The organism is Pseudomonas oryzihabitans (assembly GCF_014522265.1).
GTDB classification, from domain to species: Bacteria; Pseudomonadota; Gammaproteobacteria; order Pseudomonadales; family Pseudomonadaceae; genus Chryseomonas; species Chryseomonas aestiva.
On the sequence record NZ_CP017024.1, the window covers coordinates 2,038,342 to 2,149,150 of the forward strand.

116 protein-coding genes, 4 tRNA genes, 4 pseudogenes and 1 riboswitch (2 of these 125 running past the window's edge) are annotated in these 110,809 nt (G+C 64.9%); of the genes and pseudogenes, 90 read left to right on the plus strand and 34 right to left on the minus strand.

Features of this window, described 5'->3' with window-relative positions; translation table 11 throughout:
* From hslO to BGI51_RS09570, 51 genes and pseudogenes are all read left to right on the plus strand, one after another.
* Positions 1-63 carry the final stretch of an Hsp33 family molecular chaperone HslO gene (hslO, locus tag BGI51_RS09320; RefSeq protein WP_187980950.1) on the plus strand. Its footprint begins 831 nt before the window's first position, so the window shows 63 of its 894 coding nt (coding positions 832-894); its start codon lies beyond the left edge, outside the window; the stop codon is at positions 61-63.
* Positions 64-167: 104 nt separating this feature from the next.
* A complete protein-coding gene (locus BGI51_RS09325; protein WP_187980951.1) occupies positions 168-1,709 on the plus strand; it encodes a phosphoenolpyruvate carboxykinase in 1,542 nt (513 codons plus the stop codon).
* 220 nt (positions 1,710-1,929) lie between these two features.
* Positions 1,930-2,014, plus strand: a tRNA-Tyr gene (locus BGI51_RS09330).
* Between the two features lie 23 nt (positions 2,015-2,037).
* Positions 2,038-2,111, plus strand: a tRNA-Gly gene (locus tag BGI51_RS09335).
* A 20-nt stretch (positions 2,112-2,131) separates the two neighbouring features.
* Positions 2,132-2,207: transfer RNA gene (locus BGI51_RS09340), tRNA-Thr, on the plus strand.
* A gap of 84 nt (positions 2,208-2,291) precedes the next feature.
* On the plus strand, positions 2,292-3,485 hold the full coding sequence (tuf, locus tag BGI51_RS09345; RefSeq protein WP_133860552.1) for an elongation factor Tu: 1,194 nt from the start codon (positions 2,292-2,294) through the stop codon (positions 3,483-3,485).
* A 54-nt stretch (positions 3,486-3,539) separates the two neighbouring features.
* Positions 3,540-3,615 (plus strand) — tRNA-Trp (locus BGI51_RS09350).
* Between the two features lie 35 nt (positions 3,616-3,650).
* Positions 3,651-4,019, plus strand: coding sequence for a preprotein translocase subunit SecE (secE, locus tag BGI51_RS09355; protein ID WP_133860553.1), 369 nt, complete (start codon positions 3,651-3,653; stop codon positions 4,017-4,019).
* An 11-nt stretch (positions 4,020-4,030) separates the two neighbouring features.
* The gene (gene nusG, locus BGI51_RS09360; RefSeq protein WP_026083932.1) at positions 4,031-4,564 is read left to right on the plus strand and encodes a transcription termination/antitermination protein NusG; all 534 of its coding nucleotides are present in this window, start codon (positions 4,031-4,033) and stop codon (positions 4,562-4,564) included.
* 112 nt (positions 4,565-4,676) lie between these two features.
* Positions 4,677-5,108, plus strand: coding sequence for a 50S ribosomal protein L11 (rplK, locus tag BGI51_RS09365; RefSeq protein WP_133860554.1), 432 nt, complete (start codon positions 4,677-4,679; stop codon positions 5,106-5,108).
* Positions 5,108-5,803, plus strand: coding sequence for a 50S ribosomal protein L1 (gene rplA / locus BGI51_RS09370; protein WP_133860555.1), 696 nt, complete (start codon positions 5,108-5,110; stop codon positions 5,801-5,803). The genes rplK and rplA overlap by 1 nt, the downstream gene beginning before the upstream one ends.
* Positions 5,804-6,011: 208 nt before the next feature.
* Positions 6,012-6,512 (plus strand): 50S ribosomal protein L10, encoded by a 501-nt coding sequence (gene rplJ, locus BGI51_RS09375; RefSeq protein ID WP_017641868.1) that lies wholly within the window; start codon positions 6,012-6,014, stop codon positions 6,510-6,512.
* A 79-nt stretch (positions 6,513-6,591) separates the two neighbouring features.
* Entirely contained in the window at positions 6,592-6,960 is a 369-nt protein-coding gene (gene rplL, locus BGI51_RS09380; protein ID WP_059316466.1) for a 50S ribosomal protein L7/L12, read from the plus strand.
* A gap of 224 nt (positions 6,961-7,184) precedes the next feature.
* Complete coding sequence (gene rpoB, locus BGI51_RS09385; RefSeq protein ID WP_158893046.1) at positions 7,185-11,258, plus strand: DNA-directed RNA polymerase subunit beta; 4,074 nt, start codon at positions 7,185-7,187, stop codon at positions 11,256-11,258.
* A gap of 62 nt (positions 11,259-11,320) precedes the next feature.
* The gene (rpoC, locus tag BGI51_RS09390) at positions 11,321-15,520 is read left to right on the plus strand and encodes a DNA-directed RNA polymerase subunit beta' (RefSeq protein ID WP_187980952.1); all 4,200 of its coding nucleotides are present in this window, start codon (positions 11,321-11,323) and stop codon (positions 15,518-15,520) included.
* Between the two features lie 165 nt (positions 15,521-15,685).
* The gene (rpsL, locus tag BGI51_RS09395) at positions 15,686-16,057 is read left to right on the plus strand and encodes a 30S ribosomal protein S12 (protein WP_007163089.1); all 372 of its coding nucleotides are present in this window, start codon (positions 15,686-15,688) and stop codon (positions 16,055-16,057) included.
* A gap of 86 nt (positions 16,058-16,143) precedes the next feature.
* Positions 16,144-16,617, plus strand: a complete 474-nt coding sequence (gene rpsG / locus BGI51_RS09400) for a 30S ribosomal protein S7 (protein WP_007163088.1) — start codon at positions 16,144-16,146, stop codon at positions 16,615-16,617.
* 30 nt (positions 16,618-16,647) lie between these two features.
* On the plus strand, positions 16,648-18,750 hold the full coding sequence (fusA, locus tag BGI51_RS09405; protein WP_133860558.1) for an elongation factor G: 2,103 nt from the start codon (positions 16,648-16,650) through the stop codon (positions 18,748-18,750).
* A 28-nt stretch (positions 18,751-18,778) separates the two neighbouring features.
* Positions 18,779-19,972 carry an elongation factor Tu gene (gene tuf, locus BGI51_RS09410; RefSeq protein ID WP_133860552.1) on the plus strand — a complete coding sequence of 398 codons (1,194 nt, stop codon included), beginning with the start codon at positions 18,779-18,781 and terminating at the stop codon, positions 19,970-19,972.
* A gap of 171 nt (positions 19,973-20,143) precedes the next feature.
* Entirely contained in the window at positions 20,144-20,455 is a 312-nt protein-coding gene (rpsJ, locus tag BGI51_RS09415; RefSeq protein WP_003243886.1) for a 30S ribosomal protein S10, read from the plus strand.
* 84 nt (positions 20,456-20,539) lie between these two features.
* Complete coding sequence (rplC, locus tag BGI51_RS09420; protein WP_007161251.1) at positions 20,540-21,175, plus strand: 50S ribosomal protein L3; 636 nt, start codon at positions 20,540-20,542, stop codon at positions 21,173-21,175.
* Between the two features lie 13 nt (positions 21,176-21,188).
* Positions 21,189-21,791, plus strand: a complete 603-nt coding sequence (rplD, locus tag BGI51_RS09425; protein ID WP_017640279.1) for a 50S ribosomal protein L4 — start codon at positions 21,189-21,191, stop codon at positions 21,789-21,791.
* Positions 21,788-22,087, plus strand: a complete 300-nt coding sequence (rplW, locus tag BGI51_RS09430; protein ID WP_007161249.1) for a 50S ribosomal protein L23 — start codon at positions 21,788-21,790, stop codon at positions 22,085-22,087. The genes rplD and rplW overlap by 4 nt, the downstream gene beginning before the upstream one ends.
* Before the next feature lie 12 nt (positions 22,088-22,099).
* Entirely contained in the window at positions 22,100-22,921 is an 822-nt protein-coding gene (gene rplB, locus BGI51_RS09435; protein WP_007161248.1) for a 50S ribosomal protein L2, read from the plus strand.
* 18 nt (positions 22,922-22,939) lie between these two features.
* Positions 22,940-23,215 (plus strand): 30S ribosomal protein S19, encoded by a 276-nt coding sequence (gene rpsS, locus BGI51_RS09440; protein ID WP_007161247.1) that lies wholly within the window; start codon positions 22,940-22,942, stop codon positions 23,213-23,215.
* A gap of 12 nt (positions 23,216-23,227) precedes the next feature.
* Positions 23,228-23,560, plus strand: a complete 333-nt coding sequence (gene rplV, locus BGI51_RS09445) for a 50S ribosomal protein L22 (RefSeq protein WP_007161246.1) — start codon at positions 23,228-23,230, stop codon at positions 23,558-23,560.
* 13 nt (positions 23,561-23,573) lie between these two features.
* Positions 23,574-24,263, plus strand: a complete 690-nt coding sequence (rpsC, locus tag BGI51_RS09450; RefSeq protein WP_007161245.1) for a 30S ribosomal protein S3 — start codon at positions 23,574-23,576, stop codon at positions 24,261-24,263.
* A gap of 12 nt (positions 24,264-24,275) precedes the next feature.
* On the plus strand, positions 24,276-24,689 hold the full coding sequence (rplP, locus tag BGI51_RS09455) for a 50S ribosomal protein L16 (protein ID WP_017640282.1): 414 nt from the start codon (positions 24,276-24,278) through the stop codon (positions 24,687-24,689).
* On the plus strand, positions 24,689-24,880 hold the full coding sequence (gene rpmC, locus BGI51_RS09460) for a 50S ribosomal protein L29 (protein ID WP_007161243.1): 192 nt from the start codon (positions 24,689-24,691) through the stop codon (positions 24,878-24,880). The genes rplP and rpmC overlap by 1 nt, the downstream gene beginning before the upstream one ends.
* A gap of 2 nt (positions 24,881-24,882) precedes the next feature.
* Positions 24,883-25,149, plus strand: a complete 267-nt coding sequence (rpsQ, locus tag BGI51_RS09465; protein ID WP_007161242.1) for a 30S ribosomal protein S17 — start codon at positions 24,883-24,885, stop codon at positions 25,147-25,149.
* A 12-nt stretch (positions 25,150-25,161) separates the two neighbouring features.
* Positions 25,162-25,530 (plus strand): 50S ribosomal protein L14, encoded by a 369-nt coding sequence (gene rplN, locus BGI51_RS09470; RefSeq protein ID WP_007161241.1) that lies wholly within the window; start codon positions 25,162-25,164, stop codon positions 25,528-25,530.
* A gap of 12 nt (positions 25,531-25,542) precedes the next feature.
* Positions 25,543-25,857, plus strand: coding sequence for a 50S ribosomal protein L24 (gene rplX / locus BGI51_RS09475; RefSeq protein ID WP_017640283.1), 315 nt, complete (start codon positions 25,543-25,545; stop codon positions 25,855-25,857).
* 19 nt (positions 25,858-25,876) lie between these two features.
* A complete protein-coding gene (rplE, locus tag BGI51_RS09480) occupies positions 25,877-26,416 on the plus strand; it encodes a 50S ribosomal protein L5 (protein ID WP_007161239.1) in 540 nt (179 codons plus the stop codon).
* Positions 26,417-26,429: 13 nt separating this feature from the next.
* Positions 26,430-26,735, plus strand: coding sequence for a 30S ribosomal protein S14 (gene rpsN / locus BGI51_RS09485; RefSeq protein WP_017640284.1), 306 nt, complete (start codon positions 26,430-26,432; stop codon positions 26,733-26,735).
* A gap of 162 nt (positions 26,736-26,897) precedes the next feature.
* Entirely contained in the window at positions 26,898-27,290 is a 393-nt protein-coding gene (rpsH, locus tag BGI51_RS09490) for a 30S ribosomal protein S8 (protein WP_017640285.1), read from the plus strand.
* Between the two features lie 11 nt (positions 27,291-27,301).
* Positions 27,302-27,835 (plus strand): 50S ribosomal protein L6, encoded by a 534-nt coding sequence (gene rplF, locus BGI51_RS09495; RefSeq protein WP_017640286.1) that lies wholly within the window; start codon positions 27,302-27,304, stop codon positions 27,833-27,835.
* Between the two features lie 10 nt (positions 27,836-27,845).
* Positions 27,846-28,196: a 50S ribosomal protein L18 gene (gene rplR, locus BGI51_RS09500; RefSeq protein ID WP_007161235.1), complete on the plus strand. Its 351-nt coding sequence runs from the start codon at positions 27,846-27,848 to the stop codon at positions 28,194-28,196.
* A 3-nt stretch (positions 28,197-28,199) separates the two neighbouring features.
* Positions 28,200-28,700, plus strand: a complete 501-nt coding sequence (gene rpsE, locus BGI51_RS09505; RefSeq protein WP_007161234.1) for a 30S ribosomal protein S5 — start codon at positions 28,200-28,202, stop codon at positions 28,698-28,700.
* 2 nt (positions 28,701-28,702) lie between these two features.
* Positions 28,703-28,885 carry a 50S ribosomal protein L30 gene (gene rpmD, locus BGI51_RS09510; protein WP_007161233.1) on the plus strand — a complete coding sequence of 61 codons (183 nt, stop codon included), beginning with the start codon at positions 28,703-28,705 and terminating at the stop codon, positions 28,883-28,885.
* Positions 28,886-28,888: 3 nt separating this feature from the next.
* Positions 28,889-29,323 (plus strand): 50S ribosomal protein L15, encoded by a 435-nt coding sequence (gene rplO, locus BGI51_RS09515; RefSeq protein WP_133860559.1) that lies wholly within the window; start codon positions 28,889-28,891, stop codon positions 29,321-29,323.
* Complete coding sequence (gene secY, locus BGI51_RS09520) at positions 29,324-30,655, plus strand: preprotein translocase subunit SecY (protein ID WP_133860560.1); 1,332 nt, start codon at positions 29,324-29,326, stop codon at positions 30,653-30,655.
* Positions 30,656-30,685: 30 nt separating this feature from the next.
* Positions 30,686-30,802: a 50S ribosomal protein L36 gene (gene rpmJ / locus BGI51_RS09525; RefSeq protein WP_002555468.1), complete on the plus strand. Its 117-nt coding sequence runs from the start codon at positions 30,686-30,688 to the stop codon at positions 30,800-30,802.
* A 130-nt stretch (positions 30,803-30,932) separates the two neighbouring features.
* The gene (gene rpsM, locus BGI51_RS09530) at positions 30,933-31,289 is read left to right on the plus strand and encodes a 30S ribosomal protein S13 (protein WP_017640288.1); all 357 of its coding nucleotides are present in this window, start codon (positions 30,933-30,935) and stop codon (positions 31,287-31,289) included.
* Between the two features lie 30 nt (positions 31,290-31,319).
* Positions 31,320-31,709, plus strand: coding sequence for a 30S ribosomal protein S11 (gene rpsK / locus BGI51_RS09535; protein WP_003281811.1), 390 nt, complete (start codon positions 31,320-31,322; stop codon positions 31,707-31,709).
* Positions 31,710-31,725: 16 nt separating this feature from the next.
* Complete coding sequence (gene rpsD, locus BGI51_RS09540; RefSeq protein WP_017640289.1) at positions 31,726-32,346, plus strand: 30S ribosomal protein S4; 621 nt, start codon at positions 31,726-31,728, stop codon at positions 32,344-32,346.
* Positions 32,347-32,368: 22 nt separating this feature from the next.
* Positions 32,369-33,369: pseudogene (locus BGI51_RS09545) on the plus strand (DNA-directed RNA polymerase subunit alpha).
* 44 nt (positions 33,370-33,413) lie between these two features.
* A complete protein-coding gene (gene rplQ / locus BGI51_RS09550; RefSeq protein ID WP_007161227.1) occupies positions 33,414-33,803 on the plus strand; it encodes a 50S ribosomal protein L17 in 390 nt (129 codons plus the stop codon).
* Between the two features lie 191 nt (positions 33,804-33,994).
* Entirely contained in the window at positions 33,995-35,452 is a 1,458-nt protein-coding gene (locus BGI51_RS09555; RefSeq protein WP_187980953.1) for a catalase, read from the plus strand.
* A gap of 145 nt (positions 35,453-35,597) precedes the next feature.
* Positions 35,598-37,801, plus strand: a pseudogene (gene yccS, locus BGI51_RS09560) (YccS family putative transporter).
* A gap of 87 nt (positions 37,802-37,888) precedes the next feature.
* A complete protein-coding gene (locus BGI51_RS09565; RefSeq protein ID WP_437179441.1) occupies positions 37,889-38,788 on the plus strand; it encodes a sugar nucleotide-binding protein in 900 nt (299 codons plus the stop codon).
* Complete coding sequence (locus tag BGI51_RS09570) at positions 38,781-39,710, plus strand: NAD-dependent epimerase/dehydratase family protein (protein WP_187980954.1); 930 nt, start codon at positions 38,781-38,783, stop codon at positions 39,708-39,710. The genes BGI51_RS09565 and BGI51_RS09570 overlap by 8 nt, the downstream gene beginning before the upstream one ends.
* 91 nt (positions 39,711-39,801) lie before the next feature.
* Here the strand turns inward: BGI51_RS09570 and BGI51_RS09575 are convergent, their stop codons facing one another.
* The 5 genes from BGI51_RS09575 to BGI51_RS09595 all read right to left on the minus strand — a co-directional run bounded on the left by BGI51_RS09575 (position 39,802) and on the right by BGI51_RS09595 (position 43,617).
* A complete protein-coding gene (locus BGI51_RS09575; protein ID WP_027601114.1) occupies positions 39,802-40,491 on the minus strand; it encodes an OmpW/AlkL family protein in 690 nt (229 codons plus the stop codon).
* A 96-nt stretch (positions 40,492-40,587) separates the two neighbouring features.
* A complete protein-coding gene (locus BGI51_RS09580) occupies positions 40,588-41,082 on the minus strand; it encodes a DUF3299 domain-containing protein (protein ID WP_187980955.1) in 495 nt (164 codons plus the stop codon).
* A 13-nt stretch (positions 41,083-41,095) separates the two neighbouring features.
* Positions 41,096-42,349 (minus strand): ABC transporter permease, encoded by a 1,254-nt coding sequence (locus tag BGI51_RS09585; protein WP_187980956.1) that lies wholly within the window; start codon positions 42,347-42,349, stop codon positions 41,096-41,098.
* Position 42,350: 1 nt separating this feature from the next.
* Positions 42,351-43,043, minus strand: coding sequence for an ABC transporter ATP-binding protein (locus BGI51_RS09590; protein WP_423815045.1), 693 nt, complete (start codon positions 43,041-43,043; stop codon positions 42,351-42,353).
* A 22-nt stretch (positions 43,044-43,065) separates the two neighbouring features.
* Entirely contained in the window at positions 43,066-43,617 is a 552-nt protein-coding gene (locus BGI51_RS09595; protein WP_187980957.1) for a ZrgA family zinc uptake protein, read from the minus strand.
* 122 nt (positions 43,618-43,739) lie between these two features.
* Here BGI51_RS09595 and BGI51_RS09600 point away from each other — a divergent pair, with 122 nt between their 5' ends.
* Positions 43,740-44,096, plus strand: a complete 357-nt coding sequence (locus tag BGI51_RS09600; protein WP_187980958.1) for a hypothetical protein — start codon at positions 43,740-43,742, stop codon at positions 44,094-44,096.
* 126 nt (positions 44,097-44,222) lie between these two features.
* On the opposite strand, the gene trxA is transcribed toward BGI51_RS09600, so the two are convergent.
* The 3 genes from trxA to BGI51_RS09615 form a co-directional block, all read right to left on the minus strand.
* Entirely contained in the window at positions 44,223-45,092 is an 870-nt protein-coding gene (gene trxA, locus BGI51_RS09605; RefSeq protein ID WP_187980959.1) for a thioredoxin, read from the minus strand.
* 68 nt (positions 45,093-45,160) lie between these two features.
* Entirely contained in the window at positions 45,161-45,808 is a 648-nt protein-coding gene (locus BGI51_RS09610) for a class I SAM-dependent methyltransferase (RefSeq protein ID WP_187980960.1), read from the minus strand.
* Complete coding sequence (locus tag BGI51_RS09615) at positions 45,805-46,269, minus strand: YbaY family lipoprotein (protein ID WP_133860572.1); 465 nt, start codon at positions 46,267-46,269, stop codon at positions 45,805-45,807. The genes BGI51_RS09610 and BGI51_RS09615 overlap by 4 nt, the downstream gene beginning before the upstream one ends.
* Before the next feature lie 179 nt (positions 46,270-46,448).
* On the opposite strand from BGI51_RS09615, the gene nrdR reads away from it, so the two are divergent.
* The 10 genes and pseudogenes from nrdR to ribA all read left to right on the plus strand — a co-directional run bounded on the left by nrdR (position 46,449) and on the right by ribA (position 54,108).
* The gene (nrdR, locus tag BGI51_RS09620) at positions 46,449-46,919 is read left to right on the plus strand and encodes a transcriptional regulator NrdR (protein ID WP_187980961.1); all 471 of its coding nucleotides are present in this window, start codon (positions 46,449-46,451) and stop codon (positions 46,917-46,919) included.
* Positions 46,916-48,034 (plus strand): bifunctional diaminohydroxyphosphoribosylaminopyrimidine deaminase/5-amino-6-(5-phosphoribosylamino)uracil reductase RibD, encoded by a 1,119-nt coding sequence (gene ribD, locus BGI51_RS09625; protein ID WP_187980962.1) that lies wholly within the window; start codon positions 46,916-46,918, stop codon positions 48,032-48,034. The genes nrdR and ribD overlap by 4 nt, the downstream gene beginning before the upstream one ends.
* A gap of 56 nt (positions 48,035-48,090) precedes the next feature.
* Positions 48,091-48,249: riboswitch (FMN riboswitch) on the plus strand.
* A gap of 142 nt (positions 48,250-48,391) precedes the next feature.
* Complete coding sequence (locus tag BGI51_RS09630; RefSeq protein ID WP_187980963.1) at positions 48,392-49,054, plus strand: riboflavin synthase; 663 nt, start codon at positions 48,392-48,394, stop codon at positions 49,052-49,054.
* Positions 49,055-49,064: 10 nt separating this feature from the next.
* Positions 49,065-50,153, plus strand: coding sequence for a bifunctional 3,4-dihydroxy-2-butanone-4-phosphate synthase/GTP cyclohydrolase II (gene ribBA, locus BGI51_RS09635; RefSeq protein WP_133860575.1), 1,089 nt, complete (start codon positions 49,065-49,067; stop codon positions 50,151-50,153).
* A 109-nt stretch (positions 50,154-50,262) separates the two neighbouring features.
* Entirely contained in the window at positions 50,263-50,739 is a 477-nt protein-coding gene (gene ribH, locus BGI51_RS09640) for a 6,7-dimethyl-8-ribityllumazine synthase (protein ID WP_007161209.1), read from the plus strand.
* The gene (gene nusB / locus BGI51_RS09645) at positions 50,736-51,227 is read left to right on the plus strand and encodes a transcription antitermination factor NusB (RefSeq protein WP_133860576.1); all 492 of its coding nucleotides are present in this window, start codon (positions 50,736-50,738) and stop codon (positions 51,225-51,227) included. The genes ribH and nusB overlap by 4 nt, the downstream gene beginning before the upstream one ends.
* Positions 51,228-51,241: 14 nt before the next feature.
* Entirely contained in the window at positions 51,242-52,198 is a 957-nt protein-coding gene (gene thiL, locus BGI51_RS09650; protein WP_187980964.1) for a thiamine-phosphate kinase, read from the plus strand.
* 22 nt (positions 52,199-52,220) lie between these two features.
* Positions 52,221-52,729 (plus strand): annotated as a pseudogene (locus BGI51_RS09655) (phosphatidylglycerophosphatase A family protein).
* A 27-nt stretch (positions 52,730-52,756) separates the two neighbouring features.
* On the plus strand, positions 52,757-53,389 hold the full coding sequence (locus BGI51_RS09660) for a retropepsin-like aspartic protease family protein (protein WP_187980965.1): 633 nt from the start codon (positions 52,757-52,759) through the stop codon (positions 53,387-53,389).
* A 95-nt stretch (positions 53,390-53,484) separates the two neighbouring features.
* Positions 53,485-54,108, plus strand: a complete 624-nt coding sequence (ribA, locus tag BGI51_RS09665) for a GTP cyclohydrolase II (protein WP_187980966.1) — start codon at positions 53,485-53,487, stop codon at positions 54,106-54,108.
* 32 nt (positions 54,109-54,140) lie between these two features.
* Here ribA and dxs read toward each other — a convergent pair whose 3' ends face one another.
* From dxs to BGI51_RS09680, 3 genes are all read right to left on the minus strand, one after another.
* Positions 54,141-56,078 carry a 1-deoxy-D-xylulose-5-phosphate synthase gene (dxs, locus tag BGI51_RS09670; protein ID WP_187980967.1) on the minus strand — a complete coding sequence of 646 codons (1,938 nt, stop codon included), beginning with the start codon at positions 56,076-56,078 and terminating at the stop codon, positions 54,141-54,143.
* Between the two features lie 151 nt (positions 56,079-56,229).
* Complete coding sequence (locus tag BGI51_RS09675; protein WP_187980968.1) at positions 56,230-57,108, minus strand: polyprenyl synthetase family protein; 879 nt, start codon at positions 57,106-57,108, stop codon at positions 56,230-56,232.
* Positions 57,105-57,347: an exodeoxyribonuclease VII small subunit gene (locus BGI51_RS09680; RefSeq protein ID WP_187980969.1), complete on the minus strand. Its 243-nt coding sequence runs from the start codon at positions 57,345-57,347 to the stop codon at positions 57,105-57,107. Before BGI51_RS09680 ends, BGI51_RS09675 begins: the two co-directional genes overlap by 4 nt.
* Before the next feature lie 263 nt (positions 57,348-57,610).
* Between BGI51_RS09680 and ilvA the strand changes: the two genes are divergently transcribed.
* The gene (gene ilvA, locus BGI51_RS09685; RefSeq protein ID WP_187980970.1) at positions 57,611-59,152 is read left to right on the plus strand and encodes a threonine ammonia-lyase, biosynthetic; all 1,542 of its coding nucleotides are present in this window, start codon (positions 57,611-57,613) and stop codon (positions 59,150-59,152) included.
* A gap of 634 nt (positions 59,153-59,786) precedes the next feature.
* Here the strand turns inward: ilvA and BGI51_RS09690 are convergent.
* The 6 genes from BGI51_RS09690 to exaC all read right to left on the minus strand — a co-directional run bounded on the left by BGI51_RS09690 (position 59,787) and on the right by exaC (position 66,350).
* Positions 59,787-60,848, minus strand: a complete 1,062-nt coding sequence (locus BGI51_RS09690) for a DUF748 domain-containing protein (protein ID WP_187980971.1) — start codon at positions 60,846-60,848, stop codon at positions 59,787-59,789.
* A gap of 453 nt (positions 60,849-61,301) precedes the next feature.
* Positions 61,302-61,829 carry an inorganic diphosphatase gene (gene ppa, locus BGI51_RS09695; RefSeq protein ID WP_007161198.1) on the minus strand — a complete coding sequence of 176 codons (528 nt, stop codon included), beginning with the start codon at positions 61,827-61,829 and terminating at the stop codon, positions 61,302-61,304.
* Between the two features lie 51 nt (positions 61,830-61,880).
* Complete coding sequence (locus BGI51_RS09700; RefSeq protein ID WP_187980972.1) at positions 61,881-62,717, minus strand: zinc-dependent peptidase; 837 nt, start codon at positions 62,715-62,717, stop codon at positions 61,881-61,883.
* 4 nt (positions 62,718-62,721) lie between these two features.
* Positions 62,722-63,369: a DedA family protein gene (locus tag BGI51_RS09705; RefSeq protein ID WP_133862356.1), complete on the minus strand. Its 648-nt coding sequence runs from the start codon at positions 63,367-63,369 to the stop codon at positions 62,722-62,724.
* Positions 63,370-63,544: 175 nt separating this feature from the next.
* Positions 63,545-64,576, minus strand: a complete 1,032-nt coding sequence (adhP, locus tag BGI51_RS09710; RefSeq protein WP_187980973.1) for an alcohol dehydrogenase AdhP — start codon at positions 64,574-64,576, stop codon at positions 63,545-63,547.
* 253 nt (positions 64,577-64,829) lie between these two features.
* Complete coding sequence (gene exaC / locus BGI51_RS09715; protein WP_187980974.1) at positions 64,830-66,350, minus strand: acetaldehyde dehydrogenase ExaC; 1,521 nt, start codon at positions 66,348-66,350, stop codon at positions 64,830-64,832.
* A 248-nt stretch (positions 66,351-66,598) separates the two neighbouring features.
* On the opposite strand from exaC, the gene BGI51_RS09720 reads away from it, so the two are divergent.
* Complete coding sequence (locus BGI51_RS09720; RefSeq protein ID WP_187980975.1) at positions 66,599-68,491, plus strand: sigma-54-dependent Fis family transcriptional regulator; 1,893 nt, start codon at positions 66,599-66,601, stop codon at positions 68,489-68,491.
* Between the two features lie 185 nt (positions 68,492-68,676).
* On the opposite strand, the gene BGI51_RS09725 is transcribed toward BGI51_RS09720, so the two are convergent.
* Positions 68,677-69,837: a C4-dicarboxylate ABC transporter gene (locus BGI51_RS09725; RefSeq protein WP_187980976.1), complete on the minus strand. Its 1,161-nt coding sequence runs from the start codon at positions 69,835-69,837 to the stop codon at positions 68,677-68,679.
* Positions 69,838-69,967: 130 nt separating this feature from the next.
* Positions 69,968-70,342 (minus strand): COG4315 family predicted lipoprotein, encoded by a 375-nt coding sequence (locus BGI51_RS09730; protein ID WP_187980977.1) that lies wholly within the window; start codon positions 70,340-70,342, stop codon positions 69,968-69,970.
* Positions 70,343-70,550: 208 nt separating this feature from the next.
* On the opposite strand from BGI51_RS09730, the gene mpl reads away from it, so the two are divergent.
* Genes mpl through BGI51_RS09745 form a run of 3 tightly spaced genes read left to right on the plus strand, consistent with a single transcriptional unit; the run spans position 70,551 to position 72,827 of the window.
* Entirely contained in the window at positions 70,551-71,906 is a 1,356-nt protein-coding gene (mpl, locus tag BGI51_RS09735) for a UDP-N-acetylmuramate:L-alanyl-gamma-D-glutamyl-meso-diaminopimelate ligase (RefSeq protein ID WP_187980978.1), read from the plus strand.
* The gene (gene ubiX, locus BGI51_RS09740) at positions 71,906-72,538 is read left to right on the plus strand and encodes a flavin prenyltransferase UbiX (protein ID WP_007161189.1); all 633 of its coding nucleotides are present in this window, start codon (positions 71,906-71,908) and stop codon (positions 72,536-72,538) included. The genes mpl and ubiX overlap by 1 nt, the downstream gene beginning before the upstream one ends.
* Positions 72,531-72,827: a YceK/YidQ family lipoprotein gene (locus BGI51_RS09745; protein ID WP_187980979.1), complete on the plus strand. Its 297-nt coding sequence runs from the start codon at positions 72,531-72,533 to the stop codon at positions 72,825-72,827. The genes ubiX and BGI51_RS09745 overlap by 8 nt, the downstream gene beginning before the upstream one ends.
* Here the strand turns inward: BGI51_RS09745 and BGI51_RS09750 are convergent.
* On the minus strand, positions 72,824-74,227 hold the full coding sequence (locus tag BGI51_RS09750; RefSeq protein ID WP_187980980.1) for a PLP-dependent aminotransferase family protein: 1,404 nt from the start codon (positions 74,225-74,227) through the stop codon (positions 72,824-72,826). The genes BGI51_RS09745 and BGI51_RS09750 overlap by 4 nt on opposite strands.
* Before the next feature lie 145 nt (positions 74,228-74,372).
* Here BGI51_RS09750 and BGI51_RS23775 point away from each other — a divergent pair, with 145 nt between their 5' ends.
* Positions 74,373-74,501: a hypothetical protein gene (locus tag BGI51_RS23775; RefSeq protein ID WP_007161186.1), complete on the plus strand. Its 129-nt coding sequence runs from the start codon at positions 74,373-74,375 to the stop codon at positions 74,499-74,501.
* Here the strand turns inward: BGI51_RS23775 and BGI51_RS09755 are convergent.
* From BGI51_RS09755 to BGI51_RS09770, 4 genes are all read right to left on the minus strand, one after another.
* The gene (locus BGI51_RS09755) at positions 74,489-74,965 is read right to left on the minus strand and encodes a YbaK/EbsC family protein (protein WP_133862347.1); all 477 of its coding nucleotides are present in this window, start codon (positions 74,963-74,965) and stop codon (positions 74,489-74,491) included. The two genes, BGI51_RS23775 and BGI51_RS09755, sit on opposite strands and share 13 nt — an antisense overlap.
* Positions 74,966-75,005: 40 nt before the next feature.
* Positions 75,006-75,419, minus strand: a complete 414-nt coding sequence (gene vapC / locus BGI51_RS09760; protein ID WP_133862346.1) for a type II toxin-antitoxin system tRNA(fMet)-specific endonuclease VapC — start codon at positions 75,417-75,419, stop codon at positions 75,006-75,008.
* Positions 75,419-75,643, minus strand: coding sequence for an antitoxin (locus BGI51_RS09765; protein WP_133862345.1), 225 nt, complete (start codon positions 75,641-75,643; stop codon positions 75,419-75,421). The genes vapC and BGI51_RS09765 overlap by 1 nt, the downstream gene beginning before the upstream one ends.
* Positions 75,644-75,708: 65 nt before the next feature.
* Positions 75,709-77,085, minus strand: a complete 1,377-nt coding sequence (locus tag BGI51_RS09770; RefSeq protein WP_187980981.1) for an L-serine ammonia-lyase — start codon at positions 77,083-77,085, stop codon at positions 75,709-75,711.
* A 126-nt stretch (positions 77,086-77,211) separates the two neighbouring features.
* On the opposite strand from BGI51_RS09770, the gene BGI51_RS09775 reads away from it, so the two are divergent.
* Complete coding sequence (locus BGI51_RS09775; RefSeq protein ID WP_187980982.1) at positions 77,212-78,147, plus strand: LysR substrate-binding domain-containing protein; 936 nt, start codon at positions 77,212-77,214, stop codon at positions 78,145-78,147.
* Positions 78,148-78,632: 485 nt separating this feature from the next.
* On the opposite strand, the gene BGI51_RS09780 is transcribed toward BGI51_RS09775, so the two are convergent.
* The 3 genes from BGI51_RS09780 to BGI51_RS09790 all read right to left on the minus strand — a co-directional run bounded on the left by BGI51_RS09780 (position 78,633) and on the right by BGI51_RS09790 (position 82,430).
* Complete coding sequence (locus BGI51_RS09780; protein ID WP_007161182.1) at positions 78,633-79,274, minus strand: oxidoreductase; 642 nt, start codon at positions 79,272-79,274, stop codon at positions 78,633-78,635.
* 88 nt (positions 79,275-79,362) lie between these two features.
* Entirely contained in the window at positions 79,363-80,901 is a 1,539-nt protein-coding gene (locus tag BGI51_RS09785) for a C13 family peptidase (protein ID WP_187980983.1), read from the minus strand.
* Positions 80,902-80,921: 20 nt separating this feature from the next.
* A complete protein-coding gene (locus tag BGI51_RS09790) occupies positions 80,922-82,430 on the minus strand; it encodes an AhpA/YtjB family protein (RefSeq protein WP_187980984.1) in 1,509 nt (502 codons plus the stop codon).
* 189 nt (positions 82,431-82,619) lie between these two features.
* Here BGI51_RS09790 and serB point away from each other — a divergent pair, with 189 nt between their 5' ends.
* Entirely contained in the window at positions 82,620-83,774 is a 1,155-nt protein-coding gene (serB, locus tag BGI51_RS09795) for a phosphoserine phosphatase SerB (RefSeq protein ID WP_187980985.1), read from the plus strand.
* A gap of 30 nt (positions 83,775-83,804) precedes the next feature.
* Here serB and BGI51_RS09800 read toward each other — a convergent pair whose 3' ends face one another.
* The 5 genes from BGI51_RS09800 to BGI51_RS09820 all read right to left on the minus strand — a co-directional run bounded on the left by BGI51_RS09800 (position 83,805) and on the right by BGI51_RS09820 (position 91,062).
* Complete coding sequence (locus BGI51_RS09800) at positions 83,805-85,664, minus strand: EAL domain-containing protein (RefSeq protein WP_252977257.1); 1,860 nt, start codon at positions 85,662-85,664, stop codon at positions 83,805-83,807.
* Positions 85,665-85,922: 258 nt separating this feature from the next.
* Positions 85,923-87,707: a molecular chaperone gene (locus tag BGI51_RS09805; protein ID WP_252977258.1), complete on the minus strand. Its 1,785-nt coding sequence runs from the start codon at positions 87,705-87,707 to the stop codon at positions 85,923-85,925.
* 43 nt (positions 87,708-87,750) lie between these two features.
* Positions 87,751-88,659 (minus strand): archaetidylserine decarboxylase, encoded by a 909-nt coding sequence (asd, locus tag BGI51_RS09810; RefSeq protein ID WP_187980986.1) that lies wholly within the window; start codon positions 88,657-88,659, stop codon positions 87,751-87,753.
* A 16-nt stretch (positions 88,660-88,675) separates the two neighbouring features.
* Positions 88,676-89,485, minus strand: coding sequence for a rhodanese-like domain-containing protein (locus BGI51_RS09815; RefSeq protein WP_187980987.1), 810 nt, complete (start codon positions 89,483-89,485; stop codon positions 88,676-88,678).
* A 59-nt stretch (positions 89,486-89,544) separates the two neighbouring features.
* The gene (locus BGI51_RS09820) at positions 89,545-91,062 is read right to left on the minus strand and encodes an HDOD domain-containing protein (protein ID WP_187980988.1); all 1,518 of its coding nucleotides are present in this window, start codon (positions 91,060-91,062) and stop codon (positions 89,545-89,547) included.
* Positions 91,063-91,179: 117 nt separating this feature from the next.
* On the opposite strand from BGI51_RS09820, the pseudogene motA reads away from it, so the two are divergent.
* From motA to BGI51_RS09835, 3 genes and pseudogenes are all read left to right on the plus strand, one after another.
* Positions 91,180-92,030 (plus strand): annotated as a pseudogene (gene motA / locus BGI51_RS09825) (flagellar motor stator protein MotA).
* Complete coding sequence (locus BGI51_RS09830) at positions 92,030-93,190, plus strand: flagellar motor protein MotB (RefSeq protein ID WP_187980989.1); 1,161 nt, start codon at positions 92,030-92,032, stop codon at positions 93,188-93,190. The pseudogene motA and the gene BGI51_RS09830 overlap by 1 nt, the downstream one beginning before the upstream one ends.
* A 164-nt stretch (positions 93,191-93,354) precedes the next feature.
* Positions 93,355-93,954 carry a nitroreductase family protein gene (locus BGI51_RS09835; protein WP_007161171.1) on the plus strand — a complete coding sequence of 200 codons (600 nt, stop codon included), beginning with the start codon at positions 93,355-93,357 and terminating at the stop codon, positions 93,952-93,954.
* Positions 93,955-94,002: 48 nt separating this feature from the next.
* On the opposite strand, the gene rsgA is transcribed toward BGI51_RS09835, so the two are convergent.
* Positions 94,003-95,025, minus strand: coding sequence for a small ribosomal subunit biogenesis GTPase RsgA (rsgA, locus tag BGI51_RS09840; RefSeq protein ID WP_158896607.1), 1,023 nt, complete (start codon positions 95,023-95,025; stop codon positions 94,003-94,005).
* A gap of 94 nt (positions 95,026-95,119) precedes the next feature.
* Between rsgA and BGI51_RS09845 the strand changes: the two genes are divergently transcribed.
* The 10 genes from BGI51_RS09845 (at position 95,120) to BGI51_RS09885 (ending at position 102,538) form a co-directional block, all read left to right on the plus strand.
* A complete protein-coding gene (locus BGI51_RS09845; protein ID WP_187980990.1) occupies positions 95,120-95,890 on the plus strand; it encodes a class I SAM-dependent methyltransferase in 771 nt (256 codons plus the stop codon).
* 50 nt (positions 95,891-95,940) lie between these two features.
* On the plus strand, positions 95,941-96,489 hold the full coding sequence (gene orn, locus BGI51_RS09850) for an oligoribonuclease (protein WP_187980991.1): 549 nt from the start codon (positions 95,941-95,943) through the stop codon (positions 96,487-96,489).
* Between the two features lie 16 nt (positions 96,490-96,505).
* Positions 96,506-97,120, plus strand: coding sequence for a trimeric intracellular cation channel family protein (locus BGI51_RS09855; protein WP_042137396.1), 615 nt, complete (start codon positions 96,506-96,508; stop codon positions 97,118-97,120).
* A 97-nt stretch (positions 97,121-97,217) separates the two neighbouring features.
* Positions 97,218-99,086 (plus strand): PAAR domain-containing protein, encoded by a 1,869-nt coding sequence (locus BGI51_RS09860; RefSeq protein WP_187980992.1) that lies wholly within the window; start codon positions 97,218-97,220, stop codon positions 99,084-99,086.
* A complete protein-coding gene (locus BGI51_RS09865; RefSeq protein WP_187980993.1) occupies positions 99,083-99,772 on the plus strand; it encodes a DUF2931 family protein in 690 nt (229 codons plus the stop codon). The genes BGI51_RS09860 and BGI51_RS09865 overlap by 4 nt, the downstream gene beginning before the upstream one ends.
* On the plus strand, positions 99,769-99,996 hold the full coding sequence (locus BGI51_RS23460) for a hypothetical protein (protein ID WP_252977329.1): 228 nt from the start codon (positions 99,769-99,771) through the stop codon (positions 99,994-99,996). The genes BGI51_RS09865 and BGI51_RS23460 overlap by 4 nt, the downstream gene beginning before the upstream one ends.
* Positions 99,959-100,465: a DUF2931 family protein gene (locus BGI51_RS09870; RefSeq protein WP_252977289.1), complete on the plus strand. Its 507-nt coding sequence runs from the start codon at positions 99,959-99,961 to the stop codon at positions 100,463-100,465. The genes BGI51_RS23460 and BGI51_RS09870 overlap by 38 nt, the downstream gene beginning before the upstream one ends.
* Positions 100,462-101,157: a DUF2931 family protein gene (locus tag BGI51_RS09875; RefSeq protein WP_252977259.1), complete on the plus strand. Its 696-nt coding sequence runs from the start codon at positions 100,462-100,464 to the stop codon at positions 101,155-101,157. The genes BGI51_RS09870 and BGI51_RS09875 overlap by 4 nt, the downstream gene beginning before the upstream one ends.
* A complete protein-coding gene (locus BGI51_RS09880; protein ID WP_356595174.1) occupies positions 101,154-101,849 on the plus strand; it encodes a DUF2931 family protein in 696 nt (231 codons plus the stop codon). The genes BGI51_RS09875 and BGI51_RS09880 overlap by 4 nt, the downstream gene beginning before the upstream one ends.
* A gap of 11 nt (positions 101,850-101,860) precedes the next feature.
* Positions 101,861-102,538: a DUF2931 family protein gene (locus BGI51_RS09885; protein ID WP_187981301.1), complete on the plus strand. Its 678-nt coding sequence runs from the start codon at positions 101,861-101,863 to the stop codon at positions 102,536-102,538.
* A gap of 16 nt (positions 102,539-102,554) precedes the next feature.
* On the opposite strand, the gene queG is transcribed toward BGI51_RS09885, so the two are convergent.
* A complete protein-coding gene (gene queG, locus BGI51_RS09890; protein ID WP_187980994.1) occupies positions 102,555-103,619 on the minus strand; it encodes a tRNA epoxyqueuosine(34) reductase QueG in 1,065 nt (354 codons plus the stop codon).
* 61 nt (positions 103,620-103,680) lie between these two features.
* On the opposite strand from queG, the gene BGI51_RS09895 reads away from it, so the two are divergent.
* The 7 genes from BGI51_RS09895 to hflX all read left to right on the plus strand — a co-directional run.
* On the plus strand, positions 103,681-105,168 hold the full coding sequence (locus BGI51_RS09895; protein ID WP_187980995.1) for an NAD(P)H-hydrate dehydratase: 1,488 nt from the start codon (positions 103,681-103,683) through the stop codon (positions 105,166-105,168).
* Positions 105,156-105,617 (plus strand): tRNA (adenosine(37)-N6)-threonylcarbamoyltransferase complex ATPase subunit type 1 TsaE, encoded by a 462-nt coding sequence (tsaE, locus tag BGI51_RS09900; RefSeq protein ID WP_187980996.1) that lies wholly within the window; start codon positions 105,156-105,158, stop codon positions 105,615-105,617. The genes BGI51_RS09895 and tsaE overlap by 13 nt, the downstream gene beginning before the upstream one ends.
* Before the next feature lie 38 nt (positions 105,618-105,655).
* The gene (locus BGI51_RS09905; protein ID WP_187980997.1) at positions 105,656-107,086 is read left to right on the plus strand and encodes an N-acetylmuramoyl-L-alanine amidase; all 1,431 of its coding nucleotides are present in this window, start codon (positions 105,656-105,658) and stop codon (positions 107,084-107,086) included.
* Positions 107,079-108,977, plus strand: coding sequence for a DNA mismatch repair endonuclease MutL (gene mutL, locus BGI51_RS09910; protein WP_187980998.1), 1,899 nt, complete (start codon positions 107,079-107,081; stop codon positions 108,975-108,977). Before BGI51_RS09905 ends, mutL begins: the two co-directional genes overlap by 8 nt.
* 42 nt (positions 108,978-109,019) lie before the next feature.
* Positions 109,020-110,000, plus strand: coding sequence for a tRNA (adenosine(37)-N6)-dimethylallyltransferase MiaA (gene miaA, locus BGI51_RS09915; RefSeq protein ID WP_187980999.1), 981 nt, complete (start codon positions 109,020-109,022; stop codon positions 109,998-110,000).
* A gap of 87 nt (positions 110,001-110,087) precedes the next feature.
* Positions 110,088-110,333 (plus strand): RNA chaperone Hfq, encoded by a 246-nt coding sequence (gene hfq / locus BGI51_RS09920; protein ID WP_007161156.1) that lies wholly within the window; start codon positions 110,088-110,090, stop codon positions 110,331-110,333.
* A gap of 20 nt (positions 110,334-110,353) precedes the next feature.
* Positions 110,354-110,809, plus strand: the beginning of a protein-coding gene (gene hflX, locus BGI51_RS09925) for a ribosome rescue GTPase HflX (protein ID WP_158891393.1). It continues 849 nt past the right edge of the window; only the first 456 of its 1,305 coding nucleotides appear in the window; its start codon is at positions 110,354-110,356; the stop codon falls past the right edge of the window.

Sequence of the window (110,809 nt, forward strand, 5' to 3'; positions counted from 1 at the left end):
GCCGATATCGCGCAGATTTTTGCGGGCGGCGGCACGCAAACCCCGGGAAATACCCGGCACTAGCCGTTGCAAAAGCCCGAAGGCTTTCTGGCATAATCCCGCAACGTGTAGTTCTGCCGTGTAAGAGCTACAAGCATGAGGAACGGCCCAGGGCCATGGGGAACGAAATGACGAAAGCCAACGTGTATACCGATATCAGCGTCGCGCAGTTAGTGGAAGAGTCCCTGCGACGTGGCGAAGGAGAGCTGGCCGCCAATGGCTCGCTGGTCGTCAAGACGGGGCATCGCACGGGGCGTTCGCCGGTAGATCGCTTTATCGTCGAGGAAGCCTCCACGCGCGATGCCATCCACTGGGGGCCGATCAACCGTGCCTTCCCGGAGGAGAAGTTCGCACCGCTGTGGGAGCGCGTGAGCGCCTACCTGGACGAGCGTGATCAATTCGTCTCCCATGTTCATGTAGGCGCCGATGTAGAGCACTACCTGCCCGTCGTCATGCGTACCGAGACCGCCTGGCACAACCTGTTCGGCCGCTGCCTGTTCATCAATCCGGCCGAATACAATCCCCAGTCCAAGCCGGCCTGGGAGATCATCAACGCGCCCGGGTTCGTCTGTGAGCCCGCGCGTGACGGCACCAATTCCGACGGTACCGTCATCATCAACTTCGCGGCGCGCAAGGTGCTGATCGCCGGTATGCGCTACGCCGGCGAGATGAAGAAGGCCATGTTCTCGGTGCAGAACTTCCTGCTGCCGGAAAAGGACGTGCTGCCGATGCACTGCGCGGCCAACGTAGGCGAGGAGGGTGATGTCACCCTGTTCTTCGGTCTGTCCGGTACCGGCAAGACCACCCTGTCCGCCGACCAGAGCCGCTACCTTATCGGTGACGACGAGCACGGCTGGGGTGTGGGCACCGTCTTCAACATGGAAGGTGGTTGCTACGCCAAGTGCATCGACCTGTCCGAGAAGAACGAGCCGGTCATCTGGAAGGCCATCCAGTTCGGCGCCGTTCTGGAAAACGTGGTTCTGGATCCCCAGACCCGTCACCCTGACTATGCCAACGACAGCCTGACCCAGAACAGCCGGGCGGCCTATCCGCGCGAACTGATCGACAAGCGCGCCGAGCACAACCTGGGTGGCGAGCCCAACGCGGTCATCTTCCTGACCTGCGACCTCACCGGTGTCCTGCCCCCGGTATCCATCCTTAATAATGAGCAGGCGGCCTACCACTTCCTGTCCGGCTACACCGCCCTGGTCGGCTCGACCGAGATGGGTTCCGGTCCTGGCATCAAGTCGACCTTCTCCACCTGCTTCGGCGCACCCTTCTTCCCGCGTCCGGCGGCTGAATACGCCGATCTGCTGATCAAGCGCATCCAGGGCTTTGGCTCCAAGGTGTACCTGGTCAACACCGGTTGGACCGGTGGCGGTTACGGCGTCGGCAAGCGCTTCAACATCCCGACTACCCGTGCGGTCATCGCAGCTATTCAGAGCGGTGCCCTCATCGGTACCGAGACGCGCCACGTCCCGGTCATCAATCTCGACGTCCCGGTTGCCGTTCCCGGCGTGGACAGCGTCCTGCTCAATCCTCGCGACACCTGGCAGGATGGTGCCGCCTATGACGCGGCGGCGCGCGAGCTGGCTGGCAAGTTCGTCGAGAACTTCAAGAAGTTCTCCGGCGTATCCGAAGGCATCCTGGCCGCCGGTCCCCAGCTGTAAGCAGGGCTGGTTGTCTGCAAACAAAGGCCGCCGCTAGGGCGGCCTTTGTTTTTTAAGCTTTTTTTACGTCTTGGGGTTGCATGGTCCGCTGCGATTGCATAAACTGCGCCCGCTTTCGCTGATAACGCTAGCGAGCGATGCGAAAGCATTGATTGTTAAGGAGATTTTAAAAAGATCCTTGACAAGAGGAGGGCAGATGAAGAAAATGCCGCCTCACTTTGGAGGGGTTCCCGAGTGGCCAAAGGGATCAGACTGTAAATCTGACGTCGCAGACTTCGAAGGTTCGAATCCTTCCCCCTCCACCAGATTGTTAGAGCGCTTAGGCTCTGCGGGTATAGTTCAGTGGTAGAACCTCAGCCTTCCAAGCTGATGATGCGGGTTCGATTCCCGCTACCCGCTCCAGTTTGACTGGCAAATGTTTCGCTCATGTAGCTCAGTTGGTAGAGCACACCCTTGGTAAGGGTGAGGTCAGCGGTTCAAATCCGCTCATGAGCTCCATCTTAAAAAGGCAGATATGCAAATATCTGCCTTTGTTTTAATGGCGGCATTGCTTTGCTCAATTCGTGAAGGGAGAGAGTGTCGATGGCTAAAGAAAAGTTTGAACGTAACAAGCCGCACCTGAACGTGGGCACCATCGGTCACGTCGACCATGGCAAGACCACTCTGACCGCTGCGCTGACCAAAGTCTGTGCCGACACCTGGGGCGGTTCCGCTCGTGGTTTCGACCAGATCGACAACGCGCCGGAAGAAAAGGCTCGTGGTATCACCATCAACACCTCCCACGTTGAGTACGACTCGGCGATCCGTCACTACGCGCACGTCGACTGCCCCGGCCACGCCGACTACGTGAAGAACATGATCACCGGTGCTGCCCAGATGGACGGCGCGATCCTGGTTTGCTCGGCTGCTGACGGCCCCATGCCGCAGACCCGCGAGCACATCCTGCTGTCCCGTCAGGTAGGCGTTCCCTACATCGTCGTGTTCCTGAACAAGGCCGACATGGTTGACGACGCCGAGCTGCTGGAACTGGTCGAGATGGAAGTTCGCGATCTGCTGAACACCTACGACTTCCCGGGCGACGACACCCCGATCGTGATCGGCTCCGCGCTGATGGCGCTGAACGGCAACGACGACAACGAAATGGGTACCTCTGCCGTGCGCAAGCTGGTCGAGACCCTGGACTCGTACATCCCCGAGCCCGAGCGTGCCATCGACAAGCCGTTCCTGATGCCGATCGAGGACGTGTTCTCGATCTCCGGTCGCGGCACCGTGGTCACCGGTCGTGTCGAGCGTGGCATCGTCCGCATCCAGGAAGAAGTCGAGATCGTGGGCATCAAGGCCACCGTCAAGACCACCTGCACCGGCGTTGAAATGTTCCGCAAGCTGCTGGACGAAGGCCGTGCTGGCGAGAACGTCGGCGTGCTGCTGCGTGGCACCAAGCGTGAAGACGTGGAGCGTGGCCAGGTTCTGGCCAAGCCGAACACCATCAAGCCGCACACCAAGTTCGAGTGCGAAGTGTACGTGCTGTCCAAGGAAGAAGGCGGTCGTCACACCCCGTTCTTCAAGGGCTACCGTCCGCAGTTCTACTTCCGCACCACCGACGTGACCGGTAACTGCGAGCTGCCGGAAGGCGTCGAGATGGTGATGCCGGGCGACAACATCAAGATGGTTGTCACCCTGATCGCTCCGATCGCGATGGAAGACGGTCTGCGTTTCGCCATCCGTGAAGGCGGTCGTACCGTCGGCGCCGGCGTGGTTGCCAAGATCATCGAGTAATCGATTGATCTTGGTCTGTCAGGTCGGCATAATGGTCGGCCTGATTCAAGTTACAGGCCAGTAGCTCAATTGGCAGAGCGGCGGTCTCCAAAACCGCAGGTTGGGGGTTCGATTCCCTCCTGGCCTGCCAGATTCCCATCTGGCACTCCTTACAGGATTCATGCAATGAGCATCAAGGCGGAAGCCAAAGAGTCGCGCTTCGATGCGCTCAAGTGGCTGGTGGTTGTCGTTCTGGTGGCGATTGGTGTTGTTGCCAATCACTACTTCGCTGCTCAGTCCATCCTGTATCGAGTGGTAGGTCTGTTGGTGCTGGCAGCTGTCGCTGCCTTTATTGCCCTGCAGACCGCCAAGGGGCAAGCCTTCTTTGGCTTGCTGAAAGACGCCCGTACCGAGATTCGCAAGGTTGTCTGGCCTACCCGGCAAGAGACCACTCAGACCACGCTGATCGTGGTTGCGGTGGTGCTCGTGATGGCTTTGTTGTTGTGGGGGCTCGACTCCCTGCTCGGTTGGCTGGTTTCCACGATTGTTGGTTGAAAGGGTTCGCCGTGGCTAAGCGTTGGTACGTCGTGCATGCCTACTCGGGTTACGAGAAGCATGTCATGCGTTCGTTGATCGAGCGCGTCAAGCTGCACGAAATGGAAGACGAGTTCGGCGACATTCTCGTGCCCACCGAAGAAGTGGTGGAAATGCGCAATGGCCAGAAGCGCAAGAGCGAGCGTAAGTTTTTCCCGGGATACGTCCTGGTGCAGATGGAGATGAACGAAGGGACCTGGCACCTGGTCAAGGACACTCCTCGCGTCATGGGCTTCATCGGTGGTACTGCCGACAAGCCGGCCCCCATCACTGATCGTGAAGCGGACGCGATTCTGCGTCGTGTCTCCGACAGCAGCGACAAGCCCAAGCCGAAGACCCTGTTTGAAGCAGGCGAGACGGTTCGGGTGGTGGACGGTCCGTTCGCCGACTTCAATGGCGTTGTCGAAGAAGTCAACTACGAAAAGAGCCGCATCCACGTGGCGGTACTGATCTTTGGTCGGTCGACCCCTGTGGAGCTCGAGTTCAGCCAGGTCGAAAAGGTCTAGGTTGTTCGCATCCCTCACCCCGTAGCCCAGGCTGCGGGGTTTTGTCGTCACTGGGATATAGCAAGTAATTGGGGAGCCCTGCGGGGCGTCGAACCCATCATTGGAGTAGCACATGGCTAAGAAAATTCAGGCTTACATCAAGCTGCAGGTTAAGGCCGCTCAAGCCAACCCGAGCCCGCCAGTCGGTCCGGCGCTGGGTCAGCACGGCGTCAACATCATGGAATTCTGCAAGGCGTTCAACGCCCGCACCCAGGGCATGGAGCCCGGTCTGCCCACCCCGGTGATCATCACCGTGTACAGCGACCGTAGCTTCACCTTCGAAATCAAGAGCACCCCGGCCTCCGTGCTGCTCAAGAAGGCTGCCGGCATCAAGAGCGGTTCCGCTCGTCCCAACAGCCAGAAGGTCGGTACCGTCACCCGCGCCCAGCTGGAAGAGATCGCCAAAGCCAAGAATGCCGATCTCACCGCCGCTGATATGGACGCCGCCGTGCGTACCATCGCCGGTTCCGCTCGTAGCATGGGTCTGAATGTGGAGGGCGTATAATGGCCAAGCTCACTAAGCGTCAAAAGGCTTTCGCCGAAAAAATCCAGGCTGGCAAGCAGTACGGCTTCGAAGAAGCTGCAGCCCTGCTGGCCGAGCTGTCCACCATCAAGTTCAAGGAGTCCATCGACGTCTCCGTGAACCTGGGTGTGGATCCGCGTAAATCCGACCAGGTCGTTCGTGGCGCCACCGTGCTGCCCAATGGCACTGGCAAGTCGGTTCGCGTTGCCGTGTTCACCCAGGGTGCCAACGCCGAAGCTGCGCTGGCTGCCGGTGCCGAACGAGTCGGCATGGACGACCTGGCTGCCGAGATGAAGGGCGGCGACCTGAACTATGACGTGGTCATCGCCTCGCCGGACGCCATGCGTGTTGTCGGTCAGCTGGGCCAGCTGCTCGGCCCGCGCGGTCTGATGCCCAACCCCAAGGTTGGCACCGTGACCCCGGACGTCGCTACCGCCGTCAAGAATGCCAAGGCTGGTCAGGTGCGTTTCCGTACTGACAAGAACGGCATCATCCACGCTTCCGTTGGCAAGATCGATTTCGAGCCCGTGAAGCTGAAGCAGAACGTTGAAGCTCTGCTGGCCGACCTGAAGCGCCTGAAGCCCTCGACCTCCAAGGGCATCTACGTCAAGCGCATCACCCTGAGCTCCACCATGGGCCCGGGTCTGCAGATCGACCAGGCTTCCCTGGAAGCCTAAGCAGGATACAAGTCGCCGTGCCTTCGGGCGCGGCGCCAAGATTGGGGTCCCTGCCTGGCGGGGGCTGTCCAAGACCGTAGGGGACGCAGGTCTTAAACCGGGGAAACCCCAGCCTACGCAGATGGTGCTCCCGATTCGGTTACCGAGTCAGACACCAAAACGCCGCCCAGTCCATCGGGCGAAACGGTAACATCCAGGAGTTAAACCCGTGGCAATCAAACTCGAAGACAAGAAGGCTATCGTCGCTGAAGTCAACGAGGCTGCCCAAGGTGCCCTGTCCGCTGTCGTGGCCGATGCCCGTGGCGTGACTGTGGGTGCCATGACCGGACTCCGTAAAGAGGCCCGCGCGGCTGGTGTCTATGTACGTGTCGTACGTAACACCCTGCTGCGTCGTGCCGTTGAAGGCACGTCTTTCGACGTTCTCAACGACACCTTCAAGGGCCCGACCCTGATCGCGTTCTCCCAGGAGCATCCGGGCGCTGCCGCCCGTATCTTCAAGGATTTCGCCAAGGGTCAGGACAAGTTCGAGATCAAGGCCGCCGCGTTCGAAGGCAAGCTCATCCCGGCTAACCAGATCGACGTACTGGCAACTCTGCCGACCTACGACGAAGCTGTGTCCCAGCTGATGAGTGTCATCCAGGGCGCTACCAGCAAGCTGGCTCGTACCCTCGCCGCCATTCGCGACCAAAAGGAAGCTGCCGCCGCCTAATCGCGCGTGCTGCGTTTCCTGCAAGTCTTTCTTATTATTTGCGGCCTGAAGCCGCACCCTGTTATAGGAATCTAGAGTCATGGCTCTGACCAACGAAGACATCATCAACGCCGTATCCGAAATGTCCGTCATGCAAGTGGTGGAACTGATCAAGGCGATGGAAGAGAAGTTCGGCGTGACCGCCGCTGCCGCCGCTGCCGCTGGCCCGGCTGCTGCCGCTGCCGTCGTCGAAGAGCAGACCGAATTCACCATCATGTTGACCGAAACCGGCGACAAGAAAGTGAACGTCATCAAGGTCGTTCGTGAACTGACCGGTCTGGGCCTGAAAGAAGCCAAGGCTGTCGTTGACGGCGCCCCGGGCGTGGTCAAGGAAGGCGTCTCCAAAGAGGAAGGCGAAGCTGCCAAGAAGGCTCTGGAAGAAGCAGGCGCCAAGGTCGAGCTCAAGTAAGTTCGGTTCTTGCGTCTACAGCCGCAACGTTTCACGTTCGGCTGATGGCTGGTGGCGAACGCCACCGGCCTTTTGCCGTTTTGTACAGAGCGAGCATATCCGCCTGACAAGATGCGCTGTATCCACCTCGCTCTCGGGGTGCGGCAAACCAAGGGTTTGCACGATTTTCCGGCTGCTCCCGTCGGAGAGGCCAAACAAGCTGGTGACCAAGCTGGGGAACGCTGATGGCTTACTCATACACTGAGAAAAAACGTATCCGCAAGGACTTTAGCAAGTTGCCGCACGTCATGGACGTGCCCTATTTGCTGGCTATCCAACTGGATTCGTACCGCGAATTCCTGCAGGCGGGCGCAGGCAAAGACCAGTTCCGCGATATCGGCCTGCATGCGGCCTTCAAGTCCGTTTTCCCGATTATCAGCTATTCCGGCAATGCGGCCCTGGAATACGTCGGCTATCGCCTGGGCGAGCCGGCTTTCGATGTGAAGGAATGCGTCCTGCGCGGCGTGACCTTCGCCGTCCCGCTGCGGGTCAAGGTTCGCCTGATCATTTTCGACCGCGAGTCGTCGAACAAGGCGATCAAGGACATCAAGGAGCAGGAAGTCTACATGGGGGAAATCCCCCTGATGACCGAGAACGGTACCTTCATCATCAATGGTACCGAGCGCGTCATCGTGTCCCAGCTGCACCGCAGCCCGGGCGTGTTCTTCGACCACGACCGCGGCAAGACCCACAGCTCGGGCAAGCTACTGTACTCGGCGCGCATCATTCCCTACCGCGGCTCCTGGCTCGACTTCGAGTTCGATCCCAAGGATGCGGTATTCGTCCGTATCGACCGTCGCCGCAAGCTGCCGGCCTCGGTACTGCTGCGCGCGCTCGGCTACAGCACCGAAGAGGTGCTGGATGCGTTCTATGACACCAACACCTTCCACATCAAGGGTGAGATGCTGACGTTCGAGCTGGTGCCCCAGCGCCTGCGCGGCGACATCGCCAGCTTCGACATCAAGGATGGCAGCGGCAAGGTGATCGTGGAGCAGGGCCGTCGGGTGACCGCTCGCCACATCAACCAGCTGGAAAAATCCGGTCTGAGCGAGCTGGAAGTGCCCTTCGATTACGTCATTGGCCGTACCACCGCCAAGGCTGTCGTGCACCCGTCCACTGGCGAGATCATCGCCGAGTGCAACACCGAACTGACCCTGGACATGCTGGCCAAGATGGCCAAGGCCAATGTCGTGCAGTTCGAGACGCTGTACACCAACGACATCGACTGCGGTCCGTTCATCTCCGATACCCTGAAGATCGACTCCACCGGCAACCAGCTGGAAGCCCTGGTCGAGATCTACCGGATGATGCGTCCCGGCGAGCCGCCGACCAAGGAAGCTGCCGAGACCCTGTTCAACAACCTGTTCTTCAGCGCCGAGCGTTACGACCTGTCCGCTGTCGGCCGCATGAAGTTCAACCGCCGTATCGGTCGCGACGCCATCGAAGGCTCGGGCGTCCTGAGTCGCGAAGACATCGTCGATGTGCTCAAGACTCTGGTCGACATCCGTAACGGCAAGGGCATCGTCGACGACATCGACCACCTGGGTAACCGCCGTGTCCGTTGCGTCGGTGAAATGGCCGAGAACCAGTTCCGCGTGGGCCTGGTGCGGGTAGAGCGTGCCGTCAAGGAACGCCTGTCCATGGCCGAGAGCGAAGGCCTGATGCCGCAGGATCTGATCAACGCCAAGCCCGTGGCCGCCGCGATCAAGGAATTCTTCGGTTCCAGCCAGCTGTCCCAGTTCATGGACCAGAACAACCCGCTGTCGGAGATCACCCACAAGCGCCGCGTCTCCGCACTCGGCCCGGGCGGTCTGACCCGTGAGCGTGCCGGCTTCGAAGTCCGTGACGTACACCCGACGCACTACGGCCGGGTCTGCCCGATCGAAACGCCGGAAGGTCCGAACATCGGCCTGATCAACTCCCTGGCTGCCTATGCCCGCACCAATCAGTACGGCTTCCTCGAAAGCCCGTACCGCATGGTCAAGGACGGCGTGGCCACCGACGAGATCGTCTTCCTGTCGGCCATTGAAGAAGCCAACCATGTGATCGCACAGGCTTCTGCAGGGCTGGACGAGAACAACCGGCTGATCGACGAGCTGGTAGCCGTGCGTCATCTGAACGAATTCACCGTCAAGGCGCCCGAAGACGTCACCCTGATGGACGTTTCGCCCAAGCAGGTCGTCTCCGTCGCCGCCTCGCTGATTCCGTTCCTCGAGCACGACGACGCCAACCGCGCGCTGATGGGTTCCAACATGCAGCGTCAGGCCGTGCCGACCCTGCGTTCGGACAAGCCGCTGGTCGGTACCGGCATGGAGCGCAACGTCGCCCGTGACTCCGGCGTCTGCGTCGTCGCCCGTCGGGGTGGCGTGATCGACTCCGTCGATGCCAGCCGTATCGTGGTGCGCGTCAATGATGACGAAGTCGAGACCGGTGAAGCCGGCGTCGACATCTACAACCTGACCAAGTACACCCGTTCCAACCAGAACACCTGCATCAACCAGCGTCCGCTGGTGAGCAAGGGTGATCAGGTGGCCAAGTTCGACATCCTGGCCGATGGCCCCTCGACCGACATGGGCGAGCTGGCACTGGGTCAGAACATGCGCGTAGCCTTCATGCCCTGGAACGGCTTCAACTTCGAAGACTCCATCTGTCTATCGGAGCGCGTGGTCCAGGAAGATCGCTTCACCACCATCCACATCCAGGAACTAACCTGTGTGGCCCGTGACACCAAGCTCGGCCCGGAGGAAATCACCTCCGACATCCCGAACGTGGGTGAGGCTGCGCTGAACAAGCTGGACGAGGCCGGTATCGTTTACGTCGGTGCCGAAGTCGGTGCCGGTGACATCCTGGTCGGCAAGGTCACGCCCAAGGGCGAAACCCAGCTGACTCCGGAAGAGAAGCTGCTGCGCGCCATCTTCGGCGAGAAGGCCAGCGACGTGAAGGACACCTCCCTGCGTGTGCCCACCGGCACCAAGGGTACCGTCATCGACGTCCAGGTCTTCACCCGTGACGGCGTCGAGCGCGACTCCCGCGCCCTGGCCATCGAGAAGTCCCAGCTCGACGAGATCCGCAAGGATCTGAACGAGGAGTTCCGCATCGTCGAAGGCGCGACCTTCGAGCGTCTTCGTCAGGCCCTGGTCGGTCAGGTCGCCGAAGGCGGCCCGGCGGTCAAGAAGGGTGCCGTCATCACCGACGAGTACCTGAACGGCCTCGAGCGTGGTCAGTGGTTCAAGCTGCGCATGGCGGAAGATGCTCACAACGAGCAGCTGGAAAAGGCCCAGGCCTACCTGTCCGACCGTCGCCAGCTGCTGGATGACAAGTTCGAAGACAAGAAGCGCAAGCTGCAGCAGGGCGATGACCTGGCGCCGGGCGTACTGAAGATCGTCAAGGTCTACCTCGCCATCAAGCGCCGTATCCAGCCGGGCGACAAGATGGCCGGTCGTCACGGTAACAAGGGTGTGGTCTCGGTGATCATGCCGGTCGAAGACATGCCCTACGACGCCAACGGCACGCCGGTGGACATCGTGCTGAATCCGCTGGGCGTACCTTCGCGGATGAACGTCGGTCAGATCCTCGAAACCCACCTGGGCCTCGCGGCCAAGGGCCTGGGCGAGAAGATCAACGTGATGATCGAGGAGCAGCGCAAGGTTGCCGAACTGCGCAGCTTCCTGCACGAGATCTACAACGAGATCGGTGGCCGTCAGGAGAAGCTCGACGACCTGAGCGATAAGGAAGTCCTTGACCTGGCGAAGAACCTGCGTGGCGGTGTGCCCATGGCCACCCCGGTGTTCGACGGTGCCAAGGAAAGCGAGATCAAGGCTATGCTGAAGCTGGCCGATCTGCCGGAGAGTGGCCAGATGCGTCTGTACGACGGCCGCACCGGCAATGCCTTCGAGCGCACCACCACCGTCGGCTACATGTACATGCTCAAGCTGAACCACCTGGTGGACGACAAGATGCACGCCCGTTCCACCGGTTCCTACAGCCTGGTTACCCAGCAGCCGCTGGGTGGTAAGGCGCAGTTCGGTGGTCAGCGTTTCGGGGAGATGGAGGTCTGGGCACTGGAGGCCTATGGCGCGGCTTACACCCTGCAGGAAATGCTGACGGTGAAGTCGGACGATGTGAACGGCCGGACCAAGATGTACAAGAACATCGTGGACGGGGATCACCGCATGGAGGCCGGCATGCCCGAGTCCTTCAACGTACTGATCAAGGAAATCCGCTCGCTCGGCATCGATATCGAACTGGAAACCGAATAACACGAGACCCTAGAGGAGGCGACCGCGCGGCGGTCGCCTCCGGTCCGTGAGGAGGAAAGGCCTTGAAAGACTTGCTCAATCTGTTGAAAAACCAGGGTCAACTCGAGGAGTTCGATGCCATCCGTATCGGTCTGGCCTCGCCCGAGATGATTCGTTCCTGGTCGTTCGGTGAAGTGAAGAAGCCGGAGACCATCAACTACCGTACCTTCAAGCCCGAGCGCGATGGTCTGTTCTGCGCCAAGATATTTGGCCCGGTCAAGGACTACGAGTGCCTGTGCGGAAAGTACAAGCGCCTCAAGCACCGCGGCGTGATCTGCGAGAAGTGCGGCGTGGAAGTCGCCCTGGCCAAGGTGCGCCGCGAGCGCATGGGTCACATCGAGCTGGCTTCGCCCGTCGCCCACATCTGGTTCCTGAAGTCGCTGCCGTCGCGTATCGGCCTGCTGCTGGACATGACCCTGCGTGACATCGAGCGCGTGCTCTATTTCGAGAGCTACGTGGTGATTGATCCGGGCATGACCACCCTCGAGAAGTACCAGCTGCTGAACGACGAGCAGTACTTCGAGGCACTGGAAGAATTCGGTGACGACTTCGACGCCCGCATGGGTGCGGAAGCCGTATTCCAGCTGCTCGGCGCCATTGATCTGGAGCACGAGATCGGTCGCCTGCGCGAAGAGATTCCGCAGACCAACTCCGAGACCAAGATCAAGAAGCTGTCCAAGCGCCTGAAGCTGATGGAAGCCTTCCAGGGTTCCGGCAACAAGCCGGAGTGGATGGTCATGACCGTGCTGCCCGTGCTGCCGCCGGACCTGCGTCCGCTGGTACCGCTGGATGGCGGTCGCTTCGCGACCTCCGACCTGAACGATCTCTATCGTCGCGTCATCAACCGGAACAACCGCCTCAAGCGGCTGCTCGACCTCGCCGCGCCCGACATCATCGTGCGCAACGAGAAGCGCATGCTGCAGGAAGCCGTTGACGCCCTGCTGGACAACGGCCGTCGCGGCCGGGCCATCACCGGCTCCAACAAGCGCCCGCTGAAGTCCCTGGCCGACATGATCAAGGGCAAGCAGGGTCGTTTCCGTCAGAACCTGCTGGGCAAGCGCGTCGACTACTCCGGTCGTTCCGTTATCACCGTGGGCCCGACCCTGCGTCTGCACCAGTGCGGTCTGCCCAAGAAGATGGCGCTGGAGCTGTTCAAGCCGTTCATCTTCGGCAAGCTGGAAGCCCGCGGCATGGCGACCACCATCAAGGCCGCCAAGAAGATGGTCGAGCGCGAACTGCCCGAGGTCTGGGACGTTCTCGCCGAAGTCATCCGCGAACACCCGGTGCTGCTCAACCGCGCCCCGACCCTGCACCGTCTGGGTATCCAGGCGTTCGAGCCGGTCCTCATCGAAGGCAAGGCCATCCAGCTGCACCCGCTGGTCTGCGCCGCGTACAACGCCGACTTCGACGGTGACCAGATGGCCGTGCACGTGCCGCTGACGCTGGAAGCCCAGCTGGAAGCGCGCGCCCTGATGATGTCGACCAACAACATCCTGTCGCCCGCCAACGGCGAGCCGATCATCGTGCCGTCGCAGGACGTGGTGCTGGGTCTGTACTACATGACCCGCGAAGCCATCAACGCCAAGGGCGAAGGCCGCGTGTTCGCCGACCTGCAGGAAGTCGATCGCGTCTTCCGTGCCGGCGAAGCCGCCCTGCATGCCAAGGTCAAGGTGCGCATCAACGAGACCATCCGTCACAAGGACGGCAGCCTGACCAAGAACACCCGCATCGTCGACACCACCGTCGGCCGCGCGCTGCTGTTCCAGGTCGTGCCTGCCGGTCTGCCGTATGACGTGGTCAACCAGTCGATGAAGAAGAAGGCCATCTCCAAGCTGATCAACCACTGCTACCGCGTGGTGGGTCTGAAGGACACCGTCATCTTCGCCGACCAGCTGATGTACACCGGTTTCGCCTATTCGACCCTGTCCGGCGTCTCCATCGGCGTCAACGACTTCGTCATTCCGGATGAGAAGGCGCGCATCATCGATGCTGCCACCGCCGAGGTGAAGGAGATCGAGAGCCAGTACGCCTCCGGCCTGGTGACCCAGGGCGAGAAGTACAACAAGGTGATCGACCTCTGGTCGAAGGCCAACGACGAAGTGTCCAAGGCGATGATGACCAACCTCTCGAAAGAGAAGGTCATCGACCGCGCGGGCAAGGAAGTCGATCAGGAGTCCTTCAACTCCATGTATATGATGGCCGATTCCGGCGCCCGGGGTTCCGCGGCCCAGATTCGTCAGCTCGCCGGCATGCGTGGCCTGATGGCCAAGCCGGACGGCTCCATCATCGAGACGCCCATTACCGCCAACTTCCGTGAAGGCCTGAACGTACTCCAGTACTTCATCTCCACCCACGGTGCCCGTAAGGGTCTCGCGGATACCGCACTGAAGACCGCGAACTCCGGTTACCTGACCCGTCGTCTAGTCGACGTGGCCCAGGACCTGGTGGTGACCGAGGTCGACTGCGGTACCGAGCGCGGCCTGATCATGACCCCGCACATCGAAGGCGGCGACGTGGTCGAGCCCCTGGGTGAGCGCGTGCTGGGTCGAGTCATCGCCCGTGACGTGCCCAAGCCGGGTACCGACGAGATCATCGTGCCGGCCGGCACCCTGGTCGACGAGCGCTGGGTCGAGTTCCTCGAGCTCAACAGCGTCGACGAAGTCGTGGTGCGTTCGCCGATCACCTGCGAAACCCGTCATGGCATCTGCGCCAAGTGCTACGGTCGCGATCTGGCTCGCGGTCATCAGGTCAACATCGGTGAAGCGGTCGGCGTCATCGCCGCCCAGTCCATCGGTGAGCCGGGTACCCAGCTGACCATGCGTACCTTCCACATCGGTGGTGCGGCCAGCCGGACCTCCGCGGCCGACAGCGTCCAGGTCAAGAACGGCGGCGCCATCCGCCTGCACAACCTGAAGCACGTCGAACGTGCCGATGGCGCCCTGGTTGCCGTGTCCCGTTCCGGTGAGCTGGCCATCGCCGACGACTTCGGTCGCGAGCGCGAGCGCTACAAGCTGCCCTACGGTGCAGTGATTTCGGTCAAGGAAGGCGACAAGGTCGACGCTGGCGCCATCGTCGCCAAGTGGGACCCGCACACCCACCCCATCGTCACCGAGATGGACGGTACCGTGGCCTTCGTCGGCATGGAGGAGGGCATCACCATCAAGCGCCAGACCGACGAACTGACCGGTCTGACCAACATCGAGGTGCTCGACGCCAAGGATCGTCCGACGTCCGGCAAGGACATCCGTCCGGCGGTCAAGCTGATCGACGCCAATGGCAAGGACCTGCTGCTGCCGGGTACCGACGTACCGGCCCAGTACTTCCTGCCGCCGAACGCGCTGGTCAACCTGAGCGACGGTGCCAAGGTGCATGTGGGTGACGTTATCGCCCGTATCCCCCAGGAAACCTCCAAGACCCGCGACATCACCGGTGGTCTGCCCCGCGTGGCCGACCTCTTCGAGGCGCGTCGTCCCAAGGAGCCGGCAATCCTGGCGGAGATCAGCGGTACCATCTCCTTTGGCAAGGAAACCAAGGGCAAGCGTCGTCTGGTCATCACCCCGACCGATGGCACCGATCCCTACGAGGAGCTGATTCCGAAGTGGCGCCACCTGAACGTCTTCGAAGGCGAACAGGTAAGCCGCGGCGAAGTCATCTCCGACGGTCCGAGCAACCCGCACGATATCCTGCGTCTGCTGGGTGTCAGCGCGCTGGCCAAGTACATCGTCAACGAGATCCAGGACGTGTACCGTCTGCAGGGCGTGAAGATCAACGACAAGCACATCGAGACCATCCTGCGGCAGATGCTGCGCAAGGTCGAAGTGAGCGACACCGGCGACTCGAGCTTCATCAAGGGCGATCAGGTCGAACTGACCCACGTCCTGGAAGAGAACGAGCAACTGGTGGGCAATGATCGTTTCGTCGCCAAGTACGAGCGCGTCCTGCTGGGTATCACCAAGGCTTCGCTGTCCACCGAGTCCTTCATCTCGGCCGCTTCCTTCCAGGAGACCACCCGTGTCCTGACCGAAGCCGCCGTGACCGGCAAGCGCGACTTCCTGCGCGGCCTGAAGGAAAACGTGGTAGTGGGTCGTCTGATCCCGGCCGGTACCGGTCTGGCCTACCACAGCGAGCGCAAGCGCCAGCGCGAACTCGGCAAGCCGCAGCGCGTGAGCGCCAGCGAGGCCGAAGCCGCCCTGACCGAGGCGCTGAACTCCAGCGCCAGCTGAGTTCGGTAGCAGGTCTCGCTTGACAAAGCCCCCGGCGCCCCAGGCGTCCGGGGGCTTTGTCTTGACTGGAGCGCCCAAGCTCTTTAGACTTTCGTTCCCCGAAAATGGGCAGGACTGACGTTCTGCTATTTCGTTTATGTCGCAAGACAATCAGTGGAGCTATAGATGGCAACTATCAACCAGCTGGTGCGTAGTGCACGCAAGCGTATCGTCGAGAAATCCGACGTGCCTGCGCTGCAAAACTGCCCGCAACGTCGTGGCGTGTGCACCCGCGTGTACACCACCACTCCCAAGAAGCCCAACTCCGCACTGCGGAAGGTCTGCCGTGTACGTCTGACCAACGGCTTCGAAGTCACCTCCTACATCGGCGGTGAAGGTCACAATCTGCAGGAACACAGCGTCGTGCTGATCCGCGGTGGCCGGGTCAAGGATCTGCCGGGTGTGCGTTATCACACCGTGCGCGGCTCGCTGGACACCACCGGTGTGAAGGACCGCAAGCAGGGCCGTTCCAAGTACGGCACCAAGCGTCCGAAGTAATCACCTTTCTTTTTGTTCGAGTCGATAAGAGTAAGGTCGGGCAACGAGTCCCGAGCTAACCTGAAGACCGTTTTGAGGGCTTATCAATGCCAAGACGTCGTGTAGCGGCCAAGCGCGAAATACTTGACGATCCGAAATACGGAAGCCAGATCCTGGCCAAGTTCATGAACCACGTGATGGAGAGCGGCAAGAAAGCCGTTGCCGAGCGTATCGTTTATGGTGCTCTGGACAAGGTCAAAGAGCGTTCCAAGAATGCCGAACCCCTGGAAGTTTTCGAAAAAGCGCTCGACGCCATCGCTCCGCTGGTCGAAGTGAAGTCCCGCCGTGTCGGCGGTGCTACCTACCAGGTGCCGGTTGAGGTTCGTCCTTCCCGTCGTAATGCCCTGGCCATGCGCTGGCTGGTGGACTCCGCGCGCAAGCGTGGTGAGAAGTCCATGGCTCTGCGCCTGGCGGGTGAACTCATGGACGCTTTTGAAGGCAAGGGTGCCGCAGTCAAGAAGCGCGAAGACGTGCATCGCATGGCAGAAGCCAACAAGGCCTTCTCGCACTACCGCTTCTAAGCCTAGCGCTTCCAATCAAGCGAGGACCTTATGGCTCGTACAACCGCTATTAACCGCTATCGGAACATCGGTATCTGCGCCCACGTGGACGCAGGTAAGACGACTACCACCGAGCGGATTCTGTTCTATACCGGCGTGAACCACAAAATGGGTGAGGTTCACGACGGCGCTGCGACCATGGACTGGATGGTGCAGGAGCAGGAGCGTGGTATCACCATCACCTCCGCTGCCACCACCGCGTTCTGGTCCGGTTCGACCAAGCAGTACGACAAGTACCGCGTAAACATCATCGATACCCCCGGCCACGTGGACTTCACCATTGAGGTGGAGCGTTCCCTGCGCGTGCTGGACGGTGCGGTCGTAGTGTTCTGCGGTACCTCCGGTGTCGAGCCCCAGTCCGAAACCGTATGGCGTCAGGCCAACAAGTACGGCGTCCCGCGCATCGTCTACGTCAACAAGATGGACCGTGCCGGTGCCAACTTCCTGCGCGTCGTCGAGCAGATCAAGAAGCGCCTGGGCCACACTCCGGTCCCGGTTCAGCTGGCCATCGGCGCGGAAGAGAACTTCCTGGGCCAGATCGACCTGCTGAAGATGAAGGCCATCTTCTGGAACGATGACGACCAGGGCATGACCTATCGCGAGGAAGACATTCCTGCGGACATGCTGGCCGATGCCGAGCAGTGGCGCTCCAACATGGTCGAGGCTGCGGCCGAAGCCAACGAAGAGCTGATGAACAAGTACCTGGAAGGTGGCGAGCTGTCGATCGACGAGATCAAGGCCGGCCTGCGTCAGCGTACCATCGCCTGCGAAATCGTCCCGGCCGTCTGCGGTTCGTCCTTCAAGAACAAGGGCGTGCCCCTGGTTCTGGACGCCGTGATCGACTTCCTGCCGGCGCCGGTCGAGATTCCCGCGATCAAGGGTACCAACCCGGACAACGAGGAAATCCACGACGAGCGTCACGCAGACGATAACGAGCCCTTCTCGGCTCTGGCGTTCAAGATCGCTACCGACCCCTTCGTGGGTACCTTGACCTTCGCCCGCGTCTACTCGGGTGTACTGAGCTCCGGTGACTCCGTCATCAACTCGGTGAAGGGCAAGAAGGAGCGCGTCGGCCGTATGGTGCAGATGCACGCCAACACCCGTGAAGAGATCAAGGAAGTTCGTGCTGGCGACATCGCCGCCCTGATCGGCATGAAGGACGTCACCACCGGTGACACCCTGTGCTCGATCGAGAAGCCGATCATCCTCGAGCGCATGGACTTCCCGGAGCCGGTGATTTCGGTCGCCGTCGAGCCGAAGACCAAGGCCGACCAGGAAAAGATGGGTATCGCACTGGGCAAGCTGGCTCAGGAAGATCCCTCGTTCCGCGTCAAGACCGACGAAGAGTCCGGTCAGACCATCATCTCCGGCATGGGCGAGCTGCACCTGGACATCCTGGTGGACCGCATGAAGCGCGAATTCGGCGTGGAAGCGAACATCGGTAAGCCTCAGGTCGCCTACCGCGAAACCATCCGCAACACCTGCGAGATCGAAGGCAAGTTCGTTCGCCAGTCGGGTGGTCGTGGCCAGTTCGGTCACTGCTGGATTCGCTTCGCGCCGGCCGACGAAGGTCAGGAAGGTCTGGAGTTCGTCAGCGAAGTCGTGGGTGGTGTGATTCCGAAGGAATACATCCCGGCGATCCAGAAGGGCATCGAAGAGCAGATGAAGAACGGCATCGTTGCCGGCTATCCGCTGCTCGGCCTGAAGGCCGCTGTGTTCGATGGTTCCTACCACGACGTCGACTCCAACGAGATGGCGTTCAAGATCGCCGCCTCCATGGCGACCAAGCAGCTCACCCAGAAGGGTGGTGCCGTGCTGCTCGAGCCGATCATGAAGGTCGAGGTCGTGACCCCGGAAGACTACATGGGCGACGTCATGGGCGACCTGAACCGTCGTCGTGGCCTGATCCAGGGTATGGAAGACACCGTGACCGGCAAGGTCATCCGTGCCGAGGTTCCGCTGGGCGAGATGTTTGGCTACGCTACGGATGTCCGCTCCATGTCTCAGGGTCGCGCAAGCTACTCCATGGAGTTCTCCAAGTACGCCGAAGCTCCGTCGAACATCGCCGAAGCCATCATCAAGAAACAAGCTTAATCAGCGCTTTGACTAGAGGTTTTATCTCGTGGCTAAAGAAAAATTCGAACGTAACAAACCGCACCTGAACGTGGGCACCATCGGTCACGTTGACCATGGCAAGACCACTCTGACCGCTGCGCTGACCAAAGTCTGTGCCGACACCTGGGGCGGTTCCGCTCGTGGTTTCGACCAGATCGACAACGCGCCGGAAGAAAAGGCTCGTGGTATCACCATCAACACCTCCCACGTTGAGTACGACTCGGCGATCCGTCACTACGCGCACGTCGACTGCCCCGGCCACGCCGACTACGTGAAGAACATGATCACCGGTGCTGCCCAGATGGACGGCGCGATCCTGGTTTGCTCGGCTGCTGACGGCCCCATGCCGCAGACCCGCGAGCACATCCTGCTGTCCCGTCAGGTAGGCGTTCCCTACATCGTCGTGTTCCTGAACAAGGCCGACATGGTTGACGACGCCGAGCTGCTGGAACTGGTCGAGATGGAAGTTCGCGATCTGCTGAACACCTACGACTTCCCGGGCGACGACACCCCGATCGTGATCGGCTCCGCGCTGATGGCGCTGAACGGCAACGACGACAACGAAATGGGTACCTCTGCCGTGCGCAAGCTGGTCGAGACCCTGGACTCGTACATCCCCGAGCCCGAGCGTGCCATCGACAAGCCGTTCCTGATGCCGATCGAGGACGTGTTCTCGATCTCCGGTCGCGGCACCGTGGTCACCGGTCGTGTCGAGCGTGGCATCGTCCGCATCCAGGAAGAAGTCGAGATCGTGGGCATCAAGGCCACCGTCAAGACCACCTGCACCGGCGTTGAAATGTTCCGCAAGCTGCTGGACGAAGGCCGTGCTGGCGAGAACGTCGGCGTGCTGCTGCGTGGCACCAAGCGTGAAGACGTGGAGCGTGGCCAGGTTCTGGCCAAGCCGAACACCATCAAGCCGCACACCAAGTTCGAGTGCGAAGTGTACGTGCTGTCCAAGGAAGAAGGCGGTCGTCACACCCCGTTCTTCAAGGGCTACCGTCCGCAGTTCTACTTCCGCACCACCGACGTGACCGGTAACTGCGAGCTGCCGGAAGGCGTCGAGATGGTGATGCCGGGCGACAACATCAAGATGGTTGTCACCCTGATCGCTCCGATCGCGATGGAAGACGGTCTGCGTTTCGCCATCCGTGAAGGCGGTCGTACCGTCGGCGCCGGCGTGGTTGCCAAGATCATCGAGTAATCGATTGATCTGAAACGAAAAAAGGCCCCTCGGGGCCTTTTTTCTTGCCTCGTGAAATTGACAGATGGCAAAAGAGGCGTTCTTGACAGCCGCTGGCGACATCCTTAGAATTGCGCCTCCTTTAATCGGGCACCTTTTTGTCCGAGAGGAAAGCTTGGAGTCTGAGGTCAAATGCAAAATCAACAAATCCGTATTCGGTTGAAGGCTTTTGATCATCGCCTGATCGATCAATCCACCCAGGAAATCGTAGAAACTGCGAAACGTACTGGTGCTCAGGTGCGTGGTCCGATTCCTCTGCCTACCCGCAAGGAACGTTACACAGTGCTGATTTCTCCGCACGTCAACAAGGACGCTCGTGACCAGTACGAAATTCGTACCCACAAGCGTGTGCTCGACATCGTTCAGCCCACCGACAAGACCGTCGATGCGCTGATGAAGCTCGATCTCGCCGCTGGCGTTGAAGTGCAAATCAGCCTCGGCTGAGACCGTCAAGGTTTCAGTCGTGTAACGCTCTGAAATGGGCGGCCATAGCGGGTGAAAGCCCCGTACACTCAAGAGGTTCTCAACATGACGATTGGTTTAGTCGGTCGTAAATGCGGTATGACCCGCGTTTTCACCGAAGAAGGCGTTTCCGTTCCGGTCACGGTCATTGAGATCGAGCCGAATCGCGTAACCCAATTCAAGAGCGAAGAAACCGATGGCTATCGCGCCATTCAGGTAACCGTGGGCGAGCGTCGTGCTTCCCGCGTGACCAAGGCGCAAGCCGGTCACTTCGCCAAGGCCAGCGTTGCTGCTGGTCGTAGCGTCCTCGAATTCCGCCTGGAAGACGGTGAGTACAAGGCAGGTGACGAAGTTACCGTAGCCCTGTTCGAAGCCGGTCAGATGGTTGATGTCACTGGTCAGTCCAAAGGTAAGGGCTACGCCGGTACCATCAAGCGCTGGAACTTCCGTGGTCAGGACAACACCCACGGTAACTCCGTTTCCCACCGTGCACCTGGTTCCATCGGCCAGTGCCAGACTCCTGGTCGAGTGTTCAAGGGCAAGAAAATGTCCGGTCACCTGGGTGCGGAGCGTGTAACCGTTCAGTCGCTGGAAGTCGTGCGTGTAGACGCCGAGCGCAACCTGCTGCTGGTCAAGGGTGCCGTCCCCGGCGCGCCGGGTGGTGACGTGATCGTGCGTCCCGCTGTCAAGGCCCGTGGTTGAGAGGAGAGAGAACATGCAACTCAATGTGAATGGCTCTCAAGCTATCGAAGTCTCTGAGCACACCTTCGGCGGTGAATTCAACGAGACCCTGGTTCACCAGGCAGTCGTCGCCTACATGGCTGGCGGTCGTCAGGGCACCCGTGCCCAGAAGACCCGTTCCGAAGTCCGTGGCGGCGGCAAGAAGCCCTGGCGTCAGAAGGGCAGCGGTCGTGCCCGTGCCGGTACCATCCGCAGCCCCATCTGGCGCTCCGGTGGCGTGGCTTTCGCAGCCAAGCCCCAGGATCACAGCCAGAAGCTGAACAAGAAGATGTACCGCGCTGCACTGCGCTCCATCCTCGCCGAGCTGGTCCGTCTGGATCGTCTGGTCGTGGTTGACGACTTCGCCGTCGATGCGCCCAAGACCAAGACCCTGGTCAGCAAGCTGGACGGCCTGGGCCTGAGCGACGTGCTGATCGTGACCGACGCTGTCGACCAGAATCTGTATCTGGCCGCCCGCAACCTGCCTTTCGTCGACGTGCGTGATGTCCAGGGTTCCGACCCGGTCAGCCTGATCGCCTACGACAAGGTGCTGGTCACTGTGTCCGCCGTGAAGAAATTCGAGGAGCTGCTGGCATGAACCAGGAACGCGTATTCAAAGTGCTGCTTGGCCCGCACATCTCCGAGAAGGCCACCATGCTGGCGGACAGCCAGAAGCAGTTCGTATTCAAGGTTGCCACCGATGCAACCAAGCTGGAAATCAAGAAGGCCGTCGAGCAGCTGTTCGAGGTCAAGGTCCGCAGCGTCAGCACCCTGAACGTCCAGGGCAAGACCAAGCGTACCGCTCGTGGTCTGGGCAAGCGTAACGACTGGAAAAAAGCGTACATCGCGCTCCAGCCGGGCCAGGATCTCGACTTTTCCAGCAGCGCCGAGTAATCAGGGGGCATCATGGCAATCGTAAAATGCAAGCCGACCTCCGCTGGCCGCCGCTTTGTGGTCAAGGTGGTCAACTCCGATCTGCACAAAGGCGCGCCTTACGCTCCTTTGCTGGAGAAGAAGAGCAAGTCCGGCGGCCGTAACAACAATGGTCGTATCACCACTCGCCACATCGGCGGTGGTCACAAGCAGCACTACCGTCTGGTCGATTTCCGTCGCAACAAGGATGGCATCCCTGCCGTCGTTGAGCGTATCGAATACGATCCGAACCGTACTGCACACATCGCTCTGCTGAAGTACGCCGATGGCGAGCGTCGCTACATCATCGCCCCCAAGGGCGTTGCTGCCGGTGACCAGCTGCTGTCCGGCGCTGGCGCGCCCATCAAGGCTGGCAACAACCTGCCGCTGCGTAACGTGCCGGTCGGTAGCACCATCCACGGTATCGAGCTGAAGCCTGGCAAAGGCGCTCAGATCGCTCGCTCCGCGGGTACCTCCGCTCAGCTGGTCGCCCGCGAAGGCGCCTACGTCACCGTGCGTCTGCGCAGCGGTGAAATGCGCAAGGTGCTGTCCGAGTGCCGTGCCACCCTGGGCGAAGTGTCCAACGGTGAGCACAGCCTGCGTTCGCTGGGTAAGGCCGGTGCCACCCGCTGGCGTGGCGTGCGTCCGACCGTTCGTGGTGTTGCCATGAACCCGGTCGATCACCCGCACGGTGGTGGTGAAGGTCGTACTTCCGGTGGCCGTCATCCGGTTTCGCCGTGGGGCGTCAAGACCAAGGGTCTCAAGACGCGCTCCAACAAGCGTACCGACAAGATGATTGTCCGTCGCGGCAAGTAATCAGTAGAGGATTCGACTGTGCCCCGTTCTCTGAAGAAAGGTCCTTTTATCGATCTTCACCTGTTGAAGAAGATCGAAGTTGCGGTGGAAAAGAACGAACGCAAACCGATCAAAACCTGGTCGCGTCGTTCGATGATCCTGCCGCAGATGGTCGGTCTGACCATCGCTGTGCACAACGGTCGTCAACATGTCCCCGTTCTGGTGAACGAAGACATGGTCGGCCACAAACTCGGCGAGTTCGCTGCTACCCGCACCTATCGCGGTCATGCGGCTGACAAGAAAGCCAAGCGTTAAGGGGTAAGGAAGATGGAAGTAGCCGCTAAGCTGTCGGGCGCTCGTATCTCCGCCCAGAAAGCCCGCTTGGTCGCCGACCAGATCCGCGGGAAGAAGGTGGGCGAAGCGCTCAACCTGTTGACTTTCAGCAGCAAGAAAGCCGCTGAAATCATGAAGAAGGTGCTGGAGTCGGCTGTTGCCAACGCCGAGCACAATGAAGGCGCCGATGTGGACGACCTGAAGGTTTCCACTGTCTTCGTAAACGAAGGTCGTTCGCTCAAGCGCATCATGCCGCGTGCCAAAGGTCGTGCTGATCGCATCGTGAAGCGGTCTTGCCATATCACGGTCAAGGTTGCGGACAAGTAACGGAGTCGATCAGATGGGTCAGAAAGTACATCCCAATGGCATTCGCCTGGGTATCGTCAAGGAGCACACTTCGGTCTGGTACGCGGATAAGCGCACTTATGCGGACTATCTGCTGGCCGACCTGAAGGTTCGTGAGTACCTCCAGGACAAACTAAAAAGCGCGTCCGTAAGCCGTATCGATATTCATCGCCCGGCTCAAACCGCACGCATCACCATCCACACCGCCCGTCCCGGTATCGTGATCGGCAAGAAAGGTGAGGATGTCGAGAAGCTGCGTCAGGACCTGACCGCAAGAATGGGTGTGCCCGTGCACATCAACATCGAAGAGATCCGCAAGCCGGAGCTCGACGGTGCCCTGGTTGCGCAGAGCGTTGCGCAGCAGCTTGAGCGTCGTGTGATGTTCCGTCGTGCCATGAAGCGCGCCGTGCAGAACGCGATCCGCATTGGTGCCAAAGGCATCAAGATTCAGGTGAGCGGTCGTCTGGGCGGTGCTGAAATCGCCCGTACCGAGTGGTATCGCGAAGGTCGTGTGCCCCTGCACACCCTGCGTGCCGATATCGACTACGCCACTGCGGAAGCTCACACCACTTACGGTGTGATCGGTGTGAAGGTCTGGATCTTCAAGGGTGAGGTCATTGGTGGCCGCCAGGAAGAGCTCAAGCCCGTCGCCCCGGCTCCGCGCAAAAAAGCTGCTGCTAAGTAAGGAGTACGCAACATGCTGCAACCCAAGCGTACAAAATTCCGCAAGCAGATGACCGGCCACAACCGTGGTCTGGCTCATCGCGGTAGCAAGGTCAGCTTCGGCGAGTACGCGCTGAAGGCTGTCGGCCGTGGCCGTCTGACCGCTCGCCAGATCGAATCCGCACGTCGTGCGCTGACCCGTCACGTAAAGCGTGGCGGCAAGATCTGGATCCGCGTCTTCCCTGACAAGCCTGTCACCAAGAAGCCTCTCGAAGTGCGGATGGGTAAAGGTAAGGGTAGTGTCGAGTACTGGGTAGCCCAGATCCAGCCGGGCAAGGTCCTGTACGAGATCGAGGGTGTTTCCGAGGATCTGGCTCGTCAGGCATTTGCCCTGGCCGCTGCCAAGCTTCCGCTCGAAACCTCCTTTGTTAAGCGGACGGTGATGTGATGAAAGCGAAAGATTTGCGTGAGAAATCCGTAGAGGAGCTGAACGAGCAGCTTCTCAACCTGCTGCGTGACCAGTTCAATCTGCGTATGCAGAAGGCAACTGGCCAGTTGGGTCAGTCTCACATGCTCTCGCAAGTGAAGCGCGACATCGCTCGCGTCAAGACTGTGCTGAACCAGCAGGCAGGTAAGTGATCATGGCTGAAGCTGAAAAAACTGTCCGTACGCTGACCGGCCGAGTGGTCAGCGACAAGATGGACAAAACCGTCACCGTACTGATCGAGCGTCGCGTCAAGCACCCGATCTACGGCAAATACGTGAAGCGTTCCACCAAGCTGCACGCTCACGACGAAACCAATCAGTGCCGCATTGGTGACCTGGTCACCATTCGCGAAACCCGCCCGCTGGCCAAGACCAAGGCGTGGACCCTGGTTGACGTCGTCGAGCGCGCCGTTCAGGTATAAGGGTAGAGAGCCATGATCCAGACTCAATCCATGCTTGACGTCGCCGACAACAGCGGCGCTCGTCGCGTGATGTGCATCAAGGTGCTCGGCGGTTCCCACCGCCGTTACGCCGGCATTGGCGACATCATCAAAGTCACCGTCAAGGAAGCAATTCCGCGCGGCAAGGTGAAGAAAGGTCAGGTGATGACTGCAGTCGTCGTGCGTACCAAGCACGGCGTCCGCCGCACCGACGGTTCCATCATCCGCTTCGACGGCAACGCCGCGGTTCTGCTGAACAACAAGCAAGAGCCGATTGGCACCCGTATCTTTGGGCCGGTGACCCGTGAACTTCGCTCCGAGAAGTTCATGAAGATCGTCTCCCTTGCCCCCGAAGTGCTGTAAGGAGTAGCCGACATGCAAAAGATTCGTCGTGACGACGAGGTAATCGTCATTGCCGGCAAGGACAAGGGCAAGCGTGGCAAGGTGCTGAAGGTGCTCGCCGATGACCGTCTGGTCGTTGGTGGGGTCAACCTGATCAAGCGCCACACCAAGCCCAACCCCATGCTGGGTGTTCAGGGTGGCATCGTAGAGAAAGAAGCTCCTCTGCATGTCTCCAACGTTGCCATTTTCAACTCCGAGACCAACAAGGCTGACCGCGTTGGTTTCAAAGTCGAAGACGGCAAGAAGATTCGTATCTTCAAGTCGACCCAAAAAGCGGTCCAGGCCTGAAGCTGCTAGGTAGATCACCATGGCTCGATTGAAAGAGATTTATCGGAAGGAAATCGCGCCCAAGCTGAAAGAGCAGCTTCAGCTGGGTAACGTGATGGAAGTTCCGCGCATCACCAAGATCACCTTGAACATGGGTCTGGGCGAAGCGGTCGGTGATAAGAAAATCATCGACAACGCTGTAGCTGACCTGGAAAAGATCGCTGGTCAAAAGCCGGTCGTGACTTATGCCCGCAATTCCATTGCTGGCTTCAAGATTCGCGAAGGCTGGCCGATCGGCGTCAAGGTGACCCTGCGTAGCGATCGCATGTATGAATTCCTGGATCGTCTGCTGTCCATCTCCCTGCCGCGCGTGCGTGACTTCCGCGGCCTGAATGCCAAGTCCTTCGATGGTCGTGGCAACTACAGCATGGGCGTGAAAGAGCAGATCATCTTCCCGGAAATCGATTACGACAAGATCGATGCGCTGCGTGGTATGGACATCACCCTGACCACCACCGCTCGTACCGACGAGGAAGGCCGTGCGCTGCTGCGCGCGTTCAACTTCCCGTTCCGTAACTGATTGAGGTCTTCAGATGGCTAAGCAAAGCATGATTAACCGCGAGCTGAAGCGTCAGCAGACGGTTGCCAAGTACGCCAAGAAGCGCGCCGAGCTGAAGGCGACCATCGGTAATGTCAACGCCTCCCCCGAGGACCGTTGGAATGCCCAGGTCGCCCTGCAGAAGCAGCCCCGTGACGCCAGCGCCAGCCGCATGCGTAACCGCTGCCGCCTGACCGGTCGTCCGCATGGCGTGTACCGCAAGTTCGGTCTGTCCCGCATCAAGCTGCGTGAAGCAGCCATGCGCGGTGACGTGCCCGGCCTGGTGAAGGCCAGCTGGTAACAGCTAGCGCCTTTCATCGCGGTAATTGAATCAAGCCCCTTTTGGGGCTTGATTCGTTTCAGGCTGGTCTCTAGAATGCTCGGCTCGCCCGAATCGGCCTATTGCCGAGGGGTGATTTTGAGAGCCGGTAGGCTCAATTTCTGTATTAGGAGCTAATAGCCCATGAGTATGCAGGACCCGTTAGCAGACATGCTAACTCGTATCCGTAATGCCCAGATGGCTGAAAAGGCCGTTGTGAGCATGCCTTCTTCCAAGCTGAAGGCTGCCGTTGCCAAAGTCCTCAAGGACGAAGGTTACATCGCGGATTTTCAGGTCAGCGCGGAATCCAAGCCGTCGCTGTCCATCGAGCTGAAGTACTTCGAAGGCAAGCCTGTCATCGAAGAGCTGAAGCGTAGCAGCCGTCCCGGTCTGCGCCAGTACAAAGCCGTTGACCAGCTGCCGAAAGTGCGTGGCGGTCTGGGCGTGTCGATCGTTTCCACCAACAAAGGTGTGATGACTGATCGCGCAGCCCGTGCTGCTGGTGTTGGCGGCGAAGTGCTCTGCACAGTCTTCTAAGGGGAATCAGCATGTCTCGCGTTGCTAAAAACCCTGTAAGACTGCCTGCAGGCGTCGAAGTTAATCTGGCCGGTCAGGCTCTTTCGATCAAGGGTGCCAAGGGCGCTCTGGAACTGAAGGTCCATCCGTCCGTTGAAGTCACTCAAGAGTCCGGTGAGCTGCGTTTCGCCGCTCGCAATGGCGATCAGCAGACCCGTGCGATGGCCGGCACTACCCGTGCCCTGGTCAACAACATGGTGGTCGGCGTTAGCCAGGGCTTCGAGCGCAAGCTGCAACTGGTCGGTGTGGGCTACAAGGCCCAGGCCAAAGGTCAGGTGCTGAACCTCGCTCTGGGCTTCTCTCACCCCGTGGACTACGACCTGCCGCAAGGCATCACCGCAGAAACCCCCAACCAGACCGAAATCCTGATCAAGGGTATCGACAAGCAGCTGGTCGGCCAGGTTGCGGCTGAGATTCGTGGTTTCCGTCCGCCGGAGCCCTACAAGGGCAAGGGTGTACGGTATGCCGACGAAGTCGTCCACCGTAAAGAAGCCAAGAAAAAGTAGGGCATAGCAAATGACCGTCAAGAAAGAAACCCGACTGCGTCGCGCTCGCAAGGCTCGCCTGAAGATGCGCGAGCTGGAAGTGGTCCGTCTGTGCGTGTACCGCTCTTCCCAGCACATCTATGCCCAGGTCATCGCGGCCGATGGCAGCAAGGTCCTGGCCAGCGCTTCTACGCTGGACAAAGAACTGCGCGAAAGCGCTACCAGCAACGTCGAGGCGGCCAAGAAAGTTGGTCTGCTGGTCGCCGAGCGTGCCAAGGCCGCTGGCGTTACCCAGGTGGCCTTTGATCGTTCTGGCTTCAAGTACCATGGTCGCGTCAAAGCGCTGGCCGACGCTGCTCGTGAAGGCGGGCTGGAGTTCTAAGTCATGGCAAATAACGATCAAAAGCGCGACGAAGGCTATATCGAGAAGCTGGTTCAAGTTAACCGCGTAGCCAAAACCGTGAAAGGCGGCCGTATCTTCGCCTTCACCGCTCTGACCGTGGTTGGCGATGGCAAAGGCCGCGTTGGCTTCGGCCGTGGCAAGGCCCGTGAAGTGCCTGCCGCCATCCAGAAGGCTATGGAAGCTGCTCGCCGCAACATGATCCAGGTGGATCTGAACGGCACCACCCTGCAGTACCCGGTCAAGGCCGCCCATGGCGCCTCCAAGGTGTACATGCAGCCCGCTTCCGACGGTACCGGCATCATCGCCGGTGGTGCCATGCGCGCCGTCCTGGAAGTCGCTGGTGTGCAGAACGTCCTGGCCAAGTGCTACGGCTCCACCAACCCGGTAAACGTTGTGTACGCGACCTTTGAAGGTCTCAAGCACATGCAGGCGCCGGAAGCTGTTGCCGCCAAGCGTGGCAAGAGCGTCGAGGAGATTCTCTGATCATGGCTAACGCAACCGTCAAGGTCACGCTGATCAAGAGCGTCCACGGCCGTCTGGCCAATCACAAGGCTTGCGTCAAGGGTCTCGGCCTGCGTCGCATCGGTCACACCGTCGAAGTTCAGGACACCCCTGAAAATCGCGGCATGATCAACAAGGCCTACTACCTTCTGCGTGTGGAGGGTTAAGTCATGAAACTGAATGATCTGCGTTCCGCTCCCGGCGCTCGCCGCGAGAAGCTGCGTCCCGGTCGTGGTATTGGTAGCGGCCTGGGCAAGACCGGTGGCCGCGGCCACAAGGGTCTGACCTCCCGTTCCGGTGGCAAGGTTGCCCCCGGTTTCGAGGGTGGCCAGCAGCCGCTGCACCGTCGTCTGCCGAAATTCGGCTTCGTCTCGCTGAAAGCCCTGGACCGTGCCGAGGTTCGTACCTCCGAGCTGGCCAAGGTTGATGTCGATGTGGTCGATCTGCAGGCGCTGAAAGACGCCAACGTGATCAGCCGCGACATCAAGCGTGTCAAGGTTGTGCTGTCCGGCGACGTCACTCGTGCCGTCACCCTGAAGGGCATTCGTGCCACCAAGGGCGCACGTGCAGCCATCGAAGCAGCTGGCGGCAAGATCGAGGAATAAATGGCTAAGCAAGGTGCTCTCTCTGCGCTCAGCAAGACCGGTGGTATGTCCGAGCTGTGGACCCGCCTCCGATTCCTGTTCCTGGCGATCATCGTCTACAGGATCGGTGCGCACATCCCTGTTCCGGGTATCAATCCCGATCAGCTGGCCGCACTGTTCAGGCAGAACGAGGGGACCATTCTTAGCCTCTTCAACATGTTCTCTGGCGGTGCGCTGGAGCGGATGAGCATCTTTGCACTGGGGATCATGCCGTACATCTCGGCCTCGATCATCATGCAGCTGCTTACCGCCATCAGCCCACAACTGGAGCAATTGAAGAAAGAGGGTGAGTCTGGTCGTCGCAAGATCAGCCAGTACACCCGTTACGGCACGCTGGTTCTGGCGCTCGTTCAGGCCACCGGGATGTCGGTTGGACTCGCCAGTCAGGGCGTCGCGTTCAGCGTGGGCTTCAGCTTCTATTTCGTCGCTGTCACCACGTTTGTCGCCGGCGCGCTGTTCATGATGTGGCTGGGTGAGCAGATCACCGAGCGCGGTATCGGCAATGGCATCTCGATGCTGATCTTCGCCGGTATCGTCGCGGGCTTGCCCCGCGCCATCGGTCAGTCCTTCGAGTCGGCACGGCAGGGCGATATCAACATCTTCGCGCTGATCATGGTGGGTGTGGTGGCGGTTGCCATCATCGCCTTCGTGGTGTTCATCGAGCGTGGGCAGCGTCGTATTGCCGTGCACTACGCCAAGCGTCAGCAGGGCCGCAAGGTCTTCGCGGCGCAGAACAGCCATCTGCCGCTCAAGGTGAACATGGCTGGGGTCATCCCGGCGATCTTCGCCAGCAGCATCCTGCTGTTCCCGGCATCGCTCGGTTCGTGGTTTGGTCAGTCCGAAGGTCTCGGCTGGTTGCAGGACGTGGCTCAGGCCATCGCTCCCGGTCAGCCGCTGAACATCTTGCTGTTTAGTGCAGGGATCATCTTCTTCTGCTTCTTCTATACAGCGCTGATGTTCAACCCCAAGGACGTGGCCGAGAACCTGAAGAAATCCGGAGCGTTCATTCCGGGTATTCGTCCTGGTGAGCAGTCCGCGCGCTATATCGATGGCGTGCTGACCCGGCTGACCATGTTCGGTGCCCTGTACATGACGGCGGTGTGCTTGTTGCCCCAGTTCCTGGTGGTCGCGGCGAACGTGCCGTTCTATCTCGGTGGGACGTCGTTGCTGATCGTGGTGGTAGTGGTCATGGACTTCATGTCTCAGGTCCAATCCCATCTCGTATCTCATCAATACGAGTCCCTGATGAAGAAAGCCAACCTGAAGGGCTACGGCGGCGGCATGATGCGCTGATCCGTTACCCGTAAGGTTAGAGGAGTTGTCATGAAAGTTCGTGCATCGGTCAAGAAGCTGTGCCGTAACTGCAAGATCATTCGCCGCGAAGGCGTCGTGCGCGTGATCTGCAGCGCTGAACCGCGTCACAAGCAGCGCCAAGGCTGAGTGTGAATCACGCGTCTAACCCGGCAGCTAGTGTGCTGCCGGGTTGATCATTTGTTCCTACAGCGTTAATATCGCGCGCCCTTTTCTTGGCTTCCGGGGCGTCGGTAGCTGTCAATTGGAGTTTTTCTGAATGGCCCGTATTGCAGGCGTCAACATTCCAGATAACAAACACACTGTTATCTCGCTGACCTACATCTATGGTGTCGGTCGCACCACCTCTCAGAAGATCTGCGCGGCCACCGGCATCCAGCCGACCGCCAAGATCAAAGAACTGAGCGACGAGCAGGTCGATCAGCTGCGTAACGAGGTCGCCAAAATCCTCACCGAGGGTGACCTGCGCCGCGAAATCAACATGAACATCAAGCGCCTGATGGATCTGGGTTGCTACCGCGGTCTGCGTCACCGCCGTGGTCTGCCGGTCCGTGGTCAGCGCACCAAGACCAATGCCCGTACCCGTAAGGGCCCGCGCAAGCCGATCCGCAAGTAATCGCATCCGCGAATCGACAGGAATCTAGTCATGGCAAAACCTGCTGCTCGTCCTCGTAAGAAAGTCAAAAAGACAGTGGTTGATGGCATCGCCCACATCCATGCGTCTTTCAACAACACCATCGTGACCATCACCGATCGTCAGGGCAATGCATTGTCCTGGGCGACCTCCGGTGGCTCCGGCTTCCGTGGCTCCCGTAAGAGCACCCCGTTCGCTGCCCAGATTGCAGCCGAACGTGCCGGCCAAGCCGCTCTGGAATATGGTCTGAAGAATCTGGACGTGAACGTCAAAGGTCCCGGCCCCGGCCGCGAGTCCGCTGTTCGCGCCCTGAATGCCTGTGGTTACAAGATCGCCAGCATCACCGACGTGACGCCTATCCCGCATAACGGGTGCCGTCCGCCGAAGAAGCGTCGCGTGTAATAGGAGACAGTGAGAAATGGCTCGTTACATTGGTCCCAAGTGCAAACTGTCCCGCCGCGAAGGCACTGACCTCTTCCTGAAGAGCGGCGCTCGTGCCCTCGACTCGAAGTGCAAGCTGGAAACCGTTCCTGGCCAGCATGGTCAGCGTCGCGGTCGTCTGTCCGACTACGGTCTGCAGCTGCGTGAAAAGCAGAAAGTCCGCCGTATCTATGGCGTCCTCGAGCGTCAGTTCGCCGGTTACTACCAGGAAGCTGCCCGTCGCAAGGGTGCTACCGGTGAAAACCTGCTGCAACTGCTCGAATGCCGTCTGGACAACGTGGTGTATCGCATGGGCTTCGGTGCCACTCGCGCTGAATCGCGCCAGCTGGTCTCCCACAAGTCGATCACCGTCAACGGTCAGACCGTCAACATTCCCTCCTATCAGGTCAAGGTCGGCGACGTCGTCGCGGTCCGTGAAAAGGCCAAAAACCAGCTGCGTATCGCTCAAGCTCTCGAGCTGTGCGGCCAGCGTGGCCGGGTTGAGTGGGTCGAAGTGAGCACCGAGAAAAAGGAAGGCACCTTCAAGAGCGTGCCGGCCCGTGGTGATCTCTCCGCCGACATCAACGAAAACCTGATTGTCGAGCTCTACTCCAAGTAAGGGCTAGAAAGTAGGTGCATCCATGCAGAGTTCGGTAAATGAGTTCCTGACCCCCGCCATATCGATGTGCAGGCGGTTAGTCAGACCCGTGCCAAGATCACCCTCGAGCCTCTCGAGCGTGGTTTCGGCCATACCTTGGGCAACGCGCTGCGGCGTATCCTGTTGTCCTCCATGCCTGGCTGCGCGGTAGTCGAAGCAGAGATCGACGGTGTCCTGCACGAGTACAGCGCCATCGAAGGCGTGCAGGAAGACGTGATCGAGATCCTGCTCAATCTCAAGGGTCTGGCCATCAAGTTGCACGGCCGTGACGAAGTCACCCTGAGCCTGAGCAAGAAAGGTCAGGGGCCGGTTCTGGCCTCTGACATTCAGGTCGATCACGACGTCGAGATCGTCAACGGCGATCACGTCATCGCCCACCTGGCGGACAACGGTTCGCTGAACATGAAGCTGAAAATCGCTCGCGGTCGTGGCTATGAGCCCGCCGACGCGCGTCAGAGCGAAGAAGACGAAACCCGCGCAATCGGTCGTCTCCAGCTCGATGCTACGTTCAGCCCGGTTCGTCGCGTGGCCTATGTGGTGGAAAACGCCCGGGTCGAACAGCGTACCAACCTGGACAAGCTCGTGCTTGACCTGGAAACCAACGGTACCCTGGATCCGGAAGAAGCCATCCGTCGTGCCGCCACTATCCTGCAGCAGCAGCTGGCAGCGTTCGTCGACCTCAAGGGCGACAGCGAGCCGGTCGTGGTCGAGCAGGAAGACGAGATCGATCCGATCCTGCTGCGTCCGGTGGACGATCTGGAACTGACCGTCCGTTCGGCCAACTGCCTCAAGGCGGAGAACATCTACTACATCGGTGACCTGATTCAGCGTACCGAAGTGGAGCTGCTCAAGACCCCGAACCTGGGCAAGAAGTCCCTGACCGAAATCAAGGACGTTCTGGCCTCGCGTGGTCTGTCGCTCGGTATGCGCCTGGACAACTGGCCCCCTGCAAGCCTTAAGAAGGACGACAAGGCTACTGCCTGATCGTCATTGTTCACCGAACGATAGTTTGGGAAGGAATTTCAATCATGCGTCATCGTAAAAGTGGTCGTCATCTGAGCCGCACGAGCGCACATCGCAAGGCCATGTTCCAGAACATGGCTGTGTCGCTGTTCGAGCACGAGCTGATCAAAACTACCCTGCCGAAAGCCAAGGAACTGCGCCGCGTTGCCGAGCCGCTGATCACCCTGGCCAAGGAAGACAGCGTCGCCAACCGTCGTCTGGCTTTCGACCGCACCCGCTCGAAAGCTGCCGTTGGCAAGCTGTTCAACGACCTGGGCAAGCGCTACGCCAACCGTCCGGGTGGCTACCTGCGTATCCTGAAGTGCGGCTTCCGCGCTGGCGACAATGCGCCCATGGCGTACGTCGAGCTGATCGACCGTCCGGTCGGCGGTACCGTGGAACAAGCTGCTGAATAAGTAGCGCTGTTCTGGAAAAAGCCGGGCTCCTGCCCGGCTTTTTCATGCCTGGCGTCTGGCGAAACTGCAGGCAGGACCCTTCTACTTGGATTTTCTATCAGGATGCTAGGATCAATAAATTAGTCCTAAAGTATTGCCTTGGCGATACTTCTCCCACGCGATCAGCAAGCGCTATTCAAGGGAGACAACCTGTGACCGATACCAAGATCCTCACCACCGCCAGCGGTATTCCGGTGGCCGACAACCAGAATTCCCGTACCGCCGGCCCGCGCGGTCCACTGATGCTCGACGACTTCCATCTGATCGAGAAGCTGGCCCACTTCAATCGTGAGGTCATTCCCGAGCGACGCGTGCACGCCAAGGGTTCTGCCGCCTATGGCACCTTTACCGTCACCCAGGACATCACCCATCTCTCCAGCGCCAAGCTGTTCGCCAGCGTCGGCAAGCAGACCGAGACCATCCTGCGCTTTTCCACCGTGGGTGGTGAGCGCGGCTCTGCGGATACCGAGCGCGATCCGCGTGGCTTCGCCCTCAGGTTCTATACCGAAGAAGGCAACTGGGACATCGTCGGCAACAACACCCCGGTGTTCTTCATCCGCGATCCACTCAAGTTTCCCGACTTCATCCACACCCAGAAGCGCGATCCCTGGAGCAATCTGAAGAGTCCGCAGATGATGTGGGACTTCTGGTCGCTGTCGCCGGAATCGCTGCATCAGGTGACCATCCTGTTTTCCGATCGCGGCATTCCGGATGGCTATCGCTTCATGCATGGATTCGGCAGCCATACCTTCAGCCTGATCAATGCCCAGGGCGAACGGCACTTCGTGAAGTTTCACTTCAAGAGCCAGCAGGGGATCAGGAACCTGGCGCCGACCGAGGCCGCACGTCTGGCCGGGAGCGATCCGGACTACAGCCAGCGCGACCTGTTCCAGGCCATCGAGCGCGGCGAATTCCCCCGCTGGAAGCTGTGCATCCAGGTGATGAGCGAGCAGGAAGCGGCCGGTCGCGCCGAAAATCCTTTCGACGTCACCAAGGTCTGGTCGCAGCAGGACTATCCGTTGCAGGAGGTAGGCCTGCTGGAGCTCAATCGCAATCCGCAGAACTACTTCGCCGAGGTGGAGCAGGCGTCCTTCGCGCCAAGCAACGTGGTACCGGGCATCGGCCTATCGCCGGATCGCATGCTGCAAGGACGGGTGTTCGCCTATGCCGATGCCCAGCGCTATCGGGTGGGAACCAACTACCAGCAGTTGCCGGTCAATGCGCCGCGCTGCCCCTATGCCAACAACCAGCGTGACGGGGCCATGAGATTCGATGGCAATGGCGGTTCCCAGCCGAACTACGAGCCCAACAGCTATGGCCATACGCCCAGGCAGGCGCCGCAATATCGTGAGCCGGCGCTGAATTTCGCCGGTCCGGCCGATCGCTACGACCACCGGGTGGACGAGGATTACTACAGTCAGGCCGGTGCGCTGTTCCGCCTGATGAACGCGGGCCAGCAGGCGTTGCTGATCGACAATATCGTCGGTGCCATGGCTTCGGTGACCCGGGATGTCCAGCTACGGCAGATCGGTCATTTTCTCAAGGCCGATCCTGCCTATGGCATGGGTATCGCCAAGGGGCTGGGGATGGATCCCAGCGAAGTGGCCTGACCCAAGGGGTAGAAGGAGCCCGGCGGATGCCGGGCTTTTTTTCGCCGCTAAAAAAGTGCGGGAAAGGCTGCCTCGGACGCCACTTGCGACGTCGCAGTGCTAAGGTTCGCATCAAGCGCGAAAACACGAGGCTCGCTCTCCCGTCATGACTGTGTTTGGAGTGTCTTTGCGCCAGCTCTGGGCGCACGAAAAGGCCAGCTATGGCGTTCGCGTCTTTGTCGCCCTGAGCGGCGCCATGGCCGTCTGCTGGTCGCTGGGCGACCTGCGCGCCTTGTCGCCGGTGTTTCTCGGCATCATCGCCAGCGCCCTCGCGGAAACCGATGACAGCTGGCTGGGCCGCCTCAAGTCCCTCGTGGTCACCCTGCTGTGCTTCGCGGTGGCCGCCTTCGCGGTCGAACTGCTGTTTCCCTATCCCTGGATCTTTGTGGTGGGCCTGGGCCTGGCCACCTTCAGCCTGACCATGCTCGGCGCCATCGGCGAGCGCTACGCGTCCATCGCCCAGGCTACGGTGATCCTGTCGATCTACGCCATGATCGGCGTGGATCAGCGGCTGGGTACCCAGGTGCCGTTGTGGTACGAGCCGGCGCACCTGCTGGCCGGGGCGCTGTGGTACGGCCTGCTCTCGGTGCTCTGGTGCGCGCTGTTCGCCCACCAGCCGGTGCGGCAGAATCTGTCCGCGCTCTATGGCGAACTGGAGACCCTGCTCCGGCTCAAGGCGGAGATGCTCGAACCGGTGCGCGGGGTGGATCTGCATCGGCGGCGGGTGCTGCTGGCCCAGCAGAACGGCAAGGTGGTGCAGGCGCTGAACCAGGCCAAGGCGACCATTCTCAATCGCTTCGGCCGCTCGGGCGGCCGGGCGCACGTTCAGGGCGCTACTTCCGCCTGTATTTCATGGCGCAGGACATCCATGAGCGCGCCAGCTCCTCGCACTATCCCTACAGCGCCCTGACCGAGGCGTTCTTTCACAGCGACATCCTCTTTCGCTGCCAGCGCCTGCTCAAGCTGCAGGCCGCGGCCTGCCGCAACATGGGCGAGGCGATCCGTCTCGGTCAGCCCTTCGAATATGGCCAGCAGAGTCAGCAGGGGCTGACCGATCTGCAGGCCTCGCTGGAGTATCTCAAGCAGCAGCAGAATCCGCGCTGGCGCGGCCTGCTGCGCTCCCTGGACCTGCTCGGGCACAATCTCTCGACCCTGGAGCGGCAATTTTCCGAGGCGGGCAACAGCGACTCGGGGGCGGCGGATCTGGATACCAGTCTGCTGGATCCGGCGGCGCGCTCGTTGCGCGAGGTGTTACAGCGTATCCGCCTGCAGCTGACCCCGACCTCGCTGCTGTTCCGCCATGGCCTGCGCATGGCGCTGGCGCTGATGGCCGGCTATGGGGTGCTGCACCTGATCCACCCGGTCAACGGCTACTGGATCCTGCTGACCACGGTGTTCGTCTGCCGCCCGCAGTACGGGGCGACCCGGGTGCGGCTGGTGCAGCGGATCGTCGGCACGGTAATCGGCCTGTTGCTGGGCAGTGCCTTGCTGGAGCTGTTCGCGCAACCGGAGATCCAGCTGCTGCTGGCGCTGGTCGCCGGTCTGGTGTTCTTCATCACCCGGACCGATCGCTACACCGTCGCCACCGCGGCCATCACCCTGATGGTGCTGTTCTGCTTCAACCAGGTGGGCAACGGTTTCATGCTGATCTGGCCGCGGCTGCTGGACACCCTGCTGGGTTGCCTGATCGCGGTGCTGGCGGTGTTCTTCGTCCTGCCGGACTGGCAGGGGCGCCGCCTGCACCTGGTGATGGCCAACACCCTGCGCACCAACGCCCTCTATCTGCGCCGGTTGCACGAGCAGTACCGCACCGGCAAGCGCGACGACCTCGATTACCGCGTGGCGCGGCGCAACGCCCACAATGCCGATGCGACGCTGTCGGCGGCGCTGGCCAACATGCTGCGCGATCCCGGGCATTTCCGGCGCAACCTGGAAGCGGGCTTTCGCTATCTGGCGTTGTCCAACACCTTGCTGGGTTATCTGTCGGCCTTGGGCGCGCATCGCCGCCAGCTGGAAGCGGCCGAGCACGATGCCCTGGTGGAGCGCGCCGTGACCCGTATCGCCGAGGGCATGGAGACCATAGCCGCCGCGGTGGCGGAGCGGCGCAGTCTGCCGCCTACCGCCGAAGAGGAAAGCAGCCTGGCCGACCAACTGGAAGCCGCGGCGGATGATAACGACGACGGCTATCGACTGGTGTGCACCCAGCTGGCGCTGATCTGCCGGCTGCTACCCAATCTCAAGAGCGCCGCCAACCATACCCTGCGCGAACAAACCCGCGAGGAACCGGCAGCGGTTGCCGCCGGTGCTTGAGCAAGGTTGGCGCGACGCGCTATGTTGACCGATGTCCGTCGAATCTTTCGACGCCTGTTTATGCTGGTTTGAAGGCTGTTCCAACACATGCGTATGCGTCTTCTAGTAGTGGGCGGGGAGAGCGCCCTGGGCAAGGCGCTACTCGCCGCCGGTGCCGAAGCGGGCATCGAATTCGTCGCCCCCGAGACTCCCGCGGAGGGCTGGTACGCTGCCGGACTGACCGAGGTCCTCGACCGGGTACGGCCGGGAGCGGTGATCAATCTCGCCTACTACCGCGACTGGTTGCAGGCCGCAGACTTCGATCCGGCCCTGATGCAGCGCCAGGCGCTGGCCGTGCAGCGCCTGGCAGGCCTCTGCCAGCACTATCAGATTCCGCTGATCCAACCGTCCAGTTATCAGCTGTTCGATGGCTCCCGCGTGGCCGGCTATAGTGAAAAGGATCTTCCGCGGCCCCCCGGGGCGCGTGGCGAAGCGCTCTGGCGGGTCGAGCAACTGGTGCGAGCGCTGTGCCCGATGCATATCCTGCTGCGCCTGGGCTGGGTGCTGGACGACTCCCGCGACGGGCGTCTGGGGCGTCTGCTGCAGCAGCTGGATACCGAGCAGGTGGTGCCGGTGGCGGGCGACCGGCGCGGCAATCCGACCACCGTGGGCGATGCCGCGCGGGTGTTGCTGGCGGTGGTCAAGCAACTCGACTGCGGCGCGCCGCTCTGGGGGACCTATCACTATGGCGCCCAGGAAGCGGTATCGGAATTGGGCCTGGCCGAGACCGTCGCCCAGCTCTGGCAGGAGTTCGACCGGCCGGTGCGCTGCGAATGGCAGGAGGTGACGCACCTCGAGCGCGCGGATGCCGCGGAAGAGCCACAACAGGGGGTGTTGATCAGTCGCAAGCTGCTCAACACCTTTGGAATCAAGGCGCGGCGCTGGCAGCAGGAGCTGCCCGCGCTGTTGCAGGGCTTTCGGCAGGACGAGGTAGGTTTCCATGAGTGATGCGCCCATTCTGATCACTGGCGGTGCCGGTTTCATCGGCTCCCATCTGGCCGACGCGCTGCTGGCGCGGGGCCGGCGGGTGCGGGTGCTGGACGATCTCAGCACCGGCAAGCGCGAGAATCTGCCGCTGGACAACGAACGTATCGAGCTGCGGGTGGGCGACGTGGCTGATACCGCGACGCTGGAAGCCGCGGTGGCCGGCTGCGCAGCGGTGGTGCACCTGGCCGCGGTGGCCTCGGTGCAGGCGTCGGTGGAAGACCCGGTGGGTACCCACCGGGCCAATTTCATCGGCACCCTGAATCTGTGCGAGGCCATGCGCAAGGCTGGCATCAAGCGCGTGGTCTATGCCTCCAGCGCGGCGGTCTATGGCGCCAACGGTCAGGGCCAGGCCATCGACGAAGAGCTGCCCAAGGCGCCCCTGACGCCCTATGCGGCCGACAAACTGGCCGGCGAGTACTACTTCGACTTCTATCGCCGCGAGCACGGGCTGGAGCCGGCGATCTTCCGCTTTTTCAACATCTACGGCCCACGGCAGGATCCGTCTTCGCCCTATTCCGGGGTGATCAGCATCTTTACCGAGCGTGCCCGCCGCCAGACGCCGATCACGGTGTTCGGCGATGGCGAGCAGACCCGCGATTTCGTCTATGTGGCCGATCTGGTGGGCATCCTGGTGCAGGCGCTGGAAGCCACCGAAGTAACGGCCGGGGCGGTGAACGTGGGGCGCGGCGAGACCATCAGCCTGAACGGCCTGCTGGCAGAGATCGGCCAGGTGCTCGGTGGCCTGCCGCAGGTGACCCATCGGGCCGCGCGGGCGGGAGACATCCGCCATTCGAAGGCGGACAACCGTCGTCTGCGCGAGCGTTTCAACTTCAGCCAGCCTACCGCCATGGGCACGGGGTTGGCGGCGCTGCTGCGGGACTAGCAGGCGAGGCCAGGGGCAAGCCCTGGCCTGTTGAGCTGCGCCGCTGGAGCCGTCTCGGCGCCAACCTAAGGCGCGAGTGGCTGGCGGTGGCCTAGAAGCGATAGCCCAGGCCGACCATGTAGACCCAGGGATCCACGTCCAGATCGACCTTGGCGCGGGCGCCGAGGGCGGTGTTGTCGACGTGGGCGGTGGTGGCTATGTCGATGTAGCGGATCTGGGCATTGAGCATCACCCGGTCGGTGAGCATGAGATCGGCACCGACCTGGGCGGACCAGCCCCAGGAGTTGTCGGCGCGGAAATTGTCGAAGCCGGCCGCGCTGGCGCCGCTGCCGACGTGCTCGTCATAGATCCAGGTGTAGTTGAGGCCGGCGCCGACATAGGGCTGGAACGTCGCCTTGGCGTCCAGCGGGTAGTAGACCAGGCTCAGCGTCGGCGGCAGGTGCTTGAGGCTGCCCAGCTTGCCATTGGCGGCGTCGAGCCCGGTGCCCTTGATGTTGACCTGGTGCTCGAAGGGCGTGGCCGCGAGCAATTCGAGGCCCAGGTGGTCGGTCAGCATGTAGGCGACGTTCAGCCCCAGCTGGGTGTCGCTGTCCATGGTCGCCTTGCCGCCCAGATTGGCGCCACTCAGGGCGCCTCTGTCGATCTTGACGTCGGAGCTGCGCTCGTGGGGATCCACGGTGATGGCGCCGGCGCGCAGGATGATGTCGCCGGCCTGGTGGGCCTGGGCGAAGGGGGCGGCCAGCGCGAGGGCGAGCAGGCTGAGACGGAAGAGAGGACGCATGGCGAGGGCTCCGAAGGCATTGAAAAATGGCTCGGAGCAGCCTAGCGAAGCCGGAACGGCGGACTCTTGATCTCGCTCAAGCGCAGGGCAGATCCCTCAGGAGCCGTCGCCCTTGAGGATGTAGGGCTGGATGCGCTGGGCCTGCAGCCAGTAGCCGGCGACGGCCACCTCGCTACGCTGGGTGCCCACGCCCAGGCGGCCTTCCACCCAGTAGGGCAGGTGCAGCTTGGACAGCCAGAGATCGTGGCTGCCCTTGACGTAGACGATCTGGTTGCCGGGCGGCGGCGGTACGTGGATGCAGGCGCCGTAATAGGGGACCAGCAGGAATTCGGTGACTTCGCCCTCTTCGGTGACCATCAGCGGCACCACGTAGCCGGGCAGGCGCACCTCCTGGCCGTCCAGGGCGGCCACCGTTGGCGCGTCCGGCCAGGGCTGGCTGGCGGCCGGGCCGTCTTCGCCGAGGCCGTGGTCGACGCTGCCGGGATTGAAGCGCGGCGCATCGGCCGGCACCAGTTCGCGCCAGGCGAGTTGGCGGGGGTCGGCCTGGGCCCAGGACAGCCAGCAGAGCAACAGCAGGAGCGCCAAGCGCATGGGGAAGCCTCGTCTACAAACGCACGGACAACCCGTCCGTGAGGGCCTGGCGACAGCCGCGCCAGGCCGGAATGCAGCCGAGCACCAGCGCCGCGAGCAGGATACCGCCGAGCAGTTGCCCATCGTAGAGCGAGGGCCAGTCCAGCGGCAATGCCAGGCCGTATTCCGCCAGCAGCCAGGGCCGGCCCAGCGCGATGGCGCCATAGAGCAGCGCCAGCCCGGCGAGACAGCCGGCCAGCGTAAGGGCCAGGGCTTCGGCCAGCAGCAGGCCGAACAGATGACGCGGCTGGGCGCCCACCGAGCGCAGGATGGCCATTTCGCGGCGTCGTTCGTTGAGACTGGCGAGCAGGGCGGTGAGCATGCCCACCAGCCCGGTGAGCACCACGCACAGCGACATCACCAGCAGCGCCTGTTCCGCCGTGCCGAGCAGGCCCCAGAGTTCCTGCAGGGCCACGCCGGGCAGGATGGCCAGCAGCGGCTCGCCACGGTACTCGTTGACCGCGCGTTGCACGGCAAAGGTGGCCACCCGACTCTTGAGGCCGACCAGGGCGGCGGTCAGGTCCTGGGGCGTGAGATCGCGCCGGCGCACCTCGGCGTCGCTCAGCGCAGGACCGGGCATGCCACCGCGCCAGTCCAGGTGCAGGGCGGTCATGCCGCTCAGCGGGATGTGCAGGGTGCGGTCGACGGGGGTACCGGTGGGGGCGAGGATGCCGACCACCGTGAAGGGGTGGTCGCTATGCTCGGTCAGGCTGATGGTGGCGACACCATGGGCCAGCACGACCCTGTCGCCCAGTTGATAGTGCAGCGCCTTGGCCACCTCGGCGCCCAGCACCACCTCGAAGACGTCGTTGAAGGGGCGACCCTGGGCCAGCCGCAGCGGCTGGTTGCGCCCGTAGTGATAGTGGGCGAAGTAGTTGCCGTCGGTACCCAGCACCCGGTAGCCGCGGTGGGAGTCGCCGAGGGACAGCGGGATGGTCCAGGCGACGCGGGGATCGGCGGCGAGCTTCTCGTAGCTCTCCCAGCGGATGTTGTTGGTGGCATTGCCGATGCGGAACACCGAGTAGAGCAGCAGATTGACCGCACCGGAGCGGGCGCCCACCACCAGGTCGGTACCGGCGATGGTGCTGGCGAAGCTGGCCTTGGCCTCGGTGCGCAAGCGTTCGACGCCCAGCAGCAGGGCCACCGAGACGGCGATGGTGAAGACGGTGAGGAGGGCGGTGGCGCGACGATTGCGCAGGCTGGCCCAGGCCAGTGGCAGAAGCGGCATCCTAGGTCTCCGGCCGGGCGGCGTTGAGTTGGGCCAGGGTCAGGTGGCGGTCGAAACGACTGGCCAGACTGCGGTCGTGGCTGACGAACAGCAGGCCGGCGCCGGCGGCGGCGCACTCGGCGAACAGCAGCTGCAGGAAGGCATCGCGGTGATCGGTGTCCAGCGCCGAGGTGGGTTCGTCGGCGATCACCAGCTCCGGCTGGCCGATCAGGGCGCGGGCGGCGGCGACCCGCTGCTGCTGGCCGATGGAGAGTTCGCGGGCTGGACGGCGCGGCAGCGCGGGATCGCTCAGCCCCAGGGCGCAGAGCAGGGTCAGGGCCGCACCCCGCGGATCGCCGTGCCGCGCGGTGGCGCGCTCGCGGCGCAGCGCCGAGAACTGGCAGGGAAGCAGGACGTTGTCCAGCACCGAGAGAAAGGGCAGCAGGTTGAATTGCTGGAAGAGAAAGCCGGTGTGGTCGACGCGAAAGCGGTCGCGCCGGGCGGTGGCGAGCGTCCCCAGGTCCTGACCGAGCAGGCGAACCTGGCCGCGACCGGGGCGCTGCACGCCACCCAGCAGGCCGAGCAGGGTGGTCTTGCCACTGCCCGAAGGGCCTTCGAGAAACAGTGCTTCGCCGGGTGCCAGCTGGAAGTGCCGGATGTCCAGGCATTCCGCCTGGCCCGGCCAGGCGAAGCCGAGGTCCTGGATCTCGACCAGGGGGGCGGCGGTCACGACCGCCTTACCATTTCAGCTGCGGTTGCTTGGCGGTCAGTTCGGCGCCTTGCTGACCGCTGGCGACGATGGCCTGGACCTCGACACTGTGACTGTTGGGGAAGCGGGCGAACCAGCCGGAGAGATCCAGGCTGGCGAGCGCGCCCGGCTTGCTGCAGCTGAAGCTCATGCTGGCGTCCACGTCGAGATGGCCGCTCGCGCTGGCGTCCTTGGCGAACAGCGGGCTGATGGCGCTGGCTTCGGTCAGGCGGCAATCGGCTGCCGCGGGCAGCTTCACCAGCGCCTGGGGATTCTCCAGGCTTTGGCGCAGAGCCGCGACGGCGTCCTCTTCCTGCTGGTTGCGCGGGGCATGTTCGAAGCCCAGCAGATCGGCCGCCGGACTGCGCCATTGCAATTCCAGGCCGGTTTCCGTCTGGGCCAGGTCGAGGTGGGATTCGCCGTGCACATGGGCGCCCAGGGCACCGTGCTCGTGTTCGTCATGGTCACTAGCGGTGCCTTGGGCAAAGGCCGGTTGAGCGAGTGCGGCGGCGAGGCAGAGAGTCAGCAGGGGCAGGCGCATGGATGGCTTCCAGTGGGCGGAAAGGCGCTATGTTATGTTGTTGCATTTGCCTGTCGCAACCTCGGTTTGGCGTCGGCCGATGGCTGTGGGAGCATGGGCCTCTGCACGACGAGGAGAACACCATGGTACGCATTCGCGGAACCATCGGCAGCCAGCCCGTGGATCTCACGGTGGAACTGGAGGAGGCCGACTGGCAGCGCCTGGCCGCGGCCCTGCGGCCGACGGCGGCGTCCCTCCCTGCTGCGGCGGTGGCCGCCGCCCCCAGCGGGCCCAAGTCGGGCGGCGACATGCTCTGGGATCAGGTGGTGAAGTTGCTCAGCCAGGCTGGCCGACTCAGCGGGCCGGACATCCTGGTGGCCCTGGAAAAGCTGACCGGCAATCTGGGTGTGGCCAAGCAGCTGCTGGTACGGCTGAGGCACAGTCCCCAGGTGCGCATGGAGCGGGTGGGGGAGGCGCAGTTCTATATCTGGCAGGGATGAGACTGGGGGTAGGCGAGTGGAAAACGCTGCGCGGTTTTCCACGCTACGAAGGGTCCGCAGCGCCAGGCTGGCGCCGGCTGTGGACAAGGCTGCGCCTGGGGCGACGCAGCCGTTATCAATAGGTGCCTAGTACAGTGCCTGGTACAGGCGGCGGCGATAGGTGGCGACCAGCGGGTGATCGTTGCCCAGCAGATCGAAGACCTGCACCAGGGTCTTGCGCGGCAGGTCGTCACCGTAGCCGCGATTGCGGCGGAACAGGTCCAGCAGACCATCCAGGGCGGGTTCGTATTGCTGGCGGGCCAGTTGTTGCACGGCCAGCTGGTAGGCGGCTTCATCGTCGCCGGCATCGCGCGCCAGGCGACTCTTGAGCTCGGCCACCTCGGGCAGGCTGGCGGCCTGGCGCAGGAAGGTCAGCTGGGCCCGGGCGCCGGCCAGCGCCTGCTTGTGCTCATCGCCCTTGACCGCGTCCAGCACGGCCTGGGCGTCGTCCAGTTCGTTGCGCTCGGCCAGGCAGCGGGCATAGAGGATCAGCGCCAGGGCGTCACTGTTGTCTTCTTCGAGCAGCGCCTTGAGCAGCGCCTCGGCCTCGGCGAAGCGGCCCTCGGCGAACATCGCCTGGGCGGCGTCCAGCGGATCTTCCTCGGCCGGCGGCAAGGCCTGGACATGGGGTTCGAGCAGGGCGCGGATGGCCGATTCGGGCTGGGCGCCGGCGAAGCCGTCCACCGGCTGGCCATCCTTGAACAGCACCACCGTGGGCAGGCTGCGGATGCCGAATCTCATCACCAGTTCCTGCTCGATGTCGCAGTTGACCTTGGCCAGGTGCAGGGCGCCGCCATAGGACTCGGTGATCTTGGCCAGCAGCGGCATCAGCACTTTGCAGGGCGCGCACCACTTGGCCCAGAAGTCCACCAGCACCGGGGTGCTGAAGGAGGCGTCGATGACCTGTTGCTGGAAGGTGTCGAGGGTGGCGTCGAAAATGTAGGGGACCTGGCTCATGGCGGACTCGGCAGACGAAAGATGCACTATAGGTGGGGGCGCCGGGCTTGGAAACAAGGCGGGCCAGCTCAACCTTGATAGAGCGCCACGCGGCGGAATTCGTCCGGCTCGGCCAGATCCGGCAGGGTGCAGGCCTGGAGTTCGGTGATGCGGGTGAAGCCGGGGTGGGCCAGGTCGCGCACCCGCGAGTCGGCCAGCAGGATCCGTTCTGCACGCGTCTGCAGGAGCGCCAGTAGCGGCAGGTTGGCACGGTCGTAGAGCACATCGGCGGCCAGGATGAGATCGAAGCGCTCGGTGCTGGCGTGCAGATCGTCCAGCGTCTCGATCTGCACGGCGTTGGCCCGGGCATTGGCACGGCAGGCTTTCAAGGCCAGCGGATCCAGGTCGCAGCAGACCACCCGCGCCGCGCCGGCCCGCGCGGCGGCGAGTCCGGCGATGCCCGAGCCGCTGCCGAAATCCAGCACCTGGCGCCCGGCGACGTGCTCGGGATGGGCGACGATCCAGCGCGCCAGGGCCAGACCGCTGGCCCAGCAGAAGGCCCAGTAGGGCGGTGCCTCCAGCAGGCGCTGGGTTTCCGCCGGGGAAAAGGCCCGCGCCATATTGGCCGGATCGATCAGCCACAGCGACAGGTCGCTGCCGGGCAATGCCTGCAAGGAGAGGCAGGCGTCGCCCAGCAGGGCGGTCAGGGCGGCAGCGAGATCGGCAGGGGGCGTCACGGGGTCTGGTTCAGCACCAGTTCGCCGAGATTCTGCGTGGTCGGTCCGCCGACATTCACCGGCGGCAGATAGCTGGCCAGTTGCCCGGCCTGGATCAGGCGCGCGTGGAATTCCACCTTGAGATCCGGGCGGGTGGGAAAGATCTCTGGATTGAAGGGCAGGCGGAAGGCCAGGGGCGCGCCCTTGCCGGTCACCGTCTCGCTGGCCAGCAGACGCTGGGGCAGGCCCTTGGCGTTGACCGCCAGCAGCGCGATCTCGACCTGGGCACCCGCCGGGACCAGACCCTGGGCATTGCGCAGCACCCCGGAGATCTCGCGCAGATTGGCCGGAGTGGGGGCACCGACCACCGGAACCGGTTCGTCGGCCGGGGTGGTGGGCTGCGGCGGCGTGGTTTCGGGTGGGCTGGAGCAGGCCGCGAGCAGACCGGTGAAGAGCAGGGGCAGGAGGGCGCGTGGGGTCATGGCGGGATCCGGAGGTCGCGGCCGGCGAGGGCTGCACGGGAGGCTGGAGAGGTCGTCGAACACAGGGCGCTCTTATAGCCCGGCGGCCCCTGGCTGTCGATTCGTCAGGCACCCGGAGGTTCCCGGCAGGGAGTGATCGGGTACCATGAGGGCTTTCCCTTCCGGCGATCGACTCTCTCATGCATTGTCCCTTCTGCGGCGCCCACGACACCAAGGTCACGGATTCCCGGCTGGTCGCGGCCGGTGAGCAGGTGCGCCGGCGACGTGAGTGCCTGGCCTGCCAGGAGCGCTTCACCACCTTCGAGACCGCCGAACTGGTGCTGCCACGGCTGATCAAGCAGGACGGCACCCGCCAGCCCTTCGACGAGGAAAAGTTGCGCGCCGGCATGCAGCGTGCCCTGGAGAAGCGGCCGGTCAGCGTCGAGCGTCTGGAAGAAGCCATCGCCCTGATCAAGCACCGCCTGCGCGCCACTGGCGAGCGCGAGATCCGTTCGCGGGTGGTGGGTGAACTGGTGATGGACGAACTGCGCAAGCTGGACCAGGTGGCCTACATCCGCTTCGCCTCGGTCTATCGGCAATTCCAGGACCTGGCCGAATTCCGCGACGAGATCGAGCGCCTGGCCCAGGATCCGGGCAAGCAGCCGGTATGAGCGCCATGGGGCGCGACGAAGTCTGGATGGCCCGCGCCCTGGCGCTGGCCGCCTGCGGCCGCTACAGCACGGCGCCCAATCCGCGGGTGGGCTGCGTCATCGTCCGCGACGGCCAGGTGGTAGGCGAAGGCTGGCACCGCCAGGCCGGCGGTCCCCATGCCGAGGTGCACGCGCTGCGCCAGGCGGGGGAGGCGGCGCGTGGCGCCACTGCCTATGTGACCCTGGAACCCTGCAGCCATCATGGCCGCACCCCGCCTTGCGCCGATGCCCTGGTAGCCGCCGGCGTGGCCGAGGTGGTGGCGGCCATGACCGATCCCAATCCGCTGGTGGCCGGGCGCGGTCTGGCGCGCCTCTCCGCCGCCGGCATCGCCACCCGCGCCGGAGTGCTGGAAGCCGAGGCACGAGCGCTCAACGCCGGCTTCATCCAGCGCATGCTCACCGGGCGGCCCTTCGTGCGGGTCAAGCTGGCCCTGAGTCTGGATGGCCGCACCGCCATGGCCAATGGCGAAAGCCAGTGGATCACCGGTCCGGCGGCGCGCCAGAGCGTCCAGCGGCTGCGCGCCGAGGCGGGGGTGGTGATCACTGGCGCCGATACCGTGCTGGCCGATGGCGCCCGACTGACCGTGCGTCAGGCGGAACTGGGCCTGAGCGGAGACGAACTGCAACTGGCCACCCTGCGTACGCCGCAGCGGCTGCTGGTGGACGGCCGTGGCCGGGTGCCGCTGGATGCCCCCTTCTTTCAGGCCGGCGCGGCACGGGTCGCCGGTATGGCCGCGGCGGCGCCCGGCTATGCAGCGGCCGGTCACGACTACCTGGCGCTGCCCGGTAGCCAGGGCCAGGTCGATCTGGCGGCCCTGCTGACCCGCCTGGGCAGCGAGCAGGTCAATGACGTCCTGGTGGAAGCCGGGCCGCGTCTGGCCGGTGCCTTCGCCCAGGCCGGGCTGGTCGACGAATATCACCTGTTCCTGGCGCCCAGGTTCCTCGGTTCCAGCGCCCGGCCGCTGCTGGACTGGCCGCTGGTGCACCTGGCCGAGGCCCCGCAGCTGGAGATCCTCAGCGTCACCCCGGTAGGCGCCGACCTGCACCTGATCGCCCGACCGGCCAGGGACACCTGACGCCCCTGGCCCCGCGGCGGCGAACTGTGTTACAAAACCTGCGCTGCCCTCGGGTGGCGAGTTCTCAGGGCGGGGTGCAATTCCCCACCGGCGGTAACGCCCGATAAGTCGGGACGAGCCCGCGAGCGCTCTCTCGTCCTCTGCGGCGGGAGAGGTCAGCAGACCCGGTTGGATTCCGGGGCCGACGGTCATAGTCCGGATGAGAGAGAACGGGATAGCCTCGCCTGGCAGGGGTGCGAGCCCCTCGTCCGTCTGATTTCCCTTCTGTCCGTACGCCCTGTTTTTTCACCGAAACAGGAGTTCGTCGATGTCTAGCTGCACCGCCTTTCTGGCTCTACCTCGCGGAGGCCTGAGCTGATGTTTACCGGAATCATCGAAGCCCTCGGCGAGATCCGCGCGCTCACGCCCAAGGGCGGAGACGTGCGCCTTTATGTCGCCACCGGCAAGCTCGACCTTGCCGACGTCAAGCTCGGCGACAGCATCGCCGTCAACGGAGTCTGCCTTACCGCCGTGGACTTGCCTGGCGACGGCTTCTGGGCCGACGTCAGTCGCGAGACCCTGAGCCTCACCAGCCTGGGCGGCCTCAAGCCCGGCAGCAAGGTCAACCTGGAAAAGGCGCTGATGCCCACCAGTCGCCTCGGCGGCCACCTGGTCAGCGGCCACGTGGACGGCCTCGGCGAAGTGGTCTCCCGCACCGATAATGCCCGCGCCGTGCAGTTTCGCCTGCGTGCCCCGGCCGAGCTGGCCCGCTACATCGCCCTCAAGGGCTCGATCACCGTGGACGGCGTCAGCCTCACGGTGAACGCGGTGGACGGCGCCGAATTCGAGCTGACCATCGTCCCCCACACCCTCGGCGAGACCATCATGGCCGACTACCGCCCCGGTCGGCGGGTGAACCTGGAGGTGGACCTGCTGGCCCGCTACCTGGAGCGCCTGCTACTGGGCGACAAGGCCGCCGAGTCCAGCAAGGGCGGCGTCACCGAAACCTTTCTCGCCGAACACGGCTATCTGCAGCGCTAAGGACGACACCGTGGCACTTTCCAGCATCGAAGACATCATCCAGGACATCCGCGCGGGCAAGATGGTCATCCTCATGGACGACGAGGACCGCGAGAACGAAGGCGACATCATCATCGCCTCCGAATGCGTCACCGCCGAACACATCAACTTCATGGCCCGCCACGCGCGGGGCCTGATCTGCATGCCCATGAGCAAGGGCCTCTGCGAGCGCCTCAACCTGCCGATGATGGCCAGCCGCAACGCCTCCGGCTTCGGCACCAAGTTCACCGTCTCCATCGAGGCCGCCGAGGGCATCAGCACCGGCATCTCCGCCGCCGACCGCGCCCGTACCGTGCAGGCCGCCATCGCCAAGGACGCCAAGGCCGGCGACGTGGTCAGCCCCGGCCACATGTTCCCGCTGATGGCCCAGCCCGGCGGCGTGCTGGCCCGTGCCGGCCATACCGAAGCCGCCTGCGACCTGGCGCGCATGGCCGGTTTCGCCGAGAGCGGGGTGATCTGCGAGGTGATGAACGACGACGGCACCATGGCCCGTCGCGACGAACTCGAAGCCTTCGCCGAGCAGCATGGCCTCAAGGTCGGCACCATCGCCGATCTGATCCACTACCGCCTGCTCCACGAGCACACCGTCAAGCGCATCGACGAGCAGCAGCTGGAGACCGAGCTCGGTCCGTTCAAGCTGGTGACCTACCGCGACGAGGTGGAGGGCGACGTCCACCTGGCGCTGATCCGTGGCGACCTGGCCGGCCAGGAGCTGCCGCTGGTGCGGGTGCACAACATGGATCCGCTGCGCGACCTGCTGCAGGTGCAGCAACCGGGTCGCTGGAGTCTGCGTGGCGCCATGGAGCGCGTGGCCCGCGAGGGCACCGGCGTGGTGCTGCTGCTCGGTCACTCGATCGAGGGCGACGACCTGCTGGCGCATCTGCGCGAGCCGCTGCCGGTGCCCAAGGCGCTGTCCACCTACAGCACCGTCGGTGCCGGTTCGCAGATCCTCCGCGACCTGGGCATTCGTCAGATGCGCCTGCTCAGCTCGCCGATGAAGTTCAACGCCATATCCGGCTTCGACCTGGAAGTAGTAGACTATCTGCCTCCTGAAGAATGACCCTTCCGCCTGGCGCGCCCCGCCCGGGTGGTGCGGCGCGCTTCACCTGGATTTCCACGGACGGCCTGGCACTGCCGGCCGTCCGGCTCTTTGACAACTGGACCCGCACATGAACATCAAGACCTTTGAAGGCACCTTCATCGCTCCCCAGGGCCGCTTCGCCCTGGTGGTCGGTCGTTTCAACAGCTTCGTCGTCGAAAGCCTGCTGCAGGGCGCCATCGACGCCCTGGTGCGTCACGGCATCAAGCCGGACGACCTGACCATCATCCGCGTCCCTGGCGCCTTCGAGATCCCGCTGGCGGTGCAGAAGATCGCCCAGCGCGACGAATTCGACGCCATCATCGCCCTCGGCGCGGTGATCCGTGGCGGCACCCCCCACTTCGAATACGTGGCCGGCGAGTGCACCAAGGGCCTGGCCCAGGTCTCCATGGAATTCGGCGTACCGGTGTCCTTTGGCGTCCTCACCGTCGACTCCATCGAGCAGGCCATCGAGCGCTCCGGCACCAAGGCCGGCAACAAGGGCGCCGAAGCGGCCCTGTCCGCTCTGGAAATGGTCAGCCTGCTGGCGCAGCTGGAGGCCAAGTGAGCGGCGATCTGACTCCGCCCGCGGCCGGCAAGCCCGCGGGCAAGAAGGCCCCCACCGGCAAACTGGCTGCTCGCCGCGAAGCGCGCAGCCTGTCGGTCCAGGCCCTGTACCAGTGGCACATGGCGGGCCAGGCGATCAACGAGATCGAGGCGCAGTTTCGCGTCGACAACGATTTCGCCAAGGTCGACGGCGCCTACTTCCATGAAGTCCTGCATGGCGTCCCGGCCAACAAGAGCGAGATCGACGGTCTGATCCTGCCCTGCCTGGACCGCGCCATGAACGAGGTGGATCCGGTCGAGCTGGCCGTGCTGCGGCTGTCCTGCTACGAGCTGCTCAAGCGCATCGACGTGCCCTACCGGGTGGTGATCAACGAAGGCATCGAGATGGCCAAGATCTTCGGCGCCACCGATGGCCACAAGTTCGTCAACGGCGTGCTGGACAAGCTGGCGCCCAAGCTGCGCAGTGCCGAGTTGCGCGGCAAGCGCTGATTGCCCACGTCGGCATGGGTGAATTCGAACTCATCCGTCGCTATTTCGCCGCGGCGCCCTGCGCTCGCGGCGGTCCCGGCGTGGCGCTGGGCATCGGCGATGACTGCGCGCTGCTGGCACCCGCTCCCGGTGAGCAACTGGCGGTCTCCACCGACACCCTGACCGCCGGGGTGCATTTCCCCGATCCCTGCCCGGATGCCCATGGCCTCGGCCAGCGTGCCCTGGCAGTGAGCGCCAGCGACCTGGCCGCCATGGGCGCCGCGCCCCTGGGTTTCACCCTGGCGTTGACCCTGCCGTCCGTCGAGCCCGCCTGGCTGGAAGGCCTGGCGGCAGGCCTCGCGCAGATGGCCGAACAGTGCGAGCTGCGCCTGGTCGGTGGTGACACCACTCGCGGTCCGCTGTCCCTCACCCTCACGGTCTTCGGCCAGGTGCCGGCCGGCCAGGCGCTGCTGCGCAGCGGTGCCCGCCCGGGCGATCTGCTGTGCCTGGGCGGTGCGCCGGGTGAGGCGGGCGGGGCCTTGCCCTTCGTCCTCGGTCAGCGTGCAGCGGAGGGCGCCGCCAGTCGGCACCTGCTGGCGCGCTACTGGGCACCCCAGCCGCAATTCGAGCTCGGCCTCTGGCTGCGCGGGCGGGCGACGGCGGCCCAGGACGTTTCCGACGGCCTGGTCGCCGATTGCGGCCACATCGCCGCCGCCTCCGGCGTCCGCCTGGTCGTGGAGACGGCGCGGCTGCCGGTGAGTCCTGCGCTGACCGAACTCTTCCCCGCCGACGAGGTGCTGCGCCTGGCCCTGGGCGCCGGCGACGACTACCTGCTGGTCTTCACCCTGCCGCCCGAGCAGGCGCCGGCCCTGGCCGCCGCCTGGCCCCAGGCACAGGTGATCGGGCGGGTCGAGACGGGTAGCGGCGTCCAGGTGCTCGCCGCCGACGGTCAGCCGCTGACGCCGATACACACCGGTTTCCAACATTTCTAGCGCCCTGGCGCGGAGTCCATCCTTGAGCGAACAGCAAGCCCCCGCCCAGCCGGTCCCCTGTCGGTCTGGCGCGATCCCTGGCACTTCCTGGCCTTTGGCCTGGGTTCCGGCACCCTGCCCAAGGCGCCCGGCACCTGGGGGTCACTGATCGCCTTGCCCTTCGTGCCGCTCTGGCAGTTGCTCAGCGGCTGGAGCTATCCGCTGCTGCTGGTGCTGCTCTCCGTGTTCGGCTGCTGGCTGTGCGGCAAGGTCGCCCGGGAGCTGGGCGTGCACGACCACGAGGGCATCGTCTGGGACGAGATGGTCGGCATCTGGATCACCTTCTGGCTGGCGCCTCCGGGCTTGATCTGGCTGCTGGTGGGTTTCGTCGCCTTCCGCGTGCTGGACATCTGCAAGCCCTGGCCAATCCGCTGGCTGGATGTCAATGTCCGCGGCGGCGTCGGCATCATGGTCGACGATGTACTGGCCGGCATCCTCGCCTGGCTGGTGGTTCAGGGATTACACATCGGTTGGGGTCATCTCGTCGGCTGACGAGACGCAGGCCCAAGGAGCAGGGCAGTGAAGAGACTGGGCGCGTGCGGCCTCATCTGGGCCGTCGGTACGCTCGCCTGGGCGCAACCCCAGGTCAGGGTCGTGGGGTTGTTCAATGGCGCCGCGGTGGTCAACGTCAATGGCCAGCGCAAATTGCTGCGAGTCGGCCAGCGCCTGGACGACGTCGAGGTGGTCAGCGCCGATCCCCAGCAGGCGGTGCTGCGTATCGACGGCCGGACCCAGACCTTTGCCCTCGACCGCGAATACAGCGACGGCTACAGCGCTCCGCAGCGCCGAGAATTCAGCGTGCCGCGCAGCAACAACGGTCATTACCAGGTCACCGCCAACGTCAATGGCCGTCCGGTGTCGCTGCTGGTGGACACCGGCGCCACCAGTGTCGCCCTGAGTGGCGCCCAGGCCGATCAGCTGGGCATCAGCTATCGCGACGGCACCCCGGGCTGGGTGGAAACCGCCAGCGGTCATGCCCGCGCCTGGCGCACCACGCTCAAGCAGGTGCGCCTGGGTGATATCGAGGTGGTCGGGGTGGACGCCATGGTCCTGGAGGGCAACTATCCCAGCCAGGGCCTGCTGGGCATGAGTTTCCTCAATCGCGTGGGCTGGCGGGAGGCCCAGGGCATCTTCTACGTGCAGGCACGCTGATAGATCAGCGGGTATCGACGTCATAACCCCTGGCGATGACGCCGGGCCCGGGGAAAAGGTTACAATGTACGTCTTTCCCCGCCAGGAGCCCGCAGGTGTCCGTCGTCTTTGTCGCCGCCTCCCAATTGCCCACCCCCTTCGGCCTGTTCACCATGCACGGTTTCCTCGACGAGACCGATGGCAAGGAGCATGTCGCCCTGACCTTCGGTGACGTGGCCGATGGCGAGCCGGTGCTGGGCCGCCTGCATTCCGAGTGCCTGACCGGCGACGCGCTGTTCAGCATGAGATGCGACTGCGGCTTCCAGCTGGAGGCGGCGCTGCGCGCCATCGCCGAAGCCGGTCGTGGCGTGCTGCTCTATCTGCGTCAGGAAGGGCGTGGCATCGGCCTGCTCAACAAGATCCGCGCCTATGAGCTGCAGGATGCCGGGGCCGATACCGTGGAAGCCAACGAGCGCCTGGGCTTCGGCGCCGACCAGCGCACCTATGCGCTGTGCAAGCCGATGCTCGACCACCTGGGGGTCACTTCGCTGCGCCTGATGACCAACAATCCGCGCAAGGTGAAGGCGCTCGAGGTCCTGGGCATTCCGGTCGCCGAGCGGGTGCCGCTGCAGGAAGGCCTCAATCCGCACAATCGCCGCTATCTGCTGACCAAGGCCGGCAAGCTCGGCCATATGCTCGGCAATCTGCATCAGAACGAAGACGTGGAAAAGGCGCCCTAGGGCGCCTTTTTTCATCTCAGCCTGGCTGCCGCTCAGGCTTCCTTGCGCAGACCGGTCGGCGCTGCCGCAAGGTCCGGGAGGGCCAGGCGCTCGCGGACCGCGCGCTCGATGCCGGCTTCATCAAGGCCGCACTCGGCCAGCATGTCGGCCGGCTTGGCGTGTTCGATGTAGCTGTCCGGCAGGCCCAGGTTGAGCACGGGCTGGACCAGGGCACTGGCCTGCAGGAATTCGTTGACCGCACTGCCGGCGCCGCCCATGACGCTGTTTTCCTCGACGGTGACCAGCAGATCGTGGTCCGCGGCGAACTGGCGGATCAGCGCCTCGTCCAGCGGCTTGACGAATCTCATGTCGGCCACGCTGGCGTCCAGGCGCTCGGCGACCTGCAGGGCCTCGGCCAGTTGCACGCCAAACACCAGGAAGCCGACCTTGGGGCCGCTCTTCAGGCTGGTTTGGCGACGCACCACGCCTTTACCGATAGGCAGGGGTTCCAGGCCCGGGTCGAGGGCGGCGTTGGGGCCGCTGCCACGGGGATAACGCACCGCAGCCGGACCCTGGTGGCGATAGCCGGTGGTAAGCAGGCGGCGCAGCTCGTTCTCGTCGCTGGGCGCCATGATCACCATGCCGGGGATGCAGCGCAGGTAGGACAGGTCGAAGCTGCCGGCGTGGGTAGGGCCGTCTTCGCCCACCAGACCGGCGCGGTCGATGGCGAAGAGCACGTCCAGGTTCTGCACCGCCACGTCGTGGATCAGCTGGTCATAGCCGCGCTGCAGGAAGGTGGAATAGATGGCGACCACCGGCTTCATGCCGTCGCAGGCCAGGCCCGCGGCCAGGGTCACCGCGTGCTGCTCGGCGATGGCCACGTCGAAATAGCGCTCGGGGTAGCGTTCGGCGAAGCGGATCAGGTCGGAGCCTTCCTTCATCGCCGGGGTGATGCCCACCAGCTTGGAATCGGCGGCGGCCATGTCGCACAGCCAGTCGCCAAAGATGTTGGAGTACTTGGGCGCACCCGGGCGCTTGGGCTTGGCGTCCAGCGGCTCCAGCTTGGTGATGGCGTGATAGCCGATGGGATCGGCCTCGGCGATGGACAGGCCCTTGCCCTTGCGGGTGATCACATGGAGGAACTGCGGACCCTTGGCATCGCGCAGGTTGCGCAAGGTGGTGACCAGGGTCGGCAGGTCATGGCCGTCGATGGGGCCGATGTAGTTCCAGCCCAGCTCCTCGAACAGGGTGCCGGGTACCAGCATGCCCTTGGCGGCCTCTTCGGTGCGGCGGGCGATTTCCCAGGCGCCGGGCAGCTTGGACAGGGCCTTCTTGCCGTTCTCGCGCAGGTGCTGGTAGGTACGGCTGGAAAGCAGCCGCGCCAGGTAGTTGGACAGGCCACCGACGTTGCGCGAGATGGACATGTCGTTGTCGTTGAGTACCACCAGCATGTTGGCGCCGGTGTCCGAGGCGTGGTTGAGCGCCTCGAAGGCCATGCCGGCGGTCAGGGCGCCGTCGCCGATCACCGCGACCGACTTGCGCTCGAGCCCCTGCAGCTGGGCGGCGATGGCCATGCCCAGGGCGGCGCCGATGGAGGTGCTGGAGTGACCGACGCCAAAGGTGTCGTACTCGCTCTCGCTGCGGCGCGGGAAGGCGGCCAGGCCGTCCTTCTGGCGCAGGCTGGCCATGCCTTCGCGACGGCCGGTGAGGATCTTGTGCGGATAGGCCTGGTGGCCGACATCCCACACCAGCCGGTCTTCCGGGGTGTTGAAGACGTAGTGCAGGGCCACGGTCAGTTCGATGACACCCAGGCCGGCGCCGAAGTGACCGCCGGTCTGGCCCACGGTCCACAGGAGAAAGGCGCGCAGTTCGTCGGCGACGGCTTCCAGCTCGGCGTCACCGAGCTGGCGCAGCTGGACCGGCGAGTCGATGCGGTCGAGCAGGGGCGTCGCGGGACGCTGGCGGGGAATCTCGTGAAACGTCTTGGGCATCTGGCTGATCACTTTGCGCAGAGAATTAGGCAGTTTACCCGATGCCCGCGTGGCATCCCAACAGCGGGCAGGGCGTCTTGTTATGCCCCTGTGACAACGGACCCGGGGGCAAATGCGGCCCGGGGCACGAGTTTTTCCGCCGGAGGCGCGTCTAGCTACGTCGTTCCACGATGTAGCGGGCCAGGGCGCGCAGGGGTTCGGCCGGAGTGCCAAGCGGCTCGATGGCGGCCAGGGCGGTGTCGCGCAGCTCCAGGGCATAGGCCTTGGCGGCGTCCAGGCCGAGCAGCGCCGGGTAGGTCGGTTTGTCGCGGGCGAGATCGGCGCCCTGGCGTTTGCCCAGGGTCTGGGTATCGCTTTCGATGTCGAGCACGTCGTCCCAGACCTGGAAGGCCAGGCCGATGGCCTCGGCATAACGGGCCAGGGCGTCGCGCTCGGCGGCACCGGCGGCTTCGCTGGCCAGGGCGCCGAGTTGCACGCTGGCGGCGATCAGGGCGCCGGTCTTGTGCAGGTGCATGGTCTCCAGCGCCGGCTGGTCGATGCGCCGGCCGACCGACTCCAGGTCGATGGCCTGGCCGCCGACCATGCCCGCCGGACCGCTGGCGCGCGCCAGTACCGCGATCATCTCCAGTCGCACCGCGGCAGCCTGGGGCGCCGCCAGCAGGGTCTCGAAGGCCAGGGTCTGCAGGCCGTCGCCGGCAAGGATGGCGCAGGCCTCGTCATAGGCCTTGTGGGTGGTGGGCCGGCCGCGGCGCAGGTCGTCATCGTCCATGGCCGGCAGATCGTCGTGGACCAGGGAATAGGCGTGGATCAGCTCCACCGCGCAGGCGGCCTGGTCGGCGCGCGCCGGATCGCCACCCAGGGCTTCGCAGGCGGCATAGACCAGCAACGGCCGTACCCGCTTGCCGCCACCCATGACGCTGTAGGCCATGGCGGCATAGAGCCGGGCGAGTTCGGCGCGGGGGGCGGTGAAGAGCGGGGCAAGGGCGGTATCGACGCGGGTCTGGCAGCGTTGCTGGTAGGCCTCGATCATGCGTCGTCCCCGACCGGGGCGAAGGGGGCGGTGCTGAGTTCGCCGTCCTTTTCCAGCAGGATCTGCACCTTCTGCTCGGCCTGGGCCAGGGCACCCTGGCATTCGCGGGTCAGGCGGATGCCCTGTTCGAAGGCGCCGAGGGAGTCCTCCAGGGACAGCTCGCCGCTCTCCAGGCGTTCCACCAGGGTCTGCAGTTCGGCCAGGGATTGTTCGAAGTCGGGAGCTTTCTTGCGGGCCATCGGGATTCTCGGCAGAGGCGATCGGGTCGCGGGAAGTGGGCAACAGGTTGACCATTGTGCCACAGCCATCGGCGCCGCTTGACGCCGTGCCCGGCCAGGCCCTAGGGTAGCGCTCATGAACACGCGCAGCCGCCAACGCCCCAGCATTATTACCGCCATTACCTGATGGCGGGACAGCGTTAGCTGCGCAACCAGACCCGCCCAAGAGGCGGGTTTGTACTTTCTGACTCCTGGGCCCCGACGAAACACCCCAGGAGCCCGCCATGACCGTCCAGGAACCCGCCACCGATCTCTTGCAGCGCTATGCCCGCAAGATCCTCGAAGCCCCCGTCTACGACGTGGCGATCGAAACGCCCCTGCAACCGGCGCGGGCGCTGTCCGAGCGGCTGGGCTGTCAGGTGCTGCTCAAGCGCGAAGACCTGCAGCCGGTGTTTTCCTTCAAGATCCGCGGCGCCTACACCAAGCTGGCCAGCCTCTCGGCCAGTGAGAAGGCCCGCGGGGTGATCACCGCCAGCGCCGGCAACCACGCCCAGGGCCTGTCCCTCGCGGCCCGTGAGCTGGGCGTGCGGGCGATCATCGTCATGCCGCGCACCACGCCGGAGCTCAAGGTCATCGGCGTGCAATCGCGCGGTGGCGAAGTGGTGCTGCACGGCGACGCCTTTCCCGAGGCCCTGGCCGAGGCGCTGCGCCTGGTCGAGGAGCAGGGCTACACCTTCGTGCCGCCCTATGACGATCCGGACGTCATCGCTGGGCAGGGCACCGTGGCCATGGAGATCCTGCGCCAGCATCCGGGGCGGCTCGATGCCATCTTCGTCCCGGTGGGCGGGGGTGGCCTGATCGCCGGCATCGCCGCCTATGTGAAATACCTGCGGCCCGAGATCAGGATCATCGGCGTCGAACCGGACGACTCCAACTGCCTGCAGCAGGCCATGGCGGCTGGCGAGCGGGTGGTCTTGCCGCGCGTGGGGCTGTTCGCCGATGGCGTGGCCGTGGCCCAGATCGGCCACCATACCTTCGAGATCTGCCGGCGTTATGTCGATGAAGTCATTACCGTCAGCTCGGACGAGATCTGCGCGGCGATCAAGGACATCTACGACGACACCCGCTCCATCACCGAGCCCTCGGGCGCCCTGGGCGTAGCCGGGATCAAGAAGTACGCCGAGCGCGCGGGCTCCGGCGGCCAGGTGCTGGTGGCCATCGATTCCGGTGCCAACATCAACTTCGACCGCTTGCGCCATGTGGCCGAACGCGCCGAACTGGGCGAGCAGCGCGAAGCCATCATCGCCGTGACCATTCCCGAGCGGCCAGGGAGCTTCCGGGCCTTCTGCGAAGCCCTGGGCCGGCGGCAGATCACCGAATTCAACTACCGCTACCACACCGGCGAAGAGGCCCATATCTTCGTTGGCGTCCAGACCCATCCCCAGCGCGATCCGCGCGAGGCCCTGCTGCAGGGGCTGCGCGACCAGGGTTTTCCGGTGCTGGACCTGACCGACAACGAACTGGCCAAGCTGCATATCCGCCATACCGTGGGTGGCCATGCCGCCCGGGTCGGCCAGGAGCAGGTGTTCCGCTTCGAATTTCCCGAGCGCCCCGGCGCGCTGTTCGACTTCCTCGAAAAGCTGGGCGGACGCTGGAACATCAGCATGTTCCATTACCGCAACCACGGCGCGGCGGACGGCCGGGTGTTCGCCGGGCTGGAGGCCAGCCAGGCCGAACGGCCGGAGCTGCTGGCGACGCTGGATGCCATCGGCTATCGCTACTGGGACGAGACCGAGAATCCGGCGTATCGGTTGTTTATCAGGTGAGGAGGTGTTGGGCTTCGCTGCGCTCAGCGCCAACCTACGGGAGCGTACGGGTAGGGTGGATAACGGCGCAGCCTTGTCCACCGTTGGCACCCGTGCGAGCTAGTGGAAAACGCTGCGCGGTTTTCCACGCTACGGAATCCAATCGCCCCCTCTCCCTCTGGGAGAGGGCTGGGGTGAGGGTGGCCAAACGCCAAAATTAAGCTGTTGGGCTTCGCTGCGCTCAGCGCCAACCTACGAGAGCGTACGGGTAGGTGGATAACAGCGCAGCCTTGTCCACCATTGGCACCCGTGCGAGCTAGTGGAAAACGCTGCGCGGTTTTCCACGCTACGGAATCCAATCGCCCCCTCTCCCGCTGGGAGAGGGCTGGGGTGAGGGTGGCCAAACGCCAAAATTAAGCTGTTGGGCTTCGCTGCGCTCAGCGCCAACCTACGAGAGCGTACGGGTAGGTGGATAACAGCGCAGCCTTGTCCACCATTGGCACCCGTGCGAGCTAGTGGAAAACGCTGCGCGGTTTTCCACGCTACGGAATCCAATCGCCCCCTCTCCCGCTGGGAGAGGGCTGGGGTGCGGGTGGCCAAACGCCAAAATTAAGCCGTTGGGCTTCGCTGTGCTCAGCGCCAACCTACGAGAGCTTCAATCCGCGTCATAGCGGGCGCTGAAGGCCCGTACGAAGGCATTGCGTAGGATATTGAAGAAGGCCTGCAACGGGCTGATGTCCTGGTTCTTCACGCTGCCGGACAGGTCGACCCGGGTGGCGAACTGATCGCGGCGCTGATTCTTGAGCAGGGTCTGGGCGGTGCCGACCACGGCTTCCCAGGCGCTTTCCAGAGCGTTCTTGTTGCGATTCTCGACGTCCTGCTGCCAGTCGAAGATGTCGACGTTCTTCATCAGGGGTTTGACGTAGCCGCTGAGCTGGCCATCCACCGCCCTCGCTTCCACCACCACGTCGCCGCTGCCGGCGCGGAAATCGAACTTGCCGTAGGCACGGGCGAAGTCGTTGAGCTTGGGCAGGTCGATGTCGGTCACCCGCAGACGGAAGTCGAAGTCGGTGAAGTTCTTGAAGGGATCGAAACGGGCGCTGGCTTCCAGCGGCGCGCTGCCGAGCACGGCGGCCTTGCCTTCGAAGTGGGCGATGCGTTCGCCCTGGGCGTCGGCGGCGTTGGTCAGGTTGTAGAGGCTGGCGTTGACGTCGGTGGCCGCCAGATTCACCTGGGGCTTGGAGTTGAAGTTGCGAAAGGTCACCCGCCCATTGACCACTCGCACCTCGTCGAGGGTGATGGAGATCAGCTTGTCGACCTGATCCTGCCAGTCGGTGCCTGCACCGGTCTGCGACTGTTCCTTGCGCGTCCCGCCGTCGACGAAGTTGAGTTCGGGTCGATCGAAGACAAGGCGCCCTACAATGGCATGGTCCCGCCACAGCGAACGCCAGCTCACCGCGATGTCGATGCTGGGCGCCTTGAGAAAGGGCACCGGTACCTTGCCGTTGACCTTGACGATCTCCAGCCCCTCGATGCGATAGGCGCCGCGCCACCAGGCCAGGTCCACGTCGGTGATCTGGCCACGATAGTCGCCCATGTCCGCCAGCCTGTCGTTGAGGTAGTGGCGGATCAGCAGCGGTGCGGCCAGGTGCAGGCACAGCAGAAGGACGACCAGGCCGATGAGGAGGTAAAGCGGCAGACGCAGACGACGGGACATGACGGCGACTCGGGGCGGACTCGTCTCCGGTCGACCCTGAGTAACGGCCCTGAGTTTCTCGTGAGTTTGCCTGGCGGCCTGACTCAGGGCGCCGACATGGGCGAAAGGCTCTGCCTGGGCGGCTTGCCTCCGTACCGGTCGTCGCTCCGCTGCGCCTGTTATGCGCTACTCGAACGGCAGGCGCAAAAAAGCCGGCTTGTGGCCGGCTTTAGAGGGCGGGTTGAGCTGATTTTTGGTGAGCCCGGCCCGCCCGGGTTGCCCTTGCCGGGCAGATGAGAAAGAGGCCTGAGGCCTCCGGCGGCGATCGGCAGATGGCGGATCGGCGCAGGGTCGCGGATGGCGACGAGGGGTGCAGGGTAGTCGCTTTGCCGCCGGATAGGAAGCCCGGTGTGCCCGGTGTGACGTCCGGAAACAGAAAAGCCCGGCAAGCCGGGCTTTTCGAAGGAGCGTGGATCAGCCCTTGTAGGCGGCCACGGCCTTGGTGATCTCGGCGCGGGCGGCGTCGGCGTCGCCCCAGCCTTCGACCTTGACCCACTTGCCCTTCTCCAGATCCTTGTAGTTCTCGAAGAAGTGCTTGATCTGCTCCAGCAGCAGCGCCGGCAGGTCGGTGTATTCCTTCACGTCCTTGTACAGGACGCTCAGCTTGTCGTGGGGGACGGCGATCAGCTTGGCGTCACCGCCGGCTTCGTCGGTCATGTGCAGCACGCCGACCGGACGGGCACGGATCACGGCGCCGGGAGCGACCGGGTAGGGGGTCACGACCAGCACGTCGAGGGGATCGCCATCGTCGGCCAGGGTGTTGGGGATGTAGCCGTAGTTGGCCGGGTAGAACATGGGGGTGGCCATGAAACGGTCGACGAAGAGGGCGTCGCTGTCCTTGTCGATCTCGTACTTGATCGGCGCGTGGTTGGCCGGAATCTCGATGGCGACGTAGATGTCGTTCGGCAGGTCTTTGCCGGCGGGAATCTTGCTGTAGCTCATGAACGGGTCCCTCTGGTCGGTTGGGAAAAGTGGCCGGGAGTATAGGCGCTTTCAGATCGGGGTTCGAGCCTCGGACCCCGGGGGTGTCGGCTGTTGCACGCTCGCCAGGCTAGCGGCGAGACGGCTGCGCGGGTCCTGGCGGAACAGCTGCTGCAGCTGTCCGTAGACGGCCGGATAGTGTTCGCCGAGCAGGTCGGGCGCACTGAAGAAATACTCGCAGGCGACGGCGAAGAATTCCTCGGGGCTTTCCGCCGCATAGGGGTCGAGCGAGGTCTCGGCGTCCGGATCGGCGTCGAGCTGGCGATTGAGGTCGTCATAGGCGCCTTGCAGGGCGCTGGTCCAGGCCGCCTGGGGCATGCCTTCGTGCAGCGGCGGCTGGCCGTTGCACAGACCGCCGGCGAGCAGATCGAGGAGGTGGGCGAATTCGTGGATGACCAGGTTGTAGGCCTCCCAGCCACCACTGGCCTGGATGCCGGGCCAGGCCAGCACCACCTGGCCGCGATCCCAGGCTTCGCCGTCGCGTTCCTCGTCCCACTCGTGTTCCAGGCCACCTTCGTCGCGATGGCGCTGCGGGCTGACGAAGGCGTCGGGGTAGACGACGATCTCGCGGACATTGGGATAGAGCGCCGCTTCCGGCAGGTGCAGCAGCGGCAGCAGGGCCTGGGCGGCCAGCAGCAGGCGGTCGCCGTCGTCCAGTTCCAGGCCCTGGAGCAGGGTCAGGCGCTTCTCGGCGAGAAACAGCACGCAGTGCTCGCGCAACCAGGTGTCCTCCGCGGCGCTCAGGCCATCGAGGATCGGCAGGCGCTGACGCAGGCGCGCCCAGAGCTCGTCGGCGATGGCGACCCGCTCCAGCAGGCGCCGTTCGCGCCAGGCGCGCCAGAAACCCAAGGACTCAGACTCCGCTCTGGACCGCGGCGCGCCGGCTCTTGATCAGGCCGAGGATCATCGGCAGCAGGGAGATACCGATGATCGCCAGCACCATCAGGGTGAGATTCTGCTTGATGAAGGGCACGTTGCCGAAGAAGTAGCCCAGGCTCACCAGACCGCCGACCCAGAGCAGCGAGCCGAGCACGCTGTAGGCGAGGAAGTAGGGATAGTGCATGCGGCCCACGCCGGCGACGAAGGGGGCGAAGGTGCGGATGATGGGCAGGAAGCGCGCCAGGGTGATGGTCTTGCCGCCGTGGTGCTCGTAGAAGGCCTGGGTGCGCAGCAGGTAGTCGCGGCGAAAGATCTTGGAATGGGGGTTGCTGAACAGCTTGTCGCCGGCGAAGCGGCCGATCAGGTAGTTGGTGCTGTCGCCCGCCACCGCGGCGAACATCAGCAGGCCGGCGAGCAGATAGGGGTCCATGTCGCCAAGGGCGGAGAGGGCGCCGGCGATGAACAGCAGGGAGTCGCCGGGCAGGAAGGGCATGACCACCAGACCCGTCTCGCAGAAGATCACGGCGAAGAGAATGACGTAGATCCAGGTGCCGTACTGGGCTACCAACCCGCTGAGATAGACGTCGAGGTGCAGGATCAGATCGATCGGGTTGAATTCCATGGGGCGTGCCTACCGTAGTTGCGAGGGTCCGGCGGCGATTATAAGGGCAGCCGGGGCCAGCGTTTGTGGCCTGGTCGAGATCGGCGCCGGGAAAAAACGCCAGCCGCTCAGAGGTCAGGGTAGGCGAAAGGTTCACTCCCGCGCTGGGGCCGACGCGGGAGTGGCGCGCTGGTTCTCAGCCCAGCGCCATGTCGATCACCACCCGACCCTCGATACCGCCGCCGTGCATGCGGGCGAAGATGTCGTTGATGTTCTCCAGCGGCTCGGCGCTCACCGTGGCCTTGACCTTGCCTTCGCCGGCGAAGTCCAGCGCCTCCTGCAGGTCCAGGCGGGTGCCGACGATGGAGCCACGCACCGTGGTGCCGTTGAGCACCATGTCGAAGATCGACAGCGGGAAGTCACCCGGCGGCAGGCCGTTGAGGGCGATGGTGCCGCCGCGGCGGGTCATGCCGATGGCCTGCTCGAAGGCCTTGGGCGACACCGCCGTGACCAGGGCGCCATGGGCGCCGCCGATCTCCTTCTTCAGGTAGGCCGCCGGGTCCTGCTCGCGGGCGTTGACGGTGACCTCGGCGCCCAGGCGGCGGGCGAGGTCGAGCTTCCGGTCGTCCACGTCCACCGCCGCCACGTTCAGGCCCATGGCCCGGGCGTACTGCACCGCCATGTGGCCGAGGCCGCCGATGCCGGAGATCACCACCCAGTTGCCCGGGCGGGTGTCGGTCATCTTCAGGCCCTTGTAGACGGTGACCCCGGCGCAGAGGATGGGCGCGATCTCGACGAAGCCGACGTTGTCCGGCAGGCGGCCGACGTAGCCGGCATCGGCCAGGGTGTATTCGGCGAAGCCGCCGTTCACCGAATAGCCGGTGTTCTGCTGGGATTCGCAGAGGGTCTCCCAACCGCCCAGGCAATGCTCGCAATGACCGCAGGTGGAATACAGCCAGGGCACCCCGACCCGGTCACCTTCCTTGACATGGGTGACCCCGGCGCCCACCGCCACCACATGGCCGACGCCTTCGTGACCGGGGATGAAGGGCGGATTGGGCTTGACCGGCCAATCGCCCTGGGCGGCATGCAGATCGGTGTGGCAGACGCCGCTGGCGGCGATCTTGACCAGTACCTGGCCGGCACCCGGGGTGGGCACCTCGACTTCGCGGAATTCCAGGGGTTTGCCAAAGGCGGTGACGACAGCGGCTTTCATTGTTTTAGGCATGACGAGTCCCTCATGGAGGCATGATGCGTGGATGAAGCCAGACGGGGCCTGCGCCGGGACGCACCTGTCCACCACGGGCGGCCGCTGCGTCTAGCGTCGGCCACCCACGGGGCGGGGGTGTTGATCCAGGTCAGGTGGGAGGCGCGCCCCGACGTCCTGCTGAGGCGCGCGATCCAGGCGTCGTCTTCGCGGAGCGACCTTGACCCCGGGGTAGCGCCAGTGGCGGCCGCACCCCGGGGTCTACAGGTCGCCTCTAGAAGAAGCCCAGCGGATTGATGTCGTAGCTGACCAGCAGATTCTTGGTCTGCTGGTAGTGGTCGAGCATCATCTTGTGGGTTTCACGGCCGACGCCGGATTTCTTGTAGCCGCCGAAGGCGGCGTGGGCGGGATAGAGGTGGTAGCAGTTGGTCCAGACGCGGCCGGCCTTGATGCCGCGGCCCATGCGGTAGGCGCGGTTGATGTCGCGGGTCCAGACGCCCGCGCCGAGGCCGAACTCGGTGTCGTTGGCGATGGCCAGGGCCTCGGCTTCGTCCTTGAAGGTGGTGACGCCGATCACCGGGCCGAAGATCTCTTCCTGGAAGACGCGCATCTTGTTGTGGCCCTTGAGCAGGGTAGGCTGAATGTAATAGCCGCTGGCCAGATCACCCTGCAGTTTCTCGACGTTGCCGCCGGTGAGGAATTCGGCGCCTTCCTCGCGGGCGATCTCCAGGTAGGAGACGATCTTCTCGAATTGCTGCTGGGAAGCCTGGGCACCGACCATGGTCTCGGTGTCCAGCGGATCGCCGCGCTTGATCTGGGCGATCTTCTTCATCACCGCTTCCATGAAGGGGGCGTAGATGGATTCCTGCACCAGGGCGCGCGACGGGCAGGTACAGACCTCGCCCTGGTTGAAGAAGCCCAGTACCAGACCCTCGGCGGCCTTCTCGATGAAGCTCGGCTCGGCCTGCATGATGTCTTCGAAGTAGATGTTGGGCGACTTGCCGCCCAGTTCCACGGTGCTGGGAATGATGTTCTTGGCCGCGCAGGAGAGGATATGCGAACCCACCGGGGTGGAGCCGGTGAAGGCGATCTTGGCGATGCGGGTGCTGGTGGCCAGGGCCTCGCCGGCCTCCTTGCCATAGCCCTGCACCACGTTGAGCACGCCGGGCGGCAGCAGGTCGCCGACCATCTCGACGAACAGGGTGATGGACAGCGGGGTCTGCTCGGCGGGCTTGAGCACCACGCAGTTGCCGGCGGCCAGCGCCGGGGCCAGCTTCCAGGCGGCCATCAGCAGCGGGAAGTTCCAGGGGATGATCTGGCCGACCACGCCCAGCGGCTCGTGGAAATGGTAGCTGGCGGTCTTGTCGTTGATCTCGGCGGCGCTGCCTTCCTGGGCGCGGATGCAGCCGGCGAAGTAGCGGAAGTGATCGGCGGCCAGGGGCACGTCGGCGTTGAGCGTCTCGCGCACCGCCTTGCCGTTGTCCCAGGTCTCGGCGACGGCCAGTTTTTCCAGATTCTGTTCGATGCGGTCGGCGATCTTGAGCAGGATCAGCGAGCGGTCCTGCACCGAGGTGCGGCCCCAGGCATCGGCGGCGGCATGGGCGGCGTCCAGGGCGCGTTCGATGTCGGCGGCGTCGGAGCGGGGGAATTCACCGATCACCGAGCCGTTCACCGGGGAGGTGTTGGTGAAGTACTGGCCTTTCACCGGGGCGACGAATTCGCCGCCGATGTAGTTGCCGTAGCGGGCCTGCAGGGTCAGCAGGGCGTCTTGGGTGCCGGGAGCTGCGTAGCGCATGGTGGGTCTCCTGTTTGTTCTTGTAGGAAGAGCGGCGCTCCGATCCTGAGCAAGGCGCGGGCCAAGTCGGGCGAACCCGCATGGTTGCGGCCTTGCAGTCTTTTCCGGGGAAAGCCGCCAGCTGCCACTGTGACAGAGCTGTCACCCCTTGGCGTGACAGCTTGTCACCTGGGGGTGACAGAGTGCCCAGTCCGCCCGATTTGGCCTATGCTGGAGGCCGCGCAGACGCCCCGCGGAGGACAACGACAATGGCCGCTACCCCGTCCGATCGTCATGCCAGCCAGGTGCTCGAACTCGCCCGCGGCGCCGTCCTCGACGGCCCGGCCAGCGATCCGGCCATCGCCCGCTCCTGGCGGCGCTGTCTCGACGAACACCAGCTGGACCCGGCCGCGCCGGTAGCACCCTGGGTGCTGGAGCGCGCCCGCTTCGACGAGCACCGCCAGCGCCAGCAGCGGGTGCTGCAGATCGCTCGTGGGCAGATGAATTCCCTGCACCAGCAACTGGGCGGCGCCGGCCATGCCGTGCTGCTCACCGATGCCCGCGGGCTGATCCTCGATTGCGTCACCGCCGACGCCGAGCGCGCAACCTTCCAGCAGGCCGGCCTGTGGCTGGGCGCCGACTGGAGCGAGGCCTGCGAGGGCACCAACGGCATCGGCACCTGCGTGGTGGAGCGCCAGGCGCTGACCATCCACCGCGACGAACACTTTCGCAGTCGCCATACCCAGCTGACCTGCTCGGCCAGTCCAGTCTTCGATCCGGCCGGCGAGCTGCTGGCGGTGCTGGACGTCTCCAGCGCCCGCCAGGACGCCTCGCGCCAGGGTCAGTTCCATACCATGGCGCTGGTCAATCTCTCGGCCAAGCTGATCGAGAGCTGCTATTTCCTCGACCGCTACGCCAATGGCTATCTGCTGCGCTTCCATGCCCAGGCGGCCTATGTCGGCCTGCTCAGCGAGGGCCTGCTGGCCTTTGATGAAGAGGGGCGGATCAACGCCGCCAACGAGACCGCGCTGATGCTGCTGGGGCTGGCGCGCAGTGCGGTGCTGGGGCAGCGGATGGAAAGCCTGTTCGAGTTGCGGCAGGACGAGCTGCTGGAGCGCGCCCGCCCGCAACCCAGCGCCTGTTGGGCGTTGCGTGGCCGCCAGGGCCAGGGCTTCCACGGCCTGGTACGCGGTCCTCAGGTACGACCGGTTACCCCGGTGGCGGTGCCCAAGGCGCCCCTGCCCAGCGGCATCTGCCTGGCCGATCCGGCCCTGGCACGGGATTTCACCCGGGCGCTCAAGGTGCTGGAGCGTGACGTGCCGGTGCTGCTGCACGGCGAGACCGGCACCGGCAAGGAAGCCTTCGCCAGCGCCCTGCACCGCGCCAGCAGTCGCGCCGGCCAGGCGTTCGTCGCCCTCAATTGCGCGGCCATCCCGGAAACCCTGATCGAAAGCGAGCTGTTCGGCTATCGCGGCGGCAGCTTCACCGGAGCGCGCAAGGAAGGCATGGCCGGCAAGTTGCAGCAGGCCGATGGCGGCATCCTCTTTCTCGACGAGATCGGCGACATGCCGCTGGCGCTGCAGACCCGGCTGCTCAGAGTGCTGGAAGAGCGCCAGGTGGTCCCGCTCGGCGGCGGGGCGCCGCGCGCCCTGGACCTGCGCCTGGTGAGCGCCAGTCACCGGGACCTGGAGGCCCTGGTGGCGGCCGGCAGCTTTCGCGAAGACCTCTACTATCGCCTGCGCGGCCTGGTAGTGACCCTGCCGGCGCTGCGCGAGCGCAGTGACCGTGGCGAACTGCTCGATCAGCTGCTGGCCGAAGAGGCCCGCGGCGAGGCGATCGACCTCGATCCGGCCGCGCGTGCCTGCCTGCTGGCGCACCCCTGGCCGGGCAATGTCCGCCAGTTGCGTACCGTGCTGCGCACCCTGGTGGCCCTGAGCGAAGATGGCCAGATCGGCCTGGACGAGCTACCCGTCGACTGCCGTGGCGCCCGGCTGCCGCTGCCGTCCAGCGCGGTGCCGGTCGACAGCGCCCGCGAGGAACTGCGTGCGGTGCTGGACGACTGCCACTGGCAGATGACCCGCGCCGCCAAGCGCCTGGGGGTGAGTCGCAACACCCTCTATCGCTGGCTGCACCAGCACGGCCTGCAGCGCCCCCAGGACTAAGAGCCTGTTCAAAGTCTGCTGCGCGTCGGCCAAACGGCGTTGAAAATGGCCTGGAAGGCCAGCCCCGTCGGAATGCTCATTTACTCTTTGTAAACTCGAGCGCGAGTCCGATCCGCTTCCTCAGCTATTTTCGCGGGGCCGCCTAGGCCTTGTTTGACTCTAGCTCGCGAGCCTTTGAGCAGGCTCTAGCGCACCTGCTTGCACAGGTGGGCGATGCAGGGCGAGACGAACAGACTGCCGCGGTAGGCGCCGGCCAGGGTGCGGCTGGCGACCAGGGTCCACAGCAGCGCCAGCAGCAGCACCAGCACGGCGCCCAGGCCAGTAAAGAAGGGCGCCGCCAGGGCTTCGCCCAGGCGCAGGGTGGTCAGGGCATAGACGCCCAGGGGAAAGGTGAAGCCCCACCAGCCCAGGTTGAAGGGCATGCCGTCCCGGGCCTGGCGCTGGGTCACCAGCACCGCCAGCGCCAGCCACCAGAGTCCCAGGCCCCAGAGCAGCAGCGCACCCAGCAGGCCCAGGCCCCGGGCGATCTCGCCAATACCGACCAGGCCATGGGCGGCGAACACCGCGGGCGCAGCGCTGCCCAGCACCAGTAGCCCCAGGGCGCCGGTGGCGATCGGGCCCAGCGCCAGCCAGCTCGACGCGGCCATGCTGGCCGGCGGCAGTTTGTGCAGTGCCAGGCGCAACAGCAGGATCACCAGCAGGCTGAGGGCGACCGGGACCGAATAGGCCCAGAGCACATAGCTGGCGACGAGCACGCTGAATTGCTCGCTGACCGCCAGATGCGGCACCAGCAGGCCACCACTGGCCGCCGCCACCTCCGCGGCCACCACCGGCAGCAGCCAGACGGCGGTCATCTGGTCGATGCGATGCGCCTGGCGGGTAAACATCAGATAGGGGATCAGCACTCCGCAAGCCAGCGCCATGGCCGCATCCAGCCACCAGAGGCCGAGCGCCAGGGGCACCACCGCCGCGCCCCAGCGCGGCAGGCCGAACAGCAACAGGCCGTTGATCAGCGTGGCCAGGCCCATGGGGATGGTGCCGATAAACATCGAGACAGTGGCGTGGGCGAAGATTTCGCGGGCCTCGTCGAAGAACAGCAACCAGCGCGCGGCATAGAGCCCGGAGAACAGACAGAACAGCAGTACAGCGAGCAGCCAGAGGCCCTCGGCGAGGACGGGCAATCCAGGAAACCGCCAGGGACAGGCGGCCAGGGCAAGGGCCAGCACGCCGGTGCCCATGGTCACGGCGAACCAGTTGGGGGTGAACTGGCGGATGACCTCCAGGGGGCGGTCGAGCTGGCTGAAGGGTCTGAGTGCCTGCTCGGGGACAGCGGCGAAAAGCGGCATGGCAGGGCTCCTGAAAGGGAAGGCCTTCAGGCTAAGTCTGCTCGCTTATCATTAAAAATGAATGATTATGAAATATTAAACTATTTGATAGATAAGGCGCTGCCCGTGTTGGGCAGGCAGCGCCCGGGCATCAGGGCTTGGCCACGTGCCAGACCTGATTGACCCCATCACCACTGGTATCGCCCGGCTTGCTGTCCTTGACCCAGGTGTAGAGCGGCTTGCCCTGGTAGGCCCATTGCTGGCTGCCGTCGTCGCGGGTCACCAGGCTGTAGCCATCGGCGGCCTTGGCGCCTGCTGCGGCTGTCAGCGGTGGCCAGTTCTGGGCGCAGGGACCGTTGCAGGCGGACTTGCCCGCGCTGTCCTTGGCGAAGGTGTAGAGCGTCATGCCCTTGCCGTCGACGAGCACCTTGCCCAGGGCGGTGTCGGCGACCTTGGTTGGTGCGGCGGCCAGGGCCAGGCTGGCGAAGGAGAGGGTTGCAGCGGTGATCAGCAGGTGTTTCAGCATGGTCGACCTCTTGTGCTTGTTATCAGGGCGAACGGACCTACGGCGATGCGGGCATCCGGAAAGCCAGGGATGCCTTGCGCACTCTAGTCGAAATCCTGCCGGCCGGGGCGGGCGCAGCGCCGGGTTATCCGCGACGGCCATCGCTCCGGCGGCGCGGCACCCCGTGCTAACCTTGCCGCCGTTAATTCTGCAGCGGAGCCCGCCTGTCATGCACATCCACATCCTCGGTATCTGCGGCACCTTCATGGGGTCGCTCGCGGTGCTGGCCAAGGAAGCCGGCCATCGCGTGACCGGCTCCGATGCCAACGTCTATCCGCCCATGAGCACCCAGCTGGAGGCCCAGGGCATCGAGCTGACCCAGGGTTACGATCCGGCCCAGCTCGATCCGGCGCCGGACCTGGTGGTGATCGGCAACGCCCTGTCGCGCGGCAATCCGGCGGTGGAATACGTGCTGGACCAGGGGCTGCCCTATGTCTCCGGTCCCCAGTGGCTGGCCGAGCACGTCCTGCAGGGTCGCTGGGTGCTGGCGGTCGCCGGGACCCACGGCAAGACCACCACCACCAGCATGCTGGCCTGGGTGCTGGAGCACGCCGGCATGAGTCCGGGCTTTCTCATCGGCGGGGTACCGCAGAATTTCGGCATCTCGGCGCGCCTGGGTGGCACGCCCTTCTTCGTGGTGGAAGCCGACGAATACGACAGCGCCTTCTTCGACAAGAGATCCAAGTTCGTCCACTACCGGCCGCGGACCACCATCCTCAACAACCTGGAATACGATCACGCGGACATCTTTCCGGATCTCGCGGCCATCGAGCGGCAGTTCCACCATCTGGTGCGGACGATTCCCAGCAGCGGCCTGATCATCCACCCCACTGCCGAAACGGCCCTGGTGCGGGTGCTGGAGATGGGCTGCTGGACCCCGGTACAGACCACCGGCGCTGGCGGCCAATGGCAGGCCCGCCTGCTGGCCGAGGACGGCTCGCGCTTCGAGGTGCTGTTCGACGGCGAGGTGCAGGGCACGGTGAACTGGGAACTGACCGGCCAGCACAACGTGGCCAATGCCCTGGCCACCCTGGCGGCGGCTCGTCATGTCGGGGTGGTGCCAAGCATGGGCGTCGCCGCCCTGAGCGAATTCCGTAGCGTGAAGCGGCGCATGGAGAAGGTCGCCGAGGTGCGTGGGGTGACCGTCTACGACGACTTCGCCCACCATCCCACCGCCATCGCCACCACCCTGCAGGGGCTGCGCGCCCGGGTCGGTGGCGAGCGGATCATCGCCGTCATCGAGCCGCGCTCCAATTCCATGAAACTGGGCGCCCACCGTGACGGCCTGCCGGACAGCGTCACCGGCGCCGACAGCGTCATCTGGTACGCCCCGCCGAATCTGGGCTGGGACCTGGCCGGAACGGCCGAGGCCTGCGCCGTACCGGCGGTGGTCTGCGATTCCCTGGACGCCATCATCACGCGGGTCCAGGCCGAGCTGGACGGACCCACCCACGTGGTGATCATGAGCAACGGCGGTTTCGGCGGACTGCACGGCAAGCTGGCCGCGGCCCTGGAGCAGGCATGATGGCCGGCCCGGAACGCATCACCCTGGCGCTGACCGGCGCCTCCGGCTCCCAGTACGGCCTGCGCCTGCTGGACTGCCTGGTGCAGGAGGAGCGCGAGGTGCACTTCCTCATCTCCAAGGCCGCGCAACTGGTGATGGCCACCGAGACCGACGTGGTGCTGCCACCCAAGCCCCAGGCCATGCAGGCCTTTCTCACCGAATACACCGGCGCGGCCCCTGGCCAGGTACGGGTATTCGGCCAGAGCGACTGGATGGCGCCGCCGGCGTCCGGTTCCAGCGCCCCGGCGGCCATGGTGGTCTGCCCCTGTTCCACCGGCACCCTCTCGGCCATCGCCACCGGCGCCAGCAACAACCTCATCGAGCGCGCCGCCGACGTGGCCCTCAAGGAGCGACGGCAGCTGATCCTGGTGCCACGCGAGTCGCCGTTCTCCAGCATCCACCTGGAGAACATGCTCAAGCTGTCCAACCTGGGCGTGACCATCCTGCCGGCTTCGCCGGGCTTCTACCACCAGCCGCAGACCCTCGACGACCTGGTGGACTTCGTGGTGGCGCGCATCCTCAATACCCTGGGCATCCCCCAGGACATGCTGCCGCGCTGGGGCGAACATCACCTGTCCGGCAACGATGACTAGGGCGGTGCGCCTCGGTCTGCTGCTGACGGCCATGCTGCTCCTCGGCGGCTGCGCCACGGCGCGCACCCTGGACGCCGCCAAGCCCGGCGCGCCGGTGGTCTATGCCGGTACCCGGCTGGATCTCTATGCGCTGCAGGGCGGCTGCTGCGCCCAGGAGCGCTTCGGTGCCGAGGCGCCGGCCTGGCCGGTGCTGGACCTGCCCGCCAGCGCCCTGCTCGATACCCTGCTGCTGCCGTTGTCCCTGCCTGCCGCCATCGGTGGGCGGGGCAGTGTGCGTGGCGGCCTCTAGAACGCCTTCAGCAACTCGCCAAGCCTGGCCATGGCCGCCTCGCTGCGGGCGTCCCAGGGATGACCGCAATTGAGTCTGATGCAGTGGCGAAAGCCCTGCTGCGCGGAAAAGATCGGCCCCGGCGCCAGGCTGATGCCCTCGGCCAGGGCCTGGCGGTAGAGCGCCAGGCTGTCCACGCGCTGCGGCAGTTCGAACCAGAGAAAGTAGCCGCCCTGGGGCCGGCTGACGTGGGTGTCGGCGGGAAAATAACGCCGCGCCGCGGCCAGCATGGCCTGGCGCTGGCGGTCGAGACTCAGGCGCAGGCGACGCAGGTGGCGATCGTAGCCGCCGTGCTGCAGATAGTCGGCCAGGGCGGCCTGGGCCGGCATCGAGGGGGTGATGGTGGTCATCAGTCGCAGCCGGGCGACGGCTCCCGCCTGACGACCGGCGGCGATCCAGCCGATCCGATAGCCGGGCGCCAGGCATTTGGAAAAGGAGCCGCAGTGCAGCACCAGGCCGTCGTGGTCGAAGCGCTTGATGGGGCGGTGCGGTTCGCTGCCGCTGTAGAGCTCGGCATAGACGTCGTCTTCCAGTAGCGGCACCTGATGGCGTTGCAGCAGGCCATAGAGGCGCTGCTGGGAGCGGTCGTCGAGACTGACCCCGGTGGGATTCTGCAGGCCGCTCATGAACCAGCAGGCCTTGATCGGCAGGCGGGTCAGGGCCTCTTCCAGGGCATCGAGATTGAGGCCGTGCTCGGGGTCCACCGGGATTTCCACCGCCTTGAGCTGCAGCCGCTCCAGTACCTGCAGGCTGGCGTAGAAGGCCGGACTTTCCACCGCGACCAGATCGCCGGGGCGGGTCAGACTCTGCAGGCCCAGGTTGAGGGCTTCCAGGGCGCCGTGGGTGATCACCAGTTCTTCGCCGACCTCGGGCATGCCGGCCAGGCCGTAGCGCCGGGCGATCTGCCGCCGCAGTTCGGGATGGCCGGGGGTGACGTAGGCGGTGAGATCCTGGGCGGGCAGGTCGCGCAGGCCGTGGGCCATGCTGCGGGCCAGGCGCGCCAGGGGAAAGAGATCGGGGCTGGGAAAGGCCGAGCCGAAGGGGACGATGTCCGAGTCCTGCAGCGACTGCAGCACCGAATAGACCAGGTCGCTTACCGCGACTTCGGTGCCCTCCAGGGGCGCCAGCAGTGGCGCCGCGTCCCGCGCCCGGGCCGGTTCGCGGACGAAATAGCCGGATCGTTCGCGGGCCTCGATCAGCCCGCGACTCTCCAGCAGGTAATAGGCCTGGAACACCGTGGAGGGGCTGATGCCGTGGGTCTGGCTGGCGTTGCGCACCGACGGCAGCCGCTCGCCGGGGGCGAGAACGCCGCGGGTCATCAGGATGGCGAGCTGGTCGGCGAATCTTTCGTAGCGCTTCATGCAGGGCCAGGGCAGGGGAGACCGTCACTATAGCGAGCACGGCGCCATCTGATCCGGTTTTTCCCGTGTCTACCTGCTGCTGTAACGCGAGCGCCTTGGGGCCTAAGCTTTACCCATCCCTTTCTGGCATCCCTCGGAGGCAGCCATGGACGATGGTATCTTCATGATTCTCTTCAGCCTGCTCGCGCTCATCCTGCTCGGCGGCGGCTACTACGCCTGCGTGGTATTGAACAAGGACCGGCGCGACGTGGAAAAGAACGATCAGCTGCGCTGATCGCCCAGGGCGCAGACATCCACCCAGCGCGCCTCGCTGAGGGCGGCCAGCCGCTCCGGCGTGAGGCGCACGCAACTGTGGATGGCACCCGCGGCCGGTAGCACCTCATCGAAGGCTTTCAGCGATTCGTCGCAATAGACCGGCAGCGGGGTGGCCAGCCCGAACGGGCAGACGCCGCCCACCGGATGCCCGGTGAGGCCTTCCACGGTGTCAGCATCGAGCAGCTTGGCCTTGCCACCGAAGGCGGCCTTGAGCTTGCGGTTGTCCAGGCGTGCATCGCCGCGAGCCACCAGCAGCAACAGCTGCTCCCCAACTTTCAGTCCCAGGGTCTTGGCGATCCGCCCCGGTTCCACGCCATGGGCGGCTGCAGCGAGGGTGACGGTCGCGGTACTGGTGGTGGCCTCGAGGATCTCGAGGTCGGGAGCGATGCGGGCGAGGTGCTGGCGGACGGAGTCGAGGCTCATGGGCGTTCCTTGTGTCTAGGTCAGAGCCGACCGTGCCGTGTCAATCGGCTGCTGTCCAGTTTTCGCAGGCCAGATCGGCGACCCGGCTGAACTCCCGCAGATTGTTGCTGACCAGGATCAGCGCCCTGGCGCGGGCATGGGCGGCGATCCACAGATCGTTGTTGCCGATGATCTTGCCCTGGCGCTCCAGCTCGGCGCGGATGGCGCCATAGTGTTCGGCGCATTCCGTATCCAGCTCCAGCACGGCGATCTGCTGGCGGAGCTGTTCCAGGATCGTCCGGGTGCGCTCGGGTTGCTGACTCTTGGCCGCGCCATGACAGAGCTCACCCCAGGTGATCGCAGACATCGCCAGTTCATCGCGACCATGCCGGGCGAAGCGCTCACGGACCTGCGGCGGATTGTGCTTGGCGATGTAGATGCAGATGTTGGTGTCGAGCAGGTAGCGAGCAGGCACTAGAACTCTTCCCGCGCCTGGGGTGGGCTGTCTTCCCGTTCCAGGGTCGCCAATGACAGCGCGGCCAGGGTGTCGAAGATATCGGCGGCATCTGGCCGCAATTCCCGCAGAACGATCTCGTCGCCGCGGCGGAAGATTTCCACCCGATCCGATTCGAAGCGAAATTCCTTGGGCAGGCGCAAGGCCTGGCTGTTACCGGACTTGAACACGCGGGCTTCGGCCATGGATGTCTCCTTGAAGCGTATATACGAGGTAGTATATACGTCTCACTGGAGTGATCAAGCGCCTCTCAACACTCCACGAAGGTCACGGCCAGGCCGCCGCGCGAGGTTTCCTTGTACTTGCTGTGCATGTCCGCGCCGGTTTCCTTCATGGTGCGGATCACCTGGTCGAGGGAGATGAAGTGCTCGCCGTCGCCGCGCAGGGCCATCTGGGCGGCATTGATCGCCTTGACCGCGGCGATGGCGTTGCGCTCGATGCAGGGCACCTGCACCAGGCCGCCGACCGGGTCGCAGGTCAGTCCCAGGTTGTGCTCCAGGCCGATCTCGGCGGCGTTTTCCAGCTGCGCCGGGCTGGCGCCCAGCACCTCGGCCAGGCCGGCGGCGGCCATGGCGCAGGCCGAGCCGACCTCGCCCTGGCAGCCCACCTCGGCGCCGGAGATGGAAGCGTTCTTCTTGCACAGGATGCCGACCGCGGCAGCGGCCAGCATGAAGCGCATCACGTCGTCGTCGCAGGCGTCGGGATTGAATTTCATGTAGTACATCAGCACCGCCGGAATGATCCCGGCCGCGCCATTGGTGGGCGCGGTGACCATGCGCCCGCCGGCGGCGTTTTCCTCGTTCACCGCCAGGGCGAAGAGGTTGACCCATTCCATGGCGGAGAGGGTGGAACCTATGACGTTGGGCTTGCCGATGGCCTGCAGACTCTGGTGCAGGCGGGCGGCGCGCCGGCGCACCTTGAGGCCGCCGGGCAGGATGCCCTCGTTGGCGAGACCGTTCTGCACGCATTCGCGCATCACGCCCCAGATGCGTAGCAGGCCGCTGCGGATCTCTTCCTCGGAGCGCCAGCTCTTCTCGTTGGCCAGCATCAGCTCGGCCACGCCCAGGCCATGGCTGCGGCACAGGTGCAGCAGCTCGGCGCCGCTGGAGAAGTCATAGGGCAGTTCGGTGGTGTCGCTGTCCAGCACGCCGCTGGCGGCCTGGGCGGCGTCCACCACGAAGCCGCCACCGATGGAGTAGTAGGTGGCTTCAGCCACTTCACCGGTGGTGCCAAAGGCGGTCAGGGTCATGGCATTGGGATGGTAGGGCAGGCTTTCGTCCAGCAGCAGCATGTCTTCCTGCCAGTTGAAATGGACCGCCTGGCGGCCGGCCAGCAACAGCGTGCGCTCGTTGCGTAGTACCTCGATGCGCGGTTCGACGGCGGCGGGATCGACGCGATCCGGCCATTCGCCCATCAGACCGATCAGGGTCGCCCGGTCGGTGCCATGGCCGATCCCGGTGGCCGACAGTGAGCCATAGAGGCGCACCTCGACTCGCTTGACCTGTTCCAGCAGACCTTCGTCGACCAGGCGCTGGGCGAAGAGGGCACCGGCCCGCATCGGGCCCACGGTATGGGAACTGGACGGACCCACGCCGATTTTGAACAGGTCGAAGACGCTGATGGCCATGTCGGTAATCCCTGATTGAGCTTGAATGGTCGCCAGACAAGCTGCCGGCGGATGGCTCATAGTGGTGATAAGCCTTCAACTCGCACAAACGAAAGCTTCTAAGCGATCCTTTAGCGGAACTCATCGATGAGCCGGATCCTCAATGCTCAAACCCAGGCCTGGTTGCAGGTGTTCGTCTGCGCCGCTCGGCACCTGTCCTTCACGCGCTGCGCCGAAGAGCTGCATGTGACGCCTGGCGCCATCAGTCAGCAGATGCGCCAGCTGGAAGAGCGCCTGGGCTTCAAGCTGTTTCACCGGGTGGCCCGAGGCCTGGAGCTGACCGCCGAGGGCCAGCGCCTGGCGACCACCCTGAACCAGGCCTATGGGCTGATCGACGCCGAATTGCGCCGCCTCAATGCCGGTCAGTTCGGCGGCGTGGTGCGCCTCAGGTCGATTCCCTCGTTCCTGGGCAAATGGCTGACCCCGCGGCTGCCGCGGCTGCAGGCGCGCTTTCCCGACCTGCAACTGCGGCTGGTGGCCGAAGACAGCAGCTGGTCGCTGCGCGAGGGCGAATTCGACCTGGCCATCGATCTCAACGACGGCAGCTATCCGGGCCTGGCCTCGACGCCGCTGATGGACGAAGAGATCTTTCCGGTCTGCGCGCCCAGCCTGCTGGTGGGGCGACCGCCGCTGGAGCGGCCGGAGGACCTGGAATTCTATCCGCTGCTGCACGACATCACCGCCTGGCGCGGCAGCTACGAATACGCCGAATGGGAGTTCTATCTGGCCAGTATCGGTGCGCCGGCGCTGGATGTGCGGCGGGGGCACACCTTCAATCGCAACCACCTGACCATCGAGGCGGCCATCGCCGGCATGGGCGTCGCCATCGCCCGCCGCGCCCTGATCACCGACGAACTGGCTCGGGGGGTGCTGGTGGTGCCGCCCTTTGGCCGTTCAGTGCCGGCGCACAAGAGGTACATGCTGCTCTATGCCCAGGGCGCCCTGGCCGATCCCCGCCTGCGCGCCCTGCACGACTGGCTGGTGCAGGAAGTCGACCAGATGGTGCTGGCGCAGCCGGCCTGAAGGGCCGTGATAGCCACGTAGCGTGGAAAACGGCGCAATCTTTTCCGTTGGTGAGTTCTTCATGAGGCGCGCCCTCACCCCAGCCCTCTCCCCAAGGGAGAGGGGGCTTTCCGAGCGGTTAAGGGCTTGTGCAGGCTTCGTAGCGTGGAAAACGGCGCAGCCTTTTCCGTTGGTGAGTTCTTTGTGAGGCGCGCCCTCACCCCAGCCCTCTCCCCAAGGGAGAGGGGCTTTCCGAGCGGTTAGGGGCTTGTGCAGGCTTCGTAGCGTGGAAAACGGCGCAGCCTTTTCCACGGGTGAGTTCGTTGTGAGGCGTGCCCTCACCCCAGCCCTCTCCCGGGGGGAGAGGGGGCTATCCGAATGGGGAGTGGCGGTAATAGGTCTTGGAAACGCTTGATCGATCCGTGCGCGGCCTACCCGTAGGAGCGGCCGCATCGGCGGACCGCCATGACCGCGAGGGCTGTAACCCAGCCCCTTGAGCTACGCCTTCAACGTCCCAGCTTGCGCAGCTCGTCCGATTCCACCACCCGCACGCCCTTGCCTTCTTCCAGGGCCAGGCGCCACAGCGCGCGGGCCAGGACGGCGGCTTCGATGCCGTGCCATTTGCCGGGCAGCCATTGCGACAAGGGGGCGGCCAGGCGCTCGCCCAGGCGTTCTTCCTGGCGCTGGCCGATCAGCAGCGACGGTCGCGCCAGGGTCAGTTGCGTCCAGCCCTGGGCACGCAGGGCTTCTTCCAGCTCGCCCTTGACCTTGTTGTAGAAGATCGAGGACTGGGAGTCGGCGCCGATGGCGCTGACCACGATGTAGTGGCGGGCCCCCAGTTCCAGAGCGCGCTGGCCGACCGCCAGGGGCAGGCCGTAATCCACGGCGCGAAAGGCCGCTTCGGAGCCGGCCTGCTTCATGGTGGTGCCCAGGCAGCAGAAGGCCACGTCCAGCGGGCCTTCCAGGGTCGGCAGCAGACTGTTGAGATCACCCACCGGATTGTCCAGCCGGGCGTGCTCCGCCAGCGGACGGCGGGTCGGCGCCAGCACCCGGGGGACCGTCGGCTCGTTGAGGAGGCGGTCGAGCAGGTGTTCGCCGGTCAGGCCAGTGGCGCCGGCGATGAGGGCATGCTGAGGCGTCAGGTACACGGGGCTCTCCTTGTAGCGGCGACCGCTGATGTCAGGTTGGACCTCAGACGTTCCGGTTGTTCGTCAAAGCCCTGGTCGAAGCCGGCAGTCAGCGACTCGCGCGCCAGGCGCGCCACTTCTGCAGGACGGCGGGCGGTGCCCACAGCTGGGGCTCGGACGGATCGAAGCCTTCGGTCTTCTCGCGTACCGACACGGTGTCGCGGGCACGCTGGAAGGCCTGCTCGGGATCGTCGGTGTGCTGGAAGGCCTCGGCGAACAGGGCGCGGCCGAAATAGGTGAAGTCGGCTTCGTCGGTGCAGCCGAAGGAGGTGCGATCGGCCTTGGAAGCGGTCATCACCAGGGTGTGGTCGTCCTGCAGTTGCGGGATGAAGCCGCCGCTGTAGCAGCTGGAGACGATGATCAGCTTGTCGCGGCCGCGCAGGGGCGCGAGCAGACGACCGAGCTCCGCTGCCGGCAGGCTGGAGAGATCCAGGCCCGGCTGGGAGAGCACCAGCTGATGGTCGGCCGAGCCGTGACTGGTCAGGTAGATGAGGATCAGGTCTTCGGGACCGGTGCGCTGGGCCAGCGCCTGCAGGCTCTGGTAGAGATTCTCGCGGGTGGCCAGCGGATGGTCGCTGCGGATGTCCTTGGCGTTGATCAGGTGGACGACGTCGCGGGCGCCCCAGGTGGTGGTCAGGAAGTTGGCCACATAGTTGGCCTCGCGCTGGAACACGCCCTGGCCGCCGTCGCCGGCCAGCACCAGGCCATAGAGCTCGGTGGCGGGGGTGGAGGCGGGAATCTGCTGCAATTCCTGGTCGAGCACCTTGCCCTGATCGAGCAGGGCGCGCTCCAAGGGATCGGCGATGTACTGGCCCTGGTCGTCGCGGATGCGCTTGCCGCCTTCCCAGAGACCCCGTTCCACCTGGCCGTCGGCGCGGGTCAGCACGCCCATGCCGGCATAGACGCCGTCGGCGAAGTTGCCGCGGTAGACGCTGCCGTCGCTGTTGGTGAGCACGCCCTGGCCGTCGAACTTCCAGTTGCGGAAGGCACCGCGATACTGACTGCTGTCGCTGCCGACGAATTCGCCGTTGCCGGTCAGCTCACCGCCACTGAAGCGCCCGCGCCAGAGATCGCCGCCGGCACTGCGATAGACGCCGGCGCCTTCGAACTGGTCGTCGACAAATTCGCCGTCATAGCGATCGCCGCCCGGCTCCTGCCACTGGCCGACGCCGTTGAGGTGGCCGTCGTTGAAGGTGCCGATGGTCTGGGTGCCGTCGCTGTCGAGCTTGGACCCCTGGCCCTGCATGCGGCCGTTGACGAAGCTGCCGTGGTATTCCCAGCCGCTGCTGCTGATCAGGTTGCCCTGGCCATGGTAGAGACCGCGGCGAAAGGTGCCCTGGTAGTAGGTGCCATCGGCAAATTGCTGCTCGCCAGGCCCCTCGGCCAGGCCGTCCTTGAAGCGGCCCTTGAGCCAGTTGCCATTGGGCCACTCGATGCGTCCGCTGCCATTGAGCAGGCCGCTGACGATTTCGCCGGTATAGACCCCGCCATCGGGCAGTCTCACGCTGCTCGCGTTGGGCGCCGCCTGGACAGCGCAGGCCGCCAGCAACAGCGCGGCAAGGGCGAGACGGGGCAGGAGGGCGCTCATAGGTGGGGTCGGCGGGCGCGTTACCGCGCCTCGAGCCGGACCAGGTGACGCTCCAGCGTCGCGGAGTAGGGTTCCAGGAGACGTTCCACGCAACTGGCCCCGGCGGGGCTGGCGATGGTGCGGATACGGGCGCGTTTACGCAGCAGCTCGTCCTCGGCGATGCTCTGCTCGACCAGCAACAGGTTGCGACTGTGGCGACTCAGCGCCTGGGCATTGCGTACGGTGGTGTTTTCCAGCAATTGGGCAAGCTCCAGGCCGGCGAGGCGTTCGCCCTGCGTCAGACCCAGTTGCAGCTGCAGGGTTGCACCGCTGCCGACCACTTCCACCTGCAGCGCATGACCGAGGGCGCGCATGATCTCGCCGCAGCAGAGCGCGCGGGTCAGGTAGTCGTCGTCGTCACTGCGTTCGTGGAAGAGAATCAGGCTGCCGCCGTCCTTGAGGGTGTGGAGTTCGCCATCGTAGAGCTCGGTGGCCTGCTGCAGGCAGTCGCGATAGCGCTCCAGCAGCTGTTCGAGGCGGCTGCGTGGCAGCCGGCTGAGCTGGTCCTGGGCGCCGAGCTGGATGGACAGCACCGCCGAGGTGACGATGTCGGGCTCGGTGGGCACCGCCGGGGCCGGGGTGGGTGGCGGTTCGGTAAAGGACTCAGGCACCAGCTCGGCGAAGGCCTCGGCGTCCGGTTCGCTGTCGGCGCCCGCGGCGGGCGCCTTGCGCGCGGCCGGTTTGGCGGCGGCAGCCTTGCGTGCGGGCGGCTTGACGCTCAGGCCACCCTGCTCGTCGGCGAAGGGATCGTCGTCCTCGGCCTCAGCCACTTCCGCCTTGGGCGGCTTGGGCGGCTTGGGCGGGACCAGGCGACTCTGCAGCTGGCGAGCCAGGTCGCCCAGTTCGTCGAGACGGCCGGCGCCCGGTGCGGGGTCATCGGGATCGCGCAGCCAGACGCGCAGCTCCAGCAGCGGAATCGACAGCTGACGACCGAGCCGCAGGCTGAGAATCAGCGTGAGCGCCAGCAGGATCAGGCCCAGCAGACCCATGTTCTGCAGGCTGATCATCATCGGCTGCTGGAACTGGTCCATGTCCAGCGCCAGGCGCACCTGACCGGCGGTAACGTCCTGGAAGCGGATCGGCGTGCTGTAGATGCCATCGGTGGCGGTCAGCAGGCCCTGGCTCGGGCGCGTGCCGGACTCGGCCAGCACGCGGTTGTCCGGGCTGTAGACCGCGGCATGGGCCACCAGCGGATTGCGCGCCAGGTTGCTCAGCAGCACGTTGAGGCTGAGATTGTCGTTGGCCACCAGCAATTCGGCGGCGGAATTGGCCGTCTGGGTCACCAGGCTCTGGCCGACGGCGTCGGCCTGCTGCTGCATGGCATGGCGGAACTGCATGCTCATGATGCCGGCATAGATCACCAGGGCAGCCGCCACCAGCAGCAGGCTGTGGGAAACGATGCGCAAGGCCACCGGCACACGACGCTGGCGCAGGGCTCGGTAGATCAGCAGGAAGAAATTATCGGGCTTGACGGTCGCGGGGCGGGTCACAGAAATCGTTTCTTTGGACAAAAAATGTGCGGCCAGTATAACCAGCGCGCCAGGGGTGCGAAAACGGCGAATGCAGGGCTTCGCCCGCAAAAGAGGCCGGCGGTGGACTCACTCCGCCAGCCGGTGCCCGCGGCTCGGCACCGCCGAGGCGAAAGGGTAGACTGCGCGCTTTTCCGCGAGGGGATCGCCATGCAAGACGTTATCGGACTCCAGGCCGTGGGCATCCTGCCCGCCGACTGGTTGGCTGCTCTCACCGGCGCCCTGGCCGCGGCCGGTGCCCGGCTGGAATCGCTGCAGCAGCAGGGTCTGGACAACAGTGCCGCAGTGACCCTGCTGGTCAGTCCGGCGAGTGCCGGCGCGGCGCTGGGGCAGGCGCTGCAGGCCCTGGGTCTGCAGGTGGCGCCCCTGGCGCAGCCCGCACCGGAGACCGGCGAAGCCCATGTCCTGACGCTGATGGGCCGCGCCCTGGCCGATCTGCCGCTGACCCGCCTGGCCGCGCTGTGCCGCGAGCAGGGCCTGAACATCCACGCCATCCGCGCCCTGAGCGAGCCGGGCGCGACCGAACGGGCCGCCCTGGAGCTGCGCGTCACCGGCGAGCCCCACGAACCCCAGGCGCTGCGCGCGGGCCTGCTGGCGCTGGCCCAGGAAGGCCAGGCCGACATCGGCTGGCAGCCGGATGAGCTGCAGCGTCAGCATCGCCGGCTGGCGGTGTTCGATATGGACAGCACCCTGATCCAGGCCGAGGTCATCGACGAGCTGGCCAAGGCCGCCGGTATTGGCGAGCGGGTCGCGGCCATCACCGAGCGCGCCATGCGCGGCGAGATCGACTTCCGCGCCAGCTTCACCGAGCGCATGGCGCTGCTGCAGGACCTGTCCGAAGAGGTGCTGGAGGACATCGGTGCCGGGCTGCGCCTGACCGAAGGGGCCGAGCGGCTGTTCGCCGAACTGAAGCGGCTGGGCTACAAGACCGCCATCCTTTCCGGCGGCTTCACCTACTTCGCCCGTCAGGTGCAGGCGCGGCTGGGCATCGACTACGTCTATGCCAACGAACTGGAGATCGTCGACGGCAAGCTGACCGGTCGCGCCGTCGAGCCCATCGTCGATGCCCAGCGCAAGGCCGATCTGCTGCAGGAACTGGCCAGCCGTGAAGGCTTGACGCTGGAGCAGACCATCGCCGTGGGCGATGGCGCCAACGACCTGCCGATGCTGGCCCTGGCCGGTCTGGGTGTGGCCTTCCGCGCCAAGCCGCTGGTGCGCCAGTCCGCGCGCCAGTCGGTAAGCGTGCTGGGCCTGGATGGCGTGCTCTATCTGCTCGGCGTGGAAGATCGCCTGACCCGCGGTTGAGTCCGCGCGCTACGAGTTCCAGGCCGAGCCCTAGTGCTCGGCCTGGAACTCGTAGTCCATCGCCTGGCTGGGCTCCTGCAGGTAGTAGCCCTGGATGAAGTGCACCCCGACCTGCCAGAGCTGGGCCAGCACGCTGGCGCTCTCGACGAAGGGGGCGATGGTCTGGACGTTCTGCGCGCTGAGTTCGGCGACCAGCGCCTTGAGGCGCTCCTGATGGTCCGGTTGCGCCAGGTCCTTGATCAGCTTGCCCGACAGCTTGACGTAATCCGGTACCAGCAGGCGCAGCGCCGCCAGCGGCGGATCGCCGGCGGCAAAACCGCTCAGGGTGACCGGATGACCCTGGCGACGTAGCCGCTGCGCCATGGCCAGGGCCTGCTCCGGCTGGGCCAGCAGGTCTTCTTCGCTGAGCTGGAAGATCACCGCCTCGGCGTCCAGCTGCTGCGCCTGCAGGGTTTCCCGCAGCCAGGGCAACAACTCCAGATCGCCCAGGGTCGCCCCCGAAAGATGCACGAAGATGCGCGTGCCATGACCGCGGGCGCGGTGCTCGCCGAGCTGGCGCATGGCCTGGTGGATCACCCAGCGATCGATCTGGCCGCTCAGGCCGCTGTCGCGGGCGGTGCGGGCGAATTCGGCCGGTGAGACCTCTTCACCCTGGGGATTGATCAGGCGCAGCAGCGCCTCGTAGTACTCGTGGCTGCCGCCGCGTAGGCTGATCACCGGCTGGAACAGCAGGCGGAAGCCGTTCTGCTGCAAGGCCTGCTTGACCATCGCCACCAGATTGCCGCGATTGGCGGCGGCGGCCAGCTCTTCCTGGGGATCGTAGCGTTTGCAGGCATTGCCGCCGCGCTGGGCGACCTGGCGCGCGGAGCGGTGCGCGCGGTCCACCAGGTCGCCGGCGCTCTTGGTATGGCTGTCCAGGCTGACCACGCCGATGGAATAGCTGATGGCCAGGGTGCGCCCGGCCAGGGTCAGCGGCTGGCGCTCCTGACGGCCGAGCAGGCGCTCGAAGGCACTGTCCAGGCTGGCGTCGGCCGCCTGCGGCAGGAGGGCGGTAAAGGCGTCGTCGGCGAAGCGCGACAGGGTCACCAGGGTGCCGAAATGCTCGCGCAGGCGCTCGGCCAGGACCACCAGCAATTCGTCCATGGCGCCTATGCCCAGCTCGGCCACCAGGGTCGGATAGCGATCGATGCTCAGGTAGGCGAAGCTGGCCGGCGCGCCGAGCCGAGCGCGTTCCAGGGCATCCTCGAGCAATTCGAGCATGCGGCTGCGATTGAGCAGACCGGTCAGGATGTCCTGGAAGCGCACCTCGCGCAGCTGTTCCTCGAGGGCCTCGGCGGCCGGGGCCGCGCGTTCCTCGCGCAGGTGCAGCTGCACGCAGGGTTCGTCGAGATAGATGGCCGGCGTCAGGCGCAGGCGCACACCAAGGGTGCTGCCGTCCGGGCGGACGCAGCGGCAGTCCAGTTCGAGGGGGCGGGGATCGTCGCGCAACTGGCGAAAGGCCTCGCGCAGCGCCGGCTGGTCGGCGGCTACGATAAGGTCCATCAGCGGAGTGATTTCGAGGTCTTCCGCGGATGGATAGCCCAGCAGCTCGACATAGGCCGAGTTGACGTGGATATGCAGGCCGTCGTGGACATAGGCGACCGCTTCCACGGCGTTGGCCAGCAGCAGCTGGCAGCGCTGCTCGGCCTCGGCCAGGGCCTGTTCCAGGCGCCGGCGCTCGTGGCGCTCGGCCAGGTTGCCGAGTTCGCGCAGACTGGCCAGCAGCAGGTGTTCGTCGTTGTCGCTGGCGATGCCGTCGCGGGCGCCCAGGCGCAGGGCGTCGAGCACCGCCGCGGGATCGTCCGGTGCCACCCGCTGGATGACGGCGAGCTGGGGTATCCGGCGGCGCAACTGGCGCAGGGCGGCCAGGCTGTCGAGTTCCGGCGAGGGGGGGCGAGGATGGCGAGGTCCCAGGACTGGGACAGTAGTTCGTCGAGACCCGCGGGGTCGGCCAGGCGCTGGGCCCGCGTCGCCCGTCCGGCATTGCGGAACAGGCTGACCAGGCGTTCCGCCTCGTTCTGCGATGCTTCGAGCAGTAACAGGCGGATCGCGCTGTGTTCGGCGGCCATGGTCTATTCGCGCCCTGGCGATAACGATGATTCAGCGAAGCTACAGAGACTTCCACAGCGAGTCAAAGTCTTCTTCCTGACGCGCGCCGCCGCCAGCGGATCCGCCGCTGGGCTGCGTACCGCTCTGCTCCAGCAGGTGATATTCGAAGACGCTGAAGCTGACCGTCATGCTGCGCCGCCGGTCGAGCATGCCGCGCTGCTCGTTGCCCTGCTGATTGATCTGCACCTTGCTGCCTTCCTGGAAGGGCAGTCGCGGCGCGATCAGCGTCGGCGCCTGGTCGATGGCCTTGATCTCCGGCAGGAGCAGGGCACGCAGGTACTGACTGTTCTGCTCGGCCTTGCGCAGCAGCTGCAGTCCACAGGGGCGCGCGGTGGGCGCCAGCAGTTCGACGCCCATCTGGGTCCCGCTGCCGGGCACCTGGCGGACCCAGCGCACCACCGCCGGGCCCCAGTTGTGATCCTCGGGCAGGCGCACGCCGAGCAGTTCGCCGGCCTGCAGTTGCTCGGGCACCTCGCCACTCCAGCTCAGGCAATAGCCGCCCGGACTGTGGTTGACCACCTGCACCGCATGGATCGGAAAGGCGGGACTGGCTGCCTCGCCGTCACCGGGCAGGACGTCGTAGTGGATCTCTTCCAGGTTCTCGGCGCTCCAGTCCAGGGCGTCGGGTGCCTGGGTGTCGGCATCGAAGGCCATTGACCAGACATCGTCCTTGGGCTTGGGCGCAAAGGCGTCCGGCACGACCGCGGCCGACAGGCGCAGGGTGTCGGCGAACACCTGACCACCCGCGAGCTGGTAGTGCAGGGCGCTCATGCCGATGCAGACCTGCACCTGACCCTGGCCGGGCATGCGCTGGAAGGCGCGATCCGCCTCCTGGCCCCAGGCCCCGACGAGGTGTTGCAGCAGATCCAGGGACAGATCACCGTGCACCGGCAGGCGCGCGCGGGGGCGCTGCTCCGGGGCCAGCGCCAGGTAGTCTTCGATGGCCTGCACCAGTTGTTGCGGGGCGAGGCCGAGAAGACCGCTGAGATTGGCTTCGCGCAACAGCGAGCGATAGCGCGGCGGGGCGTCGATCTGCGGCGCCACCACCATCAGGGTGCCGTTCTGCTCGGGACCTTGCAGGCGGATCAGGCTGGCCCAGTCGTCCAGGTGCAGCGTCAGCTGGGCGATGTGGCTCTGGCGCAACTGGTTGCAGCGCGCGGCGCCGAACAGCAGGGCGGCGCCATAGGCCTGGGTGATGGTCTGGCTGCCGTCGCCGGGCAGCAGTTCATCGCGAATCTTCTGGTTGTGCAGCCCGGTGGTCACCGCCAGCCGATAGAGCTGGTGCAGCTCCAGCCAGAGGTTGTCGTGCACCGGGGTGTAGAGCTGGGCGGCGCGGATCAGCGGCCCGAGCAGGGCGCGCAGGGCACGCTGGATGGCGGTCGCCAGCAGCGTGCTGCGTTCGCCACGATCGCTTTCCTCGACCACGATCAGCTTGTAGCCGGCCGCCAGCAGGTTCTGCAGGGCCTGGCAGAGATTGGCCACCTTGCGCGAGCGCTCGTCGAGCACGATGGCCTGGTTGAGCACATGGCGTTCGAGCAGCTGGCAGACCCGCTGCACGTCCGGGCGCAGGGATTCGAGCAGGCGCAGACGCGCTTCCGGCGTCAGGATCAGCCGATTGAGTTCCAGCAGACCCTGGTAGAGCAGCCGGGCGAATTCGCCCAGCTTGGCCCGCGGCAATTGCTCCAGCCAGCGCTTGAGGCCAGCCGGCGTGGCGTCACAAAACGTCAGGCTGCGCTGATCGGGTGTCGGTACCCGCAACATGAGCTGTGGCCTTTTGCTATCCATTCGCCGCGCACACTCCTGTTTCGATGGGCAATGAACCGCGCATCTAGGCGAGAGGCCCTGGCTCGGAAACGGTGGTCAAGGGGGCCGACGTGGTCGGAACCCCCAGCAGTTGCCCCATGTTGACGGTGGACAAGGCGCCGAGTTCAGCGGACCAGTTCACCGCTTCCGGGCCAAACAGCACGATGGCGGTGGAGCCCAGCTTGAAGCGACCCAGCTCGTCGCCGGTGCGCAGGGTGATGGGGGCGCGCGCGGCCTCGTCGTAGGCGAAGCGCTTGAGTTCGCGCTTGGGCGGCGTGACCAGACTGGCCCAGACCGTCTCGATGCTGGCGACGATCATGGCGCCGACCAGGATGACCGCCATGGGCCCCACGGCGGTGTCGAAGATGCACACCACCCGCTCGTTGCGGGCGAACAGCTCGGGCACGTTCTCGGCGGTGAGCTGATTGACCGAGAAAATGCGCCCGGGCACATAGACCATCTCCTTCAGGGTGCCGGTGAGCGGCATGTGCACCCGGTGGTAGTCCTTGGGCGACAGGTAGATGGTGGCGAAATGACCGCCCATGAAGGGCGCGGCGCGCAGGCCGTCGCCGCCGAGCAGCTCCAGCAGGCTGTAGCTGTGGCCCTTGGCCTGGAAGATGCGGCCGTGCTCGATGCGGCCGAGCTGGCTGATGGCACCGTCGCTCGGGCTGACCACCACGTCGGCTGCGGCCGGCAGCGGACGGGCGCCGGGCTTGAGGGCGCGGGTGAAGAAGGCGTTGAAGTTCTCGTAGGCGGTGGGGTCTTCCACCTGGGCCTGGCGCATGTCGACGTCATAGTGACGGACGAACCAGCGGGTCAGCAGATTCTTGAACCAGGGCACCCGGCACTCGGCGAAGCCACCGATCAGCCGCGACAGCAGATGGTGCGGCAGCAGGTGCTGGGCAAGGATGAACAGACGGTCTTGCAGTTTCATGAGAGGTCCTTGGCAATCATTCGATGGGGGTGTCGGGGTGGTTGCCCCATTCGCCCCAGGAGCCGGCATAGGCTTTGACGCGCGGATAGCCCAGGGCCTTGGCCGCGAGATAGGTGAAGCCGGATCGGTGATGGGTCTGGCAGTGGGTGATGATTTCCTTGTCGCGGGTGATGCCCAGGCGCTCCAGTTCGGCGGCCAGGTCTTCACGGATGCGCAACTGGCGCTCGCGATCCATGCCGGCGGTCCACTCGAAGTTGATCGCCCCGGGGATGTGCCCGCCACGGGCGGTCAGCACCTTTTCGCCGCGGTATTCATCGGCGCCCCGGGCGTCCCAGATGGCCAGGTCCTCGGCGCCCAGCCGGCTCTGCAGATAGGCACGGCTGGCGGTGGGCTCCTCGTGCAGGGTCAGGGCGACCGGCGCGCTCGCCGCAGCCGGTACCTCGGTGCTCAGCGGCAGGCCGGCGGCGATCCAGCCCTGGCGTCCGCCGTTGAGGTAGTGATAGTGGCCATGCCCGATGACGTCCAGCAGCCAGATGAAGCGTCCGGCCCAGCCGCCGCCTTCATCGTCATAGACCACGTAGACGGCCTCGTCGCGTTGCCCCAGTTCGCCGAACAGCCGTTCCAGGTCCGCCTGGGCCGGCAGCAGGCCGGGCGCCGGCTTGCTGCCCAGCTGGGTGCGGGCGGGCGCGACATGGCGCGCGCCGGGCAGATGGCCCTCGGCATAGTGGGCGGCGCTGCAGAGATCCACCAGGATGAGTTCGGGCGCATCCAGGCGCGCCGCGAGATCGGCCGGTTCGATCACCAGGGGCAGGGCGGAAAAGGGCATCGCGGATTTCCCGTCGGTCCGTAGCAAAGGTGAAGTGTACCGAGGTTGACCGGCCAGCGTCAGGTCGGTCGTGCCCGCGGACGATTGGCAAAGGTGCCGATGGCGCGCTCGATGCAGGTGAAGGTCTTGTCCAGCGCGGCGCTGCGCCGCGGATCCGCCGGCTGCAGTTCGCTGTCCAGGATCGCCACCAGCACCACCCGTTCGCCAAAGCCCAGGCTGCGCAGCCAGAGCCGCTCGTTGCTGAACAGCCGGCGCAGATCGGCGGGCAGGTGCGGCGCGAAGCGCGCCCGGTTGTCGTCATCGATGCGCAACTGGCCGGGGCTGCCGAACAGCTTGGCCAGCAGCGGATGGCTGGCGATGTCCAGCTGCAGACCGGGGGCGTCGTCCAGGCCATGGTGCAGCTGGACATTGCCCTTCTGGCCGTTGCGATCCGGGGTCAGCAGCAGCAGCCGCGGCAGGCCGCAGGCCACCAGCGCCTGGCGGGCGCAATCGAACAGCTGGGGCAGGGTGGCGAAGGCGCTGGGCGTGTGCAGCAACTGCTCGCAGAGTCCGCGCCAGCGCTGTGCCTGACTCTCGCTGGCGACCTGTACCCGGGGCACCGGCTTGAGGCGCCGTTCGCCCGGTGGCCAGACCAGGCCTTCCGCCGGATGCCAGAGGCCGGGTCGGGCATGGCGCTGGGCATCCTGCACCGCCAGCTCATGGCTGCGACTCTGCACCCGTGCCAGCGGCAGTTGCAGATAGAGGGCGCTGAAACGCTGCCAGCGCAGGGTATGAGGACCATCCCAGGCATGGTGGCTGGCCAGGGCCAGGCCATTGGCCAGCAGGATGGTGTTGCCGGGATGGGTCAGCCAGCGCCGCAGATTGGGGTCGTCGTCGAGGCGCTGCTGCTGTTCGAGGGGATCATCGCCATGGGCGATGTGCAGCGCCCTGACCAGTTGCCGGCGATCCTGGTCCAGCAGGCGATAGCCTTCCACGATCCACTCGGGCAACTGCCAGTGACGGGCCAGCGCCTGGCACAGGCGGATCGCCGGCACGCCGAGCAGTTCGCGCTCGACCTTGAGCGCCGGTTCGCCTTCGCCCAGCACCCGCCGTTCCCACTCCTCGAAGAGTTCCGGATAGCGGGTCGCCAGCGGCCAGAGTGGCGCCAGAAAGAGCAGGGCGGCCAGGCGGATGTCCGGCCACAGCCGCGCCAGGGGCACGCCGAACAGGCCCAGCCCCAGGGTCATGGCGTGCTGGCTGACCAGGCACAGCTGCCGCAGCGGACGCGGCAGGCGCTCCTCGGGCAGGGTCGGCTGGCGGGCGATCAGGTACTCCGCCGGCCCGAGACCGACGCGGCCGAGCACGGCTTCCAGACTGGCGGCCGGATCGCCAAGGCTGGCATGGCCGCGATTGGCCTCGCGCAACAGGGCCAGCGCCAGGGGGGGTGACTCGCAGAGCCGTTCGGCGATCTCATGCAACGCCAGACGGCCATCGGCCAGGGCGCGGCGCAGACGCTCCGCGCTGGCGGTGGCCACCGGCAGGCGTACGCCTTCCAGGTGTTTGACCCAGTCTTCGACGGTGTTCGGGCGGCTGGACATACGACGGTCGCCTTGAAATTTGATGAAAGGCCTTCAGTCCGGGGCGCCGGGTCCGATAAAGGGGACGTGAGGGCAGATCCCCGGCTCAATTTTCCTTAGCACACAGTATTCCCAACCATGGCAAAAATCATCGGCATCATCGTGATATTCGCGGCTGTCCTCGGCGGCTACATCCTCGCGCATGGCAAGATCGCTGCGATCATCCAGCCGCTCGAGGTCCTGATCATCGGCGGTGCCGCCCTGGGGGCCTTTCTGCAGGCCAACCCGGGCAGTACCTTCATGCAGGTGTTCAAGAAGTCGCTGAAGATGTTTGGCAACCGCTTCACCCACGCCTTCTACCTGGACGTGCTCAAGCTGCTCTACGAGATCCTCAACAAAAGCCGGCGCGAGGGCATGATGTCCATCGAGGCGGACGTCGAGGATCCCAAGGCCAGTCCGATCTTCAGCAAGTACCCGAACATCCTCAAGGATGAGCGGATGACCGCCTACGTTGCCGACTACCTGCGGCTGATGTCCTCCGGCAACATGGCCCCCATGAGCTGGAAGGCCTGTTCGACATGGAGCTGGCCGGCATCAAGGAAGAGCTGGAGCATCCGTCCCACGCGGTATCGCGGGTCGCCGACGGCCTGCCCGGCTTCGGCATCGTCGCCGCGGTACTGGGTATCGTGATCACCATGGGCATGCTCGGCGAGGGTGACCAGGCGGCCATCGGTGGCCACGTGGGCGCGGCTCTGGTGGGTACCTTCCTCGGTATTCTCGCCGCCTACGGCTTCTTCGGTCCGCTGGCGACCTGCCTGGAGCACGACGCCAAGGAAGAGCTCAATGTGCTGGAGGCCATCAAGGCCTGCCTGGTCGCCGCCGCCAGCGGCATGCCGCCCACCGTCGCCGTGGAATTCGGCCGCAAGGTGCTGTTTCCGGCGCACCGGCCGTCCTTCAGTGAGCTCGAGCAGGCGATGCGGGGCAGCTGATGGACAACAACCAGCCGATCATCGTCAAGCGCATCAAGAAAAGCGCCGCCGGCCACCATGGCGGCGCCTGGAAGATCGCCTTCGCCGACTTCGCCACCGCCATGATGGCGTTCTTCCTGGTGCTCTGGCTGATGTCCTCGGCCACCCCGGAGCAGAAGAAGGCCATCGCCGGCTACTTCCAGGATCCGATCGGCTTCACCGAAAGTGCCAGCCCCTATGTCATCGATCTGGGCGGCACGCCGACGCCGGCACCTGACCGCACCCTGAATCCCGAGATCCAGGCGCAGCCGGATTCGACCCAGAACAAGGTCAATCCGGACGTGCAGGAGCGCGCCGACCCCAACGATTCCAACCGCGTCGCGCCCGATCCCACCCAGGCGCCCGATCAGTCCGACAAGCGCCAGCCCAACGACGCGGCCCAGCAGCAGAAGGATGCCAGCCAGGCGAAGATGGATCCGAGCCAGGCGGAAAAGATCGCCGAGCAGGTGGACAAGGAACGCCTGGAGCTGTTGCTGCAGGAGTTGCAGAACAAGATCGAGCAGAATCCTGAGCTGCAGAAGTTCAAGGACCAGATCCTGCTGGAGATCACCCAGGACGGCCTGCGCATCCAGATCGTCGATGCCGAGAACCGGCCGATGTTCGATTCCGGCAGTCCGCGGCTGAAGTCCTATTTCGAGGACATCCTGCTGGCCATGGCCGACACCATTCGCCAGGTGCCGAACAAGATCAGCATCAGCGGCCATACCGATGCCGCGCGCTACGCCGGCAAGGGCGACTTCAGCAACTGGGAGTTGTCCGCCGGTCGCGCCAACGCTGCACGCCGGGCGCTGATCGCCGGTGGCTATCCGGAAGAGCAGGTGGCGCGGATCGTCGGCTATGCCTCTTCGGCTCCCTTCGATCGCGAACATCCGCTCAATCCGGTCAACCGCCGCATCGACATCATCGTGCTGACCAAGAAGGCCCAGCAGGCCATCGAGGGCCGCGCCGGTGGCAACCAGGCACCCAAGCCCGCGGCTGGCGCCGCACCGGCGGCGAGCCGCAGCGGAGTCTCCAGTGGCGGCGTCAGCGCCACCGGCAACCTGGCGCAACCCATCAACAACGCGGCTTTCAAGAATCAGGTCAATGCCTTCGATGCCGGCGTCATCCAGAGCAAGCCCTGAAGGGTGGCGGTGATCGATAGGAAAATTCGCTGCTAGCGTTCGGTTTTTTCGTCCGTTGGCCTGCGCAGGGCTGGTTAAGCTGCAAGGGTATTCATGCTGGATCGGGCACCTTGCGCCCTGGCGCGCGGTCTCCCGATCTCCGATTCCCTTGCAGGAGCCTTCCGATGAGCAACGCCTTTATCGACACCATCAAGCGCCGCCGCAGCCAGTACGCGCTGGGCAAGAATCTGCCACTGGCCCAGGACCAGGTCACCGCGCTTATCCAGGAAGCGGTCAAGCTATCGCCCTCCGCCTTCAACTCGCAGAGCTCGCGCGCGGTGATCCTGTTCGGCGCCGAGAGCGACAAGTTCTGGGGCTTCGTCATGCAGGCGCTGCGGCAGATCGTGCCGGCCGACGCCTTCGCCGCCACCGAAGGCAAGATCAACAGCTTCGCGGCCGGCGCCGGCACCGTGCTGTTCTACGAGGATCGGCACGTCGTCGCCGGCCTGCAGGACAAGTATCCCGCCTACGCCGACAACTTCCCCATCTGGTCGGAGCAGGCCAGCGGCATCGCCCAGTTCTCCGTGTGGACGGCCCTGGCCAACGCCGGCATCGGCGCCAGCCTGCAGCACTACAATCCGCTGCCCGACGCCCTGGCCGCCGCCGAGTGGAAACTGCCGGAGACCTGGCACCTGCGCGCGCAGATGCCCTTCGGTTCCAACGAGGGCGACTTCCCGGAGAAGGGCTTCATGGACGACGCCGAGCGCTTCCGCGTCTTTGGCTGATGGTCGTCGACTGATACAAGAAAACGCCGGGCTTGCCCGGCGTTTTGCTTAGTAGCGTGACTCGCCTTCCAGGCTGGCCAGGATGTGCCGGTAACTGGCCATCCGCTGCGGATGGATGTCACCGCGCTCCAGGGCCGCGAGCAGGGCGCAGCCGGGTTCGCGCTCGTGCTTGCAGTCGCGGAAGCGGCAGTGGCCGAGGTAGTCGCCGAATTCCTTGAAGCCGGCTTCGACGTCGTCACGGCTGACGTGGCTGAGGCCGAATTCGCGGATGCCAGGCGAGTCGATCAGATCGCCGCCATCGGGAAAGTGGAAGAGCCGGGCGGTGGTGGTGGTGTGGGTGCCCTTGTTGGTCAGCTCGGACAGCGGCCCGACGCGGGTATCGACGCCCGGCAGCAGGGCGTTCACCAGCGATGACTTGCCCACCCCCGATTGACCGACGAAGACACTGACGTGCTCGTCCAGCTCGCTCTTGAGCTGGTCCATGCTCAGGCCGTTGTGGGCCGAGACTTCCAGCAGCGGATAGTCCAGCTCGCGGTAGACGCCCAGCAGCTCGTCCAGCGCCGGGCCGTTGTGCGCGTCGATCAGGTCGGCCTTGTTGAGCAGCAGCAACGGCTGGATGCCGGCATGCTCGGCGGCCACCAGGTAGCGATCGATAAGGTTGGCGTGAGGCGTGGGCAGCGGGGCGAAGACGATCACCAGGCGGTCGACGTTGGCCGCCACCGGCTTGAGCAGACCGCGCATGTCCGGCCGGCAGATCTCCGAACGCCGCGGCAACTGAGCGACGATGACGCCGTTGCCCTGGAGGCTGGGACGAAACACCACCCGGTCGCCGGTGACCAGGGTCGGCAGGTTGGCGCGCAGGTGACAGCGTTGCAGCTGGCCTTCGTCATCCTCGACCTCCACCTGAACGCCGAAGTGGGCGATCACCAGGCCTTGTTGCTCCGGTCCCAGATCGCCGCCTTCGAGTTCGTCGATCAGCTTGGATTCGCGCTTTTCCGCGCGGGCGGCGCGTTCGGTCTGGATTTTTTCGATCCGCCAGCTCTGGCGACGGGTCAGGTGGCGTTTGGCCATGGGATATCCGCGGGTTTCAGGACCGCTGAGTCTAGCATTGGCCGCCTCTCGCGGATTACCTAAACTTGGCGTACCTCGTCGCTCCGGAGCCCCCATGCTGGCCCATCTCGCCTCGCGCTATCCGCTGTTGCTGGCCGTGCTGGTGCAACTGGCCGCCCTGGTGGTCGCCGTCGTCGGCATCCGCCTGTGGGCCGGCTTCGCCGGCCAGCGCCCCTCGCTGCTGGCGCTGGTCTGCCTGCAGGCGGTACTGGCGGCCCTGCTGGGCGAGCTGCTGGGACTCGCCCGCTGGTGGGTGTTCATCAATGTGCTGTTCGCCCCGGCGCTCTACCTGGTCAGCGGTCGCGGGCTCTCGGCGGGCATCGCCGCGCTCGGCTTCCTGCTGCTCCTGCTGCTGAACTGGAACAGTCTGCGCGAGCGGGTACCGCTCTATCTCACCGGGCGCCAGACCCGCGAGCGGCTGGCCGAATTGCTCGCCGAGCGCGAGCCGACCTTTCGCTTCGTCGACCTCGGCTGTGGCCTGGGCGATACCCTGGTCGATCTGTCCCGGCGCTTTCCCCAGGCCAGCTTCATCGGGGTGGAGACGGCGCCGCTGAGTTTCGCCCTGGCCTGGCTGCGCTGCCTGCCGCGGCGCAATTGCCAGGTGCGCTATCGCGATCTCTGGCGGGTGCAGCTGGGCGAGTTCGACGTCGTCTACTGCTTTCTCTCGCCGGCGCCCATGCCACGCCTGGGCGACAAGGCCCGCACGGAACAGCGGGCCGGCAGCTGGCTGATCAGCAACACCTTCGAGATTCCCGACCAGCCCGCGGATCAGGTGCTGGAGGTAGGCGACCTGCGTGGCAGCCGGCTGCTGCTCTGGCGCCGGTAGGTACGCGGCAGGCGCGCTGCTACACTGGTGCCATCATCAAGGAGTTCACCATGACCGCCCCCAATCCGCAGCACCTGATCTGGATCGACCTGGAAATGACCGGCCTGGATCCGGATCGGGACGTGATCATCGAGATGGCCACCATCGTCACCGACAGCGATCTCAATGTGCTGGCCGAAGGCCCGGTGCTGGCCATCCACCAGTCGGACGAGATCCTGGCCGGCATGGACGAGTGGAACACCCGCCAGCACGGCGGCTCGGGGCTGACTCAGCGGGTGCGCGAGAGCACCGTCGACACCGCCCAGGCCGAGGCCCTGACCCTGGAATTCCTGCAGCAGTGGGTGCCCAAGGGCAAGTCGCCGATCTGCGGCAACAGCATCTGCCAGGATCGCCGCTTCCTCTATCGCCGCATGCCGAAGCTGGAAGCCTATTTCCACTACCGCAACCTGGACGTCTCCACCCTCAAGGAACTGGCCGCGCGTTGGGCGCCCCATGTGCGTGATGGCGTGAAGAAGAGCGGCAGCCACCTGGCGCTGGACGACATCCGCGATTCCATCGCCGAGCTGCGGCACTATCGCGAGCACTTCATCAAGGTCTGACGGCCACCCGTCCGTGCTGCTGTCCATCCTCTATCTGGTCGCGATCACCGCCGAGGCCATGACCGGCGCCCTGTCCGCAGGCCGCCGCGGCATGGACCTGTTCGGCGTGGCGCTGATCGCCAGCGTCACCGCCCTGGGCGGCGGCTCGGTGCGCGACGTCCTGCTGGGGCACTATCCGCTGGGCTGGGTAAAGCACCCGGAGTACCTCGCGCTCACCGTCGGCGCGGGCCTCGCCACCGTGGCCATCGCGCGGGTCATGCGCTATCTGCGCCGGCTGTTCCTGGTGCTCGACGCCCTGGGCCTGGTGGCCTTTACCGTGATCGGCTGCCAGGTGGCCCTGGAGATGGGCCTGAGTCCGGCCATCGTCATCGTCAGCGGCACCCTCACCGGCACCTGCGGTGGCATCCTGCGCGACATCCTCTGCAACGACGTACCCCTGATCCTCCGGCGCGAGCTCTATGCCAGCGTGGCGGTACTCTCTGCCGGCTGCTACCTGCTCTGCCGCCCGTGGCTCGGCGAAGAGCAGGCGCTGCTCATCACCCTGGCCGCGGGGTTGCTGCTGCGCCTGCTGGCGTTGAGATTCAACTGGCAGATGCCGACCTTCACCTATCCGGACGATCCTCACGGTTGAGGCAGTGAGAAATTGCGTGGTATCGCCCTGAAAGGCTTGTCCTAGAGCCTTTTGTGCGGCATTTTTCAGGCCCCAATTACCGATAGGGAGATCGGTCATGTCTGGAAAGCCTGCTGCTCGCCTGGGCGACGCCGTCGCCTGCCCCCAATGCGGTACCACCGCCCTGGTCCAGGGCTCCACCGATGTCGCTTTCGATGGCCTGCCCGCCGCCGCCCTCGGCCATGCCTGCAGCTGTGGCGCCGCCCTGAGCGCCGCGGTCATCCCCACCGTCCTGATCAACGGCCGGCCTGCGGCGGTGCTCGGCAGCCTTACCAGCCATGGCGGCGTGGTGATCGGCGGCTCGGGCAGCGTCATCATCGGCCTGGACGCCGGCGGCGCGCCCAAGGGCGCCTGCGCAAGCCATGCAGGCACTACCGGCCTGGCACCGGGGCAGGGCAAGCCTTCGGCACTGCGCTCCCGGGAGCGACGGGATATCGAGGAGCCTGCCAGCCACCCGGAGAGCGCACCCGTTGCCAGGGATGAAGTCGCCGAACAGGCGGAGCGCCCGCTAGAACAGCGCATCACCCTGCGCATCGGCGTCTTCTTCGACGGCACCGGCAACAACCTCTTCAATGCCGCCACCGGTGCGGCTTGTCGGGCGGAAACCCAAGGGTTTGATGCCGATCAAGCCGAGAGCATCGCTCGTCACTGCCAGGCGTTCATGCGCGATCCGGATAGCAGTTATGCCAATGCCGATACGAACATCGTGCGGTTGTATCGGCTCTATCAAGACGATACTCAGCGTGCCGTCGAGCAGGATGAAAAGTCAGCGGCTATTCCGGTGTATATAGAAGGTATCGGCACTCGAGCCGGGCAACCTGATAGCGCCTTGTCCATGGGGACGGGCTTGGGTGCTAGTGGTGTGCTGAGTTGTGTTCAGACGTTTCCAATCGCGTTCGGTGAGCGCTACGATCAATTCAAGCGCATCAACCCCGATGTCGTGGTTGATGCCATCAAGTTCGATGTTTTTGGCTTTAGTCGCGGCGCCGCGGCCGCACGCCACTTCGCCAACGAGGTGCTCAAGGCCGGCGGCGGTATTGCTGCGACGGGTTTGGCTAAGTGCTTTTCGTGGCAGAGCGCTAAGGTCAGGCTCAACTTCATCGGGCTGTTCGATACCGTAACGGCGGTAGCAGACCCCAGGCGTGGCGACTTTACCCCGACTGATATCACCAACCCTGGCGTCAATCTCTATCTGCCTTCAGGGTGTGCAGACAAGGTGGTGCACCTGGTCGCCCGTGACGAGCACCGGCGCAACTTCGCCCTCACCAGTGTCGCGCCTCAGCATCAAGAGATCGCCCTACCAGGCGCCCATGCCGACCTGGGTGGTGGCTATACTTCCGAGATGACCGAGCGCCTGCTCTTGACGCGACCGCACGCCTCGCGAGAGCGCTATGGCACCGATAGCCAGGCGGCCTGGAGCTATCGCCAAGCCCAGCGTGAGCTGGCGCAGTTGCAACGAGAGCCCTGGTACGACCCAGGTGCCACTACATTGGCAATCGACACCTGGCGTAATAACTTGCCACGTCCCCGCGGCGAGCTGCCGGAAACCGAGGTGATCGCCGCGATTCGCCTGGAACGTCAGGTGCGCGGTGAGCTGTCCTTGGTTTACTTGCATGTGATGCATCGTCTAGCTGTTGCTCATGGTGTAGTCCTTTCCCCGATTCCTAGGTCGGCAGACTTGGCAATTCCTGATGATTTACAAGGTGTCGCGGCTAAGCTGCAAGCCAACGCTCAGGGTGTTCCCCTACATATCGACCAAGCCGAAGCCCGGCTGCTGTTCAGTCGTTATGTGCATCTTTCCGCGCACTGGAACGCGCTATTGGGTAAAGACCTCAGCAACCTTGGCATCTTCTTCGTCAACGCTCCCACGGCCACTGGTCGGCGCAACGTCTATCCCAACCGCCCACAGCCAGGCTATCCCGAATGAGCCGTTGGCTGCTGTGCCTTATCCTTATGCTTGGCCTGGTTGGCTGCCAAACCAATGCCACGCCCAAACCCAAGCTGCCCTATGACGCCTGGTACCTGGGTTTTCTGGCACCCAACTACATGCAGGTCTGGCTGGAACTGGCCAATGTCAGTGACATCGACGGTCGCTTTTTTCCCAATGCTATGGGCGGGGTAGTTGCCATGGGGCAGCCAGCGAGTCTGTCAGCTACCGCCAAGGGCTGGCCTAGGAGAGTCGGTTCGGGCAAAGGCCGCTACATGACCGGGCTGGGTCTGCCTTATATGATCGCTGTGCGCTGGCAATCTCTGGTCGAGCCCCAAACCTATCAGGCGGTATTCGCCATTCCCGTCTGGGCGCGGGATAAAATGCTCGAACGCCTACCAGCAGAGTGCCCCGTCAGTGGTCGCACTTCGGATTACCGCAAGGACCTCACCCTAGGCCTAGCCCCGGGCGGTGTGGTCAAGGTTTGGATCATGGGGCCGTGCCTGGACCCCATTGAGGTCTTGACTCTGCAAGCCGAGGTCGAGCCTAAAGGGCCTGATCAGGGCCGTATGAAGGGTCAATACGCCCTGCCGCTGACTGAGGTCACTAAGGCTTATGTTGCCAAACACGGCGTTCCTTACGGCAGTTGGTGGGCGCCGATTCCCTACACCACAGTAGGGCCATGAAAAGTTGGGCGATGAGTCGCTGGTTGTTGGCTATTGGCCTGCTACTGAGTCTGGCGGGTTGCCAGTCCGGCGCCGCGAACAAACTGCCCTATGACGCCTGGTACCTGGGCTTTCTGGCGCCCAACTATATGGAGGTCTGGCTGGAGCAAGCCAACATTGGCGACAACAGTGGGCGTATCTTTCCCAATGCCATGGGGGGGAGTAGTGTCTTATGGCAAGCCTGAAAATCTGGCGATTCGCGCAGAGGGTTGGCCAGAAAGAATCGGCTCAGGCAAAGGTCGTACTCTGACCGGCCTGGATCTGCCCTATGTCGTATCCCTACGCTGGCAATCCATGGTCGAGCCTCAAACCTATCACGCGCTGTTCACCATCCCTGATTGGGCCAGGGAAAAAATGGTCGAGCGTCTACCAGCCGAGTGTCCGGTCAGTGGTCGCACCTCGGATTATCGCAAGGACCTCACCATCGGCCTGGCGCCCGGCGGGGTGGTGAAAGTCTGGATCATGGGCCCCTGCCTCGATCCCATCGAAGTTCTGACCCTCCAGGCCGAGATCGAACCCAAGGGGCCCTATGGCGGTAAATCCAACGGCAAGTACCGACCGCTGTCGCCGGTGGTCAGAAGCTATGTCGATAAGTACGGCGTGCCCTACGGCAGCTGGTGGGCGCCGATTCCCTACACCACGGTAGGGCCATGAAAAGTTGGGCGATGAGTCGCTGGTTGTTGGCTATTGGCCTGCTACTGAGCCTGGCAGGTTGTCAGTCTGACGCCGCGAACAAGCTGCCCTATGACGCCTGGTACCTGGGTTTTCTAGCACCCAATTACATGGAGGTTTGGTTGGAGCTGGCCAATGTCAGTGACATCGATGGCCGCTTTTTTCCCAATGCCATGGGTGGCGTGGTTGCCATGGGACAGCCCGAGAGTCTGTCGGCGACTGCCAAGGGCTGGCCTAGGAGAATCGGATCGGGCAAAGGCCTCTACATGACCGGTCTGGATCTGCCGTATATGGTAGCGCTGCGTTGGCAATCGATTATTGAGCCTCAAACCTATCAGGTGGTATTCGCCATCCCACCCTGGGCCAGGGAAAAAATGGTCGAGCGTCTACCAGCCGAGTGTCCGGTCAGTGGTCGCACCTCGGATTATCGCAAGGACCTCACCATCGGCCTTGCGCCCGGTGGGGTGGTGAAAGTCTGGATCATGGGCCCCTGCCTGGACCCAATCGAAGTCCTGACCCTCCAGGCCGAGATCGAACCCAAGGGGCCCTATGGCGGTAAATCCAACGGCAAGTACCGACCGCTGTCGCCGGTGGTCAAAAGCTATGTCGACAAGTACGGCGTGCCCTATGGCAGCTGGTGGGCGCCGATTCCCTACACCACGGTAGGGCCATGAAAAGTTGGGCGATGAGTCGCCGGTTGTTAGCTATTGGCCTGCTACTGAGCCTGGCGGGTTGCCAGTCCGGCGCCGCGAACAAGCTGCCCTATGACGCCTGGTACCTGGGCTTTCTGGCGCCTAACTACATGGAAGTTTGGCTGGAGCAAGTCAATATTGGTGATAACAGCGGGCGCATCTTTCCCAATGCCATGAGGGGAGTAGTCGCCATGGGCGAGCCAGCCAGCCTATCGGCTACCGCCAGAGGCTGGCCTAAAAGGATCGGCTCCGGTGCCGGCCGTAACCTAACCGGCTTAGATCTACCCTACGTCGTCTCCTTACGCTGGCAATCCATGGTCGAGCCTCAAACCTATCACGCGCTGTTCACCATCCCTGATTGGGCCAGGGAAAAGATGTTCGAGCGTCTACCAGCCGAGTGTCCGGTCAGTGGTCGCACCTCGGATTATCGCAAGGACCTCACCATCGGCCTGGCGCCCGGCGGGGTGGTCAAGGTCTGGATCATGGGTCCCTGCCTCGATCCCATCGAAGTCATGACCATCCAGGCCGAAATCGAGCTTAAAGGTCCCTACGGAGGCAAATCCAACGGCAAGTACCGACCGCTGTCGTCGGTGGTCAAAAGCTATGTCGATAAGTACGGCGTGCCCTATGGCAGCTGGTGGGCACCAATCCCCTACACCACGGTAGGGCCATGAAAAGTTGGGCGATGAGTCGCTGGTTGTTGGCTATTGGCCTGCTACTGAGCTTGGCGGGTTGTCAGTCTGACACCGCGAACAAGCTGCCCTATGACGCCTGGTACCTCGGCTTTCTGGCGCCTAACTATATGGAGGTCTGGCTGGAGCAGGCCAATATTGGCGACAACAGTGGGCGTATCTTTCCCAATGCCATGGGCGGAGTGGTCGCCATGGGGGAGCCGGCTAGTCTTTCGGCTACCGCCAAAGGTTGGCCCAGGCGAATCGGCTCAGGCAAAGGCCGTACTCTGACCGGCCTGGATCTGCCCTATGTCGTATCCCTACGTTGGCAATCCATGGTCGAGCCTCAAACCTATCACGCACTGTTTACCATCCCCGATTGGGCCAGGGCAAAGATGGTCGAGCGTATCCCGGGCCAGTGTCCGAGCGGCTACCACTTCGACTATCGCGAAGCCCTAACCATCGGCCTGGCGCCCGGCGGGGTGGTCAAGGTCTGGATCATGGGCCCCTGCCTCGATCCCATCGAAGTCCTGACCCTCCAGGCCGAGATCGAATCCAAGGGGCCCTATGGTGGCAAGTCGGGCGGCAAGTACCGACCGCTGTCGCCGGTGGTCAAGCGCTATGTCAACGAGTACGGAGTGCCCTACGGCAGCTGGTGGGCACCGATCCCCTACACCACGGTAGAGCCCTGAACGTCTAGCCTGCCGCTCAGGCCTCGCCGTGCCGCTGCAGCGCCCATTCCACGTGCTCGCGCACCAGGGGCGAAGGATGCTCGCGCTGCAGCTTCAGGGCTTCCACTACCGGGATGCTGGTGGGGGCATTGCCCAGGCCGACGGCCAGATTGCGCAGCCAGCGCTCGTAGCCGGCGCGGCGCAGGGGCGAGCCTTCGGTGCGGCTGAGGAATTCGGCTTCGGTCCAGCGGAACAGTTCGGCCAGGCTGGCGCTGTCCAGGCGGTGGCGCGGCTGGAAATCGCCTTCGGCAGTCGGCTTGGCGAAGCGATTCCAGGGGCAGACCAGCTGGCAGTCGTCGCAGCCGAAGACCCGGTTGCCGATTAGTGGCCGCAGCTCCAGCGGGATGGAGCCCTTGAACTCGATGGTCAGGTAGGAGATGCAGCGCCGGGCGTCGAGCTGATAGGGGCCGACGAAGGCCTGGGTCGGGCAGATATCCAGGCAGGCGCGGCAGGTGCCGCAGTGATCGCGCGGGGTCGGTTCGTCCACCGGCAGGGGCACATCGACGAAGAGTTCGCCGAGAAAGAACCAGCTGCCGGCCTTGCGATTGAGCACCAGGGTGTTCTTGCCGATCCAGCCCAGGCCGGCCTGTTCGGCGATGGCCTTTTCCAGCACCGGCGCACTGTCGACGAAGGCGCGATAGCCGAAGGGGCCGATCTCGCCCTGGATGCGCTCGGCCAGTTGTTGCAGGCGCTTGCGGATCAGCTTGTGGTAGTCGCGGCCCAGGGCATAGCGCGAGACGTAGGCGGCCGCACCGTCGGCCAGGCGCTCGCTCATGCGGGTGTCGCCGGGCAGGTAGTCCATGCGCAGGGAAACCACCCTCAGGGTCCCCGGGACCAGTTCGGCCGGTCGCGAACGTTTGCTGCCGTGCGCGGCCATATAGTCCATCTCGCCGTGGAAACCGGCGGCCAGCCAGCGCTCCAGATGTTCCTCGTGACGTGCCAGATCCAGCCCGGCGATGCCGGTCTGCTGAAAGCCCAATTCCCGACCCCAGGTCTTGATGAGGTCGGCCAGGGCGGCGAGATCGAGAGCGACAGCGGACATCGACGGGAACGCACAGGCAGGAGGGCCGCCTATTTTGCCAGACTCCGGAGGCTTTCCCAGCATGCACGACGAACTGCCGTTCCAGCTCTACAGCGCCCAGCAGGTACGGGATCTCGACGCCCAACTGATCGCCGGCGGTCTGCCCGGTATCGAGTTGATGAGACGCGCGGCGGCCGCCGCCTGGCGCTCGTTACGCCACGGCTGGCCCCATGCCGGCGCCCTCTGCGTGCTGGCCGGCGGCGGCAACAATGCCGGTGACGGCTATCTGGTCGCTGCGCTGGCGCGCAAGGCCGGCTGGCGGGCGCGGGTCTGGCACCTGGCCGAGCCGGCCGGACTCCAGGGCGATGCTGCCCAGGCCCATGCCGAGGCCCTCGCTGCCGGCGTGGATATCCAGCCCTGGCGCGCGGACGCTCCGCTGGAGGGGCTGGTGGTCGATGCCTTGCTGGGCACCGGGCTCAAGGGCGCCGCACGCGAGCCCTATGCCGCGGCCATCGAGCGGATCAACGCCAGCGAACTGCCGGTGGTGGCCATCGACCTGCCGTCCGGACTGGATGCCGACACCGGCGCCGCTGCAGGTCCGCTGGTACGCGCCGACCTGACCATCTCCTTCATCGGTCTCAAGCTGGGGCTGTTCACCGGCAAGGGGCCGGATCACGTCGGCAGTCTGGTATTCGAGCCGCTGATGGAGGAGCCGCAGAATCCTGCTCATGCCACCGCCCAGCGCCTGGCACCCGGCAACCTGCCACGCCTGGCGGCGCGCCCGCTCAATGCGCACAAGGGGCAGTACGGTCATCTGCTGGTGATCGGCGGCGACGAAGGTACTGGTGGCGCAGCCATCATGACCAGCGAGGCGGCGCTGCGCTGCGGCGTGGGCATGCTCAGCCTGGCGACCCGGCCGTCCAATGTGACCGCGGTGCTGGCGCGGCGGCCGGAGGTCATGGTCGCCGGGGTGCACTCCAGTTTCGCCGTGCTGGAGCTGGCCAAGAAGGCCGATGTGCTCGCGGTCGGACCGGGCCTGGGGCAGGGCGCCTGGGGCAAGGCCCTGGCCAGTGCCGCCGCGACGCTGGACGTCGTCCAGGTCTGGGACGCCGATGCCCTCAATCTGCTGGCCGCCGGGGTGGTCGAGGCGCCACGCGGGCCCTGGGTGATGACGCCCCATCCGGGCGAAGCGGCGCGGCTGCTGGAGGTCTCGATCAAGGACATCGAAGCCGATCGTCCCGGCAGCGCCCGCGAACTGGCGCGGCGCTACGGCGGCGTGGCGCTGCTCAAGGGCTTCGGCACCCTGATCGCCCACCCGGACGGGCGCATGGCGCTGTGCGGAGAGGGGCACCCGGCAATGGCCACGGGTGGCCTGGGAGACATTCTCACCGGTATCATCGCCGCCCTGCTGGGGCAGGGGCTGGCGCCCTTCGAGGCCGCCTGTCTGGGCGCCTGGCTGCATGGCCGTGCCGGTGCCGAGTTGGGTCGCCAGGGCCGCGGTCTCGCCGCCAGCGATCTGCCCCCGGTCGCCCGCCAGTTGCTCGAGGAACTCCAGCCATGCCTGAACTGACCCTGCACGCCGCCGATGAAGACGCCATGTATGCCCTGGGTGCCCGCCTGGCCCAGGCCAGCGGCGGTCGCGGCGTGCTCTATCTGCACGGCGATCTGGGTGCCGGCAAGACCACTCTGTCGCGGGGCATCCTGCGCGGTCTCGGCCATGGCGGGGCGGTGAAGAGTCCGACCTTCACCCTGGTCGAACCCTACGAACTGGCCAGCGGTGCGGTCTATCACTTCGACCTCTACCGCCTGGCCGATCCGGAAGAACTGGAATTCATGGGGATTCGCGACTACTTCACACCCGAGGCCTTGTGCCTGGTGGAATGGCCCGAGCGCGGTCAGGGCTTTTTGCCAAAGCCGGACCTGGACATTACCATTACGCCACGCGCCGACGGCCGTGATATACGCCTGGTCAGCCAGGGCGCTCACGGCGAGGCCTGGTGCGCCGCCCTCGCGCCCTAGGCGCCGATCCCTCGTTCTCCAGCTATACGGTCGCAGGCATGCGCAAGCGTTTTTTCAGGTCGGGACTCGGCCTGTTGTTGTTGATTCTCAGCAGTCAGTTGCTGGCCGCCACCCAGATCAAGGGTATGCGCGTCTGGCGCGCGCCCGACAATACCCGTCTGGTGTTCGATCTGACCGGCCCGGTCAAGGCCAGCGTCTTCACCCTCAGTGCCCCGGATCGCATCGTCATCGACCTGTCCGGCGCGCAGCTCGACGGTGGGCTGAACGAAAAGCCGCTGCGCAACACCCCCATCACCGGCCTGCGGGCGGCCCAGCGTTCGCCGGGCGAGGTGCGCCTGGTGCTGGACACCAAGGGTGCCCTGACGCCCAAGAGTTTCACCCTGGCGCCCAACAAGGAATACGGCAATCGCCTGGTGGTCGATCTCTACGACCAGGGCACCGACCCTGCCACCAGCGACATCCCCGCCACGGTCACGCCCAATCTGCCGGCCACCCCGGTGACCCCGGCCCAGCCGGCGACCCGTCTGCCCTCCAGCACCAGTGGCAAGCGCGACGTGGTGGTGGTGATCGACCCCGGTCATGGCGGTGAGGATCCGGGCGCCATCGGCCGCGGCCGGCTGTACGAGAAGAACGTGGTGCTGGCCATCGCCAAGCAGCTGCAGGCCAATCTCAACCGACAGAGGGGCTTTCGCGCCGAGCTGACCCGCACCAGCGACTACTTCATCCCGTTGCGCCAACGACAGGTCATCGCCCGCAAGAAGGGGGCCGACCTGTTCATCTCCATCCATGCCGACTCCGCGCCCAGCGCCAGCGCCGAGGGCGTCACCGTCTTCGCCCTGTCCCAGCGCGGCGCCACCTCCGAGGCAGCGCGCTGGCTGGCCGATGCGGAAAACCGCTCCGACCAGGTCGGCGGGGTGTCGGATGCCCTGGACAACAAGGACCCGATGCTCGCCGGGGTGCTCATGGACCTGTCCATGACAGCCACCGTGGCCTCCAGCCTGGAGGTCGGCCAGACCATCCTCGGTCAGGTCGGACGCGCGACCAAGCTCCTGCATTCGCGGGTGGAGCAGGCGGGTTTCATGGTGCTGAAGTCGCCGGACATCCCCTCGATCCTGGTGGAGACCGGCTTCATCACCAATGCCAACGAGTCGGCCAAGCTGGCCAGTCCGGCGCACCAGGGCCTGCTCGCCCGGCAGATCCAGGCCGGTATCGTGCAGTACTTCCAGCATCGTCCGCCGCCAGGCACCTACCTGGCCTGGCAGCGCGAGCAGCGGGGCGACAAGGTCGGCAGCGTGCGCGGCTTCGATCAGCACCGGGTGCAGCCGGGCGAAAGCCTGAGCCTCATCGCCCGTCGCTATGATGTCGACCTCTCCACGCTGCGCGCCGCCAACGGGCTGCGCGGCAATCGCATCCGCTCCGGTCAGGTGTTGACCATCCCCACCCATGAACTGGCGGCCAGCAATGACTGAACCCCGGCGCATCCAGCTGCTCAGCCCGCGGCTGTCCAACCAGATCGCTGCCGGCGAGGTGGTCGAACGCCCCGCCTCGGTGGCCAAGGAGCTGCTGGAGAACAGCCTGGACGCCGGTGCCCGGCGCATCGATATCGAGGTGGAGCAGGGCGGGGTCAAGCTGCTGCGCATCCGCGACGACGGGCATGGCATCCCGGCGGATGACCTGCACCTGGCCCTGGCGCGCCATGCCACCAGCAAGATCTATCACCTGGACGAACTGGAAAGCGTCACCAGCCTGGGCTTTCGCGGCGAGGCCCTGGCGTCGGTCAGTTCGGTGTCGCGCCTTACCCTGACCTCGCGTTTTCGCGGCGAGGACCAGGCCTGGCAGGTGGAGACCGAAGGCCGCGAGATGCAGCCACGGGTGCAGCCCGCCGCGCATCCCCAGGGCACCTCGGTGGAGGTGCGCGACCTGTTCTTCAATACCCCGGCGCGGCGCAAGTTCCTGCGTGCCGAAAAGACCGAATTCGATCACCTGCAGGAAGTAGTGCGGCGCCTGGCGCTGGCGCGCTTCGACGTGGGTTTTCATCTGCGACACAACGGCAAGAGCGTGCTGGCCCTGCATCCGGCGAGCGATCCCCAGAGTCAGGGGCGGCGAGTCGGCGCGGTCTGCAGCCCGGCCTTTCTCGAACAGGCGCTGCCGCTGGAGCACGAGCGTAACGGTCTGCGCCTGTGGGGCTGGGTCGGCCTGCCGACCTTTTCGCGCAGCCAGGCGGATCTGCAGTACTTCTATGTCAACGGCCGCATGGTGCGCGACAAGCTGGTCGCCCATGCGGTGCGCCAGGCCTATCGCGACGTTCTCTACAACGGCCGCCACCCGGCCTTCGTGCTATTCCTGGAAGTGGATCCGGCGGTGGTGGACGTCAACGTCCATCCCACCAAGCACGAGGTGCGCTTCCGCGACAGCCGCCAGGTGCACGACTTCCTCTACGGCACCCTGCACCGCGCCCTCGGCGATATCCGTCCCGACGACCAGCTCGCCGTGGTGGCGCCCACGGCCCCGGCGCCGCTGAGCGGTCCGGCCGCCGGTGAATTCGGCCCCCAGGGCGAGATGCGCCTGGCCGCCGCCATGTTGCACGACAGCCCTCCGCCGCCGGCCCAGCCCTTCGCCGGTGGCGGCGGGGCGGGTGGTGCCGCGCACTACAGTCCCACCCCGCAGCCCTATGCGGGTGCGCCGGTGGCCGAGGTGCAGAGCGCCTACAAGGCCTTCTTCGCGCCGCTGCCGGAGGGTGCCGAAGCCGCGTCCCTGCCGGTGGAGCAGGGCGACGTGCCACCGCTGGGTTATGCCCTGGCGCAACTCAAGGGCATCTACATCCTCGCCGAGAATGCCCAGGGCCTGATCCTGGTGGACATGCACGCCGCCCACGAGCGCATCACCTACGAGCGGCTCAAGGTGGCCATGGCCAGCGAAGGCCTGCGCGGTCAGCCGCTGCTGGTGCCGGAATCCCTGGCGGTCAGCGAGCGCGAGGCCGATTGCGCCGAAGAGCACGGCCAGTGGTTCGAGCGCCTTGGCTTCGAATTGCAGCGGCTCGGCCCCGAGACCCTGGCCATCCGGCAGATCCCCGCGCTGCTCAAGCAGGCCCAGGCCGCGCGACTGGTGCAGGACGTGCTCGCCGACCTGCTGGACTATGGCACCAGCGATCGCATCCAGGCGCACCTCAACGAATTGCTCGGCACCATGGCCTGCCATGGCTCGGTACGCGCCAACCGGCGGCTGACCCTGCCGGAGATGAATGCCCTGCTGCGCGACATGGAAACCACCGAGCGCAGCGGCCAGTGCAACCACGGTCGCCCCACCTGGGCCCAGCTCAGCCTGGACGACCTGGACAAACTCTTCCTGCGCGGCCGCTGACCGCCCCGCCGTGTCCCGCCCGGCGCCCTTCGAGAATCCCTCATGACCGCCCCCCTGCCGCCCGCCATCTTCCTCATGGGCCCGACCGCCTCCGGCAAGACCGATCTCGCCATCGAACTGGCACGGCTGCTGCCCATAGAGCTGATCAGCGTGGACTCGGCGCTCATCTATCGCGGCATGGACATAGGCACCGCCAAACCTGACGCCGAGCTGCTGGCCGCCCATCCGCACCGGCTGGTGGACATCCGCGATCCCGCCGAGAGCTATTCCGCCGCCGAATTTCGGGCCGATGCCCTGGCGGCCATGGCCGAGATCACCGCGGCCGGACGCATCCCCCTGCTGGTGGGCGGCACCATGCTCTACTTCAAGGCCCTGCTCGAAGGCCTGGCCGACATGCCGGGGGCCGATGCCGGGGTGCGCGCTGAGATCGAGGCGCTGGCGGCCACGGCGGGCTGGGGCGAGATCCATCGGCAACTGGCCGAGGTCGATCCGGTGTCGGCCGCGCGCATCCATCCCAACGACCCCCAGCGGCTCCTGCGCGCCCTCGAGGTGTATCGGGTCAGCGGTCAGTCGATGACCGCGCATCGCGCGCTGCAAATGAGCGCCAATGCCGATTCGAACGGCGCGCCCCAGACGCAATTACCCTATACTGTGGCCCAATTGATCCTGGCGCCCGGTCGGCGTGAGGTGCTCCATGCGCGTATCGCCGAGCGCTTCAATCTGATGCTGGAACAGGGCTTCATCGACGAAGTTTCAGCCTTGCGGGAACGTCCCGATCTGCATCCTGGTCTGCCGTCCATGCGATCCGTAGGCTATCGTCAGGTGTGGGAGTTCCTGGAAGGGGAATGCACGCGGGAAGAGATGGTGGCGCGTGGCGTTGCGGCGACGCGGCAATTGGCGAAGCGGCAGTTGACCTGGTTGCGTGGCTGGCCCGCCGCGCACAGCTTCGACAGCCTGGCTTGTGACAATCTGCCGCGGATCTTGAAATGCCTGGCCGGTGACACCATATCGCTCCACAGCTGAATCGTTTTTGTCCGCGTGTCCATGGTGGGCAGCGGAAACTGGCATGTCGCCAGATCGGTATTTTCATTTCCTTAGGAGAGCGACACGATGTCAAAAGGGCATTCGCTACAAGACCCTTACCTGAACACCCTGCGTAAAGAGCGCGTTCCGGTTTCCATCTATCTCGTCAACGGTATCAAGCTGCAGGGTCAGATCGAGTCCTTCGACCAGTTCGTGATTCTGCTCAAGAACACCGTCAGCCAGATGGTCTACAAGCATGCAATCTCCACCGTGGTGCCGAGCCGCCCGGTCCGTCTGCCCAGCTCCGAGACGAGCGAGTCGGATAGCGAATAAATAACAAGAGGAGCGCCCTGTTGTTCTTCGAGCGTCACGAAGGTGGTGAGCGGGCCATTCTGGTCCATTTGGAAGGCCTGCATCCCGAGGCGCGCGAAGATCCTCAGGAGTTTCTCGAACTCGCGCGATCGGCGGGTGCGGAGACCGTGTCTTTCGTCACGGTGAATCGCAGTCAGCCGACCGCGCGTTATCTCATCGGTACCGGCAAGGTCGAGGAACTGCACGATCAGGTGCACGCCCATGCCGCCGATCTGGTCATCTTCAACCATGACCTCACGCCCAGTCAGGAACGCAACCTCGAAAAAGCCTTCGAGTGCCGCGTCCTCGACCGCACGGGCCTCATTCTCGATATCTTCGCCCAGCGCGCCCGGACCCACGAGGGCAAGCTGCAGGTGGAACTCGCCCAGCTCGAACACATGAGCACGCGGCTGGTACGCGGCTGGACCCACCTCGAACGGCAGAAGGGCGGTATCGGT

Bases quoted from the DNA above. Each gene is read 5' to 3' on its own strand.
- BGI51_RS09595 (WP_187980957.1), bottom strand. From the start codon at position 43,617: ATGCGCCTGCCCCTGCTGACTCTCTGCCTCGCCGCCGCACTCGCTCAA.
- BGI51_RS09775 (WP_187980982.1), top strand. From the start codon at position 77,212: ATGAGCCGGATCCTCAATGCTCAAACCCAGGCCTGGTTGCAGGTGTTC.
- tsaE (WP_187980996.1), top strand. From the start codon at position 105,156: ATGCCTGAACTGACCCTGCACGCCGCCGATGAAGACGCCATGTATGCC.
- BGI51_RS09770 (WP_187980981.1), bottom strand. From the start codon at position 77,085: ATGGCCATCAGCGTCTTCGACCTGTTCAAAATCGGCGTGGGTCCGTCC.
- rplO (WP_133860559.1), top strand. From the start codon at position 28,889: ATGAAACTGAATGATCTGCGTTCCGCTCCCGGCGCTCGCCGCGAGAAG.
- rplD (WP_017640279.1), top strand. From the start codon at position 21,189: ATGCAACTCAATGTGAATGGCTCTCAAGCTATCGAAGTCTCTGAGCAC.
- BGI51_RS09565 (WP_437179441.1), top strand. From the start codon at position 37,889: ATGCGTATGCGTCTTCTAGTAGTGGGCGGGGAGAGCGCCCTGGGCAAG.
- BGI51_RS09585 (WP_187980956.1), bottom strand. From the start codon at position 42,349: ATGCCGCTTCTGCCACTGGCCTGGGCCAGCCTGCGCAATCGTCGCGCC.
- nrdR (WP_187980961.1), top strand. From the start codon at position 46,449: ATGCATTGTCCCTTCTGCGGCGCCCACGACACCAAGGTCACGGATTCC.
- rplF (WP_017640286.1), top strand. From the start codon at position 27,302: ATGTCTCGCGTTGCTAAAAACCCTGTAAGACTGCCTGCAGGCGTCGAA.
- BGI51_RS09860 (WP_187980992.1), top strand. From the start codon at position 97,218: ATGTCTGGAAAGCCTGCTGCTCGCCTGGGCGACGCCGTCGCCTGCCCC.
- rpsH (WP_017640285.1), top strand. From the start codon at position 26,898: ATGAGTATGCAGGACCCGTTAGCAGACATGCTAACTCGTATCCGTAAT.
- BGI51_RS09630 (WP_187980963.1), top strand. From the start codon at position 48,392: ATGTTTACCGGAATCATCGAAGCCCTCGGCGAGATCCGCGCGCTCACG.
- mutL (WP_187980998.1), top strand. From the start codon at position 107,079: ATGACTGAACCCCGGCGCATCCAGCTGCTCAGCCCGCGGCTGTCCAAC.
- ppa (WP_007161198.1), bottom strand. From the start codon at position 61,829: ATGAGCTACAGCAAGATTCCCGCCGGCAAAGACCTGCCGAACGACATC.
- rpsN (WP_017640284.1), top strand. From the start codon at position 26,430: ATGGCTAAGCAAAGCATGATTAACCGCGAGCTGAAGCGTCAGCAGACG.
- rplN (WP_007161241.1), top strand. From the start codon at position 25,162: ATGATCCAGACTCAATCCATGCTTGACGTCGCCGACAACAGCGGCGCT.
- BGI51_RS09750 (WP_187980980.1), bottom strand. From the start codon at position 74,227: ATGAAGCGCTACGAAAGATTCGCCGACCAGCTCGCCATCCTGATGACC.
- BGI51_RS09815 (WP_187980987.1), bottom strand. From the start codon at position 89,485: ATGCCCTTTTCCGCCCTGCCCCTGGTGATCGAACCGGCCGATCTCGCG.
- rpsL (WP_007163089.1), top strand. From the start codon at position 15,686: ATGGCAACTATCAACCAGCTGGTGCGTAGTGCACGCAAGCGTATCGTC.
- ubiX (WP_007161189.1), top strand. From the start codon at position 71,906: ATGGCCGGCCCGGAACGCATCACCCTGGCGCTGACCGGCGCCTCCGGC.
- BGI51_RS09820 (WP_187980988.1), bottom strand. From the start codon at position 91,062: ATGTCCAGCCGCCCGAACACCGTCGAAGACTGGGTCAAACACCTGGAA.
- rpsQ (WP_007161242.1), top strand. From the start codon at position 24,883: ATGGCTGAAGCTGAAAAAACTGTCCGTACGCTGACCGGCCGAGTGGTC.
- BGI51_RS09755 (WP_133862347.1), bottom strand. From the start codon at position 74,965: ATGAGCCTCGACTCCGTCCGCCAGCACCTCGCCCGCATCGCTCCCGAC.
- rplL (WP_059316466.1), top strand. From the start codon at position 6,592: ATGGCTCTGACCAACGAAGACATCATCAACGCCGTATCCGAAATGTCC.
- rplP (WP_017640282.1), top strand. From the start codon at position 24,276: ATGCTGCAACCCAAGCGTACAAAATTCCGCAAGCAGATGACCGGCCAC.
- rplX (WP_017640283.1), top strand. From the start codon at position 25,543: ATGCAAAAGATTCGTCGTGACGACGAGGTAATCGTCATTGCCGGCAAG.
- rpmJ (WP_002555468.1), top strand. From the start codon at position 30,686: ATGAAAGTTCGTGCATCGGTCAAGAAGCTGTGCCGTAACTGCAAGATC.
- BGI51_RS09725 (WP_187980976.1), bottom strand. From the start codon at position 69,837: ATGCCGCTTTTCGCCGCTGTCCCCGAGCAGGCACTCAGACCCTTCAGC.
- BGI51_RS09785 (WP_187980983.1), bottom strand. From the start codon at position 80,901: ATGAGCGCCCTCCTGCCCCGTCTCGCCCTTGCCGCGCTGTTGCTGGCG.
- rplK (WP_133860554.1), top strand. From the start codon at position 4,677: ATGGCTAAGAAAATTCAGGCTTACATCAAGCTGCAGGTTAAGGCCGCT.
- rplC (WP_007161251.1), top strand. From the start codon at position 20,540: ATGACGATTGGTTTAGTCGGTCGTAAATGCGGTATGACCCGCGTTTTC.
- BGI51_RS09865 (WP_187980993.1), top strand. From the start codon at position 99,083: ATGAGCCGTTGGCTGCTGTGCCTTATCCTTATGCTTGGCCTGGTTGGC.
- ilvA (WP_187980970.1), top strand. From the start codon at position 57,611: ATGACCGTCCAGGAACCCGCCACCGATCTCTTGCAGCGCTATGCCCGC.
- hfq (WP_007161156.1), top strand. From the start codon at position 110,088: ATGTCAAAAGGGCATTCGCTACAAGACCCTTACCTGAACACCCTGCGT.
- BGI51_RS09835 (WP_007161171.1), top strand. From the start codon at position 93,355: ATGAGCAACGCCTTTATCGACACCATCAAGCGCCGCCGCAGCCAGTAC.
- queG (WP_187980994.1), bottom strand. From the start codon at position 103,619: ATGTCCGCTGTCGCTCTCGATCTCGCCGCCCTGGCCGACCTCATCAAG.
- rpsJ (WP_003243886.1), top strand. From the start codon at position 20,144: ATGCAAAATCAACAAATCCGTATTCGGTTGAAGGCTTTTGATCATCGC.
- trxA (WP_187980959.1), bottom strand. From the start codon at position 45,092: ATGAGCCAGGTCCCCTACATTTTCGACGCCACCCTCGACACCTTCCAG.
- BGI51_RS09600 (WP_187980958.1), top strand. From the start codon at position 43,740: ATGGTACGCATTCGCGGAACCATCGGCAGCCAGCCCGTGGATCTCACG.
- BGI51_RS09720 (WP_187980975.1), top strand. From the start codon at position 66,599: ATGGCCGCTACCCCGTCCGATCGTCATGCCAGCCAGGTGCTCGAACTC.
- BGI51_RS09730 (WP_187980977.1), bottom strand. From the start codon at position 70,342: ATGCTGAAACACCTGCTGATCACCGCTGCAACCCTCTCCTTCGCCAGC.
- rplA (WP_133860555.1), top strand. From the start codon at position 5,108: ATGGCCAAGCTCACTAAGCGTCAAAAGGCTTTCGCCGAAAAAATCCAG.
- secY (WP_133860560.1), top strand. From the start codon at position 29,324: ATGGCTAAGCAAGGTGCTCTCTCTGCGCTCAGCAAGACCGGTGGTATG.
- ribH (WP_007161209.1), top strand. From the start codon at position 50,263: ATGAACATCAAGACCTTTGAAGGCACCTTCATCGCTCCCCAGGGCCGC.
- adhP (WP_187980973.1), bottom strand. From the start codon at position 64,576: ATGCCTAAAACAATGAAAGCCGCTGTCGTCACCGCCTTTGGCAAACCC.
- BGI51_RS09805 (WP_252977258.1), bottom strand. From the start codon at position 87,707: ATGGATAGCAAAAGGCCACAGCTCATGTTGCGGGTACCGACACCCGAT.
- rplE (WP_007161239.1), top strand. From the start codon at position 25,877: ATGGCTCGATTGAAAGAGATTTATCGGAAGGAAATCGCGCCCAAGCTG.
- rpsG (WP_007163088.1), top strand. From the start codon at position 16,144: ATGCCAAGACGTCGTGTAGCGGCCAAGCGCGAAATACTTGACGATCCG.
- BGI51_RS09705 (WP_133862356.1), bottom strand. From the start codon at position 63,369: ATGGAATTCAACCCGATCGATCTGATCCTGCACCTCGACGTCTATCTC.
- rplV (WP_007161246.1), top strand. From the start codon at position 23,228: ATGGAAGTAGCCGCTAAGCTGTCGGGCGCTCGTATCTCCGCCCAGAAA.
- secE (WP_133860553.1), top strand. From the start codon at position 3,651: ATGAGCATCAAGGCGGAAGCCAAAGAGTCGCGCTTCGATGCGCTCAAG.
- rpmC (WP_007161243.1), top strand. From the start codon at position 24,689: ATGAAAGCGAAAGATTTGCGTGAGAAATCCGTAGAGGAGCTGAACGAG.
- BGI51_RS23460 (WP_252977329.1), top strand. From the start codon at position 99,769: ATGAAAAGTTGGGCGATGAGTCGCTGGTTGTTGGCTATTGGCCTGCTA.
- BGI51_RS09690 (WP_187980971.1), bottom strand. From the start codon at position 60,848: ATGTCCCGTCGTCTGCGTCTGCCGCTTTACCTCCTCATCGGCCTGGTC.
- mpl (WP_187980978.1), top strand. From the start codon at position 70,551: ATGCACATCCACATCCTCGGTATCTGCGGCACCTTCATGGGGTCGCTC.
- BGI51_RS09570 (WP_187980954.1), top strand. From the start codon at position 38,781: ATGAGTGATGCGCCCATTCTGATCACTGGCGGTGCCGGTTTCATCGGC.
- exaC (WP_187980974.1), bottom strand. From the start codon at position 66,350: ATGCGCTACGCAGCTCCCGGCACCCAAGACGCCCTGCTGACCCTGCAG.
- BGI51_RS09830 (WP_187980989.1), top strand. From the start codon at position 92,030: ATGGACAACAACCAGCCGATCATCGTCAAGCGCATCAAGAAAAGCGCC.
- BGI51_RS09845 (WP_187980990.1), top strand. From the start codon at position 95,120: ATGCTGGCCCATCTCGCCTCGCGCTATCCGCTGTTGCTGGCCGTGCTG.
- BGI51_RS09895 (WP_187980995.1), top strand. From the start codon at position 103,681: ATGCACGACGAACTGCCGTTCCAGCTCTACAGCGCCCAGCAGGTACGG.
- BGI51_RS09745 (WP_187980979.1), top strand. From the start codon at position 72,531: ATGACTAGGGCGGTGCGCCTCGGTCTGCTGCTGACGGCCATGCTGCTC.
- rplQ (WP_007161227.1), top strand. From the start codon at position 33,414: ATGCGTCATCGTAAAAGTGGTCGTCATCTGAGCCGCACGAGCGCACAT.
- rplR (WP_007161235.1), top strand. From the start codon at position 27,846: ATGACCGTCAAGAAAGAAACCCGACTGCGTCGCGCTCGCAAGGCTCGC.
- thiL (WP_187980964.1), top strand. From the start codon at position 51,242: ATGGGTGAATTCGAACTCATCCGTCGCTATTTCGCCGCGGCGCCCTGC.
- rpsK (WP_003281811.1), top strand. From the start codon at position 31,320: ATGGCAAAACCTGCTGCTCGTCCTCGTAAGAAAGTCAAAAAGACAGTG.
- BGI51_RS09885 (WP_187981301.1), top strand. From the start codon at position 101,861: ATGAGTCGCTGGTTGTTGGCTATTGGCCTGCTACTGAGCTTGGCGGGT.
- BGI51_RS09575 (WP_027601114.1), bottom strand. From the start codon at position 40,491: ATGCGTCCTCTCTTCCGTCTCAGCCTGCTCGCCCTCGCGCTGGCCGCC.
- rpoB (WP_158893046.1), top strand. From the start codon at position 7,185: ATGGCTTACTCATACACTGAGAAAAAACGTATCCGCAAGGACTTTAGC.
- BGI51_RS09875 (WP_252977259.1), top strand. From the start codon at position 100,462: ATGAAAAGTTGGGCGATGAGTCGCTGGTTGTTGGCTATTGGCCTGCTA.
- rsgA (WP_158896607.1), bottom strand. From the start codon at position 95,025: ATGGCCAAACGCCACCTGACCCGTCGCCAGAGCTGGCGGATCGAAAAA.
- BGI51_RS09325 (WP_187980951.1), top strand. From the start codon at position 168: ATGACGAAAGCCAACGTGTATACCGATATCAGCGTCGCGCAGTTAGTG.
- dxs (WP_187980967.1), bottom strand. From the start codon at position 56,078: ATGCCCAAGACGTTTCACGAGATTCCCCGCCAGCGTCCCGCGACGCCC.
- BGI51_RS09870 (WP_252977289.1), top strand. From the start codon at position 99,959: ATGCCATGGGGGGGAGTAGTGTCTTATGGCAAGCCTGAAAATCTGGCG.
- BGI51_RS09615 (WP_133860572.1), bottom strand. From the start codon at position 46,269: ATGACCCCACGCGCCCTCCTGCCCCTGCTCTTCACCGGTCTGCTCGCG.
- BGI51_RS23775 (WP_007161186.1), top strand. From the start codon at position 74,373: ATGGACGATGGTATCTTCATGATTCTCTTCAGCCTGCTCGCGCTCATC.
- BGI51_RS09765 (WP_133862345.1), bottom strand. From the start codon at position 75,643: ATGGCCGAAGCCCGCGTGTTCAAGTCCGGTAACAGCCAGGCCTTGCGC.
- BGI51_RS09580 (WP_187980955.1), bottom strand. From the start codon at position 41,082: ATGCGCTTGGCGCTCCTGCTGTTGCTCTGCTGGCTGTCCTGGGCCCAG.
- rpsE (WP_007161234.1), top strand. From the start codon at position 28,200: ATGGCAAATAACGATCAAAAGCGCGACGAAGGCTATATCGAGAAGCTG.
- tuf (WP_133860552.1), top strand. From the start codon at position 2,292: ATGGCTAAAGAAAAGTTTGAACGTAACAAGCCGCACCTGAACGTGGGC.
- serB (WP_187980985.1), top strand. From the start codon at position 82,620: ATGCAAGACGTTATCGGACTCCAGGCCGTGGGCATCCTGCCCGCCGAC.
- ribD (WP_187980962.1), top strand. From the start codon at position 46,916: ATGAGCGCCATGGGGCGCGACGAAGTCTGGATGGCCCGCGCCCTGGCG.
- BGI51_RS09880 (WP_356595174.1), top strand. From the start codon at position 101,154: ATGAAAAGTTGGGCGATGAGTCGCCGGTTGTTAGCTATTGGCCTGCTA.
- miaA (WP_187980999.1), top strand. From the start codon at position 109,020: ATGACCGCCCCCCTGCCGCCCGCCATCTTCCTCATGGGCCCGACCGCC.
- orn (WP_187980991.1), top strand. From the start codon at position 95,941: ATGACCGCCCCCAATCCGCAGCACCTGATCTGGATCGACCTGGAAATG.
- asd (WP_187980986.1), bottom strand. From the start codon at position 88,659: ATGAAACTGCAAGACCGTCTGTTCATCCTTGCCCAGCACCTGCTGCCG.
- rplW (WP_007161249.1), top strand. From the start codon at position 21,788: ATGAACCAGGAACGCGTATTCAAAGTGCTGCTTGGCCCGCACATCTCC.
- BGI51_RS09905 (WP_187980997.1), top strand. From the start codon at position 105,656: ATGCGCAAGCGTTTTTTCAGGTCGGGACTCGGCCTGTTGTTGTTGATT.
- fusA (WP_133860558.1), top strand. From the start codon at position 16,648: ATGGCTCGTACAACCGCTATTAACCGCTATCGGAACATCGGTATCTGC.
- BGI51_RS09675 (WP_187980968.1), bottom strand. From the start codon at position 57,108: ATGATCGAGGCCTACCAGCAACGCTGCCAGACCCGCGTCGATACCGCC.
- rpsD (WP_017640289.1), top strand. From the start codon at position 31,726: ATGGCTCGTTACATTGGTCCCAAGTGCAAACTGTCCCGCCGCGAAGGC.
- rplB (WP_007161248.1), top strand. From the start codon at position 22,100: ATGGCAATCGTAAAATGCAAGCCGACCTCCGCTGGCCGCCGCTTTGTG.
- rpmD (WP_007161233.1), top strand. From the start codon at position 28,703: ATGGCTAACGCAACCGTCAAGGTCACGCTGATCAAGAGCGTCCACGGC.
- BGI51_RS09680 (WP_187980969.1), bottom strand. From the start codon at position 57,347: ATGGCCCGCAAGAAAGCTCCCGACTTCGAACAATCCCTGGCCGAACTG.
- rpsC (WP_007161245.1), top strand. From the start codon at position 23,574: ATGGGTCAGAAAGTACATCCCAATGGCATTCGCCTGGGTATCGTCAAG.
- rpsM (WP_017640288.1), top strand. From the start codon at position 30,933: ATGGCCCGTATTGCAGGCGTCAACATTCCAGATAACAAACACACTGTT.